The following is a 115,343-nucleotide window of genomic DNA, read 5'->3' on the forward strand; positions in this document are numbered from 1 at the left end:
CACGGGAGTCACGGGAGCCACAGGAGCCACGGGAGCCACCGGAGTCACGGGAGCCACGGGAGCAACTGGGGCAACAGGAGTTACAGGGGCAACAGGAGTTACAGGAGCAACAGGAGCGACCGGAGTAACTGGAGCAACCGGAGTAACTGGAGCAACAGGAGTAACTGGAGCAACAGGAGTAACTGGAGCAACAGGAGTAACTGGAGCGACCGGAGTAACTGGAGCAACAGGAGTAACAGGAGTAACAGGAGCCACGGGAGCAACTGGGGCTACAGGAGTGACCGGAGCCACGGGAGCGACAGGGGCCACAGGACCAACAGGACCAACAGGACCAACAGGAGCCACTGGACCGACGGGACCACCGGCAGCAGCTATTCTAGTTGCTGAAAACGCCGGACCTATTACAATCTTTGATGGAATTACAGTATTAAATGCTGAGGACATTCGACTGTTAGAGTTGACTAGCGCTTCTGTAACGGAAGGAAAACCGGTTAAAATTGATTTTGCATTATCTGTAGAGGTCACTGCTTCGACCGACTTAACTTTTAATTTTGAAGTTGGGGTATATCGAGACGGAAATTTAATTGAAACAAGGGAGCTTCAGAGGTCAATTACTGAGGGAACACATATTTTCCCGATGTATAGTACTTGCGTAGATGAACCAGCTAATAGTGGAACTGCTACCTACGACTTAAGATCAATTTTTACAAGCTCAAATACAGCTACAGTGACTGTTAGTAATATGGATCTAAATGTTACCGTATTCTACTAATAAAACATGAAAAGGCGTGCCAAGTGCACGTCTTTTCTTATGAATTAGGTTTTAAAACATACCCTTATACCTGTTAGTCATACATTAATGGGGAGTGAACTTTTGAAAGGGGATGGAGAAGTTGGTGACGATCAGTTTATGTATGATGGTCAAAAATGAAGAAGAGGTATTAGCCAGGTGTCTTGATACAGTGAAAGACCTTGTAGATGAGATCAATATTGTAGATACGGGGTCCACAGACCGAACGGTAGAGATTGCTAAGGAGTATACCGATCGAGTCTTCTTTTTTGAGTGGACGGGAAAGTTTACGGATGGACGGAATGAGTCGTTTAAATATGCAACAAAGGATTATATTCTTTATTTGGATGCTGATGATGTCATCCTCGAAGAAGACCGGGAAAAATTTAAGAAGCTTAAAGAAACGCTCGATCCATCGGTTGATTCGGTTTCTATGTTTTATAATGCCGGGACGGATGAATTCGGCAATGTAACCCTTCAGTACCGCAGAAACAGGTTAGTCAAAACGAGTAAAAATTTTAAATGGGGCGGGGATGCCCATAATTATTTAAATGTTTATGGAAACATAATAAATTCCGATGTTGCGATTACCCATAAAAAAATCAAGCATTCCGTGGGCAGAAACCTGGAAATTTACAAGAAGAAAATCGAAAATGGAGATGTCTTCAGTGCCAGGGACTGGTTTTATTATGGTAATGAGCTGAGGGAGAACGGACATCACGAGGAAGCGATTAAAAGTTATACAAAGAATATTGCAATGAGTGACGGCTGGGTCGAGGATAAAGTTTACGCCTGTATTAACAGGGCGGATTGCTACAGATTTACCAATAATCTTGAAAAAGAATTGGAATCTTTATACGAATCCTTTAAGTTTTCTAAAACTCCTCGTGCAGAAACCTGCAGCCGAATTGGGTATAATTTTCAGAGGAAGAGAGATTTCCAATCGGCAATTTATTGGTATGAGCTCGCGACTACCTTAAAGTCAGATCCAAATCGCTGGAGTTTTCAATACCCTGCATACTCTACGTGGTATCCGCATCTACAGCTTTGCGTTTGTTATTATAACCTTCAGGATTTTGAAAATTCTTATTACCATAACGAGAAAGCACGTGAATATAGACCTCAGGATGAAAGAGTACTTTTAAATAAGGACTTATTAGAAAAGAAACTTAACATTAAACCAGCTGAAGAAAGTAAAAAGCAGGAATCAGAAGAAGAGCAGTCATCAGCTTCAAAAGAAGATGTATGAATTAATAAAAAAGAGTTAGGGACAGCTGCCCTGACTCTTTTTTATTTAAGCAATGACATGGCTTCATAGTCAGCAATTAAAGTAAGGTTCGGATGTCTTTTTAAGACAGAAGCAGGGAAATCTTCCGTAATCTCATCTTCGACCAGACGAAGAATAGCTTCTGCTTTCTTTTTTCCTGAAGCAATCAATAAAATTTCCGAGCTCTCCATAATGGACTGGATACCCATCGTAATTGCGTGAGTGGGGACGTCATCTTTATTTGAAAAATACCTTGCATTTGCCTTGCGAGTGGATTCCGTCAGCTCAACCACATGGGTTCGGCTGTTAAATGAAGTGCCTGGCTCGTTAAACCCGATATGTCCATTCTGGCCAATCCCGAGCAGCTGAAGGTCAATTCCGCCCAGCTGTTTAATCACCTGATCATACCTTTTGCATTCACCATCTAAATCTTCCGCAAGTCCGCGAGGCAGATGAGTATGAGAAGCAGGAATATCCAGATGCTGAAATAGGTGCTCATCCATATAGGTGTGATAACTTTGTGGGTGGTCATCGGCCAGCCCTACATATTCATCAAGGTTTACTGTGTAAAACTTTTGAAAGCTTTCCTTTTTCTGAAGATGCAAGTGAATGAGTTCCCTGTATGTCCCTAAAGGAGTTCCGCCGGTAGCTAATCCTAACACAGTGTTTGGCTTGCTTTTAACCTGTTCATAAATCACTCCTGCGGCTTTTTGACTCATTTCCTCATATGACGCTGTTTCTATCAACTTCATTTGTCTTCCTCCTCCCTTAAAATCGTTTGGAAGTAAATTTGAACGTATACTTTTCGCTTCTAAAATAAAGCTTAGTAAATTCAAAAACCGTATCATCTTCCAGGTAGGCCCATAAATTCATCGATAATATAGAAGAGTCATTGGCTAAATGTAAAATTTCTTTTAATTCCTCATCAGGCGTCATCGGGAGGATTTCTCCCTGTCTTTCTTTAATAACATATCCTTTTCGTTCGACATACTCATATTTTGATTTTGTCATTACTTCTACTGACAAATCAGGAAATAAAGACACAGGCATGTAAGTTTCTTCAAGAATCATCGGTTCTTCATCAGCACAGCGCAGACGACGGATAAAGAAGACCTTCTCTCCTTCTAGAAGACGAAGTGTCTCACGAATAGAGTCTTTTGGCTGCTGCATTGAAAATTCAAGGATCTGGTTAGTCGGCTCCTGGTTAAGGTGAAGCATCTCTTCTGTAAAACTTTGCAGCCGGTAAATATCATGCTCGATTTTTGTGTTTTTTACATAGGTACCGCTTCCTCTAACTTTGTAAAGAATATCTTCTTTCACTAGAAGCTGAATAGCTTGTCTGATCGTTACGCGGCTTACGTCATATTTAACCGCTAATTTATTTTCAGAAGGAATGGCCTCATCTTTATTTAGTTTTGAGGAGACAATGTCCTTTTTTATTTGGTATGCCACTTGTTTATATAGGGGAGAACTCGTGTTCAAAGTCTTTCACCGTCCCTTGGAAGTATCAACAACTTGTATTGTTATTTAATACAACTATAAACCATTTTGTTACATAATTCATTATTGAAATTAATTTTAATGAGAATCGATGTTTTCTTCTACGGTATTTTATCCCTAAACATTTAATAATACTAATTAAAACATATTCGGTATTGAATTTGTATTATTTTAATGATATAACTGAATTAACACATAATTTTGAAGGGAGAAGCCGCATGAAAAAACAGCGTCTTGTAGTAGCAGGAAGTGGAAGTACTTACACCATGGGAATGATGATGAGCCTAATTGAAGAAAAAGATCGATTCCCTTTAAAAGAGATTGTCTTTTACGATATTGATGAACAGCGGCAGGAGCGAAATGCGAAAGCCACAGAAATATTATTAAAAGAAAGATATCCAGAACTGGAATCATTTTCTTATACAACAGATAAAGCGAAAGCCTTTGAGGGTGCAGACTTCGTGTTTGTACAAATTCGTACAGGCGGGCTTGCGATGCGAGAGCAGGATGAACAAATTGCATTACGGCATGGAGTCGTCGGGCAGGAAACTTGCGGTCCGGGCGGCATGGCATACGGAATTAGATCTATTAAAGATATGATTCAGCTTGTGAAAGACATCCGGAAATATTCGGGAGATGCCTGGATTTTAAATTATACAAATCCTGCCGCCATCGTAGCGGTGGCATTAGAAAGAGAATTTCCAAACGATCAAAAGTTATTGAATATATGTGATATGCCGATCGCAATTATGATCAGCTATGCAAAGCTGCTAGAGGTAAACGTCTGGGAGCTTGTACCTGAATACTTCGGACTGAATCACTTTGGATGGTTTACAAAAATCTATGATAAAGAAGGCAATGACCATACCGAACGATTGAAAAATTTAATCATTGAAACAGGGTTTACACCGGAAGATACGGAAATCGCTAATGATGTGTCATGGCAGAAGACCTTTGAGCAGGCGAGGAAAATGCTGATCGACTTTCCTGAGTTTTTACCAAATACGTATTTACAGTATTACTTGTATCCAAACCAGATGGTTGAGAAAGAAGATCCTGACCATACGAGGGCCCGTCAGGTTATCGATGGAAGACAAAAACGTGTCCACGATACCTGTGACAAGATTATTGAAGAGGGGACAGCCGAGAATGCTGATCTTCATGTCGATATTCATGGAGTGTTCATGGTAAGGGCAGCTGAATCACTCGCTTATAATCTGGCAGAAAGATTTATTGTCATTGTTAAAAATAACGGGATTATTCCAAACCTGCCGAAAGAGGCGATGGTGGAGGTGCCGAGCCTGCTGACGAGTCAAGGGCCTAAACCATTTGCAGTCGGCGAAATCCCCCTCTTCTATAAAGGCTTAATCGAAGGACAGCTTGCCTACGAGCAGCTTGTCGTTGATTCATATTTTGAGAAGAGCAGACAGAAACTAATACAAGCTCTAACTCTAAACCGTACCGTCGTGAATGTAGACAAAGCAAAAGCGGTTGTGGACGATATGCTGGAAGCTAATAAAGGATACTGGCCGGAATTTAAATAACGGGGCTTGAGGTGAAATGTATGAAAAAGCTGATTATTAACGCAGATGACTTCGGATATTCAAGGGGGGTGAACTATGGCATAATCGATTCTCACCGAAATGGTGTGTTAACTTCTACGACGTTTATGACAAACATGCCGGGACGGGACCATGCCGCTGAGCTGGCTAAAGAAAATCCAAACCTTGGGGTAGGTGTTCACTTAGTCCTGACCTGCGGGCGCCCGCTGCTTGACAGCCATCGAACAATTGTGGATTCCAATGGGGACTTTCGAAATTTAAAATTTTATAAAGGTGCTTTTACGATTGATTATGATGAAGTGTATAAAGAGTGGAAAGCACAAATCGAGAAATTTCTTTCTTACGGGTTAACACCGACTCATTTAGACAGCCATCACCATATCAATTCATTTGGGCAGATGCCGGAGGTTTTTCTAAGGCTGGCTGAAGAATACAGCTTGCCTGTTAGAAACAACATGGATACGGAGAAGACAAAGGATCTTATAGAAAAAGAGATAAAAACGACAGATTCATTTGCTTATCTAATCGAAACCTCTTTGAAGAATAAAGCAGCACTTGACGAACTATTTGCGGAATCAGAATCAGTAGAGGTAATGGCCCATCCGGCTTATTTGGACAAAAAACTATTGTCGACCTCTTCATTTACTTATCCGAGGGTGGATGAAGTTGAATTTTTAACGGATCCAGACAGAGTAAAGCTGATAGAGTCACGAGTCGACATTGTATTAACGACATTTGAGGAGCTTTAATAGGTTCAGTTTTATGTTCTTCATAGAACTGTTCTGAATTAATAAGGGGGAGAAATGATGAAAAGCTTTATGCAGAAGTTAGGGAAGTCGCTGCTCATTCCAATTGTTGCCCTGCCTATTGCTGGTCTGACGCTTCGTTTAACCGCTGAGGATATGCTTAATATTCCGCTTTTTCAGGCTTCAGGAGTCATCCTTACACAAATGGATGCCTTAATTGCGATAGGGATAGCCATGGGACTCGCGAGAACGAAGGATAAAGGGATCCCTGCACTCACAGGTTTTCTAGCCATCATTGTGCTGAAAGAAGGCTTAAAGATCATGGATCCAGAGCTGAATATGAGTGTATTTGGCGGAGTCATGGCCGGGTTAATTGCTGCTTTTATTTATAACAAGTTTAAAAATGCCAGGCTGCCAAGTATGTTTGCTTTTTTCAGTGGAGAAAAATTCCCGATTACGATGATTATAATCACAATGATACCCGTTGCAGGTCTCATGTCTCTCGTCTGGCCATATCTTCAATCAGGCATTGATTCTTTTGGACAAACACTCGTTAATCTTGGAGCCGCTGGTGTCTTCATCTACGGATTCTTAAACAGGTTCCTTCTGCCGTTTGGACTGCACCATGTATTGAATACCTACACTTACTTTGGCTTAGGAAGTTATGAAACCGCTTCAGGAGAAGTGGTAGCAGGGGAGATCAACCGTTTTCTAAGCGGCGACCCGACGGCTGGTTACTTTATTGGCGGATTTTTCGTAACGATGCTGTTTGGAGTACCTGCGATTGCTCTCGCGATTACTAAAGCTGCAAAGAGAAGAAAACAGGAGACGAAAACGTTAATGTCCTCAGGTGCGGCCACCTCTTTTGTAACAGGGATCACCGAGCCAATTGAGTTTACATTTCTATTCACTTCTCCATTGCTTTACTTCATTCACTCCGTTTATACAGGTCTTGCAGGAGCCGTGCTTTATTTACTGCATATCCGCCACGGATTTTCCTGGGGTGCCGGAATAATCGACTATGTCGTTAACTTAAATCTATCAGACAACGGACTGATGATTATCCCAGTAGGATTGGCGTTCTTCGCTCTTTATTACTTTACCTTCTACTTCGTAATTATTAAACGGGATATCCCGGTAATCGGAAGAGAAGAAGACGTTGAATTCGGGGAAGAATCAACAGAAAAAGAGAAAGAATTAGAGCTTACTCATTCGAATCACGAATATATGGCGAAGAAAATTCTTCAGTATATCGGAGGAAAAGAGAATGTCATCGTCAACGATAACTGTATGACACGGCTGCGTCTTGAATTGAAGGATGTTAGTGTAGTCGATGAAGATAAAATTAAACAAACCGGAGCTCACGGTGTGGTTAAAATAGATAAAAATAATGTTCAAATTATCATTGGTTCTGAAGCGACGACTGTTAAACAGGAAATAGATAAATTTTTAGAAGAGTAGATAGCGGAATCATGCGAGGCTTCTGCTTGGAATACCCCCACTTCTCCTATCTCATTTCTGGTACTAATATATATGGAAAGTGGGTTTCGTTTGTCTTGGTTGCGGGATCTCACCTTGTTCTATACTCCTGTAAAGGTTTCATAGATTAAGGAGATTATTGTTCCGTTTACCGTGATAAAGAGGACCGGGCCTGGGGAAACAACTCGCTTTCCATGGGCGAACGGTGAGCTTCCTCGGGCTTTTAGCCCTCCGGGATCTCCCCCTGTTCTATCCTCCCATAGGAGTCTCGCTGTTTCCCCCGGCCCTTTATGTTTTCTTAGAGTAACGGAACCATAAAGCAAGAGGACTAAGGTATAGGATCTTCTTCCAAAAAAAGTGTTCCGTTTATACCATCAATGGTAAAAGAGGCTGGGAAATGGCGAGACTCCTGCAGGGAGATAGAGCCATGGTGAGATCCACGAGTGTAACGAGTTAGCTCACCGGCTCCCCGCGGAAAGGGAGTCATTTCCCAGCCTCGTTCCTCTTTATAAAGTAAACGGAACCGTCTTTACCCATTCTAAAAATGGGAAATAGCAGGCCTCCTACTGGAAGATAGTGACAGGGCGTGATCCGAGGGTGAAACGAGCTAGCTCACCGGCTCTCCACAGAAAGTGAGTGAATTCCCAGCCCCTTTTGCCTTTCAATAGTAGACGGATCAGCTCTTTCTCTATCACAATTGAGAAAAAACGGGTAATTTCCCAGCCTCTATTTTCATAACTATAGTAAACGGGACAGGCATAAACCAGGAAAGCTATTTCTGTGCCTCTTGGTCTGTCGGCATAATAATAGCGGCTACAATATATACGACAAGCAGGAAGCCGCTGCTTAAGAAAATACCGACAGCATATAAAATTCTCAGCAGGCTGGCATCAATGTCATAAATCTCGCTAATCCCGCCAAGGGTACCTGTCAGCATTTTGTTACTTGTGGATTTGTACAGTTTCTTTTTCATTTTTACCATCTCCTTCATGTAAATCCTTCGAGAATACAACCATATCAAGGGCCTGTATTCCATTTTCAAAAATCGGGTGGGGATAACTTAAAAAGAAATCTTTACGTATCCTTTCAAATCGGAATCCAGCTTTTTGATAAAAGCTTAAGTTAGCCAGGCTGGAATTGGCAGTCCCTACAATCATGCGGGCATATCCTTTTTGTTTATAAAGTTGAAAGGCTTCACCTATGACTGCCTTACCTATTCCTTTCCCTTGTTCACCTTCCTTTAAAGCTATATTTTTGATTTCGACCATATTGGCTTCAGGGAACGTAAACAGGCAGACACCGATATTATTTTGTTGATATTGGATAACATACATTTCACCTTCATTAATATACTCCATAATAATATCTTCATTCTCATCCGCTAACAGGAGAAGCGGCAGATAATCCTTGCGATTATGAACATGTTTTAAATAAGCCATTTCAAAATCTCCTTCTTAATTGCTGTTATTCTCTACGTCTAGTAAGAAAATTCGTTTCATTTTGAATTCATGTTACAATTTTTATAATAAACAAGTTCACGAGGAGGGGTTATATGCAGCGGAAAATATCGGTTGCCGGATGGTTGTTATTTTTGTGTGGGGGTGCGCTGTGGCTTTTTGGTATCGACTTGCCGATTGAGGAAGCGGATTCTGTATTGATCGGTTTAGGAGCGGTTCTGCTTCTCTTCTCAGGAATTATGAAAATGAACAGCCAGCAATCGTAATTTTCCTTGCTTCGGGCGTGGTGAGAAACCGCGCTTTTTTTGTTGTTTTATTTATTGCATAGATTTCAAAAATAGTAAATGCTAAAAAAGGGATTAAGATCGCTGTTACTGTTTTTAAAAAGATTATGGTAACATGAGAAAAGCGAAAAGTTCTGGAAACATAGGACGTTTTTCAGAAAAAGGAGTAGTGAACAATTAATGGCACAGCAGGATGAAAAAATATATGACTTAATCGGGGTAGGAATTGGACCTTTTAATTTAAGCCTCGCTGCTTTACTGGATGAGATAGATGAGACAGATACCTTATTCTTTGAAAAAAAGGAACACTTCGACTGGCATCCGGGGATGTTAATCGAAGGAACGAAGCTGCAGGTTCCTTTTTTAGCGGATCTCGTCACAATGGCTGATCCTACTAATAAACACAGCTTCCTAAATTACATTAGTGAAAATGACCGTATGTATCAGTTCTATTTTCTTCAGCGTCTTGATATTCCTCGCAGGGAATATAATGATTACTGCCAGTGGGCAGCCAATCGATTGGACAGCTGTAAATTCGGGTACCGTGTTACCTCCATTCAGCATGTAAGGGAAGACGAATCCTATTTCCTTGTAGATGTTGAGAACAATGCAGGTGATTCCAAGACGTACAGAACAAAGCATGTCGTTATGGGAACAGGGAGCGTACCGGCTATGCCTAAGTCATTTAAAGGACTTTCGAATAAAGATGTCTTCCATACAGCTGACTATGTACAAAATCAGGATCGATGCACAGCTGCAAAGTCTGTAACGGTCGTAGGGTCTGGCCAGAGTGCGGCAGAAACGTTTCGTGAGCTGCTGAAAGAGCAGCGTGAGCACGGCTTCCGTCTTGACTGGATTACCAGATCTTCGGGTTTTGCATCTATGGAGGAGTCTAAGCTGAGTCTGGAGCACTTTTCACCGGATTACGTCAATTATTTCTACAAGCTTCCCCAGGAGGATAAAGATAAGATTTTTGCTACTCAAGGGTTGTATTATAAAGGGATCAGCAACCATACGATTGAAGATATTTATAATCTTCTCTATGAGTATTCTATTGGGGATGATGAGTTAAATGTCGGGCTGCAAGTATTAACAGAGGTAAATGGTGTTAAGCAGAAAGGAGACGGTTACGTACTGGACTGCTATCACTGGCAGAAAAAAGAATCCTTTCAGCACGAAAGCGAAGTAGTGATCACAGCTACAGGTTATCAGCCGAATATCCCTGAGTTTATCCATTACTTAGAGGATTTTCTTGAATGGGATGACCGTGGCCGATATAAAGTAGAAGCCGATTACCGATTAAAGAAAACAAAAGATGTGCCTAATGAAATTTATGTACACAGCGGGATTTCCCATTCCCATGGTGTAGGTTCCACTAATCTTGGACTGGCTGTACATCGTAACAAAGTAATAATCAATCATTTGATGGGACGGGAAGTATTCAAGATTCCGGCAAAAGGAATCTTTCAATCATTTGATGTTCAACATTAAAGAACTGCATGGAGTGCTTATACAGCACCCGTGCAGTTTTTTTTATATTTTTTGTAAACGCTTACTAAGAGGCGGCTGTCGTATTTATTTATTTGAATGACATAAAACAGCAAAAAATACGGTTGACAGATTTTATTACAGGAGTGATAATAGCATAAATATACGATATTTATAATATTTATACATACAGATAAAAGAGGTGATGAACGATTGGAAATCGGTATAGTGGGCGCAACAGGATATGGCGGTGTAGAGCTGTTCAGGCTGTTAAACGGACATTCAAATGTAGAAAATATTCATCTGTATTCTTCTTCCCAGGCAGGTGAGTTTTTTGAAGGAATATACACTCACGTGAATAATCAATCATATGAGCTTCAACCGCTTCATCCAGATAAAATGAAGCAGCTCGATATCATCTTTCTTGCGACACCTCCCGGGGTCTCAAGTGGTCTGACACCTCAGCTTACGGGCGGTAAAGCTAAAGTAATTGACCTATCGGGAGATTTAAGGCTGAAGGATACTGAAGTTTATACAGAATGGTATAAACAGGAGGCTGCACCACAATCAGCTATTAATGAAGCAGTGTATGGTCTTCCGGAATGGAATAAAGAACACATAAAGCAGGCATCAGTGATTGCAAATCCCGGCTGCTATCCAACCGCCGTATTGTTAGGGCTTGGACCTGTTGTAGAAAGCGAGATAGCGGATCCTGACACCATCATAATTGATGCAAAGTCGGGTGTTTCCGGGGCAGGGAAAAATGCCAATGCAGTCACTCATTTTGCACACACGCAGGAAAATCTCCGAATCTATAAAGTGAATCAGCACAAACACATTCCTGAAATTGAGCAGCAGCTTAAAATTTGGAATGAAACGATAAAACCGGTAACTTTTTCTACGCACTTAGTTCCGATGACACGAGGAATCATGGCAACGATTTACGTTGAACCGGCCAAAGAAGTATCGTTGGAAAATATTCACGCATTGTATGAAGAGGTTTATGAGTCTCACCCGTTTATCCGTATTCGAAAGCTTGGTGATTTCCCGAGTACCCGCGATGTTTATGGATCGAATTACTGTGATATCGGAATAACTCTCGATGATCGAACCGGCCGTCTGACAATAGTTTCAGTCATTGACAATTTGATGAAGGGGGCTGCGAGTCAGGCCGTTCAAAATATGAACATTATTTTAGGAATTGATGAAACGACAGGACTGGATCTTGTGCCAGTCTTTCCATAATAGGTAAAAGAAAGGGAGAGAGCGATTGATTCAACTAACGGACGCAGGCAGTATCAAGAAGGTGGAAGAGGGGACGGTAACCTCGCCTAAAGGATTTGTTTCAGGAGGAGTGCACTGTGGGCTTCGTCGATCAAAAAATGACTTTGGATTATTAATGAGTGAGCAGCCCGCCTCCGCAGCGGCCGTTTACACGCAGAGTCATTTTCAAGCTCCTCCGCTTAAGGTAACACAGGAGAGTATAGCAGAAGAACAGAAGATTCAAGCCATAGTGGTCAACAGTGCGGTTGCTAATGCGTGTACGGGTAAAGAAGGTCTCTTGAACGCTTATCAAATGCGAGAGCTGGTGGCGAAGCGTTATCAAATTTCATCTCATTATGTAGCTGTCGCTTCAACAGGAGTAATTGGAGAGCAGCTGGATATGGAAAAAATAAAATACGGAGCAAAGGCAGTAGAGGTTAACCAGCAGGAAGCGCATGCTTTTCAACAGGCAATCTTAACAACAGATACTTGTGAAAAATCCTCCTGTTTCCAGGTAGAGATCGACGGGCAGACGGTAACGATTGCTGGTGCGGCTAAGGGATCTGGAATGATCCATCCCAATATGGCCACAATGCTAGGGTTTATAACGACAGATGCGAAGATCGAATCTGAACACTTACAAACTGCTTTAAGTCATTGTATTGATCAATCGTTCAATCAGATTACGGTTGATGGAGAGACATCGACAAACGACATGGTGCTAGCACTTGCAAATGGAAAAGCTGCAAATAAGGAATTACATCCAGAACATAAGCAGTGGGCAGAATTCCAGCAGGCCCTTTTACTCGTTTGTGAAGATTTAGCGAAACAAATTGCTAAAGATGGTGAAGGAGCTACGAAGCTGATTGAAGTGAATGTCTCAGGAGCCAACTCCAACAAAGAGGCTAGAGCGATTGCCAAAAAGGTTGTAGGCTCGAATTTAGTAAAGACGGCAGTGTATGGAGTGGATGCCAACTGGGGTAGAATCGTTGGGGCTATCGGCCATAGTGAAGCGGAAGTACAAGCCGATCGCTGTGATATCTTTATTGGCAAGCAGCTCGTTTTTAGTGAAGGTACACCGCATCTATTTTCTGAGGAACAGGCGAAGGAAGATATGAAGAAGGACAAGGTGAAGATTCAAATAAACCTGCATCAGGGCAATGGAGCAGGAACAGCCTGGGGGTGTGACCTGACCTATGACTACGTCAAAATCAATGCCAGCTATCGCACATAAACCCGTCATCGTCGTGAAAATTGGAGGCAGTATGGTTGACTGCTTGAGTGAAGACTTTTACAAAAGTCTTGCTTTATTATCGGAGTACTATCATTGTGTAGTCGTTCATGGCGGCGGGCCGGCGATTACTTCATTGCTTCAAGCACTGAAGATTGAAGGAGAATTCTATAATGGCCTGCGTAAAACAACACCTGAAACTCTTGAAGTTGTGAAAATGACACTCGGAGGTACAGTCAGTGCACAAGTAACTTCAGCTCTTGAAAAACATAGCGTTTCAGCACTTGGATTAAAAGGATGTGACGGTCAGCTTCTTCAAGCAAGCTTTGTAGATCAGGAGAAGCTGGGTCTCGTAGGAAATATAGAACAAGTCAACACAGCCTTGATCCATCAGCTTCTTGTAACTGGCTACCTTCCGGTGATAGCCCCGCTTGCAGTTACGGAGAATGGTCAGACCGTTAACGTCAACGCCGACGTCGCAGCTGCTGCCGTTGCGGATGCCCTGCAGGCAGAGAAGCTTTTATTTGTTACAGATGTACCTGGTATTTTAAACGGTGAAACAATGATCGAGCGAATTACGCCGAATGAGATTCACCAATTAATAGACACAGAGGTCATATACGGCGGTATGATTCCAAAGGTAAATTCAGCGATTGATGCTTTATCTGAAAAGTTAAAAGAAGTACTGATTGTCAGTGGAGAACAGTCACTGTTGAAAGATGGAATGATTAAAGGAACAACGATTTACCATGAGGTAACGGAAGGAGCGGTTCGATGAGTTTATTTCCGACCTACAATCGGTTTCCATTTACGATTGAGTCCGGAGAGGGGACGGTTGTCCGGGACGACAGCGGAAAAGAATATCTGGATTTCGTTTCTGGTATTGCTGTCTGTAATTTAGGCCACCGCCCTTTAGTTGTCCAAGAAGCCATTGAGGAACAGCTGAAAAAGGTATGGCATGTTTCTAACTTATATCAAATTCCTATTCAGGAAGAAGCGGCTCAACTGCTTACAGAAGCTTCTGGTCTTGACTATGCCTTTTTCTGTAACAGCGGAGCTGAGGCTAACGAAGCAGCTATTAAGCTGGCTCGGAAGCATACAGGGAATGACAAGATCATTACATTTAAACAGTCCTTTCACGGCAGGACATTTGCGACGATGAGCGCAACCGGCCAGGAAAAGATACAGGAAGGCTTTGGAACCCTGCTGCCTACCTTTGAATACCTCCCATTTAATGATGAGTCTGCTGTGGCAGAGCTAATGGGAGAGGGTGCAGCAGCCATTATGGTTGAAGTCATTCAAGGAGAAGGCGGCGTCATAGAAGCTGATGAAGCCTTTCTAAAGGCGATAGAGAAAAAGTGTGCGGAAACAGGAGCGTTATTCATTATAGATGAAGTGCAGACAGGAGCAGGGAGGACGGGGTCACCGTTTGCGTTTCAACATTACGGGCTTTCCCCTGATATTATTACATCAGCCAAAGGGCTAGGAAGCGGTTTTCCTGTTGGCGCTATGGCAGGGAAAGCTTACTTAAAGGAATCATTTTCTGCAGGCTCCCACGGCTCGACATTTGGAGGGAATCCGCTGGCTTCAGCTGCAGTGAAAGCAACGTTATCTACCATTTTCAAAGATCAGTTTCTGCATGAGGTGAACGAAAAGAGCACTTATTTTATGAAACTGTTAAAAGAGAACCTGGAAGGTCTCCCGGGAGTAATGGAAGTTCGGGGAAAAGGAATGATGATCGGAATAGAGGTTGAATCAGAAGCCATCGAGTATGTTCACAAGCTGCGTGAAAACGGACTGCTGGCTGTTTTAGCAGGACCTAAAGTTATCAGACTTCTGCCTCCATTAACGGTCAGTTACCAGGAACTTGATCAGGCGCTTCAATTGCTGAAAAAAGTCTTAAGTACAGAGTTCAGCCGGACTTAAACTTTGACAGGGAAGCCCCCTGCAAAGTTTTTTTACGGGTTTCAATGAATTAATATACTATTTAATTTATAAATATACGGTGAGGTGGAACTATGCAAGGGTTTCTAACATTAGAAAAAGGTCAGGTGTTTGAAGGCAAAGCCTCGAACAGCTGGGAGGCTCCTATTGAGGGGGAGGTTGTATTTTATACAGGGATGACAGGCTATCAGGAAGTTTTAACAGACCCTTCTTATCGCGGGCAGATCGTAGTCTTCACCTATCCCCTAATCGGAAATTACGGCATTAATGAAGCCGACTCAGAAAGCGTGCAGCCGCAGGTGAGCGGTGCAGTGATGTTTCAATGCTCAGATTCAGTCTCTCATTATCAGGCAGAGATGACATTAAAGGACTATTTGAATAAATGGAATGTCCCTTTCCTGACTGGTGTAGATACACGAGAAGTTACGAAAGCGATTCGGACAGAAGGATCTTGCCAGGGGGTGCTCGCCAATAAAACGGTGAAGCCATCTGATACAAAGTCGGCAGGACAGATTTTCCAGGCTCATGATCCGAAAATAAAAAAATATGGAACAGGGAATAAGCGCGTGGCGCTGATTGATTTCGGATTTAAAACATCCATTCTTGATAAGCTGCTTGAGGAAGACATCCAGGTTACTGTGTTTCCTTTTACGAAAATACACGAAGTGCATAAACTTCAGCCGGACGGGGTGGTGCTCTCTAACGGACCAGGAGACCCTAAAGACGCTTCTCCCTATTTACCCGAAATAAAAGCAGTGCTTGAGAAATATCCTTCGCTTGGAATCTGTCTGGGACACCAGGTCATTGCTCTAGCTTTCGGGGCGGACACGAAGAAGCTTGCCTTCGGCCATAGAGGGGCCAATCACCCGGTAAAAGACCTACAGTCCGGTCAAGTATTTCTCACATCGCAAAACCATAATTATGTCGTTAACCGTGACAGCCTTGCCGGTACGGTGCTTGAAACGTGTTTTATAAATGTAAACGATGGATCAGTGGAAGGGTTACTGCACCCTTCAAAGCCGATTCTCACCGCCCAGTTTCACCCCGAAGCAAATCCGGGACCGGAAGACGCTCAGTGGGTTATTGAAGAATTTCTATCTATGATGTCATCGGCGAAAGGAGCAAAAGTATATGTCTAAGAAAGTACTCGTCATCGGTTCAGGACCAATTGTTATCGGGCAGGCAGCTGAATTTGACTACTCAGGAACACAAGGCTGCCTGGCTTTAAAGGAAGACGGTCACGAAGTCGTACTCGTTAATAATAATCCAGCAACGATAATGACAGATACAGAAGTAGCCGACACCGTCTACTGTGAACCACTGACTGTGAAAAGTATAGAAGCTATTATTCAAAAAGAACAGCCTGAAGCTGTGCTCGCAGGGCTGGGCGGACAGACAGGCTTAAATTTAGCGGTTGAAATGAATAAACATGGAATCTTTGAAAAATACAATCTTGAACTTCTCGGCACTAGTGTTGCTTCCATTCAGCAGGGAGAAGACCGCGAACTGTTCCGTGAGCTGATGCATGAGCTAGGGCAGGATGTTCCTGAAAGCCGAGTAATAGCAAGTGTAGAGGAAGCTGTACAATTTACGGAGGATTTCGGCTTTCCAATCATCAGCCGTCCAGCATATACCTTAGGAGGCCGTGGTGGCGGGATTACCGATAATCTTGAAGAAATGAAGGACCTGGTCCATAACGGTTTAAAAGCCAGTCCGATCGGTCAGGTTATTATAGAAAAAAGTATTGCCGGCTTTAAAGAGGTCGAATATGAAGTAATGCGTGATGCGAAAGGTACGTGTATCAGTGTCTGTAATATGGAAAACTTTGATCCCGTCGGGGTGCACACCGGAGATTCTATCGTAGCTGCTCCGTCCCAGACGCTTACAGATCAGGAATATCAAATGCTGCGTACCGCTGCCTTTAAAATAATTTCAGCTCTCGAAGTCATTGGAGGCTGTAATGTTCAGTTTGCATTGGATCCTTATAGCAAGAAATACTACGTCATTGAGGTCAATCCCCGGGTAAGCCGCTCATCAGCTCTTGCCTCAAAGGCGACAGGTTATCCTATTGCAAAAATGGCAACAAAGCTGGCGCTTGGCTACTCGCTCGATGAGCTGATTAACCCATTAACTGGTACAACATACGCAAGCTTTGAACCTGCTTTAGACTATGTGGTAGTTAAATTCCCGCGCTGGCCTTTTGATAAGTTTTCAAAAGCCGATCGTAAGCTTGGCACAAAAATGAAGGCGACAGGTGAGGTTATGGCTATCGACCGGACACTGGAGGGGGCTTTTCAAAAAGCAGTATCCTCCCTGGACCAGTCGATACCAGAGCTTAACGAGGAAGAGCTTTATGATCATCTCACTAAACCTACAGATTTACGCTATTTCGCGATTCAGGATCTCTTAAGAAAAGGGAAGACGATTGAAGAAATTCATCAAGTGACAGGCATCGATTTATTTTACTTGCAAACGGTCAAACACCTGATTGATACGGAAAATAAGCTTAAGCAAAGCGAGCTGGACAACGATCTAATAAAACAGGCGAAAATCTATGGATTCACAGATGAGCAAATTGCCAGCCACAGCGGGGTAACATCACATCATATAAAGAAAACGCGAGAAGAGTACGGCATCAAGCCTGGCTATAAAATGGTAGACACATGTGCCGCTGAATTTGAAGCAGCCACCAATTATGTGTACACCACTTATGCAGGGAACAATGAAATACAGCCGCTGACAGGGAATAAAAAAGCATTAATTGTAGGTTCAGGTCCGATTAGAATCGGTCAGGGTGTCGAATTTGATTATAGTGCCGTAAAAGCCATTGAAAGCCTGAAAAAACTAGGCTGGACGACAATTATGATTAACAATAACCCGGAAACCGTCAGCACGGATTATACAACAGCAGATCGGCTATATTTTGATCCAATTAACAAAGAAGTCATTCAATCGATTGTCGAGCATGAAAACGTGGATCTCGTATTTACACAGTTTGGCGGCCAGACAGCGATTAACATTGCAGAAGAGCTTGAAAATGCAGGGATACCTTTGGCCGGCGTAAGTGTAGATACTATCGCTCAGCTTGAGGACCGAGAGCAATTTTACACGATGCTGAAGGAACTTGATATTCCGCACATCCCAGGTTCTACATGTCACAGTATGGAAGAGGCCTTAGAAGCGGCAGCCTCTTATTCATACCCGCTGCTCTGCCGTCCATCTTACGTCATTGGCGGCCAGGGCATGTTCAAGGTAAACAGCGAAAAAGAGCTGGAGGAAGCCTTAAAAGAAACGGAAGCTCACCATTATCCGATCGTACTGGATCAGTTTATGACAGGAAAAGAAGCAGAGGTCGATCTTGCAGCAGATGGAGAGCATGTTTATATTCCCGAAATTATGGAGCATGTAGAGCCTGCCGGTATTCACTCAGGAGACAGTATGGCCGTATTCCCATCACAGAATTTGTCGCCAGAGGTAAAAGAAACACTCGTTCAATACGCCAAACGTATCGTTCAAAAGGTGAAATACAAAGGGATGATGAATATTCAATTCCTGCTTACTGATAATGAAATTTATGTACTGGAGGTTAACCCACGTGCGAGCCGTACAGTACCTATTATTAGTAAAGTATCGGAAGTCTCCATGATCGACCTTGCCGTAAAAGGCTTAACCGACGATCCTAAATTAAACCTTAAAGAGATAAAGCAGCCGGAATTCGGAATGATTGCCGTCAAATATCCCCTGTTTTCTTCTCACGCGCTTCCTGAACTGGACCATAAGCTGGGGGCTAATATGCTATCTACAGGAGAAGGCATGTGCTTAGGCCAAACGGTAACAGAAGCAATGGCTAAAGTGTTTGAACACCTGCCAAGTCCATTTGAGAATGAAGAAGTCTGTTTAATCGAAACATCTAAGCTTGTAAAAGGAAAGTCGAGCGACCTTAAATTTTCGGATTGGATTCAATCGGAAGAAGCTCAAGTTTATATGAATGATCAGAACACAAAGGAAGCGGCTGAAAAGAGAATACAGGCATTAAAGAGCGGCATTACCGTATTCAGTCAAGCTGATACCTTTAACGCTTATATAGATTCACTCAGTGGGGACCCTTATCAGCCAGCCCCGCTGCCAGGAAGTTTAAAAAAAGAGGAGTGCGTATAATATGAAGCTGATGGAAGAAATTCTCACACGCCCCCAAACCTTAAAAGGGCGTAATGTCTTGACATGGCTTGATTTTTCACAAGAGGAAGTTTCGCAAATTCTGGCCAACACACAGAACTTGAAAGCAAACCCTCATAACAGCATGCTAAATGGAAAAACACTCGGCATGATTTTTGAAAAGTCCTCGACCCGTACTCGTGTCTCCTTCGAAGTAGGCATGACACAGATGGGAGGCCATGCTGTATTTTTAAACCCACGTGATATTCAGGTGGGAAGAGGGGAAACCATTGTAGATACCGCTAAGGTCTTATCCAGATATGTGGATGCCCTTATGTATCGTACAACTTCTAATAAAAAGCTGACAGAACTGGCAGAGCATGCGACGGTTCCGGTCATTAATGGGTTATGCGATAAATATCATCCATGTCAGGCGCTCGCTGATATTTTCACTATCCTTGAATTAAAGGGAAGCTTAGCAGGAGTGAAAGTCGTTTACCTGGGAGATGGCAACAATGTCGCACATTCACTAATGATTTTATCTGCCATGATGGGCATGGAAGTTGTCGTGTCAGCCCCTAAAGGATTTGAGCCGGATCCAGAGATCGTTAAGAAGGCGGAAGAAGCAGCCAAAAAGAACAAGGGATCTGTAAAAATCGAAAATGACCCCGTTGCTGCTGTTCAGGATGCGGACATTGTTTATACGGATGTATGGGCAAGCATGGGGCAGGAGGAAGAAGCTGAGGAGCGCCATAAAGCGCTAAATGGCTATCAGGTCAATGACGAGCTGCTGAAACATGCAAAGGAAGATGTCCACTTTATGCACTGCCTTCCTGCTCATAGAGGGGAAGAAGTGACAGCCTCTGTAATTGATGGTCCGAAATCTGTCGTATTTGATCAGGCGGAAAATCGTCTGCACGTACAAAAAGCGATTTTGCTTTCAGTCATTTAATGAATGAACCCCCTGCCGGTTTCCGGTGGGGGTTTTCGTATTTTATCTTATCTGTCTGTTCCGTTTATCAAGTATGGATAAAAGCGGCTGGGGAAATGACTCGCTTTCCACGGGGAGCTGGTGAGCCAGCTCGTTGCACCCTCGGATCACGGCCCGGACACTATCTCCCAGTAGGAGTCCTGCCATTTCCCAGGTTTAAAAAGGTAAAGACGGTTCCGTTTACTGTAGAAAGAGGAACGAGGCTGGGAAATAGCTCGCTTTCCGTGGGGAGCTGGTGAGCCAGCTCGTTGCACTCGCGGATCACGCCCTGCCACTATCTTCTAGTAGGATCCTTCCATTCCCATGTTTAGAAGGGGTAAAGACGGTTCCGTTTATTGTAAAAAGAGAAAAGCGGCTGGGAAATAGCTCGCTTTCCGCGGGGAGCCGATGAGCTAGCTCGTTACACTCGCGGATCTCATCTTGGCTCTTCTCCCTGCAGGAGTCTCGCCATTTCCCAGCCTCTTTAAATTTAATGGGGAAAACGGAACGCTGTAATCTCAGTAAGCTCTCTAATGGGAACGATCCTATCTTCTTAAATGTTCCGTTACTCCAAAAAACGTAAAGGGCCGGGGGAAACGGCGAGACTCCTATGGGAGGATAGAACAGGGTGAGATTAAAAGCCCGAGGAAGCTCACCGTTCGCCTATGGAAAGCGAGTTGTTTCCCCAGGCCCGATTCTCTCTCCTAAGGTAATCGGAACCATTCTTTTAAGTACGGTTCCGGTTACTCACCTTTGGGAAATAAGCTCCTGCCAATGGATGGATTCCTAGCCAAAGAACGAGAGGATCAGATATCCTGCCGCTGCCACACCTGCCGCAATCAATGCCGGACGCAGCTTGAACTTTGCATATTCGATTGTGTTCAAATCCAAAATCCCTGCAGACGTATTTGTATCATCACTGAGCGGGGAAGAAAAAGCTCCAAACGTTCCGCTCGCAAAAACGGCACCAATTGTAACAGGAATAGAACTCCCAGCTGTAACAGCTATAGAAAGGGCAATAGGCATCAGGATCCCCCACGTGCCCCAGGCCGAACCGATAAAGTAAGACAGACCACAGCCCACTACAAAAATTACAACCGCAACAAAGCTGGCTGGAATCCAGTTGAATGACTGAGAGATCGTACCCGCAAAATCGAGGGCTTCTGTTCCTTTACTTAATCCCCAGACCATTGCAAGAAGAAGGATAACAGCCATCATATCATTTCCACCATCGATTAAGCCGTCCATCATCTTTTTCAAGTGTTCTTTTTTGAATTTTAAAAAGACAACAAGCCAGACTATGGTGACGACAACAGACAGCACCATGGCATCAAGGACGCCATCATTAATAAGGGCACCAAAACCACTTTTGCCGCTTTCCACTCCTATCGCATACATAAAAATGAAAGTGAGGGCAATTACGCTGATGAGAGGAGCGATTAAGTTCCACGGCTTAGCCGGGAGATCCTTCATAACAGCAGGGTGGCAGTCTTCCCAGCGATCATCTTCCTCTTCTTGTTTATTTTCACCCGTCTTCGGTTTATCGTTAGCTTTCTTTTTGCTTCGGTGAAAAAAGCTGAGATAAAAACCTAGAATCAGCATGGCGAAAGCAAAAAAATTAAACGGAATGCTCTGCAGGAAAAGCGAATAGGAATCTCCAGACATATTCGCCTGCTCAAGCGACAGGTCGATAACAGAAGTCATATACCCGACAAATGCTGTAGCTACCGGAATCAGCACTACAAGCGGTGTAGCCGTCGTTTCTATGACGAAGGCCAGTTCCTGTTTTGACATCGGAATTTTCCGCCGCATAGCTTTCATAACAGGGGCTATCGTAACAATACGAAAGCTTGGGGCCGCAAAAGTACCAACAGAGGAAAGCCATGTCAGCATAAAAGCACCGCGCTTATTATTAATCCGTTCTGTCGCTGCCTGAACAAATCCTTTAATGCCTCCGGCCATTCGAATAAGGCCAATCAGGGCGGAGAAAGCGTATAAAAACATAATAATTTTTAAGTTGGCTTCATCCGACAAGCCTTCCATTATAAATTGTACCGTTTGAAGCATGCCATTCAGCCAATGGGGTTCTACTAAATAACCCGAAACCACCACGCCCAACAGCAGGCTCGGAATTACCTGCTTCGTCCAAACGGCTGCTATTATGACAAAAACAAAGGGAAGTACCGACAACCATTCCATACAGCCACCTCTTTACACAGCTAACTTATCTTCGTTAGCTTTAGTGAAGAAGGGGCTGACTATGCATATAAACCAAAATTAAGTTGATTTACTTTTCAATTGGGTAATCACAATATTCAATAATTGTGCCTTCTGTATCGGCCGGATTCAAATAAATAAGCCGCCTTCCGTGTTTGTTCGTCCGGCGAGTTTCTTCCATCACCCGGATTCCCTGTTTCTTTAACTCCAATAAAGCTTCTTCAAGATCATCTACGCGATAAGCGATATGGTGGACACCTTTTCCTTTTTGTTTAATAAACCGGGCAATTGGGGATGTCGTATTATTGGTCGGACAGAGCAGCTCGGTGCGCTCTCCTTTTATATCCATAATGGCGATTTCACTTTCAACGCCTTTCGCTTCACTGCGATAACGGTCGATGAGCTCGGCGCCCAGTACATTTTTGTAAAAACCAATGGCATCTTCAATTCGGCGGACAGCTACTCCTATATGATCTAAAGTTTTTTCCATCATTATCTGCTCCTAAAATTTTTAGTCTCATTTTAACATGAAGGATAAATTTTTTATAAAAAAGGGGTTGTAAAACGCTTTCATAAGATATAAACTAAGAACTAATAAAACTAAACCGATTTAGTAAACCGATTTAGTAATGAAAATGTATAATGTGAGGTTTTTCCTATGAAATCAGTGACAATGGCCGATGTTGCCAAACGGGCCAACGTATCAAAAAGCACGGTGTCACAGTATTTAAATAAAAGATATGACTATATGGGCGAAAAGACAAAGGAAAGAATTAAAGAAGCCATTGAGGAACTGGGGTACCAGCCGAATATTGTAGCCCGCAGTTTAAAACAGAAGTCCACAAAAACAATCGGTGTGATTGTAGCTAACATTCTCCACAATTTTTCTACAGAAGTGAGCCGGGCGATTGAAGATGTCTGTCACTCTTCTGACTTTCATACGATTATTTGCAACGCGGACGATGATCCGGCAAAAGAGAAAAAGTACATTGAAATGCTGAGAGCCAAACAGGTAGACGGCTTGATCATTTTTCCAACAGGCAATAACCGGGAGCTTTACAGGAAGATGCTAAAGGAAGACTATCCGGTCGTCTTTATCGACAGACCTGTTCCCGACATACCCGTTTCATCTGTAATGCTTAATAATGAAAAAGCTTCACAGCTTGCAGTCAATCATTTAATGGAAAATGGCCACAAGCGTATCGCTATGATTACTGCCTCTATTAAAGATAATGTCACACCAAGGTTTGAAAGAATAGAAGGCTATAAAAAAGCTCTTCTCGCGAACGACATTCCAATTCGAGAAGATTTGATCGTAAGTATTCAGCCGGAGCAGATTGAGGAAGCTCTGAATGAAATGTTTCAAAGTAATCCGCCGGAGGCTGTAATTGCCGGAAATGATTTTATATTAAAGGAAATTCTAAAGTTTGCTAAACATCATAAAGTCAGGATTCCAAAAGATCTGTCCATCATCGGTATTGATGACGTGCCATATGCCAGTTTTTATACTCCGGCAATAACCGCAGTGGCACAGCCAACCTTTAAAATGGGGAAAACCGCCGGGGAGCTGCTGCTGAATAAAATTCAAAAGAAACAATCAACCGATGATCGTCCGGACTTCAGATTTGAACCAACGTTAATGGTCCGTGATTCGGTCAAACAAGGAGGCCGCAGGAAATGAAGTACGATGTTTTAACTATTGGAGACGCAATGATTACATTTAACCCGGTACAGACAGGACCGATGAGGTTTTCACCTTCTTTTGAGAGAAAAGCGGGAGGAGCCGAATTTAACTTTGCGATTGGCTGTGCACGCTTAGGCCTTAACACCGGATGGATCAGCCGGTTAGGGAACGATGAATTTGGAAAATTTATTCGCAATTTCGCCCGTGGGGAAGGAATTGATGTTTCCAATGTAGAGCTTGTAGACGGTTATCCGACATCTTTGAATTTTAAAGAAATTCGTGAAGATGGCAGCGGCAAAACGTTTTATTACCGCCAGAATTCCCCGACGAATGCATTAACAGAGCATACGTTAAACACAGAAGCCTTAAGGAATTGCCGAATTCTCCATATTAGTGGTGTTTTCGCAGCGATTGATCCGAAGAAAAACATACCACTGCTAAAAAGAGCCATTACAATTGCGAAGGACCATGGAGCTCAAATCTCTTTAGACCCTAATATCCGCTTGAAGCTTTGGACAAAGCAAGAAGCTAAAGCCGGTCTTAGTGAACTTCTTCCTTATGTTGATATTCTTCTGACAGGAGAAGAAGAAGCAGATCTTCTTTTTAACACCCATGAACCTAATCAGTTGATAGCGAACTGTAATCAGCTTGGCATTACGACAGTGGCTGTTAAAAAAGGTGAAAAAGGAGCGATCGTCCATAGCAATGGCCAATGGGCAGACCAGGAAGCTGTGTCGCCTGGAAAAGTAGTGGATACAGTAGGAGCCGGTGACGGATTTGATGCCGGATTTATATATGGGACGTTAAAAGGATGGACACTTGAACGCACTTTAAAATTTGCCAATATCATCGGCTCTATGGTTGTCAGTGTGTATGGCGATAACGAAGGGCTGCCTGAGCTTGATGATGTGCTTATGGAGCTTGGAGAAAAAGAATTGATTGAGAGGTGATCATATGAAGCTTCAATTAGCTCTGGACCGGCTGGAAGAAGAAAAGTGTATGGAGATTATTGAAGAAACACGGGATTCTGTCGACTGGATAGAGATTGGAACCGGAGTGATTAAAGAGTACGGAATGGCTGTTATTCGAAAAGTGAGAAGCCGGTATCCCCATGCTGTCATTGTTGCAGATATGAAAACATGTGATGCAGGAAAGCACGAAGCTGAGCAAGCCTTTAAGGCGGGGGCCGATATTACGACAGTGATGGCTTTTTCTGCCGATCAGACGATTAAGGATATGCTTGCAGAAGCAGAAGCCTGCAAGGGGCGGGTAATGGTAGATCTGCTAGGTCTTCAGGATAAAAAGCGAATGAAAGAGCTTCGCGATCTCGGCGTAGATTTAGTCAGCCTTCATTTCGGAAAGGACATGCAGAAAAACGGCCAAATCGATCAGTCGATCTTTGAGCTCGTTCAGGATTTTCCTGAGCTTGAGACAGCAGTGGCCGGCGGTATCAGCCTGGAGTCTCTTCCAGACGTTATGCCATTCAAACCAGACACACTGATTGTCGGCGGGGCGATTACAAAACAGGAAAACTATAGACAGGCAGCACAGCAAATAAAGGAGGCGATCCATTCCTATGAAACAGACGATTCATACAGTAGCAAATGAAATCCAGCAAGTTCTTGATCAAGTAGAAGAGGGAGAGGCTCTACGTCTTTCTCATTCATTAGAAGAAGCTTCCCGAATTTTTGTGACAGGTGAAGGAAGATCCGGGCTTATGGGTAAGGCTTTCGCAATGCGGCTAATGCATGCTGGATATGAAGTGTATGTAACCGGGGAAACGATTACTCCGAGTATTACGAAAGGCGATTTGCTCGTTGCTATTTCAGGATCGGGATCAACGAAATCGATTTGTCAGTATGCAGAGCAGGCGAGGAACGCTGGAGCAGAAGTGTTTGCCGTATCGACAAATCGTCATTCCCTGCTGACAGAAATCAGCGAAAATATACTCATCATTCCTGCAGCTACGAAAAAAAGACTTCCAGAAGAGCCAGCGACGATTCAGCCGCTTGGCAATCAGTTTGACCAATCGCTTCATTTACTGCTCGATGCCGTCTTGATTGATACGATAAATCGTTCCAGCAAAACAGATAATGAACAAATGACTGGACGACATGCCAATTTAGAGTAGAGGACGGAAAGTCCTCTCTCCAATGGTTTTATTTTTACCAATAGATGTAAGCGGATTCAATGATGACGACTAGAGGAGGGAACCTTAATGAGGAATTTATTCTTAGCAGTTGCAGGTTTTTTGTTCCTTGCCTTTGCGGCAGGGTGCAGCACTCATGCAGGTGGACAGACAGATGAGGATGGAAAAATAAAAATTATAGCTGCCCATAATCAGACATCTCCAGACAATCCTTATCAATTTGGGATGAAAGAATTTAAGAGAGTCGTTGAAGAAGAGTCAAATGGACAGATAGAGGTAGAGGTTCACGCCGGAACGATTGGGACAGCTGAATCACAATTAATTGAAAAGCTTAAGCTTGGCGGAGCCGACCTTGTCCTCGTATCTCCAGGGTTTATGGCACAGACCGGTATTCGAGAGATCGATCTTTTCGCTATGCCGTATATATTTGAAGACTATGAGCACTGGTTAAACGTAGTGGATGGAGAAGTCGGACAAGAGGTTGCCCGGATAATCAATGAGAAGTCTGATAATGATTTTAAACTGATGGGGTATTGGAGTGCCGGAGTACGTCACTATTACGGGGAGAAACCGCTTGAAACCATGGAAGACCTTAAAGGAATGACCTTTCGTACCCAAACTTCTGGAGCAATTGCGGACTACTGGGAGAAGACCGGAGCCATTCCGACAAATGTAGCCTGGGGTGAACTCTATCAGGCCCTGCAACAGGGAGTCGTTGATTCTTCTGAAAACTCTTACCCTTACTTCGTGCAGCAGAATCACCATAAAACGAAAAACGGCAAATACATTACAGAAACCGGTCATGATTATACAACAAGGTTTCTTTTAATGAATGGCAATACCTTTGATAATTATACAGAAGAACAGCAGCAAATCATTAGGAAAGCGGCAAAAGCCGCAACGAAGGAAGAGCGGGAAGTCGACATGGAACAGGAAGAGGAATACAAACAGAAGGCGATAGATGAAGGGGCAGAGGTTAATCAGATTGACCGTCAGCCATTTATTGATCTGGCAAAACCTGTTCATGAAGAAACGGCAAAAGAAATTGAAGCGTTAGATCTGCTGGAAAAAATCCGTTCATTAGCTGGACAATAACGTGACAGGAGGAGGGATTCACACAATGTTTATTAAATGGCTTGAACGCATACAACTGGGGATTGGAATATTGTTTCTAATCATATTTTTTGTTACGACAGTACTGCAGGTAATTAACCGCTACATGGGAGTTTCCGCGATGTGGACAGAAGATGTGGCGACATATTCTTTTATTTGGTCCGTTATGATGGGGGCTGCTGTCATGCTCAATAAGAGAGAGCACTTTCAGTTTGATATGTTATTAAACAAGTTAAAGGGCAAAAAGAAAAAGTCTCTTTATTTATTTAATGATACGATTCTGCTTATTTTCTGTAGTGCTCTTTTCTACTATGGTCTTATTGTAGTCGACAGTTTCTGGGATTTTCGCTGGGAGTCGCTGCCTGAAATGAAAATGGGCTATGTGTGGATATCTATCCCGGTTATGGCAGGGACGATGGTTATTTATACCACTGCTCACATGATACGTAACTTCAAAAACTTTCATAACGAGGAGGCGGTTGAATGATTGGAATTACATTGCTCGGGATATTTATCGTTTTATTAGTTATAGGCATTCCTATTGCTTTTGTTATCGCAATTGTAGCACTCGCTGGATTTTTGACGATCCCTTATACACCGGAAGCTCTGCTTCCTATAAAAATGATCAACGGTCTCGATTCGTTTGTTCTGCTTTCTGTACCGTTATTTATACTGGCCGCTAACCTTATGAACAGCGGCCAGATCTCTAAGAAGCTGATTGATTTTTCTCTTACAATGGTGGGCCATATCCGCGGCGGGCTTGCACATGCGAATATAATTGTCTCCATGCTATTTGCCGGAATCTCCGGAGCCTCACAGGCGGATACAGCCGGAGTAGGGAAAATTCTTATTCCAAGTATGAAGAAGCAGGGCTATTCAACAGGGACAGCTGTTGGAGTTACGGCTGCCTCCTCTACGATTGGGGTAATTATTCCGCCAAGCATTCCCATGATTATCTTCGCCGGATTAACAAATGTTTCGGTAGGAGCTCTGTTTTTAGCAGGTATTATTCCTGGAGTGGCCATTGGACTAGGTATGATGCTTCTGATTTATATCATGGCAAAGAAAAACAATTATCCAACTTATGAAAGAGCCTCTTTTAAAAAGTTTTTCAAGCAGCTTTTAGACGTGTTTCCAGCGCTTTTAACTCCTGTAATTTTAATTGGAGGAGTAGTGTCAGGGGTTTTCACTGCAACGGAAGCGGCTGCTTTTGCCAGCATCTATACCATTCTTATCGCGATGTTTTACTATAAAACTTTGAAATTAAAGGACTTTCCTCAAGTACTTAAAGACACGCTTATGCTAAGCTCACTGTCGCTATTTGCTTTAGCGGCTGCCAATGGACTTGGAGAGCTTCTTAGCTATTATCAGCTTTCTGCCTGGACGGAACAGTTCTTCAGTAATAATATTCACAGCAAATGGCTGTTTCTGCTGATTATCATTGCTTTCTTCCTATTTGTAGGAACATTTATGGACGCGATTCCGGCTATGATTCTGTTTATCCCGGTTCTCCTTCCTGTAGCGGAAACGTTCAGTATAGATCCAGTCCTCTTAGGGTTGGTTACAGTAATGACTTTGGCGGTCGGTCTTGTTACACCTCCGTATGGGTTATGTCTGCTGCTGGCAGCTAAGATAGGGAAGCTGCCGATTGAAAGGTCGTTTCGGGCGGTTATTCCCTACATTGCCGTCGTACTGGTTGTCCTTTTAGCTGTTGCTTTTATCCCTGGAGTGGCTACACACATCCCTCAATTATTAAATCCAGATATGTTTTGATTGAAATCCAGTCCCTTGAGAGAAGCTTATCTTCTTCAAGGGACTTTCTATAGCAAATATTTGTTTAATCTTAGAGGTTTTTAACGATGAATCGCGAATATGTAAGCAGAACACATCACTGGAATCGGAGGGAAAAGAATGGCTTTCCTTGAACAGCAGGTACTTATTAAGAAGCCTCTGGATGAAGTTTTTCACACAGCAGTTGATTTTACTAAAAGGCCGGAAATTATGGATATGGTCATTAAAGTAGAGCCTTTAACGGAAGGACCTGTGCGCGAGGGCTATAAATTTAAGGAAGTAAGGGAAATTCGAGGGAAAAAAGCGGCAGCTGTTATCGAAATTGTCGAATTTTCACCTCAGAAAAGCTTTACAGCACAGAGCGAACAGAATGGCCTTGAGCTTCGCTACCATTATCATTTTCTTGAAACATCAGAGGGGACGAGAGTTACCTTTAAAGGAGAGTTATCTACAGAAGGGCTTCGAAATTCTCTTTTTAAACCCCTTATTAAAAAAATGATAAAGAAAGAAGACGAGAACCATTTGGAAAATATGAAGCATTATATCGAAAAACAATAGATTATGGTATAATATAAATAATAAATGAACGGAAGCAAGGTCTCTTTCCATAGGCATGGGCGGGGACCTGTTTTTTATGAGAAGGAGATTATATATTCATGAATACATCACAGCCAAACTGGCTTTTAGAAATGGAGCATTTCGCTAAAGAAGCATGGCAGCAATCAGGTTTTACAGCACCCACTCAAATTCAGTCTAAGACGATACCATTTATCCTTGAAGGTAAGGACGTCATCGCAGAGGCTCCAACAGGAAGTGGAAAAACATTAGCATACCTGCTCCCACTTCTTCAGAAGATTGACACCGACAAAAAACATACACAGGTCCTCATTTTAGCCTCTTCCCATGAGCTTGTCATGCAGATTCATCAGGAAATTCAGAACTGGGCAAAGGGCAGCGGCATAAACAGCATTGCTTTAATTGGAGGAGCGAACGTTAAGCGGCAGATTGATAAGCTTAAGAAAAAGCCTCAAATTGCAGTTGGAACACCAGGAAGGATCTATGAGCTTATGCAGAAGAAGAAGCTCAAAGCTCATGAAATCAAAACACTTGTTTTCGATGAAGCAGACCAGCTCCTCGTCCCGGAACATAGACAAACGGTGGAAGATATTGTGAAAAGCACTCAAAAAGACAGGCAGGTTCTGCTTTTTTCAGCAACACTTCCTGAAGAAGTTCAGCAGACGGCAAAAGCTTTTATGGATGAACCGGAGATTGTCCAGGTAGCAGAAGAGCAGCTGAAGCCTGATGTAGAACATGTTTATATCTTCTGTGAAGACCGTGATAAAGTAGAATTACTCCGAAAGCTTGCCTATCTCAAAGGGTTTAAAGGGTTGGCCTTTATGCAGGATATTGCCAATTTAAATGTGTATGCTGAAAAGCTGAAGTTTAAGAAGCTTCCACTGGAGATGTTGCATAGTGATACGAAGAAAGAGCAGCGGGCGAAAGCTTTAAAAGGGTTCAGGAAAGATGAATATCCGCTGCTGCTAGCAACAGACGTAGCAGCAAGGGGTCTTGATATTAAGGATATTACCTATATTGTTAATCTTGATGTGCCTAAATCAGGTACCTCTTATATACATCGGGCGGGCCGCACCGCTCGTCTTGGTGCCTTATCCGGTACGGTGGTCTCACTTGTAAACCAGGTGGAAGAAAAGCGCCTTAAAAAGTTTGCCCGTGATTATAATTTCACCTTACAGGAAAGAACACTCTATCGGGGAGAACTTCGAAACAAGTAGAATACAGTTTTAGGAATAGAGTCACCGGGAAAACACTAATATATGGATGTATTCCCGTGAATTACATGCGGAATTCACGCATAATGTAGGAAGGAATACTTGCCGCGGCTGACTCATTTTGAAATACTTATAGTAAGCAAAAAGAAGGAGTAGACATCAATGCTGAGAAAATACCTTTTTGTCTTTCTAGCCGTCTTGTTTATAGTATCTGTAGCTACTCCTGCCTTGGCAGATCAGCTATGGAAATCGGAAGAAAATCATACAGCCACAATAGAGAAATGGACAGGCAATTTCAAAGGGTGGCTTTCTGAACAGGATATATCGATCGAAGAATTTAAGACAAACCTTGAGCGTCTTTTTAACCCTTCAAGCATTCCAGAAGAGGACTTTCCTCAAAACCGCAGTGAAGGAAATAAGGGCAATGTAGAAGTTTCTAAAGAATCGGGCAGTGAGCCTGCTGAAAGCCTGATGGAGCAGGATCCTTCAGAATTTGAAAAAGAAGTGGTGGAGCTCGTAAATGAAGAGCGTGCGAAAGAAGGCTTAGAGCCGCTGAAAATGTATGAGCGTTTAAGCGACCTGGCTCGTATGAAATCACAAGATATGGCGGATGAGTCTTATTTTGATCATACGTCCCCTACTTACGGTTCACCGTTTGAAATGATGGATCAATATGATTTCAAATATTGGTCAGCCGGAGAAAATATTGCTGCCGGTCAGCGGACTCCCGAGCAGGTTATGGATGGGTGGATGAATAGCCCAGGCCACAGGGAAAACATTATGAAAGAAGAATTCACTCATATTGGCGTAGGGTATGTTGAAGGAGAAGGCTCTTATGGAACGTACTGGACGCAAATGTTTATGACTCCAAGATAAGAAGACAGGTTCCCATAAGGAGCCTGTCTTTTTTATAGGTTATCTTTTTTAAGGGACACCACATACCCTTTTACGGTCGGTCTGTCTATATGCTTTTCCGAGTGAAACCATTGAATAAATAAGTAAAGAAACGCCCCCATCATAACCGTCATGCCAATGACCATAAATGGCAGTGTCGGCATTCCCTCATAATAAACAAACGTTCCCTGATGGTAGAGGATAAACAGTGCGGTTGCCAGTGAATAATAAGCTGCTCTGTCAGCGAATGGCCGGGGCTTATCAAATGGACATGCTACAAGAAGCGGCGCCCAGTAAACCACAGCACTTACACTAAGAAGAAGGAGATGTAATCCATATCCCAGCAATGGATGGACCAGACTGGAAAGCTCATAGCTTACCAGCATTCCAATGAAAAATATGAGCAGACTGAGGACAAGTCTATGACTTAAGCGGACGACCCAGCGAAAGGACTTTCGAAACCAGAGATGTTGGTTATTGCCATAAATAATCAGCAGCGGTGCCAATAAAAAGGCAATAAGAGCACGCACATACTGGGCTTCGAAGAAAGGAATAACCGCCAGCAAAATAATCAGAGCAACGAACAGCAACGGATAGGAGCGCAGAGCCTTTACCAATGCATCATCCCCTAGTGATTTTGATAGTAGATTTCCCGGAAATTCTTAAAATAAACCAGATCACTCACTGACAGAAAGGGGAGGGTTCTGGAAATTTACGTATTTATTGGATGGTAAGCCTCTTATAAGGTTTGGGGAATAATTTTTTAGATTCAGGTTTTTAAATAAAGGGCCTGGGAAAGAGATGTTATAATTTAGTAAATCCATCCAAGGAGGAATTATGTTATGAAGTGGGGTATTTTAGGTGCAGCAAACATAGCTAAAAAGGCTTTGATTCCAGCTTTACAGAGGACAGAGACAGCCGAAGTTTTTGCCGTGGCAAGTTTAAGTGGAAAAGAGAAAGATTTTGCGGAAGAGTATCATATTCCTAAAACTTACAGTACATATGAAGGTTTGCTTGCAGATCAAGAAATAGAAGCGGTTTATATACCACTGCCTAATCATTTACATAAGGAATGGACAATAAAAGCAGCACAGGCTGGAAAACACGTGTTATGTGAAAAGCCTGCTGCCCTGACTACAGCAGATGCGAAAGAAATGATAGAGACATGCGAAAAGCATGGCGTTCTTTTTCTGGAGGCTTTTATGTATCAATTTCATCCCCAGCATGAGAAAGTCAAATCTCTTATTAATGAAGGGGCAATTGGGGAGGTGCGCCTGATTAAAGCAGGCTTTTCCTTTAACTTTGATCGTAACGGCTACAACATTCGGCTTGATCGGACAAAAGGAGGCGGAGCTTTATGGGATGTAGGCTGTTATGGTGTCCATTCCGCTCTTCATCTCATGGATGAGGAGGTCGATAAAGTGACAGCCATTTCACATATCGATGAAGAGTCCGGGGTAGACTTTACGACTGGCGTCTCCTTATCTTTGGAAAATGGCATCATTGTCCAAGTGGATTGCAGCTTTGAAGCAGAAGGAAGAAACGAATACCAGGTGATCGGTTCAGAAGGGTCCATCAACGTTCACGATGCTTACCGGCCTGATAAGCAGGACCATATCGGTAAAATTACATTAAGAAACGAGAAAGGCGTGCAGGAACTCATAGAAACAGGTGATCAATATCGCCTGCAGGTTGAAAAGTTTATGGAAGCAGCTGGACAAAAAGATTCCCTGACTGAGCTTCATAACGAGACGCTGAGATACTTGAAAGTCATGGAAGAATCTATTCACCTGATCTATAGGGGGAAATAGGATGGAAGAGTTTCAAAGCCTAGATGGAACAGCTCAATTAGAGCTTCTCAGAAATAAAGAAATCAAACTGAGCGAAGTAAACGAATACTATAAAACACAGATCATTAGAAAGAACCCGGAACTTCAGGCTGTCGTCCATACGATGTTTGATCATATGCCTGATGAGTATGACGAAAACAGGGGAAGGTTTGGCGGTTTTCCGTTTTTAATAAAAGATTTAAATGCCGTGGAGGGGCAGCCTGTCTCTTTTGGCAGTAAAATAATGAAGGGCTTTAAAGCTTCCACAGACGATGAAGTCGTGAAAAGATACAAACGGGCAGGGCTCAACATTATTGGAAAAACAAACACTCCGGAATTCGGCTTTACACCGGCCACAGAGTCCAACTTTTTAGGTTTTGCGAAAAACCCATGGAATCCTGATTTTTCTCCAGGAGGCTCAAGTGGAGGAGCGGCAGCGGCTGTCGCTTCCGGCATGATACCTTTTGCACACGGCAGCGATGGCGGGGGATCGATACGTATTCCAGCTTCCTGCTGCGGGGTGTTTGGATTAAAACCGACACGGGGCCGATCGCCATTGTCAATGCGAATCAACAGCTTATCTGTTCACCATGCACTGACACGGTCAGTAAGGGACAGTGCCTTACTGCTGAATGTCATTGAAGGATCGCAGCTCGGAGACTCTTTTTCGACACCGCCTTTAGGAGGGCCATTTGAAAGATACTTAGAGAGGGATCCCAAGCCATTAAAGATTGCCTATATGGCAGACTTTGGAGCGGATTTGAATATCGACGAGGAAGTGCAGCAGGCTGTAGAATCAACGGCAAAGCTTTGCGAAGAATTAGGGCATCACGTCGAAATCGCTTATCCAGATTTTAATTTGCACCGTTTTATGAATGCCTATGTTACAGTTTGGGTCGTCGGCGGGGCACTGGCCGTGAAAAATGCTGCACAGATGAACGGTAAAGAGGTTAACGACGAAACTACAGAACGACTGCTTTATTCCTTAATTGAAAAGGCGGATGGCTACTCAGTCTTTGAGTATGAAGAAGCACGGCAGTATTTGTTTGATGAAAGTGTGAAGGTGCACCGATTTTTTCAGAAGTATGACGTTCTTCTACATCCGGTAAACGCCAAGCCGCCGCTTCCATTAGGATGCTATGATGGAGAGAAAAAGACAGTAGATGATATTTTGAAGGTATCTGCTGAATATGCTCACTTAACACCAATCGCAAATGTGACCGGACAGCCGGCGATGAGTGTACCTTTATATTGGGGAAGTAATAGCCTTCCCATCGGTTCTCATTTCATGGGGCGTTTTGGTGATGAAGCTACCCTTCTTCAACTGGCAGCCCAGCTTGAAAAAGCGCGTCCCTGGCAGAATAAATACAGTGAGCTGGCATAGATATTAATTAGGAAAATTTATTCTTGGCCTAAGAGCCTCAGGTTTTCTAAAGGAGGAATTCTATTTGAGTTGGTTACATGGAATCTATACGACCCGCTATCTGTTTGTGGTCTTTTTTTCGATAACCTCTCTTAGTCTGCTTACTTATCAATCTATCGCTATATTCAATGCATTTGCGGAATTCTTTGAATTTCTCCGGAGAAGTTAACCTGTACAAAGAGAGAGGCGAATCGGTAGTGACCCCTGAAAGTTAGAGTTTTTATTATGCAGCTGATTGGCTGGTTTGAGTTCGGTATTGTATGGGACTTAAACCAGCCAATTTTGCTTTTATGCGTTCATTATTATAGTAGTTCACATATCCCTCAAGTTTTCTTTTAAGCTCTTCATAAGAAACCAGTTCTTCTCCGTAATACATTTCCTGTTTGAGAATCCCGAAAAAATTCTCCATCGCTGCGTTATCTGCGCAGTTTGCTTTTCTGGACATACTTTGAAAGATTTGATGTTTCTTTAAGGTTTTCACCCACGTGTTATGTTGATAATGCCAGCCTTGATCGGAGTGGATGGTTGTTCGGTATTCGGCTTCCGTTCGACACTGCTTCATTCAACGGCTTTAAAACAAGGTCCAGGGTTGGTCGTTTAGAAATTCCAAAAGAGACAATTTCCCCATTAAATAAGTCCATAATCGGGCTTAAATAAAGCTTCTCATTTCCTGCACATTTGAATTCCGTCACATCTGTGACTAATTTTTGGAGCCGTATTGGCGTGTGGAACCTGCGTTTTAATCGATTATGAGCCACTTTCCCAACTGTACCTTTGTACGATTTATACCGGGATTTTCTAGTGAATTTCTCACACTTCAATCCGAGCTCACCCATGATCCGATGAACTTTTTTATGGTTGATCCTATACCCCTGATTTCTAAGCTCGAAAGCAATGCGGCGATAGCCATATGTCCCGTTGTGCTTATGAAAGAGTTTCGTAATTATTTCTTTCCACTCTTTATTCGGATCTTCCTTCTGTAACTGCTTCTTCTGGTAATGATAAGTGGCTTCAGGAATGTCCACTCTTCGTAAAGCGTCTTTTACTTTGAATCCTTCTTGTTTGAGTTCGAATACCAGCGCTGCTTGTGCTTTTCGAGATAGGCGTCCGGATTCTCCTGAAAAGCTTTTAACTTTTTTAGATAAGAATTCTCTAAACGTAGGAGTTCATTTTCACGTTCCAATTGTTCTTCCCGAGTTGGTGCTTTTTCTGTTTTGGGTAACTTTTTCTTAGGTTTTTTTGACATAGAAGGCCGTCCTTTCGCTTTTTCCTGGAGGCCCTCGCTCCCTTCCTTCTGAAATATGTTGGCCCAGCTCGCAATTAAAGCAGGGTTGTTCAGTTGGAAGGCAATCGCAGTCTCCTGAAGAGAAGCTCCTGTCTGTTTCCTAAAGTTTAATACATCCATCTTGAATTGGACAGGGTGGACTTGTTTGGAATGCTTCCTTTTTAACCCTTCTTCTCCAAATGCTTGATAAGCACGAACCCAACGTAAGATTTGAGCATCACTAGGAATGGAGTACTTTTTAGCTAATAAAACGTATCCTTTATGTCCTTGAAGATATTCCCTTACCACCTTCAATTTAAATTCCTTACTATACTTTGCCATAGAAAACACCCCGGAAGTTAGATTTTTCACTCTAACTTCCGGGGTGCACTACCATCATGCCTCTCTCTTTTTTCTAATATTAGGTTCTCACTTAAACGTGGAGATGCAATGCTGCTCGGTTCCGTTTACCGTGACAAAGAGAACCGGGCCTGGGGAAACAACTCGCTTTCCATGGGTGAACGGTGAGCTTCCTCGGGCTTTTAGCCCTCCGGGATCTCCCCCTGTTCTATCCTCCCATAGGAGTCTCGCCGTTTCCCCTGGCCTTTATGTTTTTTGGAGTAACGGAACATTTAGTGAGATAAGACTATCTCTTCTCAAGATTAATAAGACTACAGCATTCCGTTTTAACTATCACCGGTAAAGAGGCTGGGAAATGGCGAGACTCCTGCAGGGAGATAGAGCCATGGTGAGATCCGCGAGTGCAACGAGCTAGCTCACCGGCTCCCCGCGGAAAGCGAGCTATTTCCCAGCCGCTTTTTACTGCTCCAGCAAACGGAACAGCCATTTTCCTTCATAAAAGTGAGGTAAACCAAGGGAAATGGTGAGGTCCGGGAGTTCACCGGCTCCCCGTGGAAAGCAAGTCATTTCCCAGCCGCTTTTCTCCGTTACTTGATAAACGGAACCGTCATTCCTAATGGACGTAGAAATAGAATTAGAGTAAGACTAGCCACTAACTCATTTTATTGCTTCAAAAGTAAGAATCTCTGTTGATGCTGATGGAGAGCGGCCATATTCATAATCACTTGATACCGTAACCTCTGTAAAACCGGTCGATTTCAGAATCTGTTTGAACTCTTCCACGCCATACCACCTCATAGGGAAACGTTCGAGTTCTGTTTGGACAAGTTCTCCGTTGCTCCAGCGTTCATACCTGTTATGAGAGACCGTGTATTGTTCAAAGACATTGTGTGCTGTCATCTTACTTTCAAGAGAAATCACATCTCCGTTCTCAAGCTTCCAGGTGCGAGTGGATACTTTACCGATTGGGAAGTCCTTCGGGATAGATAGATCGAGCAGCAAACTACCGCCCGGGGTGAGACTTTTATAAAATTGATGTAAAGCTTTTAACGAATCCTTTCGTTTATGCAAGAGTAAAAACGTTCCTGTGGGAACAATTACAGCTTCATAGTAGGATTCCTTTGAATATGTAGTCATATCAGCTTGAAAAAGGCGAGGATTTATTTTATGATTCTCGCAATTTCTGCGGCAGACTTCCAGCATGGCACTGGATAGATCAAATCCTTCAACTTCAAAGCCTGCTTGTGATAAGGGGATGAGAATTCTTCCTGTTCCTGCGGCCGGCTCCAGTATCCTCCCAGAGACTCCTTCCAGACGACTCTTGTAAAATTCCACATCTCCAAAAGAGAATCCAATGGGTTTATCTATGTCGTAGACTTGCGTAGATAAATGATGATAGTAGTTGAGCATGGACCCGCCTCCTTTTCTTTTATAATATCATAAGGATGAAGCAGGGGAAGGCGTCTAGTAGAATGGAAAGGTGAAAGTTCAGTAAATAAAAAAATCCATAAAAAAGGCCGGCTGTTCCAAAAGGAAAGGCCGGCTGAATATATATTTATTAAAAGGGGGTCAACGATCATTAATGGACAGCGGCTTCCACATTCACGAGTCCGTTACCGTAATCAAATGAATCGCCAAGGGGAGTAGCCGTTTCATTCAAGCGGTCGCGAACATCCTGATTGCTTAAACTGTCGTCATCTGCCAGTACGAGTGCAGCGGCACCAGCTACATGTGGTGCAGCCATAGAAGTACCGTTAAATGAAGCATAATCATTTTCAGGTACAGAACTTAAAATATCCACACCAGGAGCCATAACTTCAAGTTCATTTCCTCGGCTTGAAAAAGAAGCGACCTGATTGGAACTATCGACAGCACCTACAGCCATAGCTGTCTCATACTTAGCAGGATAGCCGATTGTATTAAAAGGACCAAATTTTCCAGAGTTTCCGGCAGCGGCTACAACTAGAACACCGTTATGGTAGGCATTATCGACGGCTTCTTTAAGTGCAGCAGAACCTACAGATCCTCCAAGGCTCATATTAATGACATCCATGTCATTAGCAATTGCCCATTCGATCCCTGCGGCAATTTCACTATAGGCGCCGCTTCCTTCACCATTGAGAACTTTTACTGCATATAAGTCCACATCCGGAGCAACTCCGAGCACACCGACGTTGTTATCGACAGCGGCAATCGTACCTGCCACATGGGTTCCGTGCCCATTTAGATCATCAAATGGATCAGGTTCAGAGCTGACAAAACTGGCACCGCCAGCGACATTTAAGTCTTCGTGGCCGGATTCAATGCCTGAATCAAGAACAGCAACTTTGACACCGTTCCCCGTATTCCCTGTGTTCTGAACAACATCAGCATTTATTTGCGAAATACCTGGCGGGGAGGTTTGAGCTAATGCTTTTGCTTTATGGTCTTTTTCCACATATTCAACATTTGGATTGTTTTTTAAAGCTTTAACAGCCTGCTCAGGCAGGTTAGCTTTTACAACATTCATATACTTATACTGATGATCGACGTCTCCTCCAAGACTTTGGACAGATGCAGTAACGGCATCACCTTTAAACTTGATTAAATAGTCCGAACGGCTTTCTTTTGAATCAGCACTTACCATTCCACCAAAGGCTGCAGTTAACGCTAGTGTCAGTATAAAAATTAAACTAATCCACTTCCACTGTCTCTTCATCCACTTCCTCCTTTTCGATCACATCAACTACCCGGGTAAATGTTGTATGTAATTCTGAATTGTCACAATTATATGATAACATGGATGTGGAGGGGTTGTTATTGGGAAATGAGGGAGGGGAGAAGGAGTCTAAAAGGCTCAAATTATCTGTAGTTGCACAAGTTTTCATTAAAAAAGCTCTTCTCAACCAAAGAGAAGAGCTTACAGCCTAATGGGTATACCACTCATATAACTTCTTAGGTCTTCCGATTTTCTGATGGCGGATGACTTGTTTTACTTTTCCTTCTTCAAGTAAATGCATCAAATAGCGATACACGGTAGGATAAGCAAGACCGACACTTGAGGAAATCTCATCTACTGATTTAGGAGTATCATTTTCCATTAAACAGGAGGCGACAGAGTCAAGGGTTTCTTTACTGATGCCTTTTGCTGTATACACGTCTTCTTCAACTGCCAGACGTTTTCTCATATTCACAATTTGTATGTGAAGATGAATTCTTGAGATTAAATCCAGAGGTTTTATCGGCTTTAATGAAAAATCAGTAGCCCCTTCCTGCCTGAACTGAGCCGCCACATCTTCACGGTCATCCTCTGTTAATACAAGGATGGGGACTTGTTGGTTTTCGAGCCGAACTCTTTTCACGAACTCCAATCCATCCATAATGGGCATATGATAATCGACAATCATAATATCGTAATGATTTTTATTAAATAAATAGAGCCCTTCACGACCATCGGAGGCTGTATCTGCATACAGTCCGTCTTTCTCGCATAAGCTCTTCATTAAATCACGCATGGATGGTTCATCATCCACGATCAGGAGCTTCATCCTTTAACACCCTTTCTCTTACAGTCAACCAAAGCCGTATGAATTTACTCTAATATTATAATGTAAAAAAACTGTTGGCAATGGATTTAAGAGAAATGTTGCAGATTCGCATGGCTTTTCTACTCACTTTATTTATAAAGAAGAAAAATCACCCGTGGGCCGAACAGTCACAAGGGTGATTGATAATGAATTCTATATTGTGAAACCGATTTTTCCAAAATTTTTCGTGTCTCTTAAATAGGAAAAAGCCTCTTTATATTCGGAGATATTAAACATTCTATCGACTTCGGGTCTAATATTATGTTTTTCAATGAATTGGATCATTTCTTTGAATTCTTCTACACTTCCCATTGTAGAGCCGAGGAGATTGTACTGCCCATAGAAAAACTTACGAATATCGATCGTAACCTCATCTTCAGTAGTAGCTCCAAATGTGACAATCGTGCCGCCTTTACGGATAATTTCCAATGATTTATTAAAAGTTGCCTGACCAATGCTTTCCACGAGCAAATCAACAGACTCATCTTTAAGTTCTTCTTTCCAATCAGATTGTGTTAATACGGCTGCATCTGCCCCGAGCTTTTTAGCATTCTCTAACTTTTCTTCGCTTCGGGAAGTAACGATAACGCGGGCACCGGCTGCTTTTGCAAACTTAAGGGCAAATGTCAGGACACCACTTCCGNATTTGACATAGAAGGCCGTCCTTTCGCTTTTTCCTGGAGGCCCTCGCTCCCTTCCTTCTGAAATATGTTGGCCCAGCTCGCAATTAAAGCAGGGTTGTTCAGTTGGAAGGCAATCGCAGTCTCCTGAAGAGAAGCTCCTGTCTGTTTCCTAAAGTTTAATACATCCATCTTGAATTGGACAGGGTGGACTTGTTTGGAATGCTTCCTTTTTAACCCTTCTTCTCCAAATGCTTGATAAGCACGAACCCAACGTAAGATTTGAGCATCACTAGGAATGGAGTACTTTTTAGCTAATAAAACGTATCCTTTATGTCCTTGAAGATATTCCCTTACCACCTTCAATTTAAATTCCTTACTATACTTTGCCATAGAAAACACCCCGGAAGTTAGATTTTTCACTCTAACTTCCGGGGTGCACTACCATCATGCCTCTCTCTTTTTTCTAATATTAGGTTCTCACTTAAACGTGGAGATGCAATGCTGCTCGGTTCCGTTTACCGTGACAAAGAGAACCGGGCCTGGGGAAACAACTCGCTTTCCATGGGTGAACGGTGAGCTTCCTCGGGCTTTTAGCCCTCCGGGATCTCCCCCTGTTCTATCCTCCCATAGGAGTCTCGCCGTTTCCCCTGGCCTTTATGTTTTTTGGAGTAACGGAACATTTAGTGAGATAAGACTATCTCTTCTCAAGATTAATAAGACTACAGCATTCCGTTTTAACTATCACCGGTAAAGAGGCTGGGAAATGGCGAGACTCCTGCAGGGAGATAGAGCCATGGTGAGATCCGCGAGTGCAACGAGCTAGCTCACCGGCTCCCCGCGGAAAGCGAGCTATTTCCCAGCCGCTTTTTACTGCTCCAGCAAACGGAACAGCCATTTTCCTTCATAAAAGTGAGGTAAACCAAGGGAAATGGTGAGGTCCGGGAGTTCACCGGCTCCCCGTGGAAAGCAAGTCATTTCCCAGCCGCTTTTCTCCGTTACTTGATAAACGGAACCGTCATTCCTAATGGACGTAGAAATAGAATTAGAGTAAGACTAGCCACTAACTCATTTTATTGCTTCAAAAGTAAGAATCTCTGTTGATGCTGATGGAGAGCGGCCATATTCATAATCACTTGATACCGTAACCTCTGTAAAACCGGTCGATTTCAGAATCTGTTTGAACTCTTCCACGCCATACCACCTCATAGGGAAACGTTCGAGTTCTGTTTGGACAAGTTCTCCGTTGCTCCAGCGTTCATACCTGTTATGAGAGACCGTGTATTGTTCAAAGACATTGTGTGCTGTCATCTTACTTTCAAGAGAAATCACATCTCCGTTCTCAAGCTTCCAGGTGCGAGTGGATACTTTACCGATTGGGAAGTCCTTCGGGATAGATAGATCGAGCAGCAAACTACCGCCCGGGGTGAGACTTTTATAAAATTGATGTAAAGCTTTTAACGAATCCTTTCGTTTATGCAAGAGTAAAAACGTTCCTGTGGGAACAATTACAGCTTCATAGTAGGATTCCTTTGAATATGTAGTCATATCAGCTTGAAAAAGGCGAGGATTTATTTTATGATTNTCGATGAAGAGTCCGGGGTAGACTTTACGACTGGCGTCTCCTTATCTTTGGAAAATGGCATCATTGTCCAAGTGGATTGCAGCTTTGAAGCAGAAGGAAGAAACGAATACCAGGTGATCGGTTCAGAAGGGTCCATCAACGTTCACGATGCTTACCGGCCTGATAAGCAGGACCATATCGGTAAAATTACATTAAGAAACGAGAAAGGCGTGCAGGAACTCATAGAAACAGGTGATCAATATCGCCTGCAGGTTGAAAAGTTTATGGAAGCAGCTGGACAAAAAGATTCCCTGACTGAGCTTCATAACGAGACGCTGAGATACTTGAAAGTCATGGAAGAATCTATTCACCTGATCTATAGGGGGAAATAGGATGGAAGAGTTTCAAAGCCTAGATGGAACAGCTCAATTAGAGCTTCTCAGAAATAAAGAAATCAAACTGAGCGAAGTAAACGAATACTATAAAACACAGATCATTAGAAAGAACCCGGAACTTCAGGCTGTCGTCCATACGATGTTTGATCATATGCCTGATGAGTATGACGAAAACAGGGGAAGGTTTGGCGGTTTTCCGTTTTTAATAAAAGATTTAAATGCCGTGGAGGGGCAGCCTGTCTCTTTTGGCAGTAAAATAATGAAGGGCTTTAAAGCTTCCACAGACGATGAAGTCGTGAAAAGATACAAACGGGCAGGGCTCAACATTATTGGAAAAACAAACACTCCGGAATTCGGCTTTACACCGGCCACAGAGTCCAACTTTTTAGGTTTTGCGAAAAACCCATGGAATCCTGATTTTTCTCCAGGAGGCTCAAGTGGAGGAGCGGCAGCGGCTGTCGCTTCCGGCATGATACCTTTTGCACACGGCAGCGATGGCGGGGGATCGATACGTATTCCAGCTTCCTGCTGCGGGGTGTTTGGATTAAAACCGACACGGGGCCGATCGCCATTGTCAATGCGAATCAACAGCTTATCTGTTCACCATGCACTGACACGGTCAGTAAGGGACAGTGCCTTACTGCTGAATGTCATTGAAGGATCGCAGCTCGGAGACTCTTTTTCGACACCGCCTTTAGGAGGGCCATTTGAAAGATACTTAGAGAGGGATCCCAAGCCATTAAAGATTGCCTATATGGCAGACTTTGGAGCGGATTTGAATATCGACGAGGAAGTGCAGCAGGCTGTAGAATCAACGGCAAAGCTTTGCGAAGAATTAGGGCATCACGTCGAAATCGCTTATCCAGATTTTAATTTGCACCGTTTTATGAATGCCTATGTTACAGTTTGGGTCGTCGGCGGGGCACTGGCCGTGAAAAATGCTGCACAGATGAACGGTAAAGAGGTTAACGACGAAACTACAGAACGACTGCTTTATTCCTTAATTGAAAAGGCGGATGGCTACTCAGTCTTTGAGTATGAAGAAGCACGGCAGTATTTGTTTGATGAAAGTGTGAAGGTGCACCGATTTTTTCAGAAGTATGACGTTCTTCTACATCCGGTAAACGCCAAGCCGCCGCTTCCATTAGGATGCTATGATGGAGAGAAAAAGACAGTAGATGATATTTTGAAGGTATCTGCTGAATATGCTCACTTAACACCAATCGCAAATGTGACCGGACAGCCGGCGATGAGTGTACCTTTATATTGGGGAAGTAATAGCCTTCCCATCGGTTCTCATTTCATGGGGCGTTTTGGTGATGAAGCTACCCTTCTTCAACTGGCAGCCCAGCTTGAAAAAGCGCGTCCCTGGCAGAATAAATACAGTGAGCTGGCATAGATATTAATTAGGAAAATTTATTCTTGGCCTAAGAGCCTCAGGTTTTCTAAAGGAGGAATTCTATTTGAGTTGGTTACATGGAATCTATACGACCCGCTATCTGTTTGTGGTCTTTTTTTCGATAACCTCTCTTAGTCTGCTTACTTATCAATCTATCGCTATATTCAATGCATTTGCGGAATTCTTTGAATTTCTCCGGAGAAGTTAACCTGTACAAAGAGAGAGGCGAATCGGTAGTGACCCCTGAAAGTTAGAGTTTTTATTATGCAGCTGATTGGCTGGTTTGAGTTCGGTATTGTATGGGACTTAAACCAGCCAATTTTGCTTTTATGCGTTCATTATTATAGTAGTTCACATATCCCTCAAGTTTTCTTTTAAGCTCTTCATAAGAAACCAGTTCTTCTCCGTAATACATTTCCTGTTTGAGAATCCCGAAAAAATTCTCCATCGCTGCGTTATCTGCGCAGTTTGCTTTTCTGGACATACTTTGAAAGATTTGATGTTTCTTTAAGGTTTTCACCCACGTGTTATGTTGATAATGCCAGCCTTGATCGGAGTGGATGGTTGTTCGGTATTCGGCTTCCGTTCGACACTGCTTCATTCAACGGCTTTAAAACAAGGTCCAGGGTTGGTCGTTTAGAAATTCCAAAAGAGACAATTTCCCCATTAAATAAGTCCATAATCGGGCTTAAATAAAGCTTCTCATTTCCTGCACATTTGAATTCCGTCACATCTGTGACTAATTTTTGGAGCCGTATTGGCGTGTGGAACCTGCGTTTTAATCGATTATGAGCCACTTTCCCAACTGTACCTTTGTACGATTTATACCGGGATTTTCTAGTGAATTTCTCACACTTCAATCCGAGCTCACCCATGATCCGATGAACTTTTTTATGGTTGATCCTATACCCCTGATTTCTAAGCTCGAAAGCAATGCGGCGATAGCCATATGTCCCGTTGTGCTTATGAAAGAGTTTCGTAATTATTTCTTTCCACTCTTTATTCGGATCTTCCTTCTGTAACTGCTTCTTCTGGTAATGATAAGTGGCTTCAGGAATGTCCACTCTTCGTAAAGCGTCTTTTACTTTGAATCCTTCTTGTTTGAGTTCGAATACCAGCGCTGCTTGTGCTTTTCGAGATAGGCATCCGGATTCTCCTGAAAAGCTTTTAACTTTTTTAGATAAGAATTCTCTAAACGTAGGAGTTCATTTTCACGTTCCAATTGTTCTTCCCGAGTTGGTGCTTTTTCTGTTTTGGGTAACTTTTTCTTAGGTTTATTTGACATAGAAGGCCGTCCTTTCGCTTTTTCCTGGAGGCCCTCGCTCCCTTCCTTCTGAAATATGTTGGCCCAGCTCGCAATTAAAGCAGGGTTGTTCAGTTGGAAGGCAATCGCAGTCTCCTGAAGAGAAGCTCCTGTCTGTTTCCTAAAGTTTAATACATCCATCTTGAATTGGACAGGGTGGACTTGTTTGGAATGCTTCCTTTTTAACCCTTCTTCTCCAAATGCTTGATAAGCACGAACCCAACGTAAGATTTGAGCATCACTAGGAATGGAGTACTTTTTAGCTAATAAAACGTATCCTTTATGTCCTTGAAGATATTCCCTTACCACCTTCAATTTAAATTCCTTACTATACTTTGCCATAGAAAACACCCCGGAAGTTAGATTTTTCACTCTAACTTCCGGGGTGCACTACCATCATGCCTCTCTCTTTTTTCTAATATTAGGTTCTCACTTAAACGTGGAGATGCAATGCTGCTCGGTTCCGTTTACCGTGACAAAGAGAACCGGGCCTGGGGAAACAACTCGCTTTCCATGGGTGAACGGTGAGCTTCCTCGGGCTTTTAGCCCTCCGGGATCTCCCCCTGTTCTATCCTCCCATAGGAGTCTCGCCGTTTCCCCTGGCCTTTATGTTTTTTGGAGTAACGGAACATTTAGTGAGATAAGACTATCTCTTCTCAAGATTAATAAGACTACAGCATTCCGTTTTAACTATCACCGGTAAAGAGGCTGGGAAATGGCGAGACTCCTGCAGGGAGATAGAGCCATGGTGAGATCCGCGAGTGCAACGAGCTAGCTCACCGGCTCCCCGCGGAAAGCGAGCTATTTCCCAGCCGCTTTTTACTGCTCCAGCAAACGGAACAGCCATTTTCCTTCATAAAAGTGAGGTAAACCAAGGGAAATGGTGAGGTCCGGGAGTTCACCGGCTCCCCGTGGAAAGCAAGTCATTTCCCAGCCGCTTTTCTCCGTTACTTGATAAACGGAACCGTCATTCCTAATGGACGTAGAAATAGAATTAGAGTAAGACTAGCCACTAACTCATTTTATTGCTTCAAAAGTAAGAATCTCTGTTGATGCTGATGGAGAGCGGCCATATTCATAATCACTTGATACCGTAACCTCTGTAAAACCGGTCGATTTCAGAATCTGTTTGAACTCTTCCACGCCATACCACCTCATAGGGAAACGTTCGAGTTCTGTTTGGACAAGTTCTCCGTTGCTCCAGCGTTCATACCTGTTATGAGAGACCGTGTATTGTTCAAAGACATTGTGTGCTGTCATCTTACTTTCAAGAGAAATCACATCTCCGTTCTCAAGCTTCCAGGTGCGAGTGGATACTTTACCGATTGGGAAGTCCTTCGGGATAGATAGATCGAGCAGCAAACTACCGCCCGGGGTGAGACTTTTATAAAATTGATGTAAAGCTTTTAACGAATCCTTTCGTTTATGCAAGAGTAAAAACGTTCCTGTGGGAACAATTACAGCTTCATAGTAGGATTCCTTTGAATATGTAGTCATATCAGCTTGAAAAAGGCGAGGATTTATTTTATGATTCTCGCAATTTCTGCGGCAGACTTCCAGCATGGCACTGGATAGATCAAATCCTTCAACTTCAAAGCCTGCTTGTGATAAGGGGATGAGAATTCTTCCTGTTCCTGCGGCCGGCTCCAGTATCCTCCCAGAGACTCCTTCCAGACGACTCTTGTAAAATTCCACATCTCCAAAAGAGAATCCAATGGGTTTATCTATGTCGTAGACTTGCGTAGATAAATGATGATAGTAGTTGAGCATGGACCCGCCTCCTTTTCTTTTATAATATCATAAGGATGAAGCAGGGGAAGGCGTCTAGTAGAATGGAAAGGTGAAAGTTCAGTAAATAAAAAAATCCATAAAAAAGGCCGGCTGTTCCAAAAGGAAAGGCCGGCTGAATATATATTTATTAAAAGGGGGTCAACGATCATTAATGGACAGCGGCTTCCACATTCACGAGTCCGTTACCGTAATCAAATGAATCGCCAAGGGGAGTAGCCGTTTCATTCAAGCGGTCGCGAACATCCTGATTGCTTAAACTGTCGTCATCTGCCAGTACGAGTGCAGCGGCACCAGCTACATGTGGTGCAGCCATAGAAGTACCGTTAAATGAAGCATAATCATTTTCAGGTACAGAACTTAAAATATCCACACCAGGAGCCATAACTTCAAGTTCATTTCCTCGGCTTGAAAAAGAAGCGACCTGATTGGAACTATCGACAGCACCTACAGCCATAGCTGTCTCATACTTAGCAGGATAGCCGATTGTATTAAAAGGACCAAATTTTCCAGAGTTTCCGGCAGCGGCTACAACTAGAACACCGTTATGGTAGGCATTATCGACGGCTTCTTTAAGTGCAGCAGAACCTACAGATCCTCCAAGGCTCATATTAATGACATCCATGTCATTAGCAATTGCCCATTCGATCCCTGCGGCAATTTCACTATAGGCGCCGCTTCCTTCACCATTGAGAACTTTTACTGCATATAAGTCCACATCCGGAGCAACTCCGAGCACACCGACGTTGTTATCGACAGCGGCAATCGTACCTGCCACATGGGTTCCGTGCCCATTTAGATCATCAAATGGATCAGGTTCAGAGCTGACAAAACTGGCACCGCCAGCGACATTTAAGTCTTCGTGGCCGGATTCAATGCCTGAATCAAGAACAGCAACTTTGACACCGTTCCCCGTATTCCCTGTGTTCTGAACAACATCAGCATTTATTTGCGAAATACCTGGCGGGGAGGTTTGAGCTAATGCTTTTGCTTTATGGTCTTTTTCCACATATTCAACATTTGGATTGTTTTTTAAAGCTTTAACAGCCTGCTCAGGCAGGTTAGCTTTTACAACATTCATATACTTATACTGATGATCGACGTCTCCTCCAAGACTTTGGACAGATGCAGTAACGGCATCACCTTTAAACTTGATTAAATAGTCCGAACGGCTTTCTTTTGAATCAGCACTTACCATTCCACCAAAGGCTGCAGTTAACGCTAGTGTCAGTATAAAAATTAAACTAATCCACTTCCACTGTCTCTTCATCCACTTCCTCCTTTTCGATCACATCAACTACCCGGGTAAATGTTGTATGTAATTCTGAATTGTCACAATTATATGATAACATGGATGTGGAGGGGTTGTTATTGGGAAATGAGGGAGGGGAGAAGGAGTCTAAAAGGCTCAAATTATCTGTAGTTGCACAAGTTTTCATTAAAAAAGCTCTTCTCAACCAAAGAGAAGAGCTTACAGCCTAATGGGTATACCACTCATATAACTTCTTAGGTCTTCCGATTTTCTGATGGCGGATGACTTGTTTTACTTTTCCTTCTTCAAGTAAATGCATCAAATAGCGATACACGGTAGGATAAGCAAGACCGACACTTGAGGAAATCTCATCTACTGATTTAGGAGTATCATTTTCCATTAAACAGGAGGCGACAGAGTCAAGGGTTTCTTTACTGATGCCTTTTGCTGTATACACGTCTTCTTCAACTGCCAGACGTTTTCTCATATTCACAATTTGTATGTGAAGATGAATTCTTGAGATTAAATCCAGAGGTTTTATCGGCTTTAATGAAAAATCAGTAGCCCCTTCCTGCCTGAACTGAGCCGCCACATCTTCACGGTCATCCTCTGTTAATACAAGGATGGGGACTTGTTGGTTTTCGAGCCGAACTCTTTTCACGAACTCCAATCCATCCATAATGGGCATATGATAATCGACAATCATAATATCGTAATGATTTTTATTAAATAAATAGAGCCCTTCACGACCATCGGAGGCTGTATCTGCATACAGTCCGTCTTTCTCGCATAAGCTCTTCATTAAATCACGCATGGATGGTTCATCATCCACGATCAGGAGCTTCATCCTTTAACACCCTTTCTCTTACAGTCAACCAAAGCCGTATGAATTTACTCTAATATTATAATGTAAAAAAACTGTTGGCAATGGATTTAAGAGAAATGTTGCAGATTCGCATGGCTTTTCTACTCACTTTATTTATAAAGAAGAAAAATCACCCGTGGGCCGAACAGTCACAAGGGTGATTGATAATGAATTCTATATTGTGAAACCGATTTTTCCAAAATTTTTCGTGTCTCTTAAATAGGAAAAAGCCTCTTTATATTCGGAGATATTAAACATTCTATCGACTTCGGGTCTAATATTATGTTTTTCAATGAATTGGATCATTTCTTTGAATTCTTCTACACTTCCCATTGTAGAGCCGAGGAGATTGTACTGCCCATAGAAAAACTTACGAATATCGATCGTAACCTCATCTTCAGTAGTAGCTCCAAATGTGACAATCGTGCCGCCTTTACGGATAATTTCCAATGATTTATTAAAAGTTGCCTGACCAATGCTTTCCACGAGCAAATCAACAGACTCATCTTTAAGTTCTTCTTTCCAATCAGATTGTGTTAATACGGCTGCATCTGCCCCGAGCTTTTTAGCATTCTCTAACTTTTCTTCGCTTCGGGAAGTAACGATAACGCGGGCACCGGCTGCTTTTGCAAACTTAAGGGCAAATGTCAGGACACCACTTCCGATTCCCGGAAGCATCACCGTATCGCCTTCTTTTACTTTCCCTCTTGTGAACATAACACGATAGGCCGTAAGTGCAGCAAGAGGAAGAACGCCGGCTTCTTCCCATGTTAAATGCTTCGGTTTATGTTCAACATTTTCTGCGGGAACGGTAATGTATTCGGCAAAAGTACCGTGATCAGGCAAACCGAGGATTTCAAAGCCTTCAGGAGGAGCATCGCTGTTTTTCTTCCAGCCAAGTCCAGGATTAATGATAACTTCATCTCCAAGTGCCATATACCTTACGCCTTTACCGACAGAATCTATAACACCGGCACCGTCTGAGCCAAGAATGAGAGGAGGCTGGTCGGTTTTATGGCGGCTTGTGACTGCAATATCACGGCGGTTTAAGCCTGCGGTTTTTAATTTCACCCGCACCATATTATCCTCTATATCAGGCTGATTAAAATCTTTGAGGGACAGCCCCTCAAGGCCTTCTGTTTTTTCATGAACGATTGCTTTCATTACGTCGTTTCCTCCTTGATTATAGATTGAAGATAGTCTGCAAATTTAGACAGTTTGTCCATGTCAGATACATCCTCTTCGAATAAAGGAACTCGAATAGTACGTTGTTTCTTAAATGTTTGGTCAATTTCATCGAGGTAATTTCTTTCCTGTCTTCGCCTTTTAGCAAGAAACTCGCCATCTGCGTAATCCGGAAGCACCTTATTAACAATCAGTGTTTTAATGTGAAGGTGGTGTTGGTCAAGCTGCCGGATGGCTTGTCTTGTTTCTAAAATAGGTAAGCGTTCAGGAATTAACACGAAGATAAAACCGGTCTGTTTGGAATCTAAAATTATTTCGCGTACAGCTGCAAACTTCTCTTTCCGTTTTTGCAGGATTTCATAAATGGGATCATCAACAGGCTCGCCATCATTAAGAAGCTGTGTATAATTATCATTAATTTTCTTTCTCTTTTCCAGCATGCCATCAATCCAGACACTCATTAATTCAGGAAGTGTCAGCAGACGGATAGTATGGCCGGTAGGAGCTGTATCAAATACTATCTTATCAAATTCATCCGCCTCTTCTAAAATAATTGAGATCAGCCGGTCAAAAAGAGCTGCTTCATCGGCTCCCGGAGAAGCACTGGCCATATCGATCTGCCTGTGAACTTCTTCCACCATACGGGATTTAACGAGACCCTCTAAATTCTCTTTTACTCCTTGAATATATCGCTTGGATTCCCGGTTTGGATTAACTTCAATGCCCCAAAGATTAGGCTCAAGAGGTGTTTTGTCATGCTTGATTTTTTTATGAAAGATATCTCCTAAGTTATGGGCAGGATCTGTAGATACAATCAGTGTCCTGCTGCCGCTTCGGGCCAGTGCCAGGGCCAGCGCAGCAGAAGACGTTGATTTCCCAACACCGCCTTTCCCGCCGATAAAAAGGATTTTGTTTTGCAATAGTTCATTCATCTGAATTCGCCTTCCTTTTTAACAGCATCTTATACCATCGAGTGGGGACTTTTCCATGCCCATCCGCAGATGCCAATCGTGAAATTTTTCAATGATATAAGGATATAGCTCTAGCGTGTAATAAAAAGCCGGATTAGGGATCCCAAGCATATCGGAATAAATGAGTAGAAGAAAAAGATCATCTTCATCTCTCAGTTCCCTGGCGACTTCGTTTTTATGGGGGAGGCTCAATATTTCATCATACAATTCAAAAATTCGTTTCAATGATAGTTTTTTAGGCATTCCCTCACAACCTTACATTATCATTTGTTTAATCAGTGTATCATAATCGTCAGATAATTCTTCTTCGATATACACTCCATTGACAAACACAGCATTGTATTTCACGCGAAGAAACAAATTCTTTATCGCTGCCAGTGGGGTTATATTTTTCTTCTTCACATGAGTGTAAAAGTAATGATAAACCGCTAGCAGGTTCCTCGGATCGAGGAAGGTGACTTTTACTGGGTTGTTGTAGTGATCATTCAATTTTCGATAAAGCCTTCCTAAACGTTGTCGGTCATCCTCATGGTGGGCAAATTCATCCTTCATTTCAACGAGGCCGTCACTGCAGATGCCGCCACAGCAGCCTAATCCAATTTCCTTTTCCGCTCGGATAATCATAACCTCGACCATTGCCATCACCTTTCTTATCTATAGTTATAAATCTATTTCGTCGTAAGGATTTCAACCTGTTCCGTTTGCCTGGCTACGGAGAATCGGTCCTGGGGAAAGACTCGCTTTCCATGGGCGAACGGTGAGCTTCCTCAGGCTAAAGCCTTCCGGGATCTCACCCTGTTCTATCCTCCCATAGGAGTCTCGCCGTTTCCCCAGGCCCTTTATGTTTTTTTGGAGTAACGGAATATTGGGTCAGAAAAATCTTTTCCAGAAGAACGTTTAGTGAAAATACAGTGTTTCGTTTTTCACTATTAAAGTTAAAGAGGCTGGGAAATGGCGAGACTCCTGCAGGGAGATAGAGCCAGGATGAGATCCGCGAGTGCAACGATCTAGCTCATCGGCTCCCCGCGGAAAGCGAGTCGTTTCCCAGCCTCGTTTCTCCAAGCGAGATAAACGGAACCTCCTTTTTCCCTCTCTTAAAGACAAAACAAGAGAAACCAGCTCAATCATCATTGAGAAGCAATAAGGGAAGGACAGACAAAAGGAAAGCCGCACATTTAGGCGCGGCTTTCTTTGGTTTTAAGCACTTTTCTCAATTTTATTCTGATTACTATTAATAATAGAAGACACAGCAACCACAAGAATCCACAGGGCAAATACTAGTATAATAGAGCCGAAAGTGAACAGCAGCCAGTCACTTTGAGCGGCCCATGGTGCCCATTGGGTTAATACTTGGATTCCCATAGCGTATAAAGTCATAAACATTAAGAAAGCCATCGGAATTATCGTCGGCCAATAGGCTCTGCCCTGGCGCTTCAGCCAGATGGAAATGAGCAGCAGGCTGATCCCTGCAAGCAGCTGGTTGGATGTTCCAAACAGCGGCCACAGCAGGTAACCGCCTGAACCGAAACCGTTAGGTCCCTGAGGGATTAGCGTCAGCGCCGCACTTGAGACAACAGCTGTAGTTGTTGCCACATGAGTTTTAGTAAGCGGCTTGATTTTATATTCCATCCCCAGCTCGGAAATAATATAGCGCATTAAACGAACAGAAGAATCTAATGTTGTTGCAGCAAAGCTTACTACGATTACTGAAATAATGGTAGCTGCTACAGAAGCCGGAATTCCAAGTCCTGCAGCCAATCCGCTGGCCCCTTGGATAAATACCCCTAAGCCGGCACCGTTTGCTGCTGTGAATCCACTGTAAGTGGCTGTAAACTCAGCAGTAGAAGGAAAGAAAGTAATTACGGCAATAATCGCAATTAAGGCTAAAGCCCCTTCACCAATAGCTCCTAAATATCCCACAAAGCGGGCATCTGTTTCTTTATCCAACTGCTTGGAAGATGTTCCTGAAGATACAAGACCGTGGAATCCGGAAATCGCACCACAGGCAATTGTGATAAAGAGAAGTGGAAACCAGGAAGTATCCGCATTCGAATTAGTAACAGGTGCTGTAATATCAGGGTTTGTAAAAAGCAGCCCCAAATATAACAATCCTAAACCAACGACAAGCTGGTGTGAGTTAATATAATCACGCGGCTGCAGCAGTTTCCAGACGGGCAGAGTAGAAGCAATATATACATACACCATTAACACGATGATCCAAAGGAAGAAAGCTGTAGATGTGGCATCAAGTCCAAATATTCCAGCAGCTCCTTCTCCTCCAAAGTAACGGACGAGGTCGATTTGCAGCACGGGAAAGTAACTGGCAATAATAGCCGTTCCATACATAATCGCAAGTGCTACTAATGAAGGAAGCAGCATACCGCCACTTTTCTTATACACGCGGTATCCAATCCAGATCGCCAGAGGAATCTGGATAAATACAGAAAGTACGCTTGCAGGGAAAGAGATGAATAAGTTGGCGATAACCCAGGCAAACACTGCGTTTACCATTAATACGAGCAGAAGAATGATAAATAAAAACAGTATTTTAGCTCTCTGGCCAATCAGCTTGTTAGCTAATGTTCCAACTGATTGTCCTTTGTTACGTACAGACAATACCAATGTACCAAAGTCGTGAACCCCCGCTGCAAAGACGGTACCGAGAAGTACCCATAATATTGCAGGCAGCCAGCCCCAGTAAACAGCGATGGCAGGACCTACGATGGGTGCGGCCCCAGCCACTGAAGTAAAATGGTGTCCCCACAATACAAACTTATTTGTCGGAACGAAGTCTACTCCATCTTTATACTTGTGAGCAGGCGTCGTATAGTTAGGATCCAGACGATAAATCTTTTCTGCAATAAATTTGGAATAATACTTATAACCCAGAATAAAGACAATACCTCCGGCTACTGCAAGCCAGATCGCACTCATATTAACCCCTCCTTAAATGTCAATGTAAGCTAATCTGTTGTATGCGCTTACACATGTAGTTTTATTATACTACGGTAATTTTATAATTTTCAATTTATTTGACGAAATAATCAAAAAACTGCTGCATTAAGTTCCATGTTTCGTCATTATTGACATTAATAAGAAGAAATGGACCGGTGAAAAATAAGAAAAAGATCGTTATAATAAAGGCTGACGACATGAGAAAAGCGAAGGTGTTGCAGCAGATGATTCTATTAATCGATAATTATGATTCATTTACCTATAATTTATTTCAATATTTTAAGCAGATGACTGAGGAGGTAGCGGTTGTTCGCAACACTGACATCACGATTGAAGAAGTGGAAAAAATGGCTCCATCGATCATCGTCTTGTCACCTGGGCCGGGAACGCCGGTAGAAACTGGGATTTGCCGCGAAGTCCTTGAGCATTTTCATAAACATATTCCTATCTTAGGTGTGTGTCTTGGACACCAGCTGATCGTTGAATTCTTTGGCGGGAAAATCGAAAACTGCCGTCAGCCGATGCACGGAAAAGTAGTGGAAATCACCCACGATAACCGTTCGGCCTTCAAAGGTTTGCCAGGGAAGGTTAAAGTGACACGTTATCACTCCTTACAGGCTTCAAGGTCTGGTCTGCCTTTATGTCTAGAGGTAAGTGCCGCTTGTGAAGAAGATGAAGCGATTATGGGGGTAAGGCATATTCATTATCCTGTTGAAGGTATTCAGTTTCATCCGGAGTCTATCATGACTGAATATGGATTTGAGATCCTTCAAAATTTTTATCAAAGAGCTATGTCCTGCCAGCTGGAGGTCACCCTATGAATCTGCCGAAGCTACAATTTGATTTTGAAAATTTCAAAGGTGATAAAGAGAGAATCGAATTCGCAGAACCTGTTTGTGTCATTATTGCTCGTTCTATAAATGAAGTAGAGACGTCTTTTAAAAAAGCAGAAAAGTACCTCCAGGAAGGTTATTATGTTGCAGGATACGTTTCCTATGAAGCAGCACCAGCTTTCGATGAGGCATATAAAGTCCATGAATCTCCCTGCTGGCCTCTTGTTTGGTTTGGAGTATTTAATAAGCCTGAAGAGCAAGGGAAGACAAAGACGTCGGCTGAATATAAAGTCTCTGACTGGACGCTTGAAGATAATTTTGAAAGTTATCAAGAGGGAATTCAGCAAATAAAAGCTGCTATTGAAGCAGGGGATACGTACCAGGTGAATTATACAACTAGGCTTTCCGCAGACTTTTCAGGAGATGCCTTTTCTTTTTATCGTCAGCTTGCGGCTAATCAGAAATCCGGTTATGGGGCTTATTTAGATTTGGGAGATGGCCGGAAAATACTGTCTGCCTCACCTGAGCTTTTTTTTAGACGGTCCGGAAATACTTTGAAAACAAAACCAATGAAAGGGACGGCTAAGAGAGGACGCACTCTTGAAGAAGATGAAAAGCTGAAATCATTCTTAAGGCAGTCAGAGAAGGAACAAGCCGAAAATTTAATGATAGTAGATCTGCTGCGAAACGATTTAGGAAGAGTAGCAGTACCGGGGTCTGTTCACGTAAGCCGTCTGTTTAAGGTAGAAACATATCCAACGGTTCATCAGATGACGTCTACAGTAGAAGCAAAAGTGGAAAAAGATCTAACATTGTGGGAGATTTTTTCTGCTTTATTCCCATGCGGTTCGATAACGGGGGCTCCTAAAATTCGAACGATGGAGTATATCGCGGGTCTGGAACAGTCTCCAAGGGAAGTTTACTGTGGAGCAATCGGATATATAACACCTGAGAAAGAGGCAGTATTTAATGTGCCGATCCGGACGGTAATGCTGGATGGCAGCAAGGCTGTATTTGGAACGGGAGGAGGTATTACCTGGGATTCCACACCATACGGAGAATATGAAGAACTGCAGATGAAAGCCCGTCTGCTGAGTGAAAGACGCCCTGATTTTCAGCTGTTGGAGTCCATGAGGCTTGAAAACGGCGCAATCTCACTGCTTCCTTATCACATAAAACGGCTTAAAGAGACAGCGCAGTACTTTAATTATACTCTTGATGAAAGAGAGTTACGAAAGACGATTGACCAATTGAGTCAAGACTATAAGAACGGAGCCTATAAGGTAAGGCTGCTCGTCAGTGAAAATGGACGGATAGCTACGGAAGCTGCCGAAATTACAGAAGATTTAACGGAAGCTGAGGCTTTTTTAGCTGATTCTCCTGTCGATCCATCCAATCCATTTCTTTATCATAAAACCACTTACAGAGACGTATATAACACCCGAAAAAAAGGACGGAACGGACTTGTGTTATTATGGAATGAAGATGAGGAACTGACTGAATTCACGATAGGCAACCTCGTCGTTAAAGCTAACGAAAGATTTTTAACACCTCCTGTAAAATCTGGGTTATTAAGAGGAACATGTCGGGAAAGCTTATTAAACCAAGGAATTATAGAAGAACAGATTATTTTCAAAAAGGACCTCTGTTCCTTGGACGAAATTTGGATGGTCAATGGGGTCAGGGGATGGGTACGAATACACCTCGTATAAGGAGGCATTCTTTGAAGTACATCGTATTTTACGACGCACAGTGTCCATTTTGCTATTATTTGAAAAAAGTTCTCAGGAGATTCGATTGGCGGAGAATTATTAAATGGGTGTCCATACAGGAAGTGGAAAAAAACAGGAATTACCCTTATCTAGCAGGGAAGAGTTTGTCGGAAGAAATTCATATGTTAACTAGACAAGGAAAAGTCAGATCGGGTTTCGATGCGATTCGCGTTCTCCTGATTCAGCTTCCTCCTGTGTCTTTTCTTGGATTAATTAGCTACCTTCCACCTTTAAGCATGATAGGGCCCGCTTTTTACCGATGGTTTTCTTCACACCGTTATGAGTGGTTCGGCCGCTATCAGACACCTAGGTATAAGTAACCTCACTTCTTCCATTTACAAAAATATGAAAAAAAATTATTATGTAAATATAATACATCTTAGGAGCGAGGTATTTATTGGTATGAAAGATGAATTGAAATATATTGGTGATAAAGTTATTGAACACCGCTCTATGCTCGCTGAGCAGCTGATCGAACTGGAAGGAGAGAGCTACAAACAAAGGCTGATGCTTGAAGGAGTGACAAGGGATAAGGTGCTTTCCTTCAGAGAAGAAATTTTTCTTTATCTTGCTGAAGCGTTAACAGAGGATTATCAGCTTGTAGAACAAAAAGTCATAGAATGGGCCAGAAAAGCTGGAGAATTCTCAGTGGAAAGCGGCATCCCGCTTAGTGAAGCGATCTCTGTAGTAGGTCATTATCGTAATGCTGTCTGGAGTACTTTTGATAAGGAGCTTGATGGTAAGAAGTTTCATGCCATTACGATACTTGATGTGAACAAGTTTATTAATCCTTTAATTGATAAGATTATTATGCGGTTAAGTCAGATTTATATGGATCATCATAATCAAAAAATGATAAGCGCGCAGGAAAGACTGAGAGAAGTTTCAGTGCCGGTCGTTCCAATAGCTGATGGAGTCGCTGTTCTGCCAGTAGTGGGAGAAATTGATCCAGACAGAGCCCAGCTCATTATGGAAACCTCTTTAGAACAAAGTACAAAGCATCAGCTTGAGTATTTAATTATTGATATTTCAGGTGTGCCTATTATTGATAAATCTGTTATATATTCTTTGTTTCAAGTAACACATTCCCTTCAGCTTGTAGGAGTAGAAACGACATTAACCGGTATACGGGCGGAAATTGCTCGTTCTATCGTTGAGCAAGGGATGGAATTTCGGGAAGTCAAAACACGAGCCAACCTCAAACAGGCATTGGCAGAAATTGGTGCAGTTCATTAAAAAGAAGCACAGGGGAAACTGTGCTTCTTTTGTATTATTCAGGGTCAGCTACCTTGACGAGCTGTTTCCCGATATTTTCACCTGTAAATAGTCCGAAGAACGCGTCTGGAACATTTTCAAACCCTTCTCGGATGTTCTCTTTATAAGTGATTTTTCCATCGTTCACCCATTCAGATAAATGGCTGAATCCTTCCTTGAAGCGCTCCTGGTAGTCGCCTACGATAAATCCTTTAATAAGAGCGCTGGCTTTAATGAGATGCATTTGAATGCGAGGGCCTTGATCGCCTGGTTTATTGTAGGAGGAAATCGCTCCACACTGGGCGATTCGGGCAAATTTATTTAGAATTGGATAAACCGCATCAGATATGGAACCGCCTACGTTGTCAAAGTAAATGTCCACACCATCTGGACAAGCTGTTTCCAGAGCTTCTGAAACATTTTCTTCTTTATAGTTTATAACAGCATCTGCACCGAGTTCTTCTTTCAGATACTTGGTTTTCTCCTCTGTACCAGCAATTCCTACGACGCGGCAGCCATAAATTTTTCCAATTTGGACAACTGTAGATCCTACAGCTCCAGCGGCTCCGGAAACGACTAACGTTTCTCCTTCTTTAGGAGCTCCTATGTCTGTCAGTCCAAAATAAGCTGTTAATCCTGGCATACCGAGGACTCCGAGGGATGCCGTTACAGGACCAAGGGATGGATCAATTTTCCTCACCTGTCCGGCTTTAATCGTCTGCTGTTCCTTCCATTCCAGTGCGCCTGTAACAATATCACCTTTTTCCAGGTCGGAAGAATTTGATTCAACCACCTGTGCAATGGCACCACCTGCAATCGGTTCATTAAGCTGAAATGGATCCACATAGGATTTGGAATCATTCATACGCCCTCGCATATAAGGATCCACGGAAATATACAGCATCTGAACAAGCGCTTCTTCTTCAGAAGGTGATGGCTGTTCTGTTTCTACTATTTTTAAATGTTCATGGGTCGGGGTTGTTTCCGGCCGTTTCACTAAATGAATTTCTTTGTTCATACATCTATCACTCCTTAAAGTGTGGATGAGTTCTATTCTATCTTGGATCACGGGTGTTTTTAAAATAATCAGCTTACAAAAAATTTATTAAGAGAGGTGAGGGTTGATGAAAGTTGTGTACGGGGATAATTTTATCGCAGTGGAAGAGGCCGACCATTTAACCGATGTTGAGCTGTTTAAAGTTCTAGATCAATTAGAAAGTGAAGAGGTGAGGAACATATCACTGATGCTGAGTCCTCACCGCAGCCGCTCCGTAGTGAACAAGCTGTCTGATAGAAACTATTACTATACCGATACTACAATCTATTTTTATCATTCATTAGAAAAACTGCGTGTTAGGGAGAAACATAATATAGAATGGGTAAGGCTTGAGGAGAGAGATTTCAAGATGGTTTGGGTGCAGGCGATGCAGGGTTCATTAAATCACACAGGTCCTATAAATATCGATGAACAAATGGGCAGTGTGAAGAAAGAATTAGGGAGGACCTACAGGGATTCCTGTTTAGTCGTTAATGTTAATGGTCAAATAGCAGGAGCATGTATGCCGCATATAGAACCTGGAACAACAGAGGAAGGACGTCTTTTTTACTTTGGGCTGCTTCCTGAGTTTAGAGGGAGAGGGCTGGCTGGAGAAATTCATTTGGCTGCTCTTAAGAAATTGTTGGAAGATTTCTCTGCCTCTTATTATATTGGAGCAACAAGTATGCATAATATCCCAATGTTGAAGGTTTTCGAGCGAAATGGCTGTCGTGAAATTAGGAAAAAAGAAGTGTATAAGAAAAAGAGATGGTAAGCCCCTGCAATGAATCTCTCAATCTTTATAGCCATATAGTCAGTATTTTGATAAGGTGGATGTAACTTACATAATTTCAGCTCTGTTCCACATATTTAAAAATCTCTAAAAAGGTTGGAGAGAACTTATGACTTTTAAACAATTAGCCATAACGGCTGCTCAGGAGTATGAGAAGAATCCAAAAGTAGAAGCTGTCTATATTGCAGGCTCTGTCTCCAGAGGATGGGCGGATGAATACTCAGATATTGAATTAAATATTTTATGGGCAGAAGCACCTGACAAAGATGATCGTTTATCTGTAATAAATGAAGTAAAAGGTGAAATTATAGAGTTTCATGATTATGAGGAAGAAGAATGGTCGGAAACTTATAGAATAGAAGGGATAAAATTAGAAATCAGCAGTTTCCTTACTGAAACTGTGGTGAAGAGTATTCAAAGAGTTACAAAAGAATTTAATACAAATATAAAGGATCAATGTATTACCGCCTCCATTCATTATGGTCTGCCTCTCTATGGGGAAGAGCTGCTCGATGGTTTAAAAGCAAAAGTGCTCATCTATCCTGAAGAACTGAGTGACGTCATGTGCGAAGAATATTCAGAGCTGGGAAACCGCTGGAATAACAGCCGGGCGCTTCTGGAACGGGAAGACTGGCTGATGTTTTATACGGTGCTGTCTTCTGTGCAGTCAAACTTGATGGGGATTTTATTTGGACTAAACTTTATGTATGTTCATCATCCTGAATATAAGTGGCAAAAGCAGTCCCTTGAGGCTATGAACATTAAGCCGGAGAACGCTGAAGAAAGAATGGATCGTGTTTTTTTGGATAGTCCTTCTGTGGGGCTTCAAGAGATGGAATCCCTTGTAGATGACGTCTTGAAGCTGGTAAAAGAAAGAGAGTAGTACATAAAAAAGGAAGCCTGCATCAGGCTTCCTTTTTCTTAAATCTCTGCAGCTTTCAATTCTTTATATTCTTCATCCGTAAAAGCTCTTGATCGAGACAAGAACCTTTTTCCTTCTACACCTTCTAAGGAGAACATTCCTCCACGGCCTTCCACTACATCAATAATTAATTGTGTATGCTTCCAGTAATCATACTGCTGTTTATTGATATAAAAAGGAACTCCGCCAATTTCTCCAAGAAATACATCCTGACTGCCAATTAATAAATCACCCTCCTGATAGCACATCGGCGAACTTCCATCACAGCAGCCCCCTGATTGGTGAAACATAAGGGAACCATGCTTTTCTTTGAGCGTATCAATAAGCTTGAGGGCTTCTTCTGTAGCCGTTACTCTTTCTACCATGGCGGGTAAGTCACCTCCATTAAAAGTAAGACATAAAAGCTTTTAGGCGTTCCAGCTGCCGTATGAGATCTCATGCTGCTAAAAAGGGTTTGTCATCTAATTTGCAAACATGATCGCTGGCCACTGACTTTCAATTTTAATAGAATCCAAGCTTTTTCGGGCTGTAGCTGACGAGAAGGTTTTTCGTCTGCTGATAATGGCCGAGCATCATTTTATGGTTTTCGCGGCCGACGCCGGACATTTTATAGCCTCCGAAGGCAGCGTGTGCTGGATAGGAGTGGTAACAGTTTGTCCATACACGACCGGCTTGAATACCGCGTCCAAAGCGATAGGCTGTATTTATGTCACGAGTCCAGATTCCTGCTCCCAGACCGTATAATGTATCGTTGGCAATGGACATGGCTTCTTCTTTATCTTTAAACGTAGTGACAGAGAGGACCGGTCCGAAAATTTCCTCCTGGAAGATTCTCATTTCGTTATTTCCTTTAAACATCGTAGGCTGAACATAGTAACCTTCTGAAAAATCGCCATCCATTTGGTTGCGTTCGCCTCCGGCAAGAACTTCAGCGCCTTCTTCTTTACCGATATTTAAATAAGATAGAATTTTATCTAGCTGCTCTGAGGAAGCCTGTGCTCCCATCATTACTTCAGGATCAAGCGGGTTGCCAGTCTTAATCGCTTTAACACGTTCAACAGCTCTCTCCATAAATTTGTCGTAAATGGATTCCTGAATAAGAGCCCGGGAAGGACATGTACAGACTTCCCCCTGATTAAGGGCAAACATAACCATGCCTTCAATCGCTTTATCTAAGAAATCATCGTCTTTATCCATAATATCCTCAAAAAAGATGTTAGGAGATTTGCCGCCAAGTTCTAATGTAACAGGTATGATATTTTGAGAAGCATACTGCATAATCATGCGTCCGGTTGTTGTTTCACCGGTAAACGCTACTTTATTGATGCGAGGGTTTTGAGCAAGCGGCTTTCCAGCTTCTAAACCAAAGCCGTTCACAACATTCAAAACACCAGCCGGCAGTAAATCTTCAATTAATTCTAGTAAGTACATAAGCGAGGCAGGAGTCTGTTCCGCAGGTTTGAGAACAATGGCATTTCCTGCTGCCAGGGCAGGAGCAATTTTCCAAACAGCCATTAAAATAGGGAAGTTCCAAGGAATGATCTGACCGACCACACCGAGCGGTTCTTTAAAATGGTAAGCAACCGTATCGTTATCAATTTCGCCAATTGTTCCTTCTTCCGCACGTATCACCGAAGCAAAATAGCGGAAGTGATCGATAGCCAGAGGAATATCTGCATTCAGTGTTTCCCTGACGGCTTTTCCGTTCTCCCATGTCTCTGCTACCGCCAGCTGCTCCAGATTTTCTTCCATACGATCCGCAATTCGGTTTAAAACGAGGGAACGTTCGGTAACAGACGTTTTCCCCCATTCATCTTTCACTTTATGTGCCGCATCCAGGGCAAGCTCAATGTCTTCTTCAGTTGAACGGGCAACCTGGCAGAAATTTTTCCCTGTTACGGGTGAAACATTATCAAAATATTGACCCTTTACTGGTGGTGTCCACTTACCGCCAATGAAATTATCATAGCGGTCTTTGAAATGTACAATTGATCCTTCCGTATTGGGAAATGCATAAACCATCGATTAATTCCTCCTGTTTCAACGTTTTAGTGCAAACGCTTACAATAAGCGTCAAAATGTTCCCATGCACTTGTTTTGAAATTATCACTGTCCCTGAATTTTGTCAATTATTAGATAACTTTCCTCTCGAAATCAAAATGGTTAGTTTTTCTCCTGCATAGAATAAGAGAATTTTGTTATAATGAATCTATTAAATCAAGGAACGAAAAGGAGAAAAGATAGATGACTACAACCAATCGAATCCTGCTCGTTGATGGAATGGCCCTTCTTTTCAGGGCGTTTTATGCTACAGCTATGAGCAATTATTATATGATAAATAGTAAAGGAATTCCTACAAATGGCGTATACGGAATGGTAAAGCATTTATTTACGGCAATCGATACGTATCAGCCGACACATGTAGTATGCTGCTGGGATATGGGGAGCAAAACGTTTAGAAATGATATGTTCCCGGATTATAAAGCAAATCGGGGCGCTCCTCCTGAAGAACTCATTCCTCAATTTGATCTCGCAAAAGAAGTGATCGAATCTCTCGATATCCCGAATATAGGGCAGGTAGGGTATGAAGCAGATGACTGCATGGGAACACTGAGCCGTGAATACAGCGAGCATTCCCAAGTATTCATTTTAACAGGTGATCAGGATATGCTTCAGCTCCTTCAGCCGAATGTATCTGTACTTCTGCTGAAAAAAGGATATGGAAATTATGCTGAGTATAGAGAGGATTCTTTTTATGAAGAAAAAGGAATCACCCCCCAGCAGATGGTAGACTTAAAAGCGTTAATGGGCGACAGCAGTGACAACTATCCCGGGGTAAAAGGAATCGGGGAGAAAACCGCACTAAAACTGTTGATTCAGCATAAAACGATTGAAGGCATCCTGGAGAATATGGATCAGCTTACAAAAGGGCAGAGGACAAAGATTGAGCAGGATCTTGAAATGCTTCACCTCTCAAGAAAGCTGGCACGCATAAATTGTGAAGCAGATGTTAACTGTTCACTTGAAGATGCTCTGTTCTTTATTAATGAGACGCGTATGGCAAATAAATTTGATGATTTGGAATTTCGTAACTGGAAGAAGAATTTAGTAGGAATGTAATAGGAAGGTCAGTCCATTTACTGGACTGACCTTTTCTTTTTGGAACGGAGGTTCTTTTTCTGTAAGGATATATAATGATTGGCTTCCATAAAAAACGTCGCGGCTTTCTTGTAATGACGTTTTCTGTAATAAATATCACCGAGCAGTTCCAGATGCTCTTTGTAATCCTCGAATTCATCAAGACGGAGAAAATCAGGCAGGATTTCTTTCTCAAGTTTTTCAATGAAAGATTCTTCGTCGGTCTTTTTCAGTATGATCTGTTTTAGAACAAATAGTTTATGTTCAAATTTTAAACTGTTTGTATTGACCGCTTCTTCTTCTCCAAGAGATATGTAGTTCCACATAGAGGTTTCTCCAAAATTACCCCAAAAGGACGTTTTGGCAAGCAGAAAATAATTAGCAGCTTTCTCTGTTTGATTCAGCTCTAATGACTTATGGAGGAAATCATGAGCTTTTTCATATTTCTCCTGATGATAATAAATGAAGCCCATATGATGATAAATCTTTCCACGTTCGGAAAGGCTCAGCTGGTTTTTTGGAACACGGAGAAGCTGTAAAAAAATGCGTTCAGCCGCAGATTGAACATCCAGAGAGCTATAATTCCTGCCCAGCAGCATATAACATTGAGTTACTTTTGGAGAGTTAAACGAATTCTGAAACCCTTCGAGGGCAATTTCCGCATAGTAATTAGACTCTACATACATATGAAGATGAGTATAAGTAAGAGCGAGATGGAAGTATAGCTCATGGTCACTAAGCGAAAACTGTTCTAAAAGATCTTCAGCTGAGTGTAAATGGGTTATAGCTTGTTTGTAATCGGCAGTTATAAAATAGTGGATCCCTACCGTTTTGAAATATAAAAAACGGTATTCATAGGAAGATTGAGAGTAATTTCCGTGGAGTTGATTTAAAACATCCTCTGGGAGAGGCTGTTTTTGAGTAGTAAGGATGTAGCGAGAGTGAATCACCTTATAAAGGCCCACAAGCTCAAAATTTTGATTCGCTTGAAGCTCTGCCTGGCATTTTATATAAAGATATTCCGCATTCTCTAAATCCTTTAGCTTAATCGCTTCATGCCACTGCATCAGCTGGTCATAGATCCGTTTATCAAATTTCTCACTAAAGGTATCCAATTTGATATTGAGCTTATCACTCAGCAGTCGGTAAATTTCATCACTTGCTCTAAAATTATTACGTTCAATTTTACTGAGATAGGATGGGGAACAGATGCCTTTCGATAACTGTTCCAATGTTAATTTTTTGTATTTTCGGTGCTGTTTAATTAATTGACCTTTCATTAAAAACCACCTCTTCTTCATAAATATTATATTTATTATACCAAAAGAACTATTTGAAAAGTGAATAAATTAGGTAATTTATCATAATTTTTGTTTTCTTTGTAAGTATTTAGTTAGGTTTATGGTATTAGAAAGCTGTAAGTGGCGGGGGAGAGGGTGAACTGTCGAAAGAGCAGGGAGAAGAGTCGAAAGGGAGCGGAGAACCGCCGAAAGCGAGGAGAAGAGTTGAAAGGGAGCGGAGAACCGCCGAAAGCGAGGAGAAGAGCTGAAAGGGAGCGCAGAAGCGTCGAAAGAGCAGGAAGGGACGTCGAAAGGAAGACGGCATACATAAAAAGGCTGTCGGGATTTTTTCCCCGACAGCCTGTTCAACCAGTACAAAATAAGTGACTGGTTTTATAAATTTTTCAATGCTTCTTCAATTTGAGTATCGCCGGAAATCAGCTCGAATGTTTTGTGATACGCGTTCGGTTCCTGCAGTGAAGAGATAATCGTTTTCGCTACATCGGCACGAGGGATTTCGCCTTTTTCCACTTTATCGCCGACCTTCACTTTGCTAGTGCCTTCTTCATTGGTAAGGCCGCCTGGACGAACGATCGTGTAATCAAGCTCTGTACTTCTTAAATATTCATCAGCCTCACCTTTCAATTCAAGGTAAAGTTTAAAGTTTCCTTCAGCTTCGTCTGCCTCGTCAACGTTCATAGCACTAAGCATGATGAATTTCTTAATTCCGAAGTTTTCTGTTGCTTTAATGAGGTTAATCGCTCCGTCACGGTCTACGGCTTCTGTTTGATCAGGGCCAGTGGAGGAACCGGAGCCTGCTGCAAAAATGACGGCGTCCATTCCTTTGACTGCATGGCCGACATCGCTTTTTAAGTCTGCCAGTACAGGAATACCACCAAGCTGTTCAATATTGCTTTTCTGTTCTTCTTTTCGAACCATTCCATAAGGCTCGTGTCCTTCTTCTTTTAATAATTGAATAAGTAGACTACCAGTTTTTCCGTTTGCTCCTGCTACAAGTACTTTCATTTATAAATACATCCCTTTCTTTTTATGCGTCTTCTAAATGTTTAGCCTGTTGGCGTATTCTCTAAACATCCGAAGATGCTGGGAAGCAAAGTTCCTGATAGTTGCACATCGAACAAATTTTGGGATTGGACTGCATAGGGAAGGATTCAAGTGACTTCGGCGCATTTTTTTCAGGTTCAGCCAGCAGAGACTGCATATGCTCAATGCTGATATTATAAAGCCGCTGGACATTCATTACATCATGTTCTGTTAATGTGTGCTCGACTGATTTACCGTCAAGGAGATATTCATTTCGGATGATAATATCTTCTAAAGAAGAAATATTGTATTTCTGTTTCAAATATAAAGCATAGAGAGCCAGCTGGCTGCGGTCTTCTTCAGATGATTTTCCTGTTTTCCAGTCAACGATAATCCAGCGGTTATTTTGCAGGTCTTGATATACTAAATCCATCACAATAAAAATTTTGATCCCGTTGACCTTCATATAACGAAATTTCTCCGACTCGAGAAAACGCATATCCTTCTTGTTTAACACGTCAGCAAAAGAAGTGCTGGCGAAAAAGTTTTTCACCGTTGTTTGCAGTCGATCGGTAATCTTCTGGATTTTCCCGGGCGGAAGTGTATTGGTCTGACTGTAGTAAATCTCATGAAGCATTGTATAATGCTTGGGCCGATGCTGCCACAGGTGCTCTTTTTTCGTAGATTCAATGAATCCGCGGTTTAAATGGTGCCGAATCTCATCGACGACGCGTTCCTCACTAGGAATCTCTTTATTTTGCAAAACTCGCTGGATAATCTGATAGATTAAATCGTGAAGTACACTTCCAAAGTGCATTTCCAAGTTTGTGATTTTCTTTAAGCGATAGGTCTGGCGTGCAAGTGTATCTGCATCTGACAGCCAGCCGTTATGAGAAATGTAGTAATCATAAGCATACTTTCTCAGGCATGTCAGCATTGTCTTATGCCTTGACAATGACCATGACAGTTCAGGATAATCTCTGACTTCAAACATATAGAACACCTTCTTTATTCTTTCGCTTGGTATGTGTCTAAATCGACTTTTCGATTGATGACTGTGATGCCTTCCATTTCAAGGGCCAGCTGTTGTTCAAAAGCAGCCTCTTCATCCTTAATAGCAATTTCTCCTTTTGCATTAATGACACGGTGCCACGGAAGGTTATGTTTCCGGCTCATCGAATGGAGTATACGGACGACCTGTCTTGCGGCTCTGGGACTTCCTGCTTTAACAGCCACCTGGCTATAGGTCATGACCCGTCCCTCAGGAATGGAGCGGATGACAGCCAGAGCATTTTCTGTAAAAGGCTTCATAAAAAAACAGCTCCCTTTTGCAGTGCTTTCGTAGATTTAATATAGCAAAATCTGGTACACTTTTTTTAAACCTATAAAAGGACGGAGGTCTATGTATGAGTATACCACGCGTGTTAACGATCGCTGGATCCGCAGCTCAAGGAAGCGCGGGTATCCAGGCAGACCTTAAAACTTTTCAGGAGCTTGATGTGTATGGAATGAGTGCGGTTACGGCTCTTGTTGCCAATAACTCTATAACTGATAGGGGGATTTTTACACAGCCTCTTGAAGCAGTGGAAGCACAAATTCATGCCTCCTTTGAACATGTCGGACCGGATGTTTTGAAAACAGGGATGCTTTTTACGAAAGATATTATTCAGACAGTAAGCGGACTGATTCGAGATTATAAAATAAAACAGGTCGTCGTTGATCCGGTTATGATTGGAAAAATGGGCTCACAGCTTCTTAAGGATGAAGCGATTACAACACTTATCGAACAGCTGCTGCCATCTGCTTTAGTAATTACACCTAACCTAATGGAAGCTGGTCGTTTATTAAATGCACCGGTGCCTCAATCTCCCGACGAAATGAAATGGGCCGCCCGTGAGCTTCATAAGCTTGGAGCTGATTATGTTCTCGTTAAAGGAGGTTCTCTTGAAGACTATCCGGCTGTCGATATTTTATTTGATGGTGAGCAGATGATTGAGCTTGAATCCAAACGGGTGAACACCATCCATACGAGCGGTGCTGGATGTACGTATTCAGCTGCTATCACAGCGGAACTGGCCAAAGGGAAATCTGTGGAAGAAGCTGTCCGTAAAGCAAAAGAGTTTGTAACCGCTGCTATTGAAGTGGCCCTTTCCTTTGACAGGGGGATTGGTTCTACAAATCATGCAGCCTTTCGGAAAAGATAAGGTGAACACGATGTGCCATTTGTTTTTAGCTGGCGGAGGTCCGCCTATGCCAGGATGTCTTGCTGAAAGATATTTATCACTTACAGGTGAAGGTTCTATTGTTGTTCTTTACATTGAGAGGGAAACAATGGGGATTTCTGAATACCAGGACATTTATACAAATGTTTTTTTGGACTTAGACAGCTCGGTTTCTTTTACGTTTATTCCCTTGAAAGAGAGTTTTGATGAGGGGGAGCTTGACCTCATTCAAAAAGCAGGCGGCGTCATAATCGGCGGGGGAGACACCACACAATATCAAAAGAATGTTGTTGAGACAGAGCTGTATTCGATCATTAAGAGTCTCTATGCGAAGGGTGTACCTGTGGCAGGGTTCTCAGCGGGAGCCTTAATTATGCCGGAGCTCTGCGTGATTTCTGCTAAAGACAACGAACAACATAAAGTTATCTATAAAAAGGGGCTTGGCTTGTTAAAAGACTGTATCATCGCTGTACATTTGCTGAGATGGAACGATGAACAGCATTTGATTAAGTCTGTCAAATCGGCTGAAGTACAGCTGGGCTACGGGATTGATGATTCTTCTGGAATTTATTTAGAAAATGGACAACTTATTGAAAGTGAAGGGTATGTATGCTTGCATTATGGTAAAAAAGGTAAATAAGGAATGAAACATATGGCGAAAAAGAGACCATTTAATGAGCTTGACAGGAAAACAAGAACCATTGTCATTTTAAGCCTTTTTGCGGTCATTTTATTAGCATCTCTTATGATATTCTTTACATTTTTACTGTTCATGACCGGTATTTTCCAATTAACGGACGTTACTTACGAAACGAGACGTGCGTTAGTATGGTTCGCAATGCTGTTGATTTTAGTCGGTTTTCTTCTGGGAGCTCTCGGAAAGTTTATAAGTATTCTGCTTTACGCGATGAAGCTTCCCCGAAATGTCTACTTTCATGTCAAATTGACAATTTCTTTCTTCTTAGCCTGGGCGGCTGTTTATATTGTTAATCAAATTATCACTAGTGTCACGATGCACTATTGGTCACAGTGGGTATTTGCTGGTGTACTGATAGCAGCAGACTATGCTATTGACGGAAGAAAACTGAAAAGAGAAAAACTCGCTTAGAAGCCCTAAGCGAGTTTTTTATAATTGACCGGAAATTCTGTCGTATTTATCGATTTGTTTTTGACGCTGTGCATCCCAGCGGTTCTCCGGGTGTTCTTTGCACTCTGTTGTACATGCTGCATGGTGCTCGATTTCGCAATCCTTACAGCAGACGTATTGACGATTACATACAGGGTTGCTGCAATTAATCATGCGATCTTCGTGTGTGCCGCAGTGTTCGCATTTAGCGACTACTTTTTCTTCGACCTGGTTAATTGGAACAGAGATCCGCTCATCGAATACATACATTTTTCCATCAAACAGCTGCCCTTTCACTTCAGGGTCTTTGCCGTAACTCGTAATTCCGCCTTCGAGCTGGTATACATCTTCGACTCCATTTTTCATAAGGATGCCTGTCAGCTTTTCGCAGCGGATCCCGCCTGTACAGTAGGTAAGAACCTTCTTATCTTTCCACTTATCGGCATTCTCAGCGATCCACTCAGGGAATTCGCGGGAATGGTTAACGTCAGGCTTAATGGCGTTGCGGAAGTGTCCGATACGATATTCATATTCATTTCGACCGTCGATCACAATTGTATCTTCGTCCTGAAGCATTTCATAAAACTCTTTCGGCTTCAAATGCTTACCGCCGAAGGATTTAGGGTCGATGTCGTCTTCTTCAATGCTCCAGTTAACAAGTTCCGGTTTTACCCGGCAGTGCATTTTCTTAAAGGCATGTCCTTCATGTTCATCGATTTTAAAGTGCATATCAGCAAACCTGTCATCTGAACGTACATAATCCATATATTGCTCGACTTGTTCCACTGTACCAGAAACTGTACCGTTAATGCCTTCTGGAGATACGATGATACGGCCGCGTAGACCAAGATCTTTACAGTGTTTTAAGTGATTATCACAGTATTCTTCATAGTCAGGCATATCAACATATTTGTAGTACAACAGAACTCGGTAATCTTTTGAGCTCATGATGATTCCTCCTATATGTGTATAACATTAAGTTAAATTTCATAAATTCCCATAGTCCATAATATTCGATTTTGTAAAGAATAGCAAATGCCAATCATTTGTAAATTGTTTACAAATAAAAAACGCCCAAAGCGGGCGGTTTATTTATTGTACAGATGCTCCCAGGGCAGATTCAAAGTGCCCTAACGCCCACTCGTGTCCCGCCTGATTAAAGCTGGCGACGGCCTCTTTATGAACAACAATTTTGTAGCCGAGGTTATAAGCATCCATGGCTGTATGAAGCACGCAAATGTCCGTGCAGACGCCAACAAGGTGAAGTTCATTAATGCCGCGCTCGCGGAGTTTAACATCTAAGTCCGTGCCGCAAAAAGCACTGTATCTCGTTTTATCCATCCACATTACATGGTCTTTCGCTTTATTATCTTCGTAGACATTTTTCACACTTCCAAACAAGTCACGGCCTTTAGTTCCGCGAATGTTGTGGGGAGGGAAAAGCTTAGCCTCCGGGTGATAGGGATCTTCTTTCTCATGAACATCCACAGCGAAAACGACCAGGCCGCTCTCCAGAAAATTCTTTGCCAGTTGTGTAATAGTGTTCTCAATGCGCTGTCCAGGATCCCCGCACGTTAATGCTCCGTCATCTGCCACAAAATCCACGGTATAATCGATTATAATTAATGCTTTCTCCATATAAAAAGCCCCCTGCCCAGTGTATATACACTTATATTAACACAAAGCGGTTTGAATTAGACAGATGAGGTTTGCCGGCTTACAGCAGGTGACCTTTTTTGTAAAGTGAATAATAATACAGCACCGCAGAGGATTAACAGGCCGCTCGTAATAAAGAATACGGCTGAAAAACCGTACAAACCGGAAACCATTCCACCCATTGCCGGGCCGATAATATTTCCGAGGAACCGCAAGCTTGTGTTATAGCCAAGGACTTCACCCTGCATAGCAATAGGCGCTTTTTGACGAATATAAGCCGTGCGGACAGGGATAATGCCTCCGATAGATACTCCGAGTAAAAACCTCAAAATCACGAGCTGCCAAATGTTTGTAACAAAGGCGGCCGGAAAATAAACAAGCCCTGCCATAAACAGCAGGATCACGAGTATTTTAGTATAACCAATTCGATCTCCGATAGCTCCCCAGCGCCTTGCCATCAAAAGGTTTCCAAGGCCTGCTGCAGAAAAAGCAATACCAGAGAAAAGGGCCAGATTCGCAGGGCCGTGAAGGTCTTCTACATATAAAGAAAGGATAGGCTGAATGCTGAAATGTGCGACTTGAATAAATAAAGAAAGAACCATAACAACAAGCAGCACAGGCTGTCTTACAATGTGAGAGACTACCTCTTTAGATGTATAACTTGATTTCTCACTCTGATCCTCTGATTCCATACGCTGTTCATGAATTCCGAAAAGAACTATAAAAGCAGAGAGAAATACAAAAATAGATACAAATTGGAAAGTCGTGCTATAGCCGATAGAGTCAGCAATGACACCGCCAATCATTGGACCGAGCAAAGTCCCTGTAATGCTCCCAGTCTGCAGAGTTCCAAGTACCTGTCCGGCTACCTTTTTAGGCGTCTGTGTGGAGATTAAAGCCTGTGACATAGGAATGAATCCTGTAAAGATTCCCATGAATAACCTTAAAAGAAATAACTGCCATACGGATGTAACGAATCCCATTAACAAGACAGATAGTGCTAACCCTGCTGCAGAAATAATCAGTATATTTTTTCTTCCGTACTTATCACCAATTTTCCCCCAAATAGGCGAAAATAGAAAAGCGGTCACGAAGGTTATCCCAAACACCCATCCTGACCATGTCTGTACATAAGAACTTGAAAAGTTACCAAGCTCATCAATATATAAAGATAAGAAAGGAAGAACCATAGTGATGCTTCCTGCAACAAAGAAGTTAGCAAACCACATAATTGCTACATTTCTTTTTGTCTGATCTTCCGGAATAACCGTATAAATCCCTTCTTCCATATTTATTTCGACACCCTAATTATATAATAAATAAACAATCGAATTAAGGGATTTGCTTATGTGTAAATAAGAGAAAGATCGGGAAGGTAATATTAATAAAAAGTATTTTAATAAAAACGGTTGCAAAACTTGTATATACAAATTATAATCTAAGTAGATTTTTGTATATACAAGTTTATTATTTTGTGACATAATGTAAGCGGTTAATGGTTGTTGAAAACTATTAATGGAGGTGGTTTCTCTAGGAAATAACCTGTACATTCTGGCTGCTGTATATATAGTCTGATGCCAATTTTACATTTAGGAGGAAGATGAATGGATCATAAAAAACAAGCCGCAGAAATACTTGAAGCTATAGGCGGTAAAGAAAATATTTCTGCAGCGACTCATTGTGTAACCCGTCTGCGTTTAGCTTTGCATGATGAAGGAATCGTAGATGATGAGAAGTTAAATAAGATAGATGCAGTCAAAGGTTCCTTTTCAACGAATGGACAATTTCAAATCGTCGTTGGACAAGGGACGGTTGATAAAGTTTATAAAGAGTTAGTAGCACTTGCCGGTATTGGAGAGTCATCTAAAGAGGATGTAAAAGAAGCATCTAAAGGAAAAATGAACCCGCTGCAGCGAGGCATTAAGACGTTAGCTGATATTTTTATACCTATTTTACCTGCCATCGTTACAGCCGGTCTTCTACTTGGGATTAATAACATATTAACAGCAACTGGAATCTTCTGGGATGATCAGTCGGTCATCGATGTATATCCGCAATGGGCCGACATTGCCAATATGATTATAATTATTGCAAATACAGCCTTTACTTTTTTACCAGGGTTAATTGGCTGGTCAGCAGTTAAGCGGTTTGGCGGAAGCCCAATTCTTGGAATTGTAATCGGACTTATTCTTGTGCACCCTGAACTGCTCAACGCCTGGGATTACGGAAAGGCAGTAGAAGAAGGAAGCGTTCCGACATGGAACTTATTTGGCTGGGAGATAGAGAAGATTGGCTATCAGGGTCAGGTGCTTCCTGTACTTGTAGCCGCTTATGTGTTAACACAAATTGAACTATTTCTAAGAAAAAGAGTTCCTGACAGTGTCCAGCTGCTAGTTGTGGGACCTGTCGCCTTGTTAGTAACAGGATTTTTAACTTTCATGTTTATCGGACCCGTAACGTTTGCTATCGGAAACTTTATTACAGATGGTCTTGTAGCTGTATTTGACAGCTTTGCAACACTTGGAGGCTTAATTTATGGCGGACTGTATGGAGTACTGGTAATTACAGGTATGCACCATACATTCCTTGCGGTTGATATTCAGCTGATTGGAAGTACAGGCACAACATTCCTATGGCCGATGCTTGCCCTTTCAAACATTGCCCAAGGTTCTGCAGCCTTTGCTATTATGCTTGCTTCACGAGATGAAAAGCTTAAAGGGCTCGGTTTATCTTCAGGTGTTTCTGCATATTTAGGTATTACAGAGCCGGCACTATTCGGGGTTAACTTGCGCTTTAAGTACCCGTTTGTCATAGCAATTTCTTCATCAGCTATTGCTGGTTTGTATATTTCAGCACGGGGTGTCCTGGCTAACTCTATTGGTGTAGGTGGCATACCGGGGATCTTCTCGATCGTATCGGATTACTGGTTGGACTTTTTAGTGGGAATGGCGATTGTAATCATCCTTCCGTTAGTCGCAACTTACCTGTATGCCAAACGCAAAAAAGACGTCTAAGATTCAATATAGAAGTGGAGGAAGCTCATATATGACTGAACAAACCTGGTGGAAAAAAGCAGTAATATACCAGATTTACCCGAAAAGCTTTAACGATACAACAGGAAATGGTGTGGGCGACATCCAGGGAATTATCGAAAAGCTTGATTATTTAAATACACTCGGGGTTGACGTCCTTTGGCTCACCCCGATGTATAAATCACCTCAGAATGATAATGGTTATGACATTTGCGATTATTACGACATCCATGAGGAATATGGAACGATGGAAGATTTTGAACGGCTGCTTCATGAAACCCATAAGCGCGGAATGAAGCTGATTATGGATATTGTCATTAACCATACATCTACTGATCATAAGTGGTTTAAAGAATCCAGAAAGTCCAAAGACAGCCCTTATCGTGACTACTATATTTGGAAAGACCCTGTTGACGGCGGACCGCCAACGAACTGGCAGTCAAAATTCGGCGGGAATGCCTGGGAGTATGACGAGGAAACCGGGCAGTACTATCTGCATTTATTCGATGTCACTCAAGCCGATTTAAACTGGGAAAACCCTGAGGTAAGAGAAAATCTTTATGAAATGATGCGATTCTGGGGAGAGAAGGGTGTCGACGGATTCAGACTGGACGTAATTAACCTTATATCCAAAGATCCAGAGTTTCCAGATGATGATGGAAGCATTGCCCCAGGTGACGGCCGTAAGTTTTATACAGACGGTCCTAAGGTGCACGAATATATGCAGGAAATGAACAGAGAAGTGTTCAGTCCTTATGATTTAATGACAGTGGGCGAAATGTCTTCTACAACGATTGAGCATTGTATCAGATATACAGCTCCTGAACGTAAAGAGCTGAGTATGACGTTTAATTTCCACCATTTAAAGGTGGATTATCCAAATGGGGAGAAATGGACAAAGGCACCGTTTGACTTCCTTCAATTAAAACAAATTCTGTCTACATGGCAGGAAGAAATGCATAAAGGAAGCGGCTGGAACGCTCTGTTCTGGTGCAACCACGACCAGCCCCGTGTTTTATCAAGATTTGGAGATGATGTGAATTACCCTGAGGAGTCAGGAAAGATGCTTGCAACAACGATACACATGATGCAGGGGACTCCTTATATTTATCAGGGAGAAGAATTCGGAATGACAAATCCAAACTTTGAATCCATTGAACAATATCGTGACATTGAATCTCTGAATGCCTATCAGATTATGAAAGAAAAAGGTATGCAGGAAGAAGAGATTCTAGAAATTCTTAAACAGAAATCACGGGATAACTCGAGAACTCCTGTACAATGGGACAGCAGTCAACAGGCAGGCTTCACAGAGGGAACTCCATGGATTCCTGTTGCCGATAACTATGATCAAATAAATGCTGAACGGGTGATGGGGAAACAAGATTCGATCTTCACTTATTATCAGAAGCTGATTGAACTGCGCAAGACCCATGACATCATTACCTATGGTGATTATTCATTAATTGATGAAAAGAATGACCGGGTGTTCGCATACACTAGAAAATCCAATGATGAAGCCTTGCTTGTCGTTAATAATTTTTACGGGGAAGAAACAGAATTCCAGCTGCCTGCAGACGTTAAGCTTGAGGGCGAATCAAGAATATTAATCAGTAATTATGAGGAGTCTTCTAAGGAGTATCAGAACATTATTTTACGACCGTACGAATCCATCGTTTACCATTTCACGTCGAAGTGATAGGATTAAAACGGTGAAGAAAATATGAAAAATAAATTTATTCTTATTTATAATGAGTTAGTACAGAAAATCCAGCAAGGTGAATATAAGGCAGGGGATACACTTCCATCCGAACACGAACTAACTGAACAGTTCTCTACTTCGAGAGAGACGGTCCGCAAAGCGTTAAATCTTCTTTCTCAAAATGGTTATATTCAAAAGGTAAGAGGAAAAGGATCCGTTGTGCTCGACCATAGCAAGTTTGAATTTCCGGTATCTGGGCTGACGAGTTTTAAAGAACTGTCGGAGCAGTTAGGTCAGGATTTTAAAACGATCGTTCACGAAGTTTACCTTCAGAATGCAGATAATCAATTGAAAAAAAGATTAAACTGCAGCCATTCCATTAAGATTTGGAAAGTTACGAGAGCCCGTGTAATTAATGGGGAGAGGATTATCCTCGATAAGGATTTCATTCGCTCAGATATCGTGCCGGAGCTGACTAAAGAGACAGCTGAAAATTCTCTCTACGAGTATTTTGAAGACAAACTCGGACTTGAAATCAGCTTTGCGAAAAAAGAGATCGTTGTTGAACCTGTCACGGATGAAGATAAAGAGCTGCTTGACGTAAAAGAACATTCCCAGGTGGTTGTTATTCGCGGCTATGTTTATCTTGCGGATGCGACATTGTTTCAATATACAGAGTCGCGGCACCGGCCCGATAAGTTTCAATTTGTGGATTTTGCAAGACGTACTAAATAAGAATGAAAAGCCCGGGATGCAACGAAATCCCGGGCTTTTCATGTAAAAGTTGTTGAATTATATGAGGAAGTATATAATGCGGGTAATAGACACAAAGAAGAGAGGTGGAGCAGTTATGATTACTATAGGATTAACTCAAAAGCTGGCAAAACAATTAAATATCGAACCTCAGAATCCTGAAGCATTCAAAGAAACTCCGAAAATTAATAAATGGCACGCCAATCTCATTACACTAAATCGGAGAAAATGCTTAATTTTCATGAATGATGAGACGGGGATTACTCTATCCTTATTTGGACTTCGAAAGCAGCAGTTTGAAAATTTGGAAAGCGTCTTTAAAGGATCACTCAAACAACTGCTTCAGCTTTTAAAAATAGAAGAACATATTATAAAAGAGATGCTTGATTCGACTGAGCAAATTGTTTTTACAAAAACAGATAATCGAAGTGTTCTCGGAATGATGAAAGAAGTGAAGTGGTTTCTTGAGGATTCTGTAGAAGGCCTGCCTTATGAAGAAATTGACGCTGCGGAAATAAATTATATTACGAATGCAGAATTAGTGTACAGTCCTCTAAAAGAATACACTCCAGTAAAAACTCTTCGCGAGTATTTTGCTTAAATCATTGTTTATTTAAATACCTTATAGGGTATGTCATTTGTGTAATCTAATTTAGCGGAGGGATGCTGCAATGTTTTTTAAATCATTTTTTGATGAAAAACTTGCCCAAATGTCATACATGGTAGGATGTCAAAAGACGGGCGAAGCTTTAGTTATAGATCCAGCTCGAAATATACAGCCTTACTTGGAAACAGCTGAGAAAGAAAATCTTAAGATTCATTCCATAACAGAAACTCATATTCACGCAGACTTTTTATCAGGAGCAAGGGAACTTGCAGACACTGTGAACGGAAAGCTTTATCTCTCTGATGAAGGAGAAGATGACTGGAAATACCGGTATGCCGATCAATATGATCATCAATGGCTCAAGGACGGAGATAAATTTTATGTTGGAAAAGTCCGGCTTGATATCATGCATACACCAGGTCATACTCCGGAAAGTTTATCCTTCCTTTTAACAGACGAAGGAGGAGGGGCTTCCGTACCTATGGGGATTTTTACAGGAGATTTTGTGTTTGTCGGTGACGTGGGACGTCCGGATCTTCTCGAAAAAGCAGCAGGGGCAGAGGGCACCTCAAAGAAAGGTGCCAAAGAAATGTATAAGTCCCTGGAGCGTTTTAAAGAACTTCCTGATTACGTTCAGCTTTGGCCGGGCCATGGTGCAGGCAGTTCATGCGGAAAAGCGCTGGGAGCTGTTCCATCTTCAACGGTCGGTTATGAAAAAGTAACCAACTGGGCACTTAAGAAAGATAATGAAAAAGACTTCACAGAAGAGTTGCTTGATGGACAGCCTGAGCCTCCTAAATACTTCTCTGAAATGAAAAAACTAAACAAAGAAGGACCAGCGCTGCTGAAGGAAGTACCGGAGCTTGAAAAAATTGAAATTACTAAGCTGCGTGAAAAAGCAGCTGGTACATCAGCCGTTATTGATACACGGCCAAAAGAATCGTTTCAAAAAGGCCATATTGAGAGGACATTAAATATCCCAATCAATAAAGGATTTGCCAACTGGGCAGGCTGGCTGATCAGCTATGATCAAGATATTGTAATCCTTAGCGAGCAGGAAGACTTGGAAGAAATTAATCAAACACTGCAGTCTATTGGTCTCGACCAATTAACCGCATATACAGATGTTAAAGAACTTGAGCAGATAGGCGGATTAGAAACCTACCGAAACATTACTCCCGAAGAATTTGATTCAACTTTCAGGAGCAGTGACGATTATGTAGTGGTAGACGTTCGAACTCAGGAGGAATGGGATGAAGAGCATATAGAGGAGGCTATCCATGTGATGATAGGTACACTTCCCGATCGCTTAAATGAAATCCCTGAAGGAAAAACTCCAATTGTGCATTGTCAGTCAGGGGTGCGCTCAGCCATTGCTGCGAGCATCCTGCAGGCCAATGGATTTAAAGGTGTTTTAAACTTAAAAGGCGGATTTGGGGCCTGGAAAAAGTTTAAAGACGCTTCTTAAGCTTACGAAGAGCTGCTCATGACGGGCAGCTCTATTTTATTATAAAAAAAGACCTCTGCTATTTAAGCAGAGGTAAAAGATTTATAGGTATAGGATTAGGGGAGGTGTTATTAATTAACACACATTGAAAAATAAACTTAAACTTGTTCAATCAAGGGTCTAGGCCATGTGTCTTCTGCGCTGTCATATACAATAGGTGCGGCGGCAGAAGATAACAGTATAGCAACTGCTAAGACAGCAAATAATTTTTTCACAGAATGATCCCTCCTAAGTGAGAATGTTTATTTAACAATTGAATTGCTAACCTAAGGTAAGTTGAAGATTTCTTGTACATTCGCTTTTTTTCCAATAGGTCTGAAAGAAACATTGAATAGCGAATAATGTAAATATGGTTCTTCTTTTCCTTGAAGTAAGGAATAACTTCTTCTTCTAAAAAACTCTCGATATCTTGTGAATCCTCTATAAGCAGTTGATAAAAAGTAAAGTGCAATTTATGAGCTGTCGAAGGATATGTAAGCAATTTTTTAAACCCATCCTCCACCCAGTAACTGCATCCATTCAAGTCATTCATTTTATAATGTTCTGTAACCAGACCATGTATTGCATTTAATAATTCAAACTTTGCCTCTCTATCAAATGGATACTCTAAACTTTTTTTATAATTATTAATTGAGGCTTCATGCTTTCCTCTTCGAGATTCTAAAACTCCCAGATTAATAAAAACTAAACGTAATTGAAAGTAATCATCAGTCTGTAAAGCAATTTTTTTCGCTAATTCGTAATTCTCTAAGGACTTCGTATAATTTTTTAGTCTGCTAAAGTTAATGCCCAATATAATATGACAATCAGCACTTCTAGAAAGGTCGTAGTGAGACTGATATCTCTCCAGTGCCTGTTCTGTATAAAATATTGAGGCGGAAATAAAATTCAGCTGACTTGTGCCCAGTGCTAAAAGATAGAATAGGTCACTTATTTCCCAATTTTTCACTTCAATAGCAGAACTATGGTTTTTGGCTTCCAATAACTCCTCGTAAGAATTATCAAAATCTCCGCGATAATACATAACTAACCCGGTGATTAAATGGTAATAAAACGCCATCTCTTCATCAAATGTATCTTTATGCTGCTTAATATTTTCCCATGCTTCATAAGCCTCCTCTACCTCACCTTTTAAAAGCAAGTATCGGATGCGGAAAAGTTCATAGAAAACATACAATTGATGGTTTTCGAGCATACTCTTCTGCTGAAGGAGTTCATCTTGCAGCTCTCTGGCATCGTCTGTGCGCTTATGTACGATCGCTTCATACCATTCCAACAGTTTTTCCTTTGATGGATGGTTGATTGCAGGATCATTAAAGTCAATTCCAAGCCGTTCATAGAGCAGCTCCAAGACTTCAATGGCAGGCATAGTCTGATCATTTTCTATCTTAGAAAGGTAAGCAGACGAAATGATGCCTTCAGCGAGCTGGTTTTGTGTTAAACCTTGTTTAACACGATGAAACCGAAGCGCTTTACCATATTCCATTTTCACACACACCTAGTTGATCAACTGTCGATTTGTAGATTATTTTATCTCCAAATCTATTTTCAGAATACACGTTCGATGATTATTTTTCAACTATATAAATAGGTTTCCCAAGTCATGCTATTTTCATAGTCTTAAGTAGGTAAAAAAGGACCAACTTTCACAGATTTTAGCCATGAAAGAACAAATTATACGGGAAAGTACCAGGTCTAAAGAACAGGAAAGTGAAGAAAGGATTCCTGTGTGCATGAGTAAATATACCAAATTAAGGGTATAAATGGTATAGGAAAATAGATAATTATAAAGAAGGAGGAGAACGAATCGTGGGGTTAAACGTAACACAGAAACTAATTAAAGACCATTTGGTCAAAGGAGAAATGACGCCTGGTTCTGAGATCGGGCTGAAAATCGACCAGACATTAACACAAGATGCTACAGGGACAATGGTCATGCTTGAATTAGAAGCAATGGGCATTGACCGCGCCAAGACGGAAGCCTCCGCTCAGTACGTAGATCACAATATGATACAGGAAGATAGCAAGAATCCGGATGATCACTTGTTCCTTGAGAGTGCAGCCAAAAAGTTTGGATTACACTTCAGTCGTCCTGGTAACGGAGTAAGTCATCCTGTTCATATGCAGCGGTTAGCGAAGCCGGGAGGCACATTATTAGGATCTGACAGCCATACTTGTGCTAATGGATGTATGGGAATGCTGGCGATGGGGGCCGGTGGAATTGACGTAGCTATGGCCATTGCCGGTGAGCCTTTTTACGTAAAAATGCCGAAAATATGGGGTGTTTATGTAACGGGAGAATTTCCAGAATGGGTAAGCGCGAAAGATGCCATTCTCGAAATGCTTCGCCGTCATGGTGTAAAAGGCGGTGTAAATCATATCTTTGAATATTATGGTCCTGGAGTGAAAAACCTATCGGCAATGGATCGGCACGTTATCGCAAATATGGGGGCAGAACTGGGCGCTACGGCTACAGTTTTTCCGTCTGATAAAGAAACAAAAAAATACATGAAGCTTCAGGGAAGAAAAGAAGATTGGATTGAATTGAAAGCGGATAAAGATGCGACATATGATCGTGAAGAGGAGCTGGACTTATCAAGTCTTGAACCTATGATTGCCAAGCCTTCAAGTCCTGGAAATGTCGTGCCTGTAAGTGAAGTGGAGGGTGAACCTATTTATCAGTCTTATATTGGATCCTCTGCAAATCCTGGTTACCGTGACTTTGCGGTTGGCGCAGAAATTGTTAAGGGCCGGAAGATTGCTCATGGTCTTTCCCTGGATATTAACCCAACATCTCGCCAGATCTTAATAGACCTCTCAAAAGAAGGACATATCGCCAGTTACTTGCAGGCGGGAGCCAGGCTGCATCAGGCTGGCTGTAACGGCTGTATTGGCATGGGGCAGGCACCAGCGTCCGGCCGCAACAGCCTGCGGACGACACCAAGGAACTTTCCTGGACGTTCAGGCACGAAAGAGGACAGCGTCTTTTTATGCAGTCCGGAAACAGCAGCTGTTTCTGCTTTAAACGGAAAAATTACCGATCCGCGGAATGCAGGGTTTAAATATCCTAAAATAAAAGAGCTGGACGAGCCTACGGTAGATACTGGGCTGCTGGATTCTCCTCTTCCGCCTGAAGAAGCAGCAAGAGAAGAGCTAGTAAAAGGACCCAATATCGCTTCCATACCTAAGATGGAGCCTATGTCTAATGAAATGGAACTGCCAATTTTGCTGAAAATGGGAAATGACATATCAACGGATGAAATTTTAGCTGGTGGGGCACGAGTTCTTCCATACCGAAGCAACCTCCCGGAAATCAGCAAATTCACTTTCGAAATCGTAGATGAAACCTATTACGACAGAGCGATGAAGGAGAACATGAAATCTGGTCATGCCATCGTGGGCGGAACGAATTATGGGCAAGGTTCAAGCCGGGAGCACGCTGCATTGGCTCCGCGCTATTTAGGCATGAAGGTAGCCATTGTAAAAGATTTTGCTCGTATTCACTGGCAGAACCTTGTGAACTTTGGCATCCTTCCTCTTACTTTCCAAAATGAAGAAGATTATGACAAGCTCGAGCAAGGGGACGTGCTTATTTTCAGAGATCTTCTTCAAACCATTCATCAGGAGGAAGGTATCGAAGCAGAGGTAAAAGACAAAGGCATAAAGATAAGGTTAGAGCATGCTCTTTCTGCCAGACAGTTAGAAATGATGGAAAAAGGCGGATTGATCAACTGGTTAAAAGATCGGTTACATGCTTAAAAAGAAAAACTGTTGATGGGCAGCCATCAACAGTTTTTTTTATGGTCTTGTATGAATTGGAGCGAGTTTCGCTTCAATTTCAGTTCTTTGATTTTCTAAAAATGGGGGAAGGGCGAGTTTTTCCCCGAGTTTATCAATATCTTCATCCGTATCAAACCCTGGACCATCTGTAGCCAATTCAAAAAGAATGTGATTAGGCTCACGGAAATAAAGTGATTTAAAGTAAAAGCGGTCGACGAGGCCGGAATTTGGGAATCCGGCTCTTTCAATAATGGTATGCCACTTTGCTAATTCCTCTTCATCTGCTACTCGAAAGGCTACGTGATGCACACTGCCTCGTCCAGGTTTCTCTCTTGGAAGGTCAGGGCGCTCTTCAATATGAACTTCTGCTCCACTGCCGCCTTCTCCAGTTTCCATAACGCGGCGCCCATTTATTGTACCAGCTTCTCTAAAGCCCAAAACTTCTTTTAATACTTTTAGTGTTGGAGAGGCATCTTTTACCGTTAAATGGACAGGTCCCAGCCCTGTAATTCCGTACTCCAGGGGAACAGGAGAGTGAACCCATGGGTCTCCTGAAGCCACGCCTGAATTATTTTCGTCCGATACAAGATGTAAACGCTGGCCTTCAGGGTCTTGAAAGGCTAGGAACTTTCTATTCATGACTTCTTTGATGTTTTCGTGATCTACGTTATTTTTTTCCAGCCTGTCCTTCCAATAAAGAAGTGCTGCGTCATTTCTCACTCGAAGCGAAGTGGCAGAAATGCTGTGAGTTCCTTCGTAAGTGCGGCCAGCTCTTGGTATTTCAAAAAATGTAAGGTCGGTGCCCGGACTTCCTTTAGCGTCTGCATAAAATAAGTGATACATGGAGGTATCATCCTGGTTAACCGTCTTTTTCACAAGTCTCAATCCTAAAACCTGTGTGTAAAAGTCATAATTTTTTTGTGCACTTGCGGTAATGGCCGAAACGTGATGGATTCCTTTAATCTCCATAATTGCAGCCTCCTTTATCTTGAATTCGAGATAATTGTACAAGAAAAATAGAGCGCAGTCAAATCTGCTGCTCTAAAGGTAACGGTAAGTCATTTATAGTTTCGCTTCCCGCCAGCGTTCAAACTTTTCTTTCTCTCTTTTCTTAACCTCTGTGTATATCCATTCAACAAATTCATCGTCTAATTCCAGTTCTAATGCTCTTTGGTAAGTGATCTTTAGGATGCGAAGTGGTAAGTGATCCAATTTAATCAATGATCCGCCCCCTGCACTCAAATTTGTAATTCTGTAGAAACAGTAGCCACCCCTATAACCTCTTTTTTTTGGTTATATATCGGCTGGCCATAGACATCATAAACCTTTTTTCCAGTCGTCAATGGGAAAGTAATTTGGCGGCGGACAGAATTACCAGTAGCAATTACTTCTCTTTTTAAATTCATAAGTCCTTTCGCGCCATCGTTATCATCTATCTGTACATCACTCTTTCCTATGATAAGTACAGCATTAAAATCAGGGTGTGGATTAAAGATCCACGTATACCTTAACTCCAAATCGCAGTGAGCTACTACAATAGGGGAATTAGTTAATGCCACTATAAAAGGTTCGCTTAAATGCTCGGAGAAGAAAAGAGAAGGATTAATATTAAGGAAATTAGCAATTTGCGAAGCTACAGTCATACTAGGATTTCTAGTAGCACTTTCGATTTGAGCGTAATAGGCTCTATCAATATGTGCTCCGTCTGCTACTTGCTGCTGAGTGAAATTTTTACTTTTTCTTAGCTGAATGAGCCAGTCTCTCATTTTCTCACACCCAATATGTCCATAGTCATAGTCCTTAGTAACTTATTCTAATTCATAACGGTAATACCTTGTGGCAGTTTGCAACAAATGAGTCCGACATTTTCTTTTTGTTGTTTTTAACTTCTTTTAATCTCTAAATCTCCTTTTATGTCAAGGGTTGTCGATATATTGGACCGGCTTTTTGGAAAAGCTTAATATCTAATATTTAGAAGTTCTGCTATGATAGTCTAAGTCTTAATAAATTAATAGCCGAGGTGCAGCGTAATGACAAATGAATTTCTCAATATCATAGCTGTAAGTGCTTTTGCTTTTAGTGGAGCTATTGTTGCTCTTAGTGAACGTTATGATATATTTGGAACTTTTATATTAGGAATAGCTACTTCATTTGCCGGAGGTATTATTAGAAATATAGCACTGGATGTACCAGTAGTGCATGTATGGGAACAAGGTTACTTGTTTTATGTGGCATTAATAACAATTGCTATAGTGTATGTATTCCCTAAAAATTGGGTTTTATTTTGGAACAGGTGGAATATTTATTCAGATGCTGTTGGTTTATCTGCTTTTGCGATTCAAGGGGCTGCATTTGCAGCTGCTCAGGGATTTTCACTAGGTGGAATTGTTTTTTCAGCCATTTTGACAGGAGTGGGGGGAGGAGTTACGAGAGACGTACTCGCTCAGCGCCGTCCTATGGTTCTCCATCAAGAAATTTATGCTGTATGGGCATTAGCTGTAGGGTTGGCGGTCGGATTTGAAATCGTAAACCTGGAAAGTATTGTGGAGATTTATCTTTTATTTGTGGTGATTATTGGCTGCCGCGTTCTTTCGTATCATTTAGGATGGCATTTGCGCTTTAGAGACTTATACAGGCTGTAAAGATTTAAGATAATGTGTCATATATTGCGTGTTTTCCTTAAATTCGTCTTCTATAAACAAAAAACCACGTTCTTATATTAAGAACGTGGTTTGCTCTTTAGTTACGGAATAAATCACCTGATAAATATCTTTCTCCTGTATCTGGTGCAATACATACGATCACATCGCCTGGATTTTTACGTTTAGCAACTTCAATAGCTGCCCAGCAGGCTGCTCCGCCTGAAGTACCAATTAATAGCCCCTCTTCACGGGCTAAGCGTCTTGTGATTTCATACGCTTGTTCATCTGTTACTTGAAGGATTTCGTCATAGACTTCTTCATTCAGAATCGATGGAATAAATCCCGGGCTTGTCCCCACAAGTTTATGCTTGCCTGGCTTTCCTCCGGATAAAACAGGAGATCCGGCTGGTTCTGCTACATGAATGGACAATCCATTAAAGTGCTTTTTGAGCTCTTCGCCGGTACCTGTAATCGTACCTCCGGTTCCGGCCGTTGAGACAAAGGCAGACAGGGGCTTGCCAAGTTCGTTCATAGCTTCAATAATTTCTGTTGCTGTTGTATGCCGGTGGGCATCGGGGTTCGCGTAATTTTCAAACTGCATCGGCATAAAGGCATTATCGGTTTTTTCTACTAGCTCTTTTGCTTTTTCAATTGCCCCCGGCATTTTATCATCTCCTGGAGTTAAGACGATTTCAGCACCGTAGGCTTTTAAAAGGTTGATTCGTTCCTGTGTCATAGTATCAGGCATTACAAGGATAGCTTTATATCCGCGGGCTGCTGCATTCATGGCAATCCCGATTCCTGTGTTTCCACTGGTTGGCTCAATAATCGTGGAACCATCTTTTAACAAGCCGTCTTTTTCTGCCTGTACCATCATATTATAGGCAGCTCGATCTTTCACACTGCCGCTGGGGTTAAATTGTTCAAGTTTTAAATAGATGTCAGCGCCGCCTTGTGGAGTCACTCGGTTCAATTTTAAAAGTGGAGTATCTCCAATAAGGTCAGCTATATTATTTACGACGCGCATAAGGTCACTTCCTTTTAACGTTTGTCTAACTAATAGTTTAACATAGCCGCAGCATTCAGATGAAATAGAAAAAATGCAGGAAAAACACAACCCCTTATTCGGTTGTGTCTTGAAGTTTAAACTTTTGTTCTATAATTGATTCAGCCAGGCCGAAAGAACGGTCTGGAAAGGATATTTTAAAAGCCAGCTGATCCGCGTTTAAATTGAACCTTTCCACTTCTACATCAAAGTTGCTTCCCGTATCCATCTGAGTGACGGCAACATAAATATTTTCATCTCCCGGGTTTACGGTAACCCATTCAGGTAATTTATAATTATCTGCCACAAATTCCATGACTTTACGGTTAGGCAGAGGAAGCTGTCCTAAGGATATACCTTTCTGCTGCAGAACCAGGTCACCGTTCTCCTGTACTTGCGGATCCAGTTCCACTTTAATCGGGATCGTCTGTTCAAAGGCACGAATATTGCCTTTGAGCGTAACATTTCGGTCAAGTGAAATAGAGTAGTTAAAAACCGTATCATTTGAAAGCTCTTTTAAATACTCATTTGCTAGATGCTCCATGTTTGCTTTTGTACTGACGACTGTAAATTCGGCTTCTGTATCTTCCTTCTCACGGTCTACATTGACAAGAGTATAAGAGCTGGGAAGAAAAACAAGGGAAAGAAGCACCCCAATGACAGCTATGTTCACAAAGGCTAAGATAAAGAATGAAGTTTTCCATCTGTTATTGAAGAAAAGTTTTTTTAACATAACACATTCCACCTAATTATTCCTCTGGTTGTTCGATATCATCCCGAATATACTCTAACACGCGCTCGGCCATTTGTTTGTACCCCCGTTCGTTAGGGTGAAAGTTATCGGTCTCCCACAGTAACTCCTGTTCATGACCTTCAAATATATCTCTAATGGGAATGAAGGTAATGTTATCGCGCCCGTCAATTACATTTTGACTTTCCCTGTTCCATTCGTTCATAATCTGTGCGAGAGCAGGGATATGGTCAAAATACTGATTGAACGGGTTATACAAACCGATTAAATAAATGGAGGCATCAGGATTAGCATCTTCAATTCTAGTGAAAATTTCTTCAAGTTCCACTCCATAATCTGCGCGTGCGGGAGGGAAATCATTATAATTCAGACTGGTGAAGTTGTTCTCAATCACCTGCATGACGTTATTAGCACCAATAGTAATGAGTACAATATCTGCACTTTCAAGCGATGAAATCATTTCATTAGATTCCATACGCTTAAGCAGCTGATCTGTCCGATCACCGCGCTTGCCGTAGTTCTCAATCGTAAAATCGCCCTGCTGGTTGCTTTCTCTGAAACTTTCTTCTAAAATTCCTACATATCCACCATTTTCGGATCGATCTCCCACTCCTTGAGTGAGTGAATCACCGATAGCCACTATATTCAAATCATTACGGAGGAAGAGGTTTCTGGCATTTTCAATAACACCTGAGAATGCTTCGAGAAGCTCATCGCCTACCGTTTCTTCTGCAGGTTCTTCAACTGGATTCTCAACCCCATCTGCGGTGTTTTCCTCTTCTTGTTCCTGATCATGAGAAGGTTCAGGAATAACCTGAGTTTCATTCTCAACAGGGTTGTATATGAGAGTGATCACGATGAGAGCTAAGAAACATAGAGAAAAGATCATCAATGTCAGCCATTTAGTTTTTTTCATTTATGATCACACCTGTTGTTTTATAAATAAGTTCGCTTATCATTATATTATGGATAAATACATTTTTAGGCACAATTACCTTTAAATTATATTATATCATTTAAAAAGATAAAATAGACATTCGAACATCAGAGATATTAGATGTCGGTTTATTGGAAAATTTTGAAGAAAGGAGGCATTCATGATGGGAGAAGAGATAAAGATATCCGTCAGAGAGCTTATGGAATACGTCCATAAAGGAGGAAGCATTGATAACGGGTTTCGAACGAGCACTTCTTTAACCGAAGGAACAGCTATTCACCAGGCTGTCCAAAAACAATACGCTCCTACAGATAAGAAAGAAGTCCCTTTACGATACGACTATGATTTGGGGGATTTTACTATTATTGTTCATGGACGCTGTGATGGTCTTTTACAGACAGAAGATGGAATAGTTATCGATGAGATTAAGTCTACATCACGCCCCCTTGAAGAAATGACAAGCGATGAGTTTCCTGTGTATTGGGCACAGGCAAAAGGATATGCTTACATTTATGCAAAACAGGAAGAGCTGGCGGAAATCCGTGTTCAGCTTACTTATGTTCAGAAGCAGTCCAGAGAGAAAAAACAATTTGTAGAGGTTTACTCGTTGAGTGACCTTGAAATATTTTTTAATCAAACGATTGACCAATACCTCTCTTTTGCTAAATTAATTGCACAATTACGAGAAGAAAAAGAAAGGTCTATTTCTGAATTGAAGTTCCCTTTTCCCCAATATAGAGAAGGCCAGCGTCAGCTGGCAGGAGCCGTTTACCGGACGATCCAGGAAAAAAGGAATTTATATGCACAGGCTCCTACAGGCATTGGTAAGACAATGTCTACGTTATTTCCGGCAATTAAGGCCATGAGTGAGTACGAAAGAATTTTTTATTTAACAGCCAAAACAGTCACACGCTTGACGGCTGAGGAATCACTTCAGCTTCTGGAGGAGAATGGGGCGAAGCTTCGATCGGTGACCATTACGGCAAAGGATAAAATATGCTTTAAAGAAGAATCTATCTGTCAGCCTGAGCATTGTGAGTTTGCTGAAGGATACTACGATCGAATTAATGGAGCAATGGTCGATATACTTAGAAATGAAACTCAAATCACTCGTCAGGTTATTGAAAGGTATGCCAGAAAACATAAGGTATGTCCATTTGAATTTTCTCTGGATCTCAGCGACTCGGTAGATGTTGTGATCGGTGACTATAACTATATCTTTGATCCGAGAGTCTCTTTAAAAAGGCTGCTTCCAGAGCGGAAGAAGAAAACGGCTCTTCTGATTGATGAAGCCCACAATCTGGTAGAGAGGGCCAGAGAAATGTATTCTGCAGAAATTAAGAAAAACGATTTCTGGCAGATAGAAGAAGAATGGGAAGCTAATGAACCCTTGAAAAAAGCGGCTAAAGCCGTAAAGAAGGATTTGCAGGCCCTTGACCATGACGAAAAAGTAAGAACGGTTAGTGAAATTCCAGGAGCATTAGAAGAAAATCTTGAGCGGTTTATAGAGGCTGCGGAAGTAGAGCTAAAAGAAGACCGGGATGAAGAACAATCTGAAGCTCTGCTTGAATGTTATTTTTCAGCCCAAAATTTCTTGAAAATTTTTATAATCGCAGATGACCATTTTAAGCAGATAGTAACAACAGAAAGCAATAATACTTCCCTTAAGTTATTCTGTCTGGACCCCTCAGAAGTTTTAAAACAAGTCGTAAAGCCTTTCAGGGCCAATATATTTTTCTCAGCTACCTTATCACCATTTGCTTATTACAAAGATATGCTGGGCGGCGGGGAAGAAGATTATATTTTACGTCTTCCTTCACCGTATCATTCTGAACAAATTGAGGCGGTCATTTCCCCGGTCTCCACACGGTATAAAAATCGTGAACATACAGCGGGGAAGATCGCTGAGCGCTTGTATGAACAGGTGAACAAGGTTAAAGGAAATCACTTGTTTTTCTTTCCTTCCTATCAGTACATGCGGATGATATATGAAGAATTTCAAAAATATAAAGATATAGTAACTGTTGAACAGGAGCAGGGGATGACAGAAGAAAGACGTGATGATTTTCTGGCTCAGTTTGTCGAAGACGGTAAGCTTGTCGGATTTGCTGTACTGGGCGGGGTTTTCTCTGAAGGAGTCGATTTGCGGGGAAATCGATTAAATGGAGTGGCTGTAGTAGGAATAGGGCTCGCGCCAAGAAGCTTTGAGAAAGAGCTGATTAAAGACTATTTTAATGAAAAAGGTAAAAATGGCTACGACTATTCCTATGTTTTCCCCGGTATGAACAAAGTTCTCCAAGCTGGTGGAAGGTTAATTCGCTCAGAAACAGACTATGGAATGATCCAGTTAATCGACGATCGCTTTCTTTCGAGGAAGTATTTGCAGCTGCTTCCGGAAGAATGGAAGGATTTTCGAGTGATCCGATAAATCATTTCCTGGGAAATATTAATCTATATTGTCGAATATTAATTAAAGAAGAGCAGATTTCGTCAAATGAGTCTGCTCTTCTTTTCAATTTCTGAAGATTAGGAGTTTCGAAGGTCCTTTTTTTGGTAATGGGTTAAAAGTAACAAAAAAGTCAGGAGGTCAATTATGTCATCTGAAAAAGTAAAAAACCGATGGTTAATCGCTCTTGGTGGAGTTGGGATACATATATCCATCGGCTCAGTCTATGCCTGGAGTAATTTCACCTCTCCGCTTGGTGAGGAGTTCGGCTGGAGTTCCCAGCAGGTTCAATTAACATTTAGTCTGGCCATCTTATTCCTAGGTTTGTCAGCAGCTTTCTTAGGCTGGTTTGTAGAGAAGTATGGTCCCAGAGTTGCCGGGATTACCGCTGCCATATTTTTTGGGATTGGAGTATTTGGATCAGGATTCGCTGTCCAAATCGGATCGTTATGGACTCTATATTTCTTCTATGGAGTGTTAGGAGGAATTGGTCTTGGGGTCGGATACATAGCCCCTGTTTCCACATTAGTCAAATGGTTTCCTGACAGGAGAGGACTCGCTACGGGTATGGCAATTATGGGATTTGGATTCGCTGCAGCCATCGCCAGCCCGGTCATGGACTTTCTAATCGGATCTGTTGGAATTGCCTTGACCTTTTATATTTTGGGCGCCAGCTATTTTGTAATCATGATCTTATCATCTCTATACTTATCAAGACCACCAGAGGGATGGACACCGTCTGGTTATAAGCCACAGGAAAACAAGGACGTAGAGTCACAGGATTTAGCTAATTTAAGAGCAAATGAGGCAGTAAAGACTGCAAGATTTTATTACTTGTGGATCATACTTTTTATTAATATAACTTGTGGAATTGCGATTATCTCTGCAGCTAAGCCGCTGGCTCAAAACAGTGTGGGGATGAGTGCTGCGGCAGCTGCTTCACTCGTTGGAATTATGGGAATTTTTAATGGAGCAGGACGTCTTGCCTGGGCATCTGCATCTGATTACATTGGAAGATCTAATACCTATATCATTTTCTTTGTTCTGCAGATTCCTCTTTTCGTTCTTTTGCCGATGACAGGATCAGTCACCTTGTTTGTCATAATGTTTGGAATTATATACACATGCTATGGAGGGGGATTTTCTACACTTCCTGCGTTTATCGGTGATTTGTTTGGTACGAAGGAGCTTGGAGCCATACACGGTTATATTTTAACGGCCTGGGCAGCCGCTGGTTTAGCAGGCCCGCAGTTTGCTGCTCTTATGAACGATGTAACAGGCAGTTATGCAAGCAGTATGGTTTACTTTGCTGGCCTATTCTTAGTTGCACTTGCTGTTTCTATCCTTACTAAAGTAGATATTAAAAAGAAACAAAAGAAAATAAAAGAAGCACGAGCCAGTTAAGTAAACCTATAAATTAAAAGGTTGACATAAGTGCGACTCCTCGCTATTCTTGAAATAGAATAGCTGAGGAGGAAGCCTTATGAGTCAATCACGTATGTCTACATATGATCTTACAATTGGAGCCCTATTTGTAGCTCTGATGGCTGTTGGAGCAAATATTACCGCTGTCGCCCCATTTTTATCTATTTTAAATGTGCCTCTAACCTTGCAGACTTTTGTTGCAATTTTAGCAGGTATAATTCTTGGACGGCGTATGGGTGCTTTTTCTATGCTTGTTTATGCTGCTTTAGGATTAGCAGGAGTTCCTATATTTGCTGGCTTTTCTGGAGGAGCAGCAACTGTAGTTACACCAACTTTCGGCTTTATTTTATCTTTTATTGCCGTTGCCTATTTTTCAGGAGCTGTCGTAGAAAAGAAACGGACTTTTGGAAGGTATATTACTGCATCACTAATAGGACTAGCGCTCAATTACATTATTGGAGTGAATGGAATGTACTTAGCCTTTAATTTTTGGATGGGCGAAGGTGCTGGCATGCCTTATGTTCTTGCATGGTCAAGTATGGTTCCGTTTATTATTAAAGATTTTGCCCTTGCCATATTAGCAGGTTCCTTTGGTTATCGCATGGAAAAAGGAATATTAAAACGTACACCTTTACGTCAGGCCGTATAAAAGTGAAATTGGATACGGATTATAATAAACTGCTCCTAAATGGGCAGTTTATTTTTTTACCCTCTTTCCATATCCTGTATAATCGGCATAAAAGAAGGGGGGACGTCATGAAAAAATTATGGAGTTTATGGATGTTTTCTGTCCTGGTTGCGGGCTGCCAATCGAATGAAGAATCAGATGAGGGAGCTAATGATACGCAGGACAGCGGAGAGTTCTCAATTGCAGCTGAGAATCTTGAATCACCTTGGGATATTGAGGCAGATGGCAACCAATTCTTTATTAGTGAACGTGAGGGAACAATTGCGAGAGTGGAAGATGGACAAGTAGTAAGAGAACCTGTTGAGACGAAGGAGCCGATTGTACAGATAGGGGAAGGCGGGCTGCTCGGTCTGAAGCTTCATCCGGATTTTCAAAATAACCACCTCGCTTTTGCTTACCATACTTATGAAACAGAGGAAGGTTCGATTGGTAATCGGGTGATTACGTTAACTTATAATGACAGGGAGTGGAGAGAAGATTCGATTCTGATTGAAGAAATACCAGGGAATAACTTTCATAATGGCGGGCGAATTGAAATAAGTCCTGAAGGGTTTCTTTTTGTTACGACGGGCGATGCACAGGAAGAATCACTCGCTCAAGATGAAGGTAGTCTTGCCGGAAAGATATTAAGGATGACGTTTACGGGAAATATTCCTGATGATAACCCTGAGGAGGATTCCTATGTATACAGTTATGGCCACCGCAACCCCCAGGGATTGGGCTGGAGCGAGGATGGTGAACTGTATGCTTCCGAGCACGGACCTTCTAATCATGATGAAATAAATAGAATCGAGCCAGGGAAAAACTATGGCTGGCCGTTGATTGTAGGAGATGAAACAGGAGACGGACTTGTATCTCCTTTATTTGAAACAGGAAATAATACATGGGCACCTTCAGGAATAGCTATAGTTGATAATAAAATTTATATTGCTTCCCTTAGAGGCAGCGCACTTCGCACCTTGAATCTGCAGGGAGAAGATAATCAAGTGGTCACAAATGATTATGGACGGATAAGAGATGTGGAATTGGCCGATGGTGCCATTTATTTCATCACGAATAATACAGATGGCCGCGGCAATGCAGATTCCAACGACGATCGTCTCATTCGGTATGAATTTTAATATAAACAAAAGCTTGTTGACAGCAGAAGTGCTGATCAGCAAGCTCATTCTTTTTTATTCTTCTGTTATCCATTTGCCATAAGTAAATGCCATAATCGCAAAAGCGATAAATGCAAGCATTAATACAGTACCGCCAACTATAAAGAAAACCAAGTTAAAGATCTCAAGTCCGCTGATCGGCTGAGTATAATAAAGCCACATTCCAGCAGTCAGGCCGAAAACACCAATGAAAGAACTCCAAACATGAAACTTTGACAGCTTGGAATCTTTAGGTATATTGAATACTTTATAAAACATGGCAAAGGCAAAGAGTGAAAGCCAGCCCACTACTAATATGTGTGCATGAATAGCTGATAATTGATAGCCTCCCCCGCCTGCCATATGAGACCCTATAAAAGCTCCGATAAGAGCATATATAGCTGATGTACGAACAAAAAAACGAGTACGATCCACTTACAAAAACCTCCATCAATTGCTTATTCTTCTGCCATTATACTAAACCCTTTTTACAAAAGAAACGAAGAGGGGGAAAGAGTCGAAAAGCGTTCATATATTCCTGATTTGGCACACTGTCCTTGATAAGCTATCATTTGGTATAAGAGTAATGAAAAAAGGGGAGCTATTATGAAACAACGAATTGATCAGGTAGTTACATATTTACAAGAACATTCTATTGATGCTGCTTTAGTAAATTCTCCAGAGAATTTCTTTTACTTAACTGGTTTTCTTACCGACCCACACGAGCGTTTAATCGGTTTACTTGTTTTTCCGGATAGAAAACCGATCGCTGTTGTCCCCGGAATGGAAACCAGTCAGTTAAAAGAAGCAGGCTGGTCAGGGGAAGTAATAGGATATGCCGATCACGAAAACCCCTGGAAGCTTATGGCTGGAGAAATGGGAGAAGAGTTCACGGCCGATTTAAAGTCTGTTGGAATTGAAAAAGAAGTACTATCCTATGGACGCAGTGAATCCTTTTTAGCTTTATTTAACGAACCAGAAGTAAAAGATATCGAAGGCCAGTTAAACGAAATGCGTGTAGTTAAAGATGAGGAAGAAATTTCTATTCTTAAAGAAGCGGCAGAGCTTGCGGATGTCGGAGTTCAGGCTGGTTTGGATGCACTAAAGGAAGGCATAACAGAGATGGAAGTCCTGGCCAGAATTGAATTTGAATTAAAGAAGAAAGGTGTCCCTGCCATGTCTTTCTCTACAATGGTGCTTTTTGGAGAAAAGTCAGGCCAGCCACATGGAAACCCGGGAAGACGACGTTTGCAAGATGGAGACTTTGTACTTTTTGATTTAGGGGTAGTTTGGAAAGGGTATACTTCAGATATTACAAGGACCTTTGCTTACAGGTCGGTTTCTCCAAAACAGAAGGAAATATATGAGACGGTGCTTGCAGCTCTTGAAGCATCTCTTCAGATTTGTAAACCAGGCACCCGCATCGGCGATCTTGATGATGCAGCAAGAAAAGTAATCACGGATGCCGGATACGGCGAGTTATTCCCTCACAGAGTCGGTCATGGCCTGGGCATTAATGTCCATGAGTTCCCTTCCATGAGTCATTTAAATGATGGCACTTTAAAAGAGGGCATGACGTTTACAATTGAACCTGGAATTTATGATCCTTCTATTGGCGGTGTTCGTCTGGAAGAGGATGTACTTATCACCTCTGAAGGATATGAAACTTTAACGAAAACATCAAGACAGCTGAAAATTATCGAGAAAAAGCCTGAATCTTAAACAGATTCAGGCTTTTATTTTTAGAGAGAATTGTTTCCTGCTGGTCATGATCAAGCGGCTCCGGTTACATAAATATAGAGAGCCTTTCCTCCCATAGGAGTCTCGTCGTTTCCCCTGGTCCTTTATGTTTATTGAAGTAAAGAAACATTGTAATAGTGAGGATTAATCCGGTAGAAAGTTAGAAATTTGAAGGAAATTCCCTTCTTCCGTTTGCCTTAATAAAGAGAACCGGGCCTGGGGAAACAACTCGCTTTCCATGGGTGAACGGTGAGCTTCCTCGGGCTTATAGCCCTGCGGGATCTCACCCTGTTCTATCCTCCCATAGGAGTCTCGCCGTTTCCCCCGGCCCTTTATATTTTTTTGAGTAACGGAACATTAACGTAAGAGACTAAAGGTAGAGGATTTTCCTCCAAACATAGTGTTCCGTTTATACCCTCATGGTATAGAGGTTGGGAAATGGTGAGACTCCTGCAGGGAGATAGAGCCAAGGTGAGATCCGCGAGTGCAACGAGCTAGCTCACCGGCTCCCCGCGGAAAGCGAACTATTTCCCAGCCGCTTATCTCCGTACTTGATAAACGGAACAGCTCTTTCTCTTTCACCTTTAAGAAGAAAAAGAAGCGATAACGAGACTCCTGCAGGAAGATAGAGGCAGGGTGAGATCCGTGAGTGCAACGAGCTAGCTCACCGGCTCCCCCGCGGGAAAGCAAGTCATTTCCCAGCCGCTTTTCTCGGTACTTGATAAACAGAACAATCTCTTAAGAAAAGCGACCCTAATGTTAAAATACGCCTCTGGTCTTAGTCTAAAATATATCTCCAGCTCATTATGTGCCGCCTACTTAACAGCTATCATGAAATTAACAAAGCAAAGGAGGGACACAGGATATGAAGAAGTTTTTGCTGTTTACAGCAGGCTTGATCGCTTTAGCAGTGGCTCTGGCTCACTTAGGGCCAATGATCTTGCTCGGTGTTAGTGTCTGGCTGCTGTACATTGTCTTTAAGAAATTTACGAGAAGTGATTCAACAGCCGGAAAAATTGGCTGGTTAATATTAGGCCTGATCATTTTAAGTGTAGCTATGTCTAATATTTACGCTGTCATCGGCTTAGCAGCTTTATACGCAATTTATTGGATCTTTAAAAATTGGACAAGTCAGGAAGAGACCCCCGTTAAGACGGATGACCCGTTTGTTAATTTTGAAAAGCAGTGGGCTGAATTAAACAAATAATAAGGAGAGATTGAAGTGGCAAATTTATTTACACGAATTAAGGACACCATCTCAGCAGATTTTCATGAGGCTCTTGACCAAAAGGAGCAGAAGAATCCAGTAGCAATGCTTAATCAGTATTTACGTGAAAGTGAAAAAGAGACAGAAAAGGTACGTAAACTGGTAGAACGCCAATATCGCCTAAAAGATGAATTTTCAAGAGAACTTCAAAAGTCGCTGGACATGGCAGAGAAACGTAAGGGCCAGGCTGAAATAGCTCAAAAAGCCGGTGAAGCATCTATGTATGAGTTCGCAGTAAATGAGCAGCAGGAGTATGAGGCCAGAGCAGAACGTCTTAAAGCGTCCCGCCTTGAGTCCATGGAGCAGCTGGAAACCCTTGAGAAAAAATATGAAGTGATGAAGCATAAGCTTAAGGACATGCAGCTAAAACGAATGGAACTGATGGGGAGGGAAAATATAGCGCGCGCTCATTATCGGATGAACCAGGTGATTGAAGAGAGTGCGGACAAGCCGTACTCACGGTTTGCCGAGCTTGACCGTTATATTGAGGATATGGAATATAAGGTGAACAGCTCTTACTATCGCGGTACGTTTGATAGTAAAATTGCAAAGCTTGAGAAAGATATGAAGGAAGAGACAAGCGTTACTTCCAATTAATAAGTCATGGTATGATTAAAGGCGCAGAAACCTGCGTCTTTTTACATAATTCACCTAGAAAGGAGGAGGGCTCTTATGTTTAAGCGATTATCTACCGATACGATTAATACGATTTTAATTATAGGAGCCGTCCTCCTTATTTTAGAGATTGTCTTTTATAACGGAGGACTTATTTTTTCTGTTATCTTTGCAGGTGTTCTCATTTATTTTGGTTGGAAAAATTATAGATCTTTATGGGGGAAAGTGTTGTTTTGGATTGGCTCTGTCAGCGTCTTTTTCACCATTTTAAATATGATGGCGATCCGTTTTCTTATTCTTGTGGGGCTGGGTATGCTCTTGATAAATTATTATCGTTCCAAAAATACTCCTCAAAAGGTTGAGCCGGTTATTAGGGATGACACTCCTTTAAATTCTGAGACTTCACCGATTTTTGAGCAAAAGTTTTTTGGAGGACAGTCCACTCCGGAGTATTCATACAGGTGGCATGATATTAATATTCACGGAGGGTTTGGAGATCGAATTGTTGACTTAAGTCATACCGTCCTGCCTGATGATGAGGCCGTGATCTCCATTCGTCATTTTGTTGGTAATATTCATATTTATGTGCCATATGAGGTCGAGGTATCGATCCATCACAGTGCTCTGCTTGGTAGGGCAGCTATCTTTCAGTATCAAAAAGCCAAGCTCCTAAACCAAATGGTGAGCTTTCAAACGGAACACTATAAAACAAAAAAGCCGAGAGTGAAAATCATTACATCTCTAGTTTCCGGTGATATAGAGGTGAAGCGGGTATGAGTACTTGGCAGAAACAATTGGGTATGAGTCTGCTCTTAGCTTTTGGGTTTGCACTCACTCTTTTGATGATTACATTTATCGCTTTTCCTCTCGAAAATTGGACAGATTTATGGAACAAGAGAATCCTCGACATGCCATATATCCTTCTTGTTGTGGTCCTATCGGTAACGACCGGAGTGTTGACCGGCGGAGGCCTGGCCTTTCAGTCACAGAAAAAAATTCATTATGTAGAGCATCAGCTCGATGAAATTCATAAAGGAAATCCTGTCGCTTATGACGGGGAGGATTACCGGGAGCTTATAACGATAGAGGAAAAAATGAAACAAATTGAAGATAAATTTAATAAGCAGGCAGAAACAGCTCAGCGCCTTGCAACAGAGCGGGCAAAAGAACGAGAGGAAAGCCTGCAGGAAGTTGTGCTTAAAGAAAGAAACCGTCTGGCAAGGGAGCTTCATGATTCTGTAAGTCAGCAGCTCTTTGCCGCTTCTATGCTAATGTCAGCAGTAAATGAGAACGAAGACGCCCAAAAAGACAATGAATTAAAACAGCAGCTTTCCATGATTGAAAATATGATTCATCAATCACAGCTTGAAATGCGGGCTTTGCTGCTGCATTTGCGTCCTGTCGCTTTAAAAGGGAAATCATTATCAGAAGGCTCTAAAGAACTTTTAGACGAGCTTACACAAAAGGTCCCGATGAAGGTCGACTGGAAGCTTGAACCTCTCAATTTAGATAAAGGGATTGAGGATCATCTGTTCAGGATCTTACAGGAAGCCATTTCAAACACACTGCGACATGCTAAAGCCGACAAGCTTGAAGTTATGCTGATTCAGCGGGATGAAAACGTCATTTTACGAGTCATCGATGATGGGGTTGGGTTTGAAGCAGAGGACGCCAAAGCAAGCTCGTATGGTTTGCAGAATATGAAGGAAAGAGCTGTTGAAATTGGCGGCAGCTTAAAATTGGTTAGTTTAGAAGGGGAAGGGACGAGGCTTGAAGTGAAAGTACCTCTCCTGAGCAAAGGAGGAAATGGCGATGATTAAAGTTCTTTTTGCTGATGATCATGAAATGGTACGGATTGGTGTTTCAGCTTATTTATCTTCGCAAAAAGATATTGATGTAATTGCGGAAGCTGATGATGGAAAAGAAGCCGTAAAGCTGGCGCTTGAACTTAGGCCGGATATCATTTTAATGGATCTGGTAATGGAAGAAATGGACGGAATAGAAGCCACAAGTCAAATTATCCGTCAGTGGCCGGAAGCGAGAATCATAATAGTCACAAGCTTCCTTGATGATGAGAAGGTTTATCCTGCTCTAGAAGCCGGAGCGGTAAGCTATATGCTTAAAACTTCTAAAGCCGGTGAGATTGCTAATGCGATTCGGGCTACTTATGAGGGTCAGTCTATTTTAGAACCGGAAGTGACTGGCAAGATTATGAACAAAATGCGTACATCACATAAAAAAGCTCCACACGAAACTTTAACAGCCAGGGAAAAAGAAATCCTTTTGCTGATGACAGAAGGTAAAAGCAATCAGGAGATCTCCACTGAATTATTTATAGCTCTCAAAACAGTAAAAGTGCATGTCAGCAGCATATTGTCCAAATTAGATGTGCAGGACCGTACACAAGCCGTAATTTATGCTTTTAAACATAATCTGATCAAATAGCCTTTCCTAATGAGGAAGGGCTATTTAAATAGAAGGATCCAAAGGAAAGAAGCCAGCAGAATAAGGTAAAAAATAATTAGTTTTTTATAAGGAGGAAACACGAATAACACCTTCTTTACCAATTGTTTTATTCCAGTTTATGTACTATAAACTGGAACGATGAATCAGCGCTTGATTTCTTCTGTTTAGGGAATAACAAGAAGAAGGAAAGATACCGATGAATGAAGAAAGTAAACAAGAGTGGAATTTTTGAGTTTTATGAGCCCATTTCTTCAATAATCATTGGTATGTTTTCATACTTTTTCTATAATAGAAATATATCTTTCCATTACAAAGGGGAAATCATTATGGGACTGCCTAGTACCTTGACACATGAAGACGAACGTTACCCGTATATTGTTCTTACTCCCATTGGGAAAAAGAACAAGCATATTCGCTCAATTGGCCATAAATTCGAAAGAAGCATCTTATCGCGTTTAAATGAGGCTGTTGCTGAATATGTAGAAAAGAAAGGACTGAATGTTAAATCATTACAGGACTTTTTGAATATTAAGGGAAAATCGATCCTTCCTGTTTCATTTCTAAAAGACGATATGATATACCCTCACTTAATTAAACCTGAATTATTTCTATGGAACAGCCTGCCTGAAGAGCACGGTCTTCCCATGGATTCTAAATATGTTTATGAGCAAAATATCACTGTCCTGTCAGCCGATCAGCTGGATCAGCATGTCAGGGAAGTTATTGATGATTATTTATTTTTAGCTGAAATCAGTAAAAAAGACAGAAATTACTGGCTTTCGAAAATTATTTCATCCTATCACCACCATCCCATCGTTAAATTAGCTAAAGAACAGAAAGAAACTGTAACAGCTGTGGAACAAATGAAACAGTCGGCACTGATTTCTCTTCTAAAATACCCTGAGGACATCTCATTCTGGAGATACCGGGCCGGTATTGCTTTAAGGCCGTTCCTTTCACTGCCGAACCAATGGCTAAATGAAGAAAAGGGAACGTGTGATCATAAAAAAACTCTGACATTTAATGCAAAAGAAAAAAAGATAAATTACACGTGTGATTCGTGTGGTGTTCAATTTTATTATTTTCCAGAGTCGAATGAAGTCCGTTTGGAAAATGAGTTTGATGACAAGCTTGCACTGCGTCGCATAAAAACGATTCACAAACAGTTCAACGATATAGCTGATCAAAATGCTGATTTATTACAACAGCTTCGGCAGCTGTCATTTCTAAATAACCGCCTTGAACAAGTCAGCAGCCAGCTGACAGAAGCTCTGCACCTCGCTAAACAGATTGAACGTCTGCAAGTTGATAAAACTGTTATAACTGCTTATCCTCTTCTGGAAATGTATGAAAAGCTAAGCAATTCAACGTTGCCGGTTGAATCCTTTCCATCCAGCCTGATTTGGCTGGCTCAAGTCGAACTCGCAGATGTAGCTATGGTAAAACAAGCAGAAAAGTGGGAAAACCAGCTGCCGGAAGATCTAGGACCAGCTGTCAGTCATATGCTGCAGGAGCTTCACGAGAAGTTAAATGAAGCTGCTTATCAGGAAGACGATATAATTATTTCAATTAAAGGGCTTCAATTGAAGTATGCTGCAGCTCAACAGATGCTTGATCTTATCCATTACTATGGAACAGATTATCCAGCTCACACTCTCGTGCAAGTATTAGCCGGCAAGTCAACAAATAAGATTCGACGTCTGCACCTGCATGAAACACGCTGGTTCGGCCTTCTGTCAGATTGGCCGGAAAAGCACATTCAACGGCTTTTACGGCAGTTAGAAAAGCAAGGATGGCTGATGAAGCAGCAAAAAGGATATTCCATCAGTGAATTTGCTGAGGAGGTTATGTAAGGGCTATGTGACAGCCCTTATTTACATAAAGTAAATATACGAGGGGGAATCTGCCATGAGATCAATTTTCGAAAAAGCTCTCGGAGAAAAGTTCAGTCAGCTTCATCCAGAGCTTCAAAGGAAATTTGGTGTGACCAGCGATCAGAATCTGATGCTTCTGGGACAGGGGAGGATGTCTGAAATCAGAGGAACAACCTGGCCATTGCGCCCGTTTTTGAATATAGGCGCACACGATCATTTAATTTTTGCTGAACGTGGAAGAGAAGTGCCTTTTACAATGGAAAACTATGCTTATCAAGATGAACACGGGAACGAAACAATTAGTTACGTCCGACGCTTTTTCTTTCCGTACACCATACGCGGATTTGATGCGGCCATGTATTATGATAAGAACGAACAAGCAATTGTAAATGAACTTGGTAAATCCGGCAGACTATATACAAAACTTGATGTTGATGTTTCAAAAGAAGGCGGCCTCCTTATCCATTCAAAAGATATTCATATAAAAGGTTCTTCTTTAAAATTTCAAAATATCACAACTTCCTTATATGAACACTATAACGAAGACGAGCAGGCTCATCATGTACATGTACATGTCGATCACCCTCTATTTGGGACACTGCTGATGTATGAAGGGTTAATTTACACAGAAGTTCTGCCGATTACAGCAACACATATTCCGCAACGGGGATTACTATCTTAAAGAGGGATGAGAGAAATGACACATAAAGAAAAGACAGGCAATGAGAATGTACATGTTGATTTTAAAGATCGTATGACTTACGGGGAATATTTACAGCTTGACAAGCTGTTAGATGCGCAAAAAAGACTTTCCGATCATCATGATGAGATGCTTTTCATCATCATCCATCAAGTAAGCGAATTATGGATGAAGCTTGTCCTGCATGAATTATGGGCAGCTGTAGACCTCATTAGGGAGGGGGAGCTGCAGGAAGCCTTCAAAATGCTTTCAAGGGTTTCAAAAATCCAAACACAAATTATTCATGCATGGGATGTCCTTTCCACCCTTACACCTGCTGAATATATTCAATTCAGGGATAAACTTGGCCAAGCTTCAGGGTTTCAGTCTTACCAATACCGTATGGTTGAGTTTGCTTTAGGGTACAAAACCCCTCATGTTTTAAAAATATATGAAAAAGATCCCGATCTGCATGAAAAGTTAAAGCAGGCGTATGAGGCACCAAGCATCTATGATGCGGCAATCGAGAGGCTTAAAACCGCAGGGTTTGATATTAACCCACAGCTGATTAATCGTGACTTTACTAAAATTTATGAAGCAGATGAATCCGTAGAAGCGGCCTGGGCTGAAGTATATAAAAATACGGAGCTTTACTGGGATTTATATCAGCTTGCAGAAAAGCTTGTGGACATAGAGGATTGGCTTCAGCAGTGGCGGTTCCGTCATATGAAAACAGTTGAAAGAATTATAGGACACAAAATGGGGACAGGCGGATCCTCAGGGGTAGGGTACCTTAAAAAAGTTCTTGACCACCGATTTTTCCCAGAACTATGGGACGTTCGTACGAAAATTTAGTAAACAAACCATTTGTTTATAACAAAACCGTTAATTAATCATTACATTTATGTTACACTATTTGTTGGAATTAATAACAAATTGAAGAGGGAAGTTTATGAATCCTATTAATATATATTTATCACTCCTCGGTGTAATACTATTAGCGGCTTGTTCAATAACAATGGCTGATACTGACAATAATAAGACTAGTACAGCTTCCGGTGCTGCTCCATACCAAATTATAACTGAACATGAACAAGAAGAGATGGAAGCATACGAGATATCCATTGATTATCCCCAGACGCCTAACGACCAGATTGACCAATCAGTGATCGATTATGTTAATCTGGCGAAAGATGTTTTTAAAAAGAAAAGCTACGAAGCGGCTAAGGATAAGCGCCACAGCTTGAAAGTAGACTACGACATTCTCCATGAGGATGAACGTTTATTTGTTGTGAAAATGACTGAGGTCATTAAAGTAGGATCTCAGCCTGAAAAAACAATGACAATATTAAATTTTGATAAAAATAAAGGGAAACGTCTTGATTTAAACAGTATTTTTTCTGTAGACAGGGCCATTTACACGAAAGAACTGACCGGCTTTATTGAAGAAGAAACAGAAAGTCCGCTTCCTTCTAGTTTGAAAAATGCAGGGAAACTGTCTGTGGAGAAAGAATCTCCTCTTCTTTCGAATGTTGCGTTAAAAGGGGATAAGGTTGAAATTTATTTTTCAGAAGCTCAGCAGAAAGAATATGCGATTGATAAAGAAAGTATACAAATTAATAAATCAGATATTGAAAATTTATTGCGTTCCCAATATGCACAGGCCAGAACTTCCTGGCTTGCAGATCAGTAAAAAAGCAGCTCATTCGGAGCTGCTTTTTTTGTGCTATTGACGTTTGAAAAAAAGCGTCTCGGGACTTTTTTCACCATTTCCCTTTTTCTTCTCATTGCTCAGAAGTGAAAAGACTGTTCCGATTACTTTGAGAAAATAATGAGGCTGGGAAATGACTCCCTTTCCACGGGGAGCCGGTGAGCTATCTCGCTGCACTCGCGGATCTCACCCTGGCTCTATCTCCCTGCAGGAGTCTCGCCATTTCCCAGTCTCTTTACCGAGATGGTGTAAACGGAACGCTGTAGTTTCAGTAATCCTCTAAAAGAAATGGTCTTCTCTTACTCAGTGTTCCGTTAGTCCCAAAAAACATAAAGGGCCAGGGGAAACGGCGAGACTCCTATGGGAGGATAGAACAGGGTGAGATCCCAGAAGGCTTTAGCCTGAGGAAGCTCACCGTTCGCCCGCTTTAATGGCTTAACTGTGGTCTTTTTGCCGCCTGATTTTGCAGGATTTGTACCGCATCTTCAATCATTGCACTTGCAGTAGAACTTTTGCCCGCACCAGGCCCCCGAAGAGTAATTGAACCCGCGATATCACTTTCAACCGTAATGGCATTATCCACTCCTTCAATGGAATAAAGTCCGTGTGAAGAAGGGAAGGAGACAGGGCGGACACTTGCTTGAATTTCCCCTCTATTATAGGTGAGAGTGGCAACATGGCGGATCTTTTCGCCTTTTCTCTTTGCTTCTTCAATATTTTCCTTTTGAAGGCCTGCAATCCCTTCACGTGGAACGGTATTCCAGTCCGGCTGTTTGTTATAAAGAAGCTGGCTTAGGATCATCAGCTTATAAAACGCATCGTGACCTTCGATATCATTTGTAGGGTCAGCTTCCGCGTAGCCTTTCTCCTGGGCTTCCTTAAGGGCAGTTGAAAAAGGCTTTCCTTCCGACTGCATAGCTGTCAGGATGTAGTTGCTAGTTCCATTTAAAATAGCTTCTACCTTTGTAATTTGACTGGCCTGCATTAATTTTGAAAGAAGTCCAATGACCGGTGTTCCGGCAGCCGTGGTAGCTTCATAACCGATCCCAACATAAGAGTGGGCCTGAGCTAACAGGGAAGGACCATAAGCGGCAAACATCACTTTATTAGCCGTGACTACATGGATTCCTTGAGCAATGGCTTTAGACAAATAAGTGAAACTTGGTTCTTCTCCGACAGTTGCTTCAAAAATGATATCAGGCTGAACGGAAAGAATGTCCTCAAACTGATTTGTCAAAAAGGTGTCTTCTTTTATCGGCCGCTTCTTCTTCAGATCCTGGACGAGTACTCCGCAAATTTCTATGTGATCGCCGGTTAGCTTCTCTAGTTCCTGATGTTTTTCTAATAATATATCGTGGATGCCTTCACCTACGGTACCGAAACCGAGGATAGCTGCTCTAATCGTCATTCTGCTTTCACTGCTCCTTGTTTAATTTTTCTTCGACCCATGAACCCCACTCATCGAATTCCACAAGAAATCCATCGTGGCCAAAATCAGTGTTCACATGGTGATGGGTACCGCCTGGCACATAACGACTGAAGGTTTCGATAAGATCTTTTGGATATAAAAGGTCATGCTCAAAGCTGACGGTGTACAGCTCTGCTTTAAATTTTCCTGCTGCTTCCTCCAGACTGCCACGGCCATGACTGATATCGTGGTGATTCATGGCTTCAAGCAAATAGAGGTAGCTGTTAGCATCAAATCTTTGTTTGATTTTTTCTCCCTGATAGTCTAAGTAGGACTGAATGTTATAAAGAGACTCTGTCTGACTTCTTGCAAACCGCTTCTGAAAGAGCGTACCGCTGCGGTAAGTCACCATACCGGCCATTCTTGCAATTTCAAATCCATTCAGGCGGTCTGTCCGGTCATAGTATCCTTCTTTAAAAGAGGGGTCATCCTGGATGGCCCGGGCTCCGATATGGTTAAACGCAATTCCGTAGTCGCTTAAATAAGGGGTGGCTGCCATGCAGAAGAGCTGGTTCATGAAGTCTGGATACAACAATCCCCATTCAAGTGTCTGCATACCGCCTAATGACCCTCCAATAACGGCATGGACGTGATCGATTCCGAGCTGCAAAAGAGCGGCATACTGGGAGTGGACCATATCTTTAATAGTTACAGGAGGAAACTGCTGTCGATAATAATCATTAGTTTCAGGATTAATGCTTGCGGGTCCAGTTGATCCGTGGCAGCCTCCGAGGACATTAAAAGTGATGACTTGAAATTTATTTGTATTAATCGGACAACCTTCACCGATCATTCCTTTCCACCAACCAGGGCTGTCTTCTGTACCAACAGCGTACTGATTTCCGGTTAAGGCATGACAAATGAGAAGAACGGGCGCGTCCTTGGGTCCTGATCGTTCATAAGCAAGCTCAACTTCTGAGAGAGTGTCTCCTGATTCGAAGGTGAAATTATGAAGTGTCACGGCTTGATTTGTTTTTTGGTTCGATATATTTTTAATCGACACGCAGGCTACCTCCTTGTAAAACTTTTATTGCATATAAAAAACCCTCTTCTTGAAAATAAGAAGAGGGTTTGATTATTTAGGCTTCCTCCTCTTATCTTTCAGATCTCATGGATCTGTAGGAATTAGCACCTTTTCAAGTCTCTGCTTGAAGGTTGCCGGGCGTCACAGGGCCTAGTCCCTCTGCCACTCTAGATAAGAGTTATTAAATTAGTCGTCCATATAAGGTATGTTACGAATTATAGAATGAGAATTATTTATTGTCAAACTATTTTTAAGCTTTACTTCATGTTTGAAGAAAAACCACACTGGGAAGATACCGAGTAAGACGAAAATAAGTTGAAGGAGAGATTTTAGCATGAAAGAATATAGTGTAGCACCGAATAAAGATGTAACAGGATGGTTTGTGAAAATTGAAGATGTAGCGCCGACAGATGAGTATCCTGAGCGCGATACAGCCGTTGAGAAAGCAAAAGAAATGGCAGAACAGAACAAACCAAGCCGTGTGCTTATTCTAGATAAAAACCACGAAATTGAAGATGAAATTAAATATTAATGAGAAAAGCTTCCTATTTAGTTAGGGAGCTTTTTTAATTAGCTCTTTGAGTGGATTAAATAGGGGAAAAGCGTTACGCTAAGCCTATCAATTGTAAAGGTGTGCAGGACGATGAAACAACAGACAGACATTGTTATTACAGGAGCGCGTGTGGCCGGGGCCAGTCTTGCCATAATCCTTGGAGAAATGGGGGAAAAAGTCACTCTGATTGATAAAGCCAGTTTTCCAAGTGACACATTATCCACTCACCATTTATCTCATTTAGATTATGTGGACAGGCTCGGTGTTCTCAAGGAAGTAGAAGCATCAGGTCTTCGTAAAATCAACCGAATGCGTACATATATCGGTGACAGCTTTATAGAAGGACCTCGTGCTTCCTATACACTTATTCCAAGACGCTCCCACTTAGATCACGTTTTACTTAGAAAAGCCCTTTCTTTTCCTAATGTTCAATTATTAGAAGGCCGGCAAGTCGTTGATCTGCTTAAAACCGGGGACCGGGTGACAGGTGTTGTAACAGCTGATAAAAAAGGAAATATAGAAAATATAACGGCAGATCTCGTAGTAGGAGCAGATGGAAGGAACTCTAAGATTGCAGATTTGGCAGGTGCTGAAAAATATGGGCATCACTCTGCCATACGTCCGGTGTTTTATGGGTATTATCATAATATAAAACCGCTGATGGAACCCACTACGGAAATTTTCTTAAACGAAGGGAGAATCGGCTTTTTATTTCCGATGGAGCCGGGGATTGACTGCTTAGGACTGGAAGTCTGGCCGGAAGAGTTTAAGCAGATGGCCAGGCATCCAGAGAAGTTTGAAGAAATCTATCGGTCTTATTACGGGATGAGCGTGAGAATGAAAGATGCTGTTTTACAGGGAGATATTATTGGGACACCCGGTGTAGCAAATTTCTTTCGCCATGCAGGAGGGAAGGGATGGGCACTCATCGGCGATGCCGGCCACAGTAAAGACCCAAGTACTGGTCTAGGCATGAATGATGCTTTTATGCAGGTGTTCCTTCTGGCAGAAGCCATTAAAGCTTTTGAGCAAGGTACACCGTGGGAGGATGCCGTTCAATCCTTTCAGGAAGAGAGAGATAAAAATCTTTCTCCAGGCTATCGATTAACCCTTGATTATATTCAGTCCCGCAGGTCATGGACAGTCGAGGAAGAAACCTTGTTTCAGGCGATGGCTGCAAATCCGACTGTATGGAATAAAATTATTCCATCCTTACCTGGCCTTTTAAAGGAATGCTCTGCAGATGTTCCTGAATTGTATGGCTCGGTAGTACAAGATGCAGAAAATTTTAGATTAAAGGAGGAGAATGGATGAACTGGACGAAAGAATCCGCTTATTTAAAGCTGCAGGAGATTTATACAGATAAAGTGATGCAGGAAGAAAAACGCCGTATATTTCAGCAGGTTTACCGCCATTTATACGAACATTTGGAGGATTTAGCGGTTAAATCAGGTTTGAAAGAAGAAACACAGAAGCAGTTAAAGCTCTTTAAAGAATACACCTTTATGCCGGGTGACAATTTGTTTCAATCGATGCGCTACGTTTTTTTAATGGCAAGAGGTGAAAGAGAAACTGACCGTACCGTTACCCAGGACCACCTTAAGCGGATATACCGGGCTCTTTTTCAGCCGGCAGGTTTAAAAAATCCGTATATTCCTGAATCCTTTTGGACGACTCCTCTAGGCGTAGCCTGTATGGTAGCTGAAAAAGGAGTAGAGTCCGTTTACCCTGTGTTAGACGAGATCGAATCGTAAGGCGCAAAAAATATATAAAAAAAGACTGTCGATCGTTTTTCGACAGTCTAAGATCCTTTTCGTTTAGATTAGAAAGGACGTTCGAATTTGCCCAGCGATTCCTTTGAAGTCCTCTTCGTTTTCCAGGTTAGAAAGCATTCCTTTAATGACAGCCGTCCTAGGCTTGTCGCTTTTTATTTCTTCCAGTAGAACAGAAGAGGTTACTCTTATGTTCTCAGTAGAATTTTCTTTTTCAATAGTTTCCAAGGTGTGAATTATGGAGTCTATCTGGTTATTATGAAAACCTTGCGGGATGACTCCATTCATCAGTTCATTGGTTATAATGGGCTGGACGCCGCTTTGAGAAAATCCTTTCACAAGAAAGTCCATTCGTTTTACTATTGATTGGCAAAGCTGATCAATATCAAATCTTACTCCTTCAACGATGATTAGATCTACATAAGCTTTAAATATTCCCTGGAGCAGGACAGTTATCTCCCATATGATATGTTCAATCTCTCTTCCATAAATGGCCAACAGTCCGTTTTTGTAAAAAAAGTAAGTGTCAAATCTCATTTTCTGCATAAATGTTTCGATATCTTTATTAAAAGGAATGGCCTGCTCACGAATCTGCATAATGATAAAATCACGGTGCTTTATAATCTCATTAAAAGTAACAGAGAGCTGTTTAATAAGCTTCGTTCTCGGGTCCAGTTTCAAAGACTGGATTTCTTCGGTTTTTAACTGAATCTCTTTTGAATAATGATAAAAGATTTCAAGAAGCAGAGCGTCCTTTGATTTGAAGTAGAGGTAAAAAGCTCCTTTGGAAATATTACATTCACTTGCGATTTCCTGCACAGAGGTCGCCGTAAATCCTTTACTGGCAAACAGCTTGATCGATGTTTCGATGATGAGTACTTTCTTATCTTCCATATCGTAAACTCCTTATGAATTTCAGCATAATTATTATTACCATAGCAGGTTTAGAATCAGGATGATATATGAAACTTATAGCAATCCTGAATTTTGAATAAAAGAAGAGGAGAGTTGCAGATGTATGATGTGGCAATTATTGGAGCAGGATTTGCAGGTTTAACAGCTGCTGTCCAGCTGCAGAAAGCAGGGAGAAAGATCATCCTGTTCGAACAGCAAAGCCGGGCTGGCGGACGTGCAGCCACAAAAAAGATCAAGGGTGGAAAAGCGGACTATGGTGCCCAGTTTTTTACTGTGCGAACGGAAACTTTCCAAAGAAGTGTGGATGAGTGGCTGAATAAAGGCTGGATCAAGCGTTGGTTTGGGGAGGACTATCCCCGTTATACAAGTGTGAATGGGATGGAGAGACTGGCTGAGCATTTAGCGGATAACTGTGAAGTTAAATATCAGACTAAAGTTATGAAGCTAGTTAAAGAGGGGGGAGGCTTTCAGATTCAGACTGCTGATGGAAAAGCTTTTAAGTCTGCCCGCGTCCTCCTTACGATGCCTGCGCCGCTGATGGTCAACCTTCTTAGAAATTCCGGGATAGAAGCTGAATCTTTTTCTAACCTAGTATTTAAACCTACATATGTAGGGATTTTTCATCTGGATTCTTCGGGAACTATTCCAGATTCAGGTCACTTGGATAAAGATCTGCCTGAAGGAGTTGAGAGAATTGTAGACCATTTTAAAAAAGGAATCTCTCAAACATGTCTAATCAGCGTTTATATGACAGCGGACTGGTCGGAAAATCATAACAGCAGAGAAGCAGGAGAAATCCTTACAGAAATAAAAAGTAAAATAAAGAACTATCTGCCACTGGATTCCCTTCATGAGGAGGTGCTTGAATATTGGCCATATGCTCAAGCCTCAAAAACCTTTAATGCTTCTTTTATGAAGCTGGAGGAAAATCTTTATGCCGCTGGAGATGCCTTCCTGCGGCCAGATGATTCAGCAGGACGTACACGTTTAGAAAGTGCTTTTTTATCCGGTTATGATGCGGGAAATGCCATAGAAACGGCTCTTGCACACGAAAGGGAAGAATAGGAAAAAGACCCACGGTACGAAACTGTGGGTCTAACTCGCAATCTTTTCATATTTACGCATCCGCTTTATCCGTGAGTACGTATAAACAGCAAGGCCGGACCAAATGAGCGTAAAGGACACGGCATGAACGTCTGTAAAAGGTTCATTATACAAAAAGACCCCTAGAATCAGCATAATAGTCGGTGCGAAATATTGTAAAAATCCGACCATTGAAAGGGGGATTCGCTTTGCGCCTGCGGCAAACAGCAATAAAGGGATAGCGGTGGCAATCCCTGAACCTAAGACAAATACAGTCGTCCAGGAGAACCATTCCATATTCCCCCACGAGCCTTCGACATTAGCCAAATAAAGAAGAGCCACAGGAGAGACAATCAAGGTTTCAATCATAAGACCAAACATTGCGTTAAGCGGAACGAGCTTCTTGAGCAGTCCATACAGTCCGAAGCTAAAAGCAAGCATTAACGCAATCCACGGCACAGAGCCGAAGTGAAGTGTCATATACAATACGCCGCTTCCAGCCAGGAAAAAGGCGACCCACTGCACGCGGGAAAAAGTTTCTTTTAAAACGATCATGCCTAAAAGAATACTGACGAGCGGATTAATGTAATATCCGAGACTTGTTTCAATCACATGGTTATTATTTACTCCCCAAATATAAGTGAACCAATTCGCACTGATCATGATCGAGGCCAGTGTAATACCGATCAGATTTCGTTTATTTTGAAAAAGCTGTTTGATTTCCGCTGCCAGTTGCTTATGTTTTCTGAGCAATAGTATAACAACAGCCATAAACACAGCAGACCAGACAATGCGGTGAGCTAATATCTCAAATGGAGAAATATGCTGAATTATCTTCCAGTAAATCGGCAAAAATCCCCAGAGAATATAAGCACCTGTCGTATAGATGACTCCCAGCTTGTTGTCTTCAATCATATGCATATATCCTTTCCTCATATCAATAAGGCTATTTTAGCCAACTAAAGGATATAAGAAAAGGAAATTGCTTACAGGCAGTAAAAAAGGATCTCAAGATGCTGAACAAAGCAGGCTTGAGATCCTTTTTTATAATTATTTTACGGCTGGTCTGTGGAACCCTGTTCGTAGTAATCCTCAATTGGAAGGTGGCGAAGTTCATCAGTATCGCTGTAGGCGATTTTTTTCAATGGATGTTTCGCCGGCCCCTCCATAACGTGACCATCGTAAGAGAAACGAGAGCCGTGGCATGGACAGTCCCAGCTGTGTTCGGCACTGTTCCATTCGACTTCACATCCCATGTGTGTACAGGTCGTGTCTAACACATGAAGTTCGCCATTTTCGTCTTTATAAGCGCCAGCACGTTCACCTTTCCATTGAACGACAGCCCCTTCTCCTTTAAGAAGCGCTTGTGGACGGGTGCCGACAAGCTCAATTTTACCTTCAATAAGGTGTCCAGCTACATTCATATTATTTTTCAAGAATGCTTTCATGCTCGGATCAGCTTTAAAACGTGATGGTGTGAACAGAGAATGGTAAAGGGATTCCCGTCCCATGATGTAATCGGTAATCAATTCCCCGGCAACTCTGCTGTTTGTCATCCCCCATTTTCTAAACCCGGTCGCTACATAAATCCGTGTATTTCCTTTTTGGATAGGACCGATATAAGGCACCTTATCAAGCGTCATTAAATCCTGTGCGGACCATTTAAAAGGCTTACTCTTTATACCGAACATCCTTTGAGCAAAATCCTCAAGCTTCTCATAGTGGGATAAATGCTCTCCGCCTTCACCTGTTCGATGGTTTTCTCCTCCAATAATCAGTACTTGTCTGCCGTCATATTCAGCAGATCGGACAGAGCGGGATGGGGTGTCGACTGATAAATACATGCCGCCTTTCCATTCGGTTTCAGGTTCAACAGCTATGGCATAAGAACGGTCAGCATACATGCGGCTGAAGTAGAACCCTCTCCCGTCATGGAATGGAAAGTGAGAGCAGATAATAAGTGAATCGCAAGTAAGTGTGACATCCTGTCCAGTTACAATTTCGATACGGTCTTTTTCATAAACTTTAACGGCTTTTGTTTTCTCGTAAACCTTACCGCCGAGATTCTGAAATTCTTCGAGAAGAGCTGTTAAGTATTGGACAGGGTGGAACTGGGCCTGGTGCTTCATCGCCAGTACTGCGGTTGTCTGTTCGGGAAAAGGAACTTTATCAACCAGTCCGCCCTTTACTCCCAAAAGTTCATAAGCTTTATTTTCCTTCTCAAGCTTAAGTGCCCCTTCAGAGGTAGTTGCATATAAATAAGCATCCTCACGCTTCCACTGACAGGAAATATTAAGCTCCTGGATCGTTTTTTCGATAGAAGAAATAGCATCTTCCTGTGCTCTGTAATAAAGAGCCGCATTGTCTTCACCGAAGTGCTGAATCAGTTCATCATAAATTACATCATGCTGTGCTGTTACTTTCGCTGTCGTATGTCCACTTGTTCCGTTTAGTAAGTGATCAGCTTCTAGCAAAACAACCTGTTTACCTTCTTTAGCGAGTAAATAGGCTGTGGTAATCCCGGTAATTCCTCCACCTACTACAGCAACCTCCGTGTCTTCAGAATTCTTCAGGGGTTCAAATGAAGGAAGATTGGCATTCTTTCTCCATAGCGATTCAGGGTGAGACCAGTCTAGTTTGTCATTCATTGAAGATCCTCCTATTTCCAACTTTCTATTCAGTTTGTCCTAATCAAGGGAAAACATGTAAAAAGATTGGACGAATAAGGAAACTTCTGGTATTGTGTAAAAGATGCCGATGTACGGATTTATTTTTTTGTTATTTAGTTACCTAGGTAATGATTGATTGGAGGTTATTCATTGTCACTTGTTTTTCACCACATTCAGCAGCTGTCCAGGGATGTGAATCAATACTTAAATCGAGCACTTAAAGATGAACCTATTTATATGTCGCACTGGGCGGTTATTTATCAGCTGCATGAGCAGGAGCCGCTTACCCAGACAGAGTTAAAGGAAAGGCTGAACATTGAAGCTCCGCCTTTGTCGAGAACGATCAAACGGCTCGAAGAATTGAAATACATCAGAAAAACCAGCAGTTCAGATAAAAGAAGGAATGAACTGTTTCTTACTTCTGAAGGAAAAGCGAATTTTCCAAGGTGGCAGCAAGCGATCCAATCAGCAGAGGATGGTCTGATAGAAAAGTTTGGAGAGAGCAGCAAGCAGGAACTGGATCATTTAGTTATGTCGCTTACCACAATCATTCGCACACAAGGAGGAAAAAAATAGATTGACTACGAAACGAGCGAGATTATGGACTTGGAGTTTTATGAATGTCTGGATTAGTAATTTCTTTATTTTTCTTGTATTTTATCTTTTGTTTGTGACGATGCCCATTTATATTATGAAAGGTATTGGCGGAGGAGAAGGAGCCGCAGGACTTGTAATTACGGTATTTTTGCTGGCAGCGATTTTAATTCGTCCTCTGTCAGGCCATTGGGTGGAAACAATTGGACGAATACCGGTATTATACACATCGATTATTATATTTTTCATCAGTTCCGGACTGTATATGGTGACAGAGTCACTGCCGCTTCTGCTAGCGATTCGGTTTTTACACGGCGTTGGTTTTGGAATGGCCACGACTGTTTTAGGAGCCCTGGCAGCTGATGTAGTACCAGATCAAAGAAAAGGGGAAGGCATGGGGTATTTTGCGATGTCCATGAACTTCGCTATGGTTGTAGGTCCCTTTTTAGGATTAACCCTTATCCAAAACTTCAGCTATTCTGTAATGTTTATAAGCTGTCTAGTGGCTTCGGGCATTGCTTTAATCACCGGAGGATTACTAAGGAATTCTGAAGTGAAAGAAAAGGGATCGTTTGATAGAGAAAGCATGGTGCCAAAGGTAAGTGGATTGTTTGAAAAGGAAGTCATCCCGATTGCCATCACAGGAGCGATCGTTGCCCTTGCTTACGCAGCTGTCCTTTCATTTGTGTCTGTCTATGCAGAAGGACTCGGTTTGGAAGAATCAGCAAGCTACTTTTTTATGGTTTATGCGATTGTCCTCTTATTATCAAGACCTTTTACCGGGAAATGGTTTGACCAATACGGAGAAAATGTCATCGTCATTCCATCCATTATCATCTTTGGTCTTGGCTTAGTCTTATTAAGTATGGC

At 42.0% G+C, this 115,343-nt stretch carries 116 protein-coding genes, 1 pseudogene and 1 riboswitch (1 of these 118 running past the window's edge); of the genes and pseudogenes, 67 read left to right on the forward strand and 50 right to left on the reverse strand.

Translation table 11 applies throughout. The features are described 5' to 3' along the window. Positions 1-772: pseudogene (locus B7E06_RS21665) on the forward strand (collagen-like protein); the annotation flags it as partial. A gap of 121 nt (positions 773-893) precedes the next feature. Continuing rightward, complete coding sequence (locus B7E06_RS02090; protein ID WP_082232403.1) at positions 894-2,039, forward strand: glycosyltransferase; 1,146 nt, start codon at positions 894-896, stop codon at positions 2,037-2,039. Positions 2,040-2,080: 41 nt separating this feature from the next. Here the strand turns inward: B7E06_RS02090 and nagB are convergent, their stop codons facing one another. Continuing rightward, complete coding sequence (nagB, locus tag B7E06_RS02095; protein WP_082232405.1) at positions 2,081-2,809, reverse strand: glucosamine-6-phosphate deaminase; 729 nt, start codon at positions 2,807-2,809, stop codon at positions 2,081-2,083. Between the two features lie 16 nt (positions 2,810-2,825). Then, positions 2,826-3,539 (reverse strand): GntR family transcriptional regulator, encoded by a 714-nt coding sequence (locus tag B7E06_RS02100; protein WP_082232409.1) that lies wholly within the window; start codon positions 3,537-3,539, stop codon positions 2,826-2,828. Positions 3,540-3,775: 236 nt separating this feature from the next. Here B7E06_RS02100 and B7E06_RS02105 point away from each other — a divergent pair, with 236 nt between their 5' ends. Genes B7E06_RS02105 through B7E06_RS02115 form a run of 3 tightly spaced genes read left to right on the forward strand, consistent with a single transcriptional unit; the run spans position 3,776 to position 7,326 of the window. Next, positions 3,776-5,101, forward strand: coding sequence for a 6-phospho-alpha-glucosidase (locus tag B7E06_RS02105; RefSeq protein ID WP_082232411.1), 1,326 nt, complete (start codon positions 3,776-3,778; stop codon positions 5,099-5,101). Positions 5,102-5,121: 20 nt separating this feature from the next. Then, positions 5,122-5,868: a chitin disaccharide deacetylase gene (chbG, locus tag B7E06_RS02110; protein ID WP_082232413.1), complete on the forward strand. Its 747-nt coding sequence runs from the start codon at positions 5,122-5,124 to the stop codon at positions 5,866-5,868. Positions 5,869-5,925: 57 nt separating this feature from the next. Further along, positions 5,926-7,326 carry a PTS transporter subunit EIIC gene (locus B7E06_RS02115; RefSeq protein WP_082232415.1) on the forward strand — a complete coding sequence of 467 codons (1,401 nt, stop codon included), beginning with the start codon at positions 5,926-5,928 and terminating at the stop codon, positions 7,324-7,326. A 790-nt stretch (positions 7,327-8,116) separates the two neighbouring features. On the opposite strand, the gene B7E06_RS02120 is transcribed toward B7E06_RS02115, so the two are convergent. After that, positions 8,117-8,317: a PspC domain-containing protein gene (locus B7E06_RS02120; RefSeq protein WP_082232417.1), complete on the reverse strand. Its 201-nt coding sequence runs from the start codon at positions 8,315-8,317 to the stop codon at positions 8,117-8,119. Further along, the gene (locus B7E06_RS02125) at positions 8,286-8,783 is read right to left on the reverse strand and encodes a GNAT family N-acetyltransferase (protein ID WP_082232419.1); all 498 of its coding nucleotides are present in this window, start codon (positions 8,781-8,783) and stop codon (positions 8,286-8,288) included. Before B7E06_RS02125 ends, B7E06_RS02120 begins: the two co-directional genes overlap by 32 nt. A gap of 113 nt (positions 8,784-8,896) precedes the next feature. Here B7E06_RS02125 and B7E06_RS21670 point away from each other — a divergent pair, with 113 nt between their 5' ends. The 9 genes from B7E06_RS21670 to argF all read left to right on the forward strand — a co-directional run bounded on the left by B7E06_RS21670 (position 8,897) and on the right by argF (position 20,118). Then, entirely contained in the window at positions 8,897-9,067 is a 171-nt protein-coding gene (locus B7E06_RS21670; RefSeq protein WP_179133919.1) for a hypothetical protein, read from the forward strand. Between the two features lie 198 nt (positions 9,068-9,265). Next, positions 9,266-10,576, forward strand: coding sequence for a lysine N(6)-hydroxylase/L-ornithine N(5)-oxygenase family protein (locus B7E06_RS02130; protein ID WP_082232421.1), 1,311 nt, complete (start codon positions 9,266-9,268; stop codon positions 10,574-10,576). 210 nt (positions 10,577-10,786) lie between these two features. Continuing rightward, on the forward strand, positions 10,787-11,818 hold the full coding sequence (gene argC / locus B7E06_RS02135) for an N-acetyl-gamma-glutamyl-phosphate reductase (RefSeq protein WP_082232423.1): 1,032 nt from the start codon (positions 10,787-10,789) through the stop codon (positions 11,816-11,818). 25 nt (positions 11,819-11,843) lie between these two features. Further along, on the forward strand, positions 11,844-13,070 hold the full coding sequence (gene argJ / locus B7E06_RS02140; RefSeq protein ID WP_082232425.1) for a bifunctional ornithine acetyltransferase/N-acetylglutamate synthase: 1,227 nt from the start codon (positions 11,844-11,846) through the stop codon (positions 13,068-13,070). Next, on the forward strand, positions 13,033-13,845 hold the full coding sequence (gene argB, locus B7E06_RS02145) for an acetylglutamate kinase (protein ID WP_143414436.1): 813 nt from the start codon (positions 13,033-13,035) through the stop codon (positions 13,843-13,845). The genes argJ and argB overlap by 38 nt, the downstream gene beginning before the upstream one ends. Further along, complete coding sequence (locus tag B7E06_RS02150; RefSeq protein ID WP_082232429.1) at positions 13,842-14,993, forward strand: acetylornithine transaminase; 1,152 nt, start codon at positions 13,842-13,844, stop codon at positions 14,991-14,993. The genes argB and B7E06_RS02150 overlap by 4 nt, the downstream gene beginning before the upstream one ends. 92 nt (positions 14,994-15,085) lie before the next feature. Beyond that, positions 15,086-16,150 (forward strand): carbamoyl phosphate synthase small subunit, encoded by a 1,065-nt coding sequence (locus B7E06_RS02155; RefSeq protein WP_082232431.1) that lies wholly within the window; start codon positions 15,086-15,088, stop codon positions 16,148-16,150. Continuing rightward, positions 16,143-19,169 carry a carbamoyl-phosphate synthase (glutamine-hydrolyzing) large subunit gene (locus tag B7E06_RS02160; protein ID WP_082232433.1) on the forward strand — a complete coding sequence of 1,009 codons (3,027 nt, stop codon included), beginning with the start codon at positions 16,143-16,145 and terminating at the stop codon, positions 19,167-19,169. Before B7E06_RS02155 ends, B7E06_RS02160 begins: the two co-directional genes overlap by 8 nt. Before the next feature lies 1 nt (position 19,170). After that, positions 19,171-20,118: an ornithine carbamoyltransferase gene (gene argF / locus B7E06_RS02165; RefSeq protein ID WP_082232435.1), complete on the forward strand. Its 948-nt coding sequence runs from the start codon at positions 19,171-19,173 to the stop codon at positions 20,116-20,118. An 804-nt stretch (positions 20,119-20,922) separates the two neighbouring features. Here argF and B7E06_RS02170 read toward each other — a convergent pair. Together B7E06_RS02170 and B7E06_RS02175 are read right to left on the reverse strand one after the other, a co-directional pair. Beyond that, entirely contained in the window at positions 20,923-22,335 is a 1,413-nt protein-coding gene (locus tag B7E06_RS02170; RefSeq protein ID WP_082232437.1) for a Na+/H+ antiporter NhaC family protein, read from the reverse strand. 88 nt (positions 22,336-22,423) lie between these two features. Further along, positions 22,424-22,843, reverse strand: coding sequence for a VOC family protein (locus B7E06_RS02175; RefSeq protein WP_082232439.1), 420 nt, complete (start codon positions 22,841-22,843; stop codon positions 22,424-22,426). Positions 22,844-23,011: 168 nt separating this feature from the next. Between B7E06_RS02175 and B7E06_RS02180 the strand changes: the two genes are divergently transcribed. The 10 genes from B7E06_RS02180 (at position 23,012) to B7E06_RS02225 (ending at position 31,756) form a co-directional block, all read left to right on the forward strand. Beyond that, positions 23,012-24,034 (forward strand): LacI family DNA-binding transcriptional regulator, encoded by a 1,023-nt coding sequence (locus tag B7E06_RS02180; protein ID WP_082232441.1) that lies wholly within the window; start codon positions 23,012-23,014, stop codon positions 24,032-24,034. Continuing rightward, positions 24,031-24,987, forward strand: coding sequence for a sugar kinase (locus B7E06_RS02185; RefSeq protein ID WP_082232443.1), 957 nt, complete (start codon positions 24,031-24,033; stop codon positions 24,985-24,987). Before B7E06_RS02180 ends, B7E06_RS02185 begins: the two co-directional genes overlap by 4 nt. A gap of 4 nt (positions 24,988-24,991) precedes the next feature. Beyond that, complete coding sequence (gene hxlA / locus B7E06_RS02190; protein ID WP_082232445.1) at positions 24,992-25,645, forward strand: 3-hexulose-6-phosphate synthase; 654 nt, start codon at positions 24,992-24,994, stop codon at positions 25,643-25,645. After that, complete coding sequence (gene hxlB / locus B7E06_RS02195; protein WP_082232447.1) at positions 25,614-26,168, forward strand: 6-phospho-3-hexuloisomerase; 555 nt, start codon at positions 25,614-25,616, stop codon at positions 26,166-26,168. Before hxlA ends, hxlB begins: the two co-directional genes overlap by 32 nt. A gap of 87 nt (positions 26,169-26,255) precedes the next feature. Then, complete coding sequence (locus B7E06_RS02200; RefSeq protein WP_082232448.1) at positions 26,256-27,281, forward strand: TRAP transporter substrate-binding protein; 1,026 nt, start codon at positions 26,256-26,258, stop codon at positions 27,279-27,281. A 25-nt stretch (positions 27,282-27,306) separates the two neighbouring features. Next, positions 27,307-27,786, forward strand: coding sequence for a TRAP transporter small permease (locus B7E06_RS02205; protein WP_082232449.1), 480 nt, complete (start codon positions 27,307-27,309; stop codon positions 27,784-27,786). Then, positions 27,783-29,072, forward strand: a complete 1,290-nt coding sequence (locus B7E06_RS02210) for a TRAP transporter large permease (RefSeq protein ID WP_143414437.1) — start codon at positions 27,783-27,785, stop codon at positions 29,070-29,072. The genes B7E06_RS02205 and B7E06_RS02210 overlap by 4 nt, the downstream gene beginning before the upstream one ends. Before the next feature lie 138 nt (positions 29,073-29,210). Continuing rightward, the gene (locus tag B7E06_RS02215; RefSeq protein WP_082232450.1) at positions 29,211-29,648 is read left to right on the forward strand and encodes an SRPBCC family protein; all 438 of its coding nucleotides are present in this window, start codon (positions 29,211-29,213) and stop codon (positions 29,646-29,648) included. Positions 29,649-29,746: 98 nt separating this feature from the next. Further along, positions 29,747-30,883, forward strand: coding sequence for a DEAD/DEAH box helicase (locus tag B7E06_RS02220; RefSeq protein WP_082232451.1), 1,137 nt, complete (start codon positions 29,747-29,749; stop codon positions 30,881-30,883). Positions 30,884-31,042: 159 nt separating this feature from the next. Beyond that, positions 31,043-31,756 carry a CAP domain-containing protein gene (locus B7E06_RS02225; RefSeq protein WP_082232452.1) on the forward strand — a complete coding sequence of 238 codons (714 nt, stop codon included), beginning with the start codon at positions 31,043-31,045 and terminating at the stop codon, positions 31,754-31,756. A gap of 32 nt (positions 31,757-31,788) precedes the next feature. Here B7E06_RS02225 and B7E06_RS02230 read toward each other — a convergent pair whose 3' ends face one another. Beyond that, complete coding sequence (locus tag B7E06_RS02230; protein WP_082232453.1) at positions 31,789-32,391, reverse strand: hypothetical protein; 603 nt, start codon at positions 32,389-32,391, stop codon at positions 31,789-31,791. A 225-nt stretch (positions 32,392-32,616) separates the two neighbouring features. Between B7E06_RS02230 and B7E06_RS02235 the strand changes: the two genes are divergently transcribed. From B7E06_RS02235 to B7E06_RS21675, 3 genes are all read left to right on the forward strand, one after another. Further along, positions 32,617-33,585, forward strand: coding sequence for a Gfo/Idh/MocA family protein (locus B7E06_RS02235; RefSeq protein ID WP_082232454.1), 969 nt, complete (start codon positions 32,617-32,619; stop codon positions 33,583-33,585). 1 nt (position 33,586) lies between these two features. Next, positions 33,587-34,987: an amidase gene (locus B7E06_RS02240; RefSeq protein WP_082232455.1), complete on the forward strand. Its 1,401-nt coding sequence runs from the start codon at positions 33,587-33,589 to the stop codon at positions 34,985-34,987. Positions 34,988-35,051: 64 nt separating this feature from the next. Further along, positions 35,052-35,195 (forward strand): hypothetical protein, encoded by a 144-nt coding sequence (locus B7E06_RS21675; protein WP_179133920.1) that lies wholly within the window; start codon positions 35,052-35,054, stop codon positions 35,193-35,195. Positions 35,196-35,249: 54 nt separating this feature from the next. Here the strand turns inward: B7E06_RS21675 and B7E06_RS02245 are convergent, their stop codons facing one another. The 9 genes from B7E06_RS02245 to B7E06_RS02285 form a co-directional block, all read right to left on the reverse strand. Further along, entirely contained in the window at positions 35,250-35,588 is a 339-nt protein-coding gene (locus tag B7E06_RS02245; RefSeq protein ID WP_082232457.1) for an IS3 family transposase, read from the reverse strand. Further along, positions 35,515-36,105, reverse strand: a complete 591-nt coding sequence (locus B7E06_RS02250; protein ID WP_082232459.1) for an IS3 family transposase — start codon at positions 36,103-36,105, stop codon at positions 35,515-35,517. The genes B7E06_RS02245 and B7E06_RS02250 overlap by 74 nt, the downstream gene beginning before the upstream one ends. Further along, a complete protein-coding gene (locus tag B7E06_RS02255; RefSeq protein ID WP_082232461.1) occupies positions 36,069-36,632 on the reverse strand; it encodes a helix-turn-helix domain-containing protein in 564 nt (187 codons plus the stop codon). Before B7E06_RS02255 ends, B7E06_RS02250 begins: the two co-directional genes overlap by 37 nt. Before the next feature lie 675 nt (positions 36,633-37,307). After that, a complete protein-coding gene (locus B7E06_RS02260) occupies positions 37,308-38,060 on the reverse strand; it encodes a class I SAM-dependent methyltransferase (RefSeq protein ID WP_082232463.1) in 753 nt (250 codons plus the stop codon). Between the two features lie 169 nt (positions 38,061-38,229). Beyond that, positions 38,230-39,348: a S8 family peptidase gene (locus tag B7E06_RS02265; protein WP_082232465.1), complete on the reverse strand. Its 1,119-nt coding sequence runs from the start codon at positions 39,346-39,348 to the stop codon at positions 38,230-38,232. Positions 39,349-39,556: 208 nt separating this feature from the next. Then, positions 39,557-40,177 carry a response regulator gene (locus B7E06_RS02270; protein ID WP_082232467.1) on the reverse strand — a complete coding sequence of 207 codons (621 nt, stop codon included), beginning with the start codon at positions 40,175-40,177 and terminating at the stop codon, positions 39,557-39,559. 192 nt (positions 40,178-40,369) lie between these two features. Continuing rightward, entirely contained in the window at positions 40,370-40,936 is a 567-nt protein-coding gene (locus B7E06_RS02275; protein ID WP_082232469.1) for a zinc-binding dehydrogenase, read from the reverse strand. Continuing rightward, positions 40,843-41,229 (reverse strand): helix-turn-helix domain-containing protein, encoded by a 387-nt coding sequence (locus B7E06_RS02280; protein ID WP_082232470.1) that lies wholly within the window; start codon positions 41,227-41,229, stop codon positions 40,843-40,845. The genes B7E06_RS02275 and B7E06_RS02280 overlap by 94 nt, the downstream gene beginning before the upstream one ends. A gap of 675 nt (positions 41,230-41,904) precedes the next feature. Next, positions 41,905-42,318 carry a hypothetical protein gene (locus B7E06_RS02285; RefSeq protein WP_082232472.1) on the reverse strand — a complete coding sequence of 138 codons (414 nt, stop codon included), beginning with the start codon at positions 42,316-42,318 and terminating at the stop codon, positions 41,905-41,907. 96 nt (positions 42,319-42,414) lie between these two features. On the opposite strand from B7E06_RS02285, the gene B7E06_RS22380 reads away from it, so the two are divergent. The 3 genes from B7E06_RS22380 to B7E06_RS21680 all read left to right on the forward strand — a co-directional run bounded on the left by B7E06_RS22380 (position 42,415) and on the right by B7E06_RS21680 (position 44,402). Continuing rightward, positions 42,415-42,792 carry a hypothetical protein gene (locus tag B7E06_RS22380; protein WP_082232474.1) on the forward strand — a complete coding sequence of 126 codons (378 nt, stop codon included), beginning with the start codon at positions 42,415-42,417 and terminating at the stop codon, positions 42,790-42,792. 1 nt (position 42,793) lies between these two features. Next, complete coding sequence (locus tag B7E06_RS02295) at positions 42,794-44,194, forward strand: amidase (protein ID WP_082232455.1); 1,401 nt, start codon at positions 42,794-42,796, stop codon at positions 44,192-44,194. Between the two features lie 64 nt (positions 44,195-44,258). Then, positions 44,259-44,402 carry a hypothetical protein gene (locus B7E06_RS21680; RefSeq protein ID WP_179133920.1) on the forward strand — a complete coding sequence of 48 codons (144 nt, stop codon included), beginning with the start codon at positions 44,259-44,261 and terminating at the stop codon, positions 44,400-44,402. Between the two features lie 54 nt (positions 44,403-44,456). Here B7E06_RS21680 and B7E06_RS02300 read toward each other — a convergent pair whose 3' ends face one another. The 11 genes from B7E06_RS02300 to B7E06_RS02350 form a co-directional block, all read right to left on the reverse strand. Further along, positions 44,457-44,795 carry an IS3 family transposase gene (locus tag B7E06_RS02300; RefSeq protein WP_082232457.1) on the reverse strand — a complete coding sequence of 113 codons (339 nt, stop codon included), beginning with the start codon at positions 44,793-44,795 and terminating at the stop codon, positions 44,457-44,459. Then, positions 44,722-45,312 (reverse strand): IS3 family transposase, encoded by a 591-nt coding sequence (locus tag B7E06_RS02305; protein WP_082232459.1) that lies wholly within the window; start codon positions 45,310-45,312, stop codon positions 44,722-44,724. The genes B7E06_RS02300 and B7E06_RS02305 overlap by 74 nt, the downstream gene beginning before the upstream one ends. After that, positions 45,276-45,839: a helix-turn-helix domain-containing protein gene (locus tag B7E06_RS02310; protein WP_082232476.1), complete on the reverse strand. Its 564-nt coding sequence runs from the start codon at positions 45,837-45,839 to the stop codon at positions 45,276-45,278. The genes B7E06_RS02305 and B7E06_RS02310 overlap by 37 nt, the downstream gene beginning before the upstream one ends. 675 nt (positions 45,840-46,514) lie before the next feature. Further along, on the reverse strand, positions 46,515-47,267 hold the full coding sequence (locus B7E06_RS02315) for a class I SAM-dependent methyltransferase (protein ID WP_082232463.1): 753 nt from the start codon (positions 47,265-47,267) through the stop codon (positions 46,515-46,517). 169 nt (positions 47,268-47,436) lie between these two features. After that, a complete protein-coding gene (locus B7E06_RS02320; RefSeq protein WP_082232465.1) occupies positions 47,437-48,555 on the reverse strand; it encodes a S8 family peptidase in 1,119 nt (372 codons plus the stop codon). A gap of 208 nt (positions 48,556-48,763) precedes the next feature. Then, complete coding sequence (locus B7E06_RS02325) at positions 48,764-49,384, reverse strand: response regulator (RefSeq protein WP_082232467.1); 621 nt, start codon at positions 49,382-49,384, stop codon at positions 48,764-48,766. Between the two features lie 192 nt (positions 49,385-49,576). Next, the gene (locus B7E06_RS02330; RefSeq protein WP_082232477.1) at positions 49,577-50,566 is read right to left on the reverse strand and encodes a zinc-binding dehydrogenase; all 990 of its coding nucleotides are present in this window, start codon (positions 50,564-50,566) and stop codon (positions 49,577-49,579) included. Next, positions 50,566-51,519, reverse strand: coding sequence for an ArsA family ATPase (locus tag B7E06_RS02335; protein ID WP_082232478.1), 954 nt, complete (start codon positions 51,517-51,519; stop codon positions 50,566-50,568). Before B7E06_RS02335 ends, B7E06_RS02330 begins: the two co-directional genes overlap by 1 nt. Positions 51,520-51,537: 18 nt before the next feature. Beyond that, positions 51,538-51,801 carry a cory-CC-star protein gene (locus B7E06_RS02340; protein WP_082232479.1) on the reverse strand — a complete coding sequence of 88 codons (264 nt, stop codon included), beginning with the start codon at positions 51,799-51,801 and terminating at the stop codon, positions 51,538-51,540. Between the two features lie 12 nt (positions 51,802-51,813). After that, the gene (locus B7E06_RS02345; protein ID WP_082232480.1) at positions 51,814-52,194 is read right to left on the reverse strand and encodes a hypothetical protein; all 381 of its coding nucleotides are present in this window, start codon (positions 52,192-52,194) and stop codon (positions 51,814-51,816) included. A gap of 561 nt (positions 52,195-52,755) precedes the next feature. Then, complete coding sequence (locus B7E06_RS02350; RefSeq protein ID WP_082232481.1) at positions 52,756-54,492, reverse strand: carbon starvation CstA family protein; 1,737 nt, start codon at positions 54,490-54,492, stop codon at positions 52,756-52,758. Between the two features lie 176 nt (positions 54,493-54,668). Here B7E06_RS02350 and B7E06_RS02355 point away from each other — a divergent pair, with 176 nt between their 5' ends. The 4 genes from B7E06_RS02355 to B7E06_RS02370 all read left to right on the forward strand — a co-directional run bounded on the left by B7E06_RS02355 (position 54,669) and on the right by B7E06_RS02370 (position 58,354). Further along, on the forward strand, positions 54,669-55,334 hold the full coding sequence (locus tag B7E06_RS02355; protein ID WP_342743614.1) for an anthranilate synthase component II: 666 nt from the start codon (positions 54,669-54,671) through the stop codon (positions 55,332-55,334). Next, the gene (gene pabB, locus B7E06_RS02360; protein WP_082232482.1) at positions 55,331-57,058 is read left to right on the forward strand and encodes an aminodeoxychorismate synthase component I; all 1,728 of its coding nucleotides are present in this window, start codon (positions 55,331-55,333) and stop codon (positions 57,056-57,058) included. Before B7E06_RS02355 ends, pabB begins: the two co-directional genes overlap by 4 nt. After that, positions 57,034-57,438, forward strand: coding sequence for a thiol-disulfide oxidoreductase DCC family protein (locus tag B7E06_RS02365; protein ID WP_245807655.1), 405 nt, complete (start codon positions 57,034-57,036; stop codon positions 57,436-57,438). Before pabB ends, B7E06_RS02365 begins: the two co-directional genes overlap by 25 nt. An 82-nt stretch (positions 57,439-57,520) precedes the next feature. Next, on the forward strand, positions 57,521-58,354 hold the full coding sequence (locus B7E06_RS02370; protein ID WP_179133923.1) for an STAS domain-containing protein: 834 nt from the start codon (positions 57,521-57,523) through the stop codon (positions 58,352-58,354). 34 nt (positions 58,355-58,388) lie between these two features. On the opposite strand, the gene B7E06_RS02375 is transcribed toward B7E06_RS02370, so the two are convergent. Continuing rightward, on the reverse strand, positions 58,389-59,390 hold the full coding sequence (locus B7E06_RS02375) for an NADP-dependent oxidoreductase (RefSeq protein WP_082232485.1): 1,002 nt from the start codon (positions 59,388-59,390) through the stop codon (positions 58,389-58,391). Between the two features lie 106 nt (positions 59,391-59,496). Between B7E06_RS02375 and B7E06_RS02380 the strand changes: the two genes are divergently transcribed. Then, positions 59,497-60,183, forward strand: a complete 687-nt coding sequence (locus B7E06_RS02380) for a GNAT family N-acetyltransferase (RefSeq protein ID WP_082232486.1) — start codon at positions 59,497-59,499, stop codon at positions 60,181-60,183. A 127-nt stretch (positions 60,184-60,310) separates the two neighbouring features. Further along, the gene (locus B7E06_RS02385) at positions 60,311-61,084 is read left to right on the forward strand and encodes a DUF4037 domain-containing protein (RefSeq protein WP_082232487.1); all 774 of its coding nucleotides are present in this window, start codon (positions 60,311-60,313) and stop codon (positions 61,082-61,084) included. 38 nt (positions 61,085-61,122) lie between these two features. Here B7E06_RS02385 and B7E06_RS02390 read toward each other — a convergent pair whose 3' ends face one another. Next, positions 61,123-61,488: a DUF779 domain-containing protein gene (locus B7E06_RS02390; RefSeq protein WP_082232488.1), complete on the reverse strand. Its 366-nt coding sequence runs from the start codon at positions 61,486-61,488 to the stop codon at positions 61,123-61,125. 136 nt (positions 61,489-61,624) lie between these two features. Continuing rightward, on the reverse strand, positions 61,625-63,145 hold the full coding sequence (gene exaC, locus B7E06_RS02395) for an acetaldehyde dehydrogenase ExaC (protein ID WP_082232489.1): 1,521 nt from the start codon (positions 63,143-63,145) through the stop codon (positions 61,625-61,627). Positions 63,146-63,367: 222 nt separating this feature from the next. On the opposite strand from exaC, the gene B7E06_RS02400 reads away from it, so the two are divergent. Next, on the forward strand, positions 63,368-64,243 hold the full coding sequence (locus B7E06_RS02400; RefSeq protein WP_082232490.1) for a 5'-3' exonuclease: 876 nt from the start codon (positions 63,368-63,370) through the stop codon (positions 64,241-64,243). Between the two features lie 17 nt (positions 64,244-64,260). On the opposite strand, the gene B7E06_RS02405 is transcribed toward B7E06_RS02400, so the two are convergent. From B7E06_RS02405 to B7E06_RS02425, 4 genes are all read right to left on the reverse strand, one after another. Further along, entirely contained in the window at positions 64,261-65,541 is a 1,281-nt protein-coding gene (locus B7E06_RS02405) for a helix-turn-helix domain-containing protein (RefSeq protein ID WP_179133924.1), read from the reverse strand. 393 nt (positions 65,542-65,934) lie between these two features. Then, a complete protein-coding gene (locus tag B7E06_RS02415) occupies positions 65,935-66,567 on the reverse strand; it encodes an SDR family oxidoreductase (RefSeq protein WP_082232493.1) in 633 nt (210 codons plus the stop codon). A 61-nt stretch (positions 66,568-66,628) separates the two neighbouring features. Beyond that, a complete protein-coding gene (locus B7E06_RS02420) occupies positions 66,629-67,579 on the reverse strand; it encodes a PD-(D/E)XK nuclease family protein (RefSeq protein ID WP_082232494.1) in 951 nt (316 codons plus the stop codon). Positions 67,580-67,593: 14 nt separating this feature from the next. Further along, a complete protein-coding gene (locus tag B7E06_RS02425) occupies positions 67,594-67,896 on the reverse strand; it encodes an MGMT family protein (protein ID WP_082232495.1) in 303 nt (100 codons plus the stop codon). A 95-nt stretch (positions 67,897-67,991) separates the two neighbouring features. On the opposite strand from B7E06_RS02425, the gene thiD reads away from it, so the two are divergent. Genes thiD through B7E06_RS02440 form a run of 3 tightly spaced genes read left to right on the forward strand, consistent with a single transcriptional unit; the run spans position 67,992 to position 69,915 of the window. Next, positions 67,992-68,789: a bifunctional hydroxymethylpyrimidine kinase/phosphomethylpyrimidine kinase gene (thiD, locus tag B7E06_RS02430; protein WP_082232496.1), complete on the forward strand. Its 798-nt coding sequence runs from the start codon at positions 67,992-67,994 to the stop codon at positions 68,787-68,789. After that, entirely contained in the window at positions 68,752-69,447 is a 696-nt protein-coding gene (locus B7E06_RS02435) for a Type 1 glutamine amidotransferase-like domain-containing protein (RefSeq protein WP_143414439.1), read from the forward strand. Before thiD ends, B7E06_RS02435 begins: the two co-directional genes overlap by 38 nt. A 12-nt stretch (positions 69,448-69,459) precedes the next feature. Next, positions 69,460-69,915 carry a YrvL family regulatory protein gene (locus B7E06_RS02440; protein WP_179133925.1) on the forward strand — a complete coding sequence of 152 codons (456 nt, stop codon included), beginning with the start codon at positions 69,460-69,462 and terminating at the stop codon, positions 69,913-69,915. 18 nt (positions 69,916-69,933) lie between these two features. Here B7E06_RS02440 and trhO read toward each other — a convergent pair whose 3' ends face one another. From trhO to B7E06_RS02455, 3 genes are all read right to left on the reverse strand, one after another. Continuing rightward, on the reverse strand, positions 69,934-70,881 hold the full coding sequence (gene trhO / locus B7E06_RS02445) for an oxygen-dependent tRNA uridine(34) hydroxylase TrhO (protein WP_082232499.1): 948 nt from the start codon (positions 70,879-70,881) through the stop codon (positions 69,934-69,936). A gap of 144 nt (positions 70,882-71,025) precedes the next feature. Then, positions 71,026-71,571 carry a cysteine hydrolase family protein gene (locus tag B7E06_RS02450; protein ID WP_082232500.1) on the reverse strand — a complete coding sequence of 182 codons (546 nt, stop codon included), beginning with the start codon at positions 71,569-71,571 and terminating at the stop codon, positions 71,026-71,028. A gap of 56 nt (positions 71,572-71,627) precedes the next feature. Continuing rightward, on the reverse strand, positions 71,628-72,878 hold the full coding sequence (locus B7E06_RS02455; protein WP_179133926.1) for an MFS transporter: 1,251 nt from the start codon (positions 72,876-72,878) through the stop codon (positions 71,628-71,630). Between the two features lie 315 nt (positions 72,879-73,193). On the opposite strand from B7E06_RS02455, the gene treP reads away from it, so the two are divergent. The 5 genes from treP (at position 73,194) to B7E06_RS02480 (ending at position 79,151) form a co-directional block, all read left to right on the forward strand. Continuing rightward, entirely contained in the window at positions 73,194-74,603 is a 1,410-nt protein-coding gene (treP, locus tag B7E06_RS02460; protein WP_082232501.1) for a PTS system trehalose-specific EIIBC component, read from the forward strand. A gap of 31 nt (positions 74,604-74,634) precedes the next feature. Next, the gene (gene treC / locus B7E06_RS02465) at positions 74,635-76,320 is read left to right on the forward strand and encodes an alpha,alpha-phosphotrehalase (RefSeq protein WP_082232502.1); all 1,686 of its coding nucleotides are present in this window, start codon (positions 74,635-74,637) and stop codon (positions 76,318-76,320) included. 24 nt (positions 76,321-76,344) lie between these two features. Next, the gene (gene treR, locus B7E06_RS02470) at positions 76,345-77,058 is read left to right on the forward strand and encodes a trehalose operon repressor (protein WP_082232503.1); all 714 of its coding nucleotides are present in this window, start codon (positions 76,345-76,347) and stop codon (positions 77,056-77,058) included. A gap of 115 nt (positions 77,059-77,173) precedes the next feature. Continuing rightward, complete coding sequence (locus B7E06_RS02475; RefSeq protein ID WP_082235874.1) at positions 77,174-77,677, forward strand: DUF6933 domain-containing protein; 504 nt, start codon at positions 77,174-77,176, stop codon at positions 77,675-77,677. A gap of 70 nt (positions 77,678-77,747) precedes the next feature. Further along, positions 77,748-79,151, forward strand: a complete 1,404-nt coding sequence (locus B7E06_RS02480; RefSeq protein ID WP_082232504.1) for an MBL fold metallo-hydrolase — start codon at positions 77,748-77,750, stop codon at positions 79,149-79,151. A gap of 250 nt (positions 79,152-79,401) precedes the next feature. Here the strand turns inward: B7E06_RS02480 and B7E06_RS02485 are convergent, their stop codons facing one another. Then, complete coding sequence (locus B7E06_RS02485; RefSeq protein WP_082232505.1) at positions 79,402-80,676, reverse strand: helix-turn-helix transcriptional regulator; 1,275 nt, start codon at positions 80,674-80,676, stop codon at positions 79,402-79,404. Positions 80,677-80,999: 323 nt separating this feature from the next. Here B7E06_RS02485 and B7E06_RS02490 point away from each other — a divergent pair, with 323 nt between their 5' ends. Beyond that, a complete protein-coding gene (locus B7E06_RS02490) occupies positions 81,000-82,949 on the forward strand; it encodes an aconitate hydratase (protein WP_082232506.1) in 1,950 nt (649 codons plus the stop codon). Positions 82,950-82,988: 39 nt separating this feature from the next. Here B7E06_RS02490 and B7E06_RS02495 read toward each other — a convergent pair whose 3' ends face one another. From B7E06_RS02495 to B7E06_RS02500, 3 genes are all read right to left on the reverse strand, one after another. Continuing rightward, positions 82,989-83,939 (reverse strand): ring-cleaving dioxygenase, encoded by a 951-nt coding sequence (locus tag B7E06_RS02495; protein ID WP_082232507.1) that lies wholly within the window; start codon positions 83,937-83,939, stop codon positions 82,989-82,991. Positions 83,940-84,032: 93 nt separating this feature from the next. Then, positions 84,033-84,191, reverse strand: coding sequence for a sporulation histidine kinase inhibitor Sda (gene sda, locus B7E06_RS21485; RefSeq protein WP_179133927.1), 159 nt, complete (start codon positions 84,189-84,191; stop codon positions 84,033-84,035). A 17-nt stretch (positions 84,192-84,208) separates the two neighbouring features. Beyond that, positions 84,209-84,736 carry a helix-turn-helix domain-containing protein gene (locus B7E06_RS02500; protein WP_082232508.1) on the reverse strand — a complete coding sequence of 176 codons (528 nt, stop codon included), beginning with the start codon at positions 84,734-84,736 and terminating at the stop codon, positions 84,209-84,211. A gap of 264 nt (positions 84,737-85,000) precedes the next feature. Between B7E06_RS02500 and B7E06_RS02505 the strand changes: the two genes are divergently transcribed. Next, positions 85,001-85,612, forward strand: coding sequence for a trimeric intracellular cation channel family protein (locus tag B7E06_RS02505; RefSeq protein ID WP_082232509.1), 612 nt, complete (start codon positions 85,001-85,003; stop codon positions 85,610-85,612). A 97-nt stretch (positions 85,613-85,709) separates the two neighbouring features. Here B7E06_RS02505 and cysK read toward each other — a convergent pair whose 3' ends face one another. From cysK to B7E06_RS02520, 3 genes are all read right to left on the reverse strand, one after another. Continuing rightward, complete coding sequence (gene cysK, locus B7E06_RS02510; RefSeq protein ID WP_082232510.1) at positions 85,710-86,639, reverse strand: cysteine synthase A; 930 nt, start codon at positions 86,637-86,639, stop codon at positions 85,710-85,712. 94 nt (positions 86,640-86,733) lie between these two features. Next, the gene (locus B7E06_RS02515; protein WP_082232511.1) at positions 86,734-87,390 is read right to left on the reverse strand and encodes a YpmS family protein; all 657 of its coding nucleotides are present in this window, start codon (positions 87,388-87,390) and stop codon (positions 86,734-86,736) included. Between the two features lie 16 nt (positions 87,391-87,406). Then, a complete protein-coding gene (locus tag B7E06_RS02520; protein ID WP_082232512.1) occupies positions 87,407-88,324 on the reverse strand; it encodes an SGNH/GDSL hydrolase family protein in 918 nt (305 codons plus the stop codon). A gap of 184 nt (positions 88,325-88,508) precedes the next feature. On the opposite strand from B7E06_RS02520, the gene B7E06_RS02525 reads away from it, so the two are divergent. The 4 genes from B7E06_RS02525 (at position 88,509) to B7E06_RS02540 (ending at position 94,025) form a co-directional block, all read left to right on the forward strand. After that, entirely contained in the window at positions 88,509-90,773 is a 2,265-nt protein-coding gene (locus tag B7E06_RS02525; RefSeq protein WP_082232513.1) for an ATP-dependent DNA helicase, read from the forward strand. Between the two features lie 165 nt (positions 90,774-90,938). Then, a complete protein-coding gene (locus B7E06_RS02530; protein ID WP_082232514.1) occupies positions 90,939-92,195 on the forward strand; it encodes an L-lactate MFS transporter in 1,257 nt (418 codons plus the stop codon). Positions 92,196-92,274: 79 nt separating this feature from the next. Next, positions 92,275-92,865 carry a biotin transporter BioY gene (locus tag B7E06_RS02535; RefSeq protein WP_082232515.1) on the forward strand — a complete coding sequence of 197 codons (591 nt, stop codon included), beginning with the start codon at positions 92,275-92,277 and terminating at the stop codon, positions 92,863-92,865. Between the two features lie 107 nt (positions 92,866-92,972). Continuing rightward, positions 92,973-94,025 carry a PQQ-dependent sugar dehydrogenase gene (locus B7E06_RS02540; protein WP_082232516.1) on the forward strand — a complete coding sequence of 351 codons (1,053 nt, stop codon included), beginning with the start codon at positions 92,973-92,975 and terminating at the stop codon, positions 94,023-94,025. Positions 94,026-94,079: 54 nt separating this feature from the next. On the opposite strand, the gene B7E06_RS02545 is transcribed toward B7E06_RS02540, so the two are convergent. Then, the gene (locus B7E06_RS02545; protein WP_082232517.1) at positions 94,080-94,478 is read right to left on the reverse strand and encodes a hypothetical protein; all 399 of its coding nucleotides are present in this window, start codon (positions 94,476-94,478) and stop codon (positions 94,080-94,082) included. Between the two features lie 171 nt (positions 94,479-94,649). On the opposite strand from B7E06_RS02545, the gene B7E06_RS02550 reads away from it, so the two are divergent. The 10 genes from B7E06_RS02550 (at position 94,650) to B7E06_RS02595 (ending at position 104,377) form a co-directional block, all read left to right on the forward strand. Then, positions 94,650-95,765 (forward strand): M24 family metallopeptidase, encoded by a 1,116-nt coding sequence (locus tag B7E06_RS02550; RefSeq protein ID WP_082232518.1) that lies wholly within the window; start codon positions 94,650-94,652, stop codon positions 95,763-95,765. A gap of 883 nt (positions 95,766-96,648) precedes the next feature. Then, a complete protein-coding gene (locus B7E06_RS02555; protein ID WP_082232519.1) occupies positions 96,649-96,990 on the forward strand; it encodes a lmo0954 family membrane protein in 342 nt (113 codons plus the stop codon). 15 nt (positions 96,991-97,005) lie between these two features. Next, positions 97,006-97,647 carry a PspA/IM30 family protein gene (locus B7E06_RS02560; RefSeq protein WP_082232520.1) on the forward strand — a complete coding sequence of 214 codons (642 nt, stop codon included), beginning with the start codon at positions 97,006-97,008 and terminating at the stop codon, positions 97,645-97,647. 75 nt (positions 97,648-97,722) lie between these two features. Continuing rightward, positions 97,723-98,442 carry a cell wall-active antibiotics response protein LiaF gene (gene liaF / locus B7E06_RS02565; protein ID WP_082232521.1) on the forward strand — a complete coding sequence of 240 codons (720 nt, stop codon included), beginning with the start codon at positions 97,723-97,725 and terminating at the stop codon, positions 98,440-98,442. Continuing rightward, complete coding sequence (locus tag B7E06_RS02570; protein WP_082232522.1) at positions 98,439-99,485, forward strand: sensor histidine kinase; 1,047 nt, start codon at positions 98,439-98,441, stop codon at positions 99,483-99,485. The genes liaF and B7E06_RS02570 overlap by 4 nt, the downstream gene beginning before the upstream one ends. Next, the gene (locus B7E06_RS02575) at positions 99,478-100,110 is read left to right on the forward strand and encodes a response regulator transcription factor (protein WP_082232523.1); all 633 of its coding nucleotides are present in this window, start codon (positions 99,478-99,480) and stop codon (positions 100,108-100,110) included. Before B7E06_RS02570 ends, B7E06_RS02575 begins: the two co-directional genes overlap by 8 nt. A gap of 347 nt (positions 100,111-100,457) precedes the next feature. Next, a complete protein-coding gene (locus B7E06_RS02580; RefSeq protein ID WP_082232524.1) occupies positions 100,458-101,984 on the forward strand; it encodes an RQC-minor-2 family DNA-binding protein in 1,527 nt (508 codons plus the stop codon). Between the two features lie 55 nt (positions 101,985-102,039). Then, entirely contained in the window at positions 102,040-102,687 is a 648-nt protein-coding gene (locus tag B7E06_RS02585; protein ID WP_082232525.1) for a DUF4166 domain-containing protein, read from the forward strand. Positions 102,688-102,693: 6 nt separating this feature from the next. Further along, a complete protein-coding gene (gene kynA, locus B7E06_RS02590) occupies positions 102,694-103,539 on the forward strand; it encodes a tryptophan 2,3-dioxygenase (RefSeq protein WP_082232526.1) in 846 nt (281 codons plus the stop codon). A 97-nt stretch (positions 103,540-103,636) separates the two neighbouring features. Next, complete coding sequence (locus tag B7E06_RS02595; protein WP_082232527.1) at positions 103,637-104,377, forward strand: hypothetical protein; 741 nt, start codon at positions 103,637-103,639, stop codon at positions 104,375-104,377. Between the two features lie 445 nt (positions 104,378-104,822). Here the strand turns inward: B7E06_RS02595 and B7E06_RS02600 are convergent, their stop codons facing one another. Together B7E06_RS02600 and metX are read right to left on the reverse strand one after the other, a co-directional pair. Next, positions 104,823-105,803, reverse strand: coding sequence for a homoserine dehydrogenase (locus B7E06_RS02600; protein WP_082232528.1), 981 nt, complete (start codon positions 105,801-105,803; stop codon positions 104,823-104,825). A gap of 7 nt (positions 105,804-105,810) precedes the next feature. Continuing rightward, positions 105,811-106,866: a homoserine O-acetyltransferase MetX gene (metX, locus tag B7E06_RS02605; protein ID WP_082232529.1), complete on the reverse strand. Its 1,056-nt coding sequence runs from the start codon at positions 106,864-106,866 to the stop codon at positions 105,811-105,813. 88 nt (positions 106,867-106,954) lie between these two features. Beyond that, positions 106,955-107,065: riboswitch (SAM riboswitch) on the reverse strand. Between the two features lie 156 nt (positions 107,066-107,221). On the opposite strand from metX, the gene B7E06_RS02610 reads away from it, so the two are divergent. The 3 genes from B7E06_RS02610 to B7E06_RS02620 all read left to right on the forward strand — a co-directional run bounded on the left by B7E06_RS02610 (position 107,222) and on the right by B7E06_RS02620 (position 109,194). Next, entirely contained in the window at positions 107,222-107,419 is a 198-nt protein-coding gene (locus tag B7E06_RS02610) for a DUF2188 domain-containing protein (RefSeq protein ID WP_082232530.1), read from the forward strand. A 111-nt stretch (positions 107,420-107,530) separates the two neighbouring features. Further along, entirely contained in the window at positions 107,531-108,754 is a 1,224-nt protein-coding gene (locus B7E06_RS02615; RefSeq protein ID WP_082232531.1) for an FAD-dependent oxidoreductase, read from the forward strand. Next, positions 108,751-109,194, forward strand: coding sequence for a hypothetical protein (locus B7E06_RS02620; RefSeq protein WP_082232532.1), 444 nt, complete (start codon positions 108,751-108,753; stop codon positions 109,192-109,194). The genes B7E06_RS02615 and B7E06_RS02620 overlap by 4 nt, the downstream gene beginning before the upstream one ends. Before the next feature lie 63 nt (positions 109,195-109,257). On the opposite strand, the gene B7E06_RS02625 is transcribed toward B7E06_RS02620, so the two are convergent. Continuing rightward, positions 109,258-110,106 (reverse strand): TetR/AcrR family transcriptional regulator, encoded by an 849-nt coding sequence (locus B7E06_RS02625; RefSeq protein WP_082232533.1) that lies wholly within the window; start codon positions 110,104-110,106, stop codon positions 109,258-109,260. A gap of 120 nt (positions 110,107-110,226) precedes the next feature. Between B7E06_RS02625 and B7E06_RS02630 the strand changes: the two genes are divergently transcribed. Continuing rightward, positions 110,227-111,192, forward strand: a complete 966-nt coding sequence (locus B7E06_RS02630) for an NAD(P)/FAD-dependent oxidoreductase (protein ID WP_082232534.1) — start codon at positions 110,227-110,229, stop codon at positions 111,190-111,192. 30 nt (positions 111,193-111,222) lie between these two features. Here B7E06_RS02630 and rarD read toward each other — a convergent pair whose 3' ends face one another. Together rarD and B7E06_RS02640 are read right to left on the reverse strand one after the other, a co-directional pair. Next, complete coding sequence (gene rarD / locus B7E06_RS02635; protein ID WP_342743615.1) at positions 111,223-112,131, reverse strand: EamA family transporter RarD; 909 nt, start codon at positions 112,129-112,131, stop codon at positions 111,223-111,225. Positions 112,132-112,265: 134 nt separating this feature from the next. Continuing rightward, the gene (locus B7E06_RS02640) at positions 112,266-113,858 is read right to left on the reverse strand and encodes an FAD-dependent oxidoreductase (RefSeq protein WP_082232535.1); all 1,593 of its coding nucleotides are present in this window, start codon (positions 113,856-113,858) and stop codon (positions 112,266-112,268) included. 171 nt (positions 113,859-114,029) lie between these two features. On the opposite strand from B7E06_RS02640, the gene B7E06_RS02645 reads away from it, so the two are divergent. Together B7E06_RS02645 and B7E06_RS02650 are read left to right on the forward strand one after the other, a co-directional pair. Then, positions 114,030-114,455, forward strand: a complete 426-nt coding sequence (locus tag B7E06_RS02645; RefSeq protein WP_082232536.1) for a MarR family winged helix-turn-helix transcriptional regulator — start codon at positions 114,030-114,032, stop codon at positions 114,453-114,455. 1 nt (position 114,456) lies between these two features. After that, on the forward strand, positions 114,457-115,343 hold the 5' portion of the coding sequence (locus B7E06_RS02650; protein WP_245807656.1) for an MFS transporter. It continues 319 nt past the right edge of the window; 887 of the gene's 1,206 nt are visible here — the first part of the coding sequence; its start codon is at positions 114,457-114,459; its stop codon lies beyond the right edge, outside the window.

The sequence above is a fragment of the Halobacillus massiliensis genome (assembly GCF_900166625.1).
Taxonomy (GTDB): domain Bacteria; phylum Bacillota; class Bacilli; order Bacillales; family Halobacillaceae; genus Halobacillus_A; species Halobacillus_A massiliensis.

Bases quoted from the DNA above. Each gene is read 5' to 3' on its own strand.
- nagB (WP_082232405.1), bottom strand. From the start codon at position 2,809: ATGAAGTTGATAGAAACAGCGTCATATGAGGAAATGAGTCAAAAAGCC.
- B7E06_RS02105 (WP_082232411.1), top strand. From the start codon at position 3,776: ATGAAAAAACAGCGTCTTGTAGTAGCAGGAAGTGGAAGTACTTACACC.
- chbG (WP_082232413.1), top strand. From the start codon at position 5,122: ATGAAAAAGCTGATTATTAACGCAGATGACTTCGGATATTCAAGGGGG.
- B7E06_RS02115 (WP_082232415.1), top strand. From the start codon at position 5,926: ATGAAAAGCTTTATGCAGAAGTTAGGGAAGTCGCTGCTCATTCCAATT.
- B7E06_RS02120 (WP_082232417.1), bottom strand. From the start codon at position 8,317: ATGAAAAAGAAACTGTACAAATCCACAAGTAACAAAATGCTGACAGGT.
- B7E06_RS02125 (WP_082232419.1), bottom strand. From the start codon at position 8,783: ATGGCTTATTTAAAACATGTTCATAATCGCAAGGATTATCTGCCGCTT.
- B7E06_RS21670 (WP_179133919.1), top strand. From the start codon at position 8,897: ATGCAGCGGAAAATATCGGTTGCCGGATGGTTGTTATTTTTGTGTGGG.
- B7E06_RS02130 (WP_082232421.1), top strand. From the start codon at position 9,266: ATGGCACAGCAGGATGAAAAAATATATGACTTAATCGGGGTAGGAATT.
- argB (WP_143414436.1), top strand. From the start codon at position 13,033: ATGACTACGTCAAAATCAATGCCAGCTATCGCACATAAACCCGTCATC.
- B7E06_RS02150 (WP_082232429.1), top strand. From the start codon at position 13,842: ATGAGTTTATTTCCGACCTACAATCGGTTTCCATTTACGATTGAGTCC.
- B7E06_RS02155 (WP_082232431.1), top strand. From the start codon at position 15,086: ATGCAAGGGTTTCTAACATTAGAAAAAGGTCAGGTGTTTGAAGGCAAA.
- B7E06_RS02160 (WP_082232433.1), top strand. From the start codon at position 16,143: ATGTCTAAGAAAGTACTCGTCATCGGTTCAGGACCAATTGTTATCGGG.
- argF (WP_082232435.1), top strand. From the start codon at position 19,171: ATGAAGCTGATGGAAGAAATTCTCACACGCCCCCAAACCTTAAAAGGG.
- B7E06_RS02170 (WP_082232437.1), bottom strand. From the start codon at position 22,335: ATGGAATGGTTGTCGGTACTTCCCTTTGTTTTTGTCATAATAGCAGCC.
- B7E06_RS02175 (WP_082232439.1), bottom strand. From the start codon at position 22,843: ATGGAAAAAACTTTAGATCATATAGGAGTAGCTGTCCGCCGAATTGAA.
- B7E06_RS02180 (WP_082232441.1), top strand. From the start codon at position 23,012: ATGAAATCAGTGACAATGGCCGATGTTGCCAAACGGGCCAACGTATCA.
- B7E06_RS02185 (WP_082232443.1), top strand. From the start codon at position 24,031: ATGAAGTACGATGTTTTAACTATTGGAGACGCAATGATTACATTTAAC.
- hxlA (WP_082232445.1), top strand. From the start codon at position 24,992: ATGAAGCTTCAATTAGCTCTGGACCGGCTGGAAGAAGAAAAGTGTATG.
- hxlB (WP_082232447.1), top strand. From the start codon at position 25,614: ATGAAACAGACGATTCATACAGTAGCAAATGAAATCCAGCAAGTTCTT.
- B7E06_RS02200 (WP_082232448.1), top strand. From the start codon at position 26,256: ATGAGGAATTTATTCTTAGCAGTTGCAGGTTTTTTGTTCCTTGCCTTT.
- B7E06_RS02205 (WP_082232449.1), top strand. From the start codon at position 27,307: ATGTTTATTAAATGGCTTGAACGCATACAACTGGGGATTGGAATATTG.
- B7E06_RS02210 (WP_143414437.1), top strand. From the start codon at position 27,783: ATGATTGGAATTACATTGCTCGGGATATTTATCGTTTTATTAGTTATA.
- B7E06_RS02215 (WP_082232450.1), top strand. From the start codon at position 29,211: ATGGCTTTCCTTGAACAGCAGGTACTTATTAAGAAGCCTCTGGATGAA.
- B7E06_RS02220 (WP_082232451.1), top strand. From the start codon at position 29,747: ATGAATACATCACAGCCAAACTGGCTTTTAGAAATGGAGCATTTCGCT.
- B7E06_RS02225 (WP_082232452.1), top strand. From the start codon at position 31,043: ATGCTGAGAAAATACCTTTTTGTCTTTCTAGCCGTCTTGTTTATAGTA.
- B7E06_RS02235 (WP_082232454.1), top strand. From the start codon at position 32,617: ATGAAGTGGGGTATTTTAGGTGCAGCAAACATAGCTAAAAAGGCTTTG.
- B7E06_RS02240 (WP_082232455.1), top strand. From the start codon at position 33,587: ATGGAAGAGTTTCAAAGCCTAGATGGAACAGCTCAATTAGAGCTTCTC.
- B7E06_RS02245 (WP_082232457.1), bottom strand. From the start codon at position 35,588: ATGAAGCAGTGTCGAACGGAAGCCGAATACCGAACAACCATCCACTCC.
- B7E06_RS02255 (WP_082232461.1), bottom strand. From the start codon at position 36,632: ATGGCAAAGTATAGTAAGGAATTTAAATTGAAGGTGGTAAGGGAATAT.
- B7E06_RS02260 (WP_082232463.1), bottom strand. From the start codon at position 38,060: ATGCTCAACTACTATCATCATTTATCTACGCAAGTCTACGACATAGAT.
- B7E06_RS02265 (WP_082232465.1), bottom strand. From the start codon at position 39,348: ATGAAGAGACAGTGGAAGTGGATTAGTTTAATTTTTATACTGACACTA.
- B7E06_RS02270 (WP_082232467.1), bottom strand. From the start codon at position 40,177: ATGAAGCTCCTGATCGTGGATGATGAACCATCCATGCGTGATTTAATG.
- B7E06_RS02295 (WP_082232455.1), top strand. From the start codon at position 42,794: ATGGAAGAGTTTCAAAGCCTAGATGGAACAGCTCAATTAGAGCTTCTC.
- B7E06_RS02300 (WP_082232457.1), bottom strand. From the start codon at position 44,795: ATGAAGCAGTGTCGAACGGAAGCCGAATACCGAACAACCATCCACTCC.
- B7E06_RS02310 (WP_082232476.1), bottom strand. From the start codon at position 45,839: ATGGCAAAGTATAGTAAGGAATTTAAATTGAAGGTGGTAAGGGAATAT.
- B7E06_RS02315 (WP_082232463.1), bottom strand. From the start codon at position 47,267: ATGCTCAACTACTATCATCATTTATCTACGCAAGTCTACGACATAGAT.
- B7E06_RS02320 (WP_082232465.1), bottom strand. From the start codon at position 48,555: ATGAAGAGACAGTGGAAGTGGATTAGTTTAATTTTTATACTGACACTA.
- B7E06_RS02325 (WP_082232467.1), bottom strand. From the start codon at position 49,384: ATGAAGCTCCTGATCGTGGATGATGAACCATCCATGCGTGATTTAATG.
- B7E06_RS02330 (WP_082232477.1), bottom strand. From the start codon at position 50,566: ATGAAAGCAATCGTTCATGAAAAAACAGAAGGCCTTGAGGGGCTGTCC.
- B7E06_RS02335 (WP_082232478.1), bottom strand. From the start codon at position 51,519: ATGAATGAACTATTGCAAAACAAAATCCTTTTTATCGGCGGGAAAGGC.
- B7E06_RS02340 (WP_082232479.1), bottom strand. From the start codon at position 51,801: ATGCCTAAAAAACTATCATTGAAACGAATTTTTGAATTGTATGATGAA.
- B7E06_RS02345 (WP_082232480.1), bottom strand. From the start codon at position 52,194: ATGGTCGAGGTTATGATTATCCGAGCGGAAAAGGAAATTGGATTAGGC.
- B7E06_RS02350 (WP_082232481.1), bottom strand. From the start codon at position 54,492: ATGAGTGCGATCTGGCTTGCAGTAGCCGGAGGTATTGTCTTTATTCTG.
- pabB (WP_082232482.1), top strand. From the start codon at position 55,331: ATGAATCTGCCGAAGCTACAATTTGATTTTGAAAATTTCAAAGGTGAT.
- B7E06_RS02365 (WP_245807655.1), top strand. From the start codon at position 57,034: ATGGGTACGAATACACCTCGTATAAGGAGGCATTCTTTGAAGTACATC.
- B7E06_RS02370 (WP_179133923.1), top strand. From the start codon at position 57,521: ATGAAAGATGAATTGAAATATATTGGTGATAAAGTTATTGAACACCGC.
- B7E06_RS02375 (WP_082232485.1), bottom strand. From the start codon at position 59,390: ATGAACAAAGAAATTCATTTAGTGAAACGGCCGGAAACAACCCCGACC.
- B7E06_RS02380 (WP_082232486.1), top strand. From the start codon at position 59,497: ATGAAAGTTGTGTACGGGGATAATTTTATCGCAGTGGAAGAGGCCGAC.
- B7E06_RS02385 (WP_082232487.1), top strand. From the start codon at position 60,311: ATGACTTTTAAACAATTAGCCATAACGGCTGCTCAGGAGTATGAGAAG.
- B7E06_RS02390 (WP_082232488.1), bottom strand. From the start codon at position 61,488: ATGGTAGAAAGAGTAACGGCTACAGAAGAAGCCCTCAAGCTTATTGAT.
- exaC (WP_082232489.1), bottom strand. From the start codon at position 63,145: ATGGTTTATGCATTTCCCAATACGGAAGGATCAATTGTACATTTCAAA.
- B7E06_RS02400 (WP_082232490.1), top strand. From the start codon at position 63,368: ATGACTACAACCAATCGAATCCTGCTCGTTGATGGAATGGCCCTTCTT.
- B7E06_RS02405 (WP_179133924.1), bottom strand. From the start codon at position 65,541: ATGAAAGGTCAATTAATTAAACAGCACCGAAAATACAAAAAATTAACA.
- B7E06_RS02415 (WP_082232493.1), bottom strand. From the start codon at position 66,567: ATGAAAGTACTTGTAGCAGGAGCAAACGGAAAAACTGGTAGTCTACTT.
- B7E06_RS02420 (WP_082232494.1), bottom strand. From the start codon at position 67,579: ATGTTTGAAGTCAGAGATTATCCTGAACTGTCATGGTCATTGTCAAGG.
- B7E06_RS02425 (WP_082232495.1), bottom strand. From the start codon at position 67,896: ATGAAGCCTTTTACAGAAAATGCTCTGGCTGTCATCCGCTCCATTCCT.
- thiD (WP_082232496.1), top strand. From the start codon at position 67,992: ATGAGTATACCACGCGTGTTAACGATCGCTGGATCCGCAGCTCAAGGA.
- B7E06_RS02440 (WP_179133925.1), top strand. From the start codon at position 69,460: ATGGCGAAAAAGAGACCATTTAATGAGCTTGACAGGAAAACAAGAACC.
- trhO (WP_082232499.1), bottom strand. From the start codon at position 70,881: ATGAGCTCAAAAGATTACCGAGTTCTGTTGTACTACAAATATGTTGAT.
- B7E06_RS02450 (WP_082232500.1), bottom strand. From the start codon at position 71,571: ATGGAGAAAGCATTAATTATAATCGATTATACCGTGGATTTTGTGGCA.
- B7E06_RS02455 (WP_179133926.1), bottom strand. From the start codon at position 72,878: ATGGAAGAAGGGATTTATACGGTTATTCCGGAAGATCAGACAAAAAGA.
- treP (WP_082232501.1), top strand. From the start codon at position 73,194: ATGGATCATAAAAAACAAGCCGCAGAAATACTTGAAGCTATAGGCGGT.
- treC (WP_082232502.1), top strand. From the start codon at position 74,635: ATGACTGAACAAACCTGGTGGAAAAAAGCAGTAATATACCAGATTTAC.
- treR (WP_082232503.1), top strand. From the start codon at position 76,345: ATGAAAAATAAATTTATTCTTATTTATAATGAGTTAGTACAGAAAATC.
- B7E06_RS02475 (WP_082235874.1), top strand. From the start codon at position 77,174: ATGATTACTATAGGATTAACTCAAAAGCTGGCAAAACAATTAAATATC.
- B7E06_RS02480 (WP_082232504.1), top strand. From the start codon at position 77,748: ATGTTTTTTAAATCATTTTTTGATGAAAAACTTGCCCAAATGTCATAC.
- B7E06_RS02485 (WP_082232505.1), bottom strand. From the start codon at position 80,676: ATGGAATATGGTAAAGCGCTTCGGTTTCATCGTGTTAAACAAGGTTTA.
- B7E06_RS02495 (WP_082232507.1), bottom strand. From the start codon at position 83,939: ATGGAGATTAAAGGAATCCATCACGTTTCGGCCATTACCGCAAGTGCA.
- B7E06_RS02500 (WP_082232508.1), bottom strand. From the start codon at position 84,736: ATGAGAGACTGGCTCATTCAGCTAAGAAAAAGTAAAAATTTCACTCAG.
- B7E06_RS02505 (WP_082232509.1), top strand. From the start codon at position 85,001: ATGACAAATGAATTTCTCAATATCATAGCTGTAAGTGCTTTTGCTTTT.
- cysK (WP_082232510.1), bottom strand. From the start codon at position 86,639: ATGCGCGTCGTAAATAATATAGCTGACCTTATTGGAGATACTCCACTT.
- B7E06_RS02515 (WP_082232511.1), bottom strand. From the start codon at position 87,390: ATGTTAAAAAAACTTTTCTTCAATAACAGATGGAAAACTTCATTCTTT.
- B7E06_RS02520 (WP_082232512.1), bottom strand. From the start codon at position 88,324: ATGAAAAAAACTAAATGGCTGACATTGATGATCTTTTCTCTATGTTTC.
- B7E06_RS02525 (WP_082232513.1), top strand. From the start codon at position 88,509: ATGGGAGAAGAGATAAAGATATCCGTCAGAGAGCTTATGGAATACGTC.
- B7E06_RS02530 (WP_082232514.1), top strand. From the start codon at position 90,939: ATGTCATCTGAAAAAGTAAAAAACCGATGGTTAATCGCTCTTGGTGGA.
- B7E06_RS02535 (WP_082232515.1), top strand. From the start codon at position 92,275: ATGAGTCAATCACGTATGTCTACATATGATCTTACAATTGGAGCCCTA.
- B7E06_RS02540 (WP_082232516.1), top strand. From the start codon at position 92,973: ATGAAAAAATTATGGAGTTTATGGATGTTTTCTGTCCTGGTTGCGGGC.
- B7E06_RS02550 (WP_082232518.1), top strand. From the start codon at position 94,650: ATGAAACAACGAATTGATCAGGTAGTTACATATTTACAAGAACATTCT.
- B7E06_RS02555 (WP_082232519.1), top strand. From the start codon at position 96,649: ATGAAGAAGTTTTTGCTGTTTACAGCAGGCTTGATCGCTTTAGCAGTG.
- liaF (WP_082232521.1), top strand. From the start codon at position 97,723: ATGTTTAAGCGATTATCTACCGATACGATTAATACGATTTTAATTATA.
- B7E06_RS02570 (WP_082232522.1), top strand. From the start codon at position 98,439: ATGAGTACTTGGCAGAAACAATTGGGTATGAGTCTGCTCTTAGCTTTT.
- B7E06_RS02575 (WP_082232523.1), top strand. From the start codon at position 99,478: ATGATTAAAGTTCTTTTTGCTGATGATCATGAAATGGTACGGATTGGT.
- B7E06_RS02580 (WP_082232524.1), top strand. From the start codon at position 100,458: ATGGGACTGCCTAGTACCTTGACACATGAAGACGAACGTTACCCGTAT.
- B7E06_RS02585 (WP_082232525.1), top strand. From the start codon at position 102,040: ATGAGATCAATTTTCGAAAAAGCTCTCGGAGAAAAGTTCAGTCAGCTT.
- kynA (WP_082232526.1), top strand. From the start codon at position 102,694: ATGAGAGAAATGACACATAAAGAAAAGACAGGCAATGAGAATGTACAT.
- B7E06_RS02595 (WP_082232527.1), top strand. From the start codon at position 103,637: ATGAATCCTATTAATATATATTTATCACTCCTCGGTGTAATACTATTA.
- B7E06_RS02600 (WP_082232528.1), bottom strand. From the start codon at position 105,803: ATGACGATTAGAGCAGCTATCCTCGGTTTCGGTACCGTAGGTGAAGGC.
- B7E06_RS02610 (WP_082232530.1), top strand. From the start codon at position 107,222: ATGAAAGAATATAGTGTAGCACCGAATAAAGATGTAACAGGATGGTTT.
- B7E06_RS02615 (WP_082232531.1), top strand. From the start codon at position 107,531: ATGAAACAACAGACAGACATTGTTATTACAGGAGCGCGTGTGGCCGGG.
- B7E06_RS02620 (WP_082232532.1), top strand. From the start codon at position 108,751: ATGAACTGGACGAAAGAATCCGCTTATTTAAAGCTGCAGGAGATTTAT.
- B7E06_RS02625 (WP_082232533.1), bottom strand. From the start codon at position 110,106: ATGGAAGATAAGAAAGTACTCATCATCGAAACATCGATCAAGCTGTTT.
- B7E06_RS02630 (WP_082232534.1), top strand. From the start codon at position 110,227: ATGTATGATGTGGCAATTATTGGAGCAGGATTTGCAGGTTTAACAGCT.
- rarD (WP_342743615.1), bottom strand. From the start codon at position 112,131: ATGCATATGATTGAAGACAACAAGCTGGGAGTCATCTATACGACAGGT.
- B7E06_RS02640 (WP_082232535.1), bottom strand. From the start codon at position 113,858: ATGAATGACAAACTAGACTGGTCTCACCCTGAATCGCTATGGAGAAAG.